The sequence below is a fragment of the Pseudomonas sp. Pseusp16 genome (assembly GCF_047324915.1).
GTDB lineage: Bacteria > Pseudomonadota > Gammaproteobacteria > Pseudomonadales > Pseudomonadaceae > Aquipseudomonas > Aquipseudomonas fluorescens_CD.
This window is the reverse complement of record NZ_CP168522.1, coordinates 5007361-5118907: the sequence shown is the minus strand read 5'-3', so window position 1 is coordinate 5118907 and position 111547 is coordinate 5007361. Positions and strand designations below refer to the sequence as shown.

At 59.3% G+C, this 111547-nt stretch carries 108 protein-coding genes, 2 tRNA genes, 4 rRNA genes and 2 pseudogenes (2 of these 116 running past the window's edge); 63 read left to right on the top strand and 53 right to left on the bottom strand.

Features of this window, described 5'->3' with window-relative positions; all coding sequences use genetic code 11:
• Nucleotides 1-995: the 3' end of a DNA topoisomerase (ATP-hydrolyzing) subunit B gene (gene gyrB / locus ACEN8Q_RS23155; RefSeq protein WP_111283364.1), read on the top strand. Its footprint begins 1423 nt before the window's first position; only the last 995 of its 2418 coding nucleotides appear in the window; its start codon lies beyond the left edge, outside the window; it ends in the stop codon at nt 993-995.
• Nucleotides 996-1057: 62 nt separating this feature from the next.
• Here the strand turns inward: gyrB and ACEN8Q_RS23150 are convergent, their stop codons facing one another.
• Entirely contained in the window at nt 1058-1774 is a 717-nt protein-coding gene (locus tag ACEN8Q_RS23150; protein WP_413422957.1) for a response regulator transcription factor, read from the bottom strand.
• Between the two features lie 169 nt (nt 1775-1943).
• On the opposite strand from ACEN8Q_RS23150, the gene ACEN8Q_RS23145 reads away from it, so the two are divergent.
• Nucleotides 1944-3476: a sensor histidine kinase gene (locus ACEN8Q_RS23145; protein WP_413703790.1), complete on the top strand. Its 1533-nt coding sequence runs from the start codon at nt 1944-1946 to the stop codon at nt 3474-3476.
• A gap of 216 nt (nt 3477-3692) precedes the next feature.
• On the opposite strand, the gene ACEN8Q_RS23140 is transcribed toward ACEN8Q_RS23145, so the two are convergent.
• The 4 genes from ACEN8Q_RS23140 to glyQ all read right to left on the bottom strand — a co-directional run bounded on the left by ACEN8Q_RS23140 (nt 3693) and on the right by glyQ (nt 8118).
• Nucleotides 3693-4472 (bottom strand): lysophospholipid acyltransferase family protein, encoded by a 780-nt coding sequence (locus tag ACEN8Q_RS23140; protein ID WP_413422961.1) that lies wholly within the window; start codon nt 4470-4472, stop codon nt 3693-3695.
• A gap of 91 nt (nt 4473-4563) precedes the next feature.
• Nucleotides 4564-5109, bottom strand: a complete 546-nt coding sequence (gene gmhB / locus ACEN8Q_RS23135) for a D-glycero-beta-D-manno-heptose 1,7-bisphosphate 7-phosphatase (protein ID WP_177323565.1) — start codon at nt 5107-5109, stop codon at nt 4564-4566.
• A 4-nt stretch (nt 5110-5113) separates the two neighbouring features.
• Nucleotides 5114-7168 (bottom strand): glycine--tRNA ligase subunit beta, encoded by a 2055-nt coding sequence (gene glyS, locus ACEN8Q_RS23130; protein ID WP_413422964.1) that lies wholly within the window; start codon nt 7166-7168, stop codon nt 5114-5116.
• Nucleotides 7165-8118, bottom strand: coding sequence for a glycine--tRNA ligase subunit alpha (gene glyQ, locus ACEN8Q_RS23125; protein ID WP_003187265.1), 954 nt, complete (start codon nt 8116-8118; stop codon nt 7165-7167). Before glyQ ends, glyS begins: the two co-directional genes overlap by 4 nt.
• An 81-nt stretch (nt 8119-8199) precedes the next feature.
• On the opposite strand from glyQ, the gene tag reads away from it, so the two are divergent.
• The 3 genes from tag (at nt 8200) to ACEN8Q_RS23110 (ending at nt 10086) form a co-directional block, all read left to right on the top strand.
• Nucleotides 8200-8757 carry a DNA-3-methyladenine glycosylase I gene (gene tag, locus ACEN8Q_RS23120; protein WP_413422966.1) on the top strand — a complete coding sequence of 186 codons (558 nt, stop codon included), beginning with the start codon at nt 8200-8202 and terminating at the stop codon, nt 8755-8757.
• 40 nt (nt 8758-8797) lie between these two features.
• The gene (locus ACEN8Q_RS23115; RefSeq protein ID WP_413422968.1) at nt 8798-9685 is read left to right on the top strand and encodes a lysophospholipid acyltransferase; all 888 of its coding nucleotides are present in this window, start codon (nt 8798-8800) and stop codon (nt 9683-9685) included.
• Nucleotides 9686-9846: 161 nt separating this feature from the next.
• Nucleotides 9847-10086 (top strand): PilZ domain-containing protein, encoded by a 240-nt coding sequence (locus tag ACEN8Q_RS23110; protein WP_111283366.1) that lies wholly within the window; start codon nt 9847-9849, stop codon nt 10084-10086.
• Here the strand turns inward: ACEN8Q_RS23110 and ACEN8Q_RS23105 are convergent, their stop codons facing one another.
• The 5 genes from ACEN8Q_RS23105 to def form a co-directional block, all read right to left on the bottom strand.
• Nucleotides 10087-10401, bottom strand: coding sequence for a tetratricopeptide repeat protein (locus ACEN8Q_RS23105; protein ID WP_413422970.1), 315 nt, complete (start codon nt 10399-10401; stop codon nt 10087-10089). It lies immediately after the preceding gene.
• Between the two features lie 166 nt (nt 10402-10567).
• Nucleotides 10568-11944, bottom strand: coding sequence for a Trk system potassium transporter TrkA (trkA, locus tag ACEN8Q_RS23100; RefSeq protein WP_413422972.1), 1377 nt, complete (start codon nt 11942-11944; stop codon nt 10568-10570).
• Between the two features lie 22 nt (nt 11945-11966).
• Nucleotides 11967-13277, bottom strand: a complete 1311-nt coding sequence (rsmB, locus tag ACEN8Q_RS23095; RefSeq protein WP_413422974.1) for a 16S rRNA (cytosine(967)-C(5))-methyltransferase RsmB — start codon at nt 13275-13277, stop codon at nt 11967-11969.
• Nucleotides 13274-14233 (bottom strand): methionyl-tRNA formyltransferase, encoded by a 960-nt coding sequence (gene fmt / locus ACEN8Q_RS23090; protein WP_413422976.1) that lies wholly within the window; start codon nt 14231-14233, stop codon nt 13274-13276. Before fmt ends, rsmB begins: the two co-directional genes overlap by 4 nt.
• Nucleotides 14234-14290: 57 nt before the next feature.
• Nucleotides 14291-14797, bottom strand: a complete 507-nt coding sequence (gene def, locus ACEN8Q_RS23085) for a peptide deformylase (RefSeq protein WP_111283203.1) — start codon at nt 14795-14797, stop codon at nt 14291-14293.
• 187 nt (nt 14798-14984) lie between these two features.
• Here def and ACEN8Q_RS23080 point away from each other — a divergent pair, with 187 nt between their 5' ends.
• The 3 genes from ACEN8Q_RS23080 (at nt 14985) to ACEN8Q_RS23070 (ending at nt 17609) form a co-directional block, all read left to right on the top strand.
• Complete coding sequence (locus tag ACEN8Q_RS23080; RefSeq protein ID WP_413422978.1) at nt 14985-15809, top strand: peptidoglycan-binding protein; 825 nt, start codon at nt 14985-14987, stop codon at nt 15807-15809.
• 81 nt (nt 15810-15890) lie between these two features.
• On the top strand, nt 15891-16997 hold the full coding sequence (dprA, locus tag ACEN8Q_RS23075; RefSeq protein ID WP_413422980.1) for a DNA-processing protein DprA: 1107 nt from the start codon (nt 15891-15893) through the stop codon (nt 16995-16997).
• A gap of 54 nt (nt 16998-17051) precedes the next feature.
• Nucleotides 17052-17609: an L-threonylcarbamoyladenylate synthase gene (locus tag ACEN8Q_RS23070; RefSeq protein ID WP_413422982.1), complete on the top strand. Its 558-nt coding sequence runs from the start codon at nt 17052-17054 to the stop codon at nt 17607-17609.
• Nucleotides 17610-17696: 87 nt separating this feature from the next.
• On the opposite strand, the gene ACEN8Q_RS23065 is transcribed toward ACEN8Q_RS23070, so the two are convergent.
• Entirely contained in the window at nt 17697-18674 is a 978-nt protein-coding gene (locus ACEN8Q_RS23065; RefSeq protein WP_413422984.1) for an NADPH:quinone reductase, read from the bottom strand.
• Nucleotides 18675-18837: 163 nt separating this feature from the next.
• On the opposite strand from ACEN8Q_RS23065, the gene hemF reads away from it, so the two are divergent.
• Nucleotides 18838-19752 (top strand): oxygen-dependent coproporphyrinogen oxidase, encoded by a 915-nt coding sequence (gene hemF, locus ACEN8Q_RS23060; RefSeq protein WP_413703789.1) that lies wholly within the window; start codon nt 18838-18840, stop codon nt 19750-19752.
• Nucleotides 19753-19765: 13 nt separating this feature from the next.
• Nucleotides 19766-20587, top strand: a complete 822-nt coding sequence (aroE, locus tag ACEN8Q_RS23055; protein WP_413422988.1) for a shikimate dehydrogenase — start codon at nt 19766-19768, stop codon at nt 20585-20587.
• Between the two features lie 117 nt (nt 20588-20704).
• Here the strand turns inward: aroE and ACEN8Q_RS23050 are convergent, their stop codons facing one another.
• The 3 genes from ACEN8Q_RS23050 to betC form a co-directional block, all read right to left on the bottom strand.
• On the bottom strand, nt 20705-22273 hold the full coding sequence (locus ACEN8Q_RS23050) for a SulP family inorganic anion transporter (RefSeq protein WP_413422990.1): 1569 nt from the start codon (nt 22271-22273) through the stop codon (nt 20705-20707).
• 159 nt (nt 22274-22432) lie between these two features.
• On the bottom strand, nt 22433-23353 hold the full coding sequence (gene choX, locus ACEN8Q_RS23045) for a choline ABC transporter substrate-binding protein (RefSeq protein WP_413427883.1): 921 nt from the start codon (nt 23351-23353) through the stop codon (nt 22433-22435).
• A 16-nt stretch (nt 23354-23369) separates the two neighbouring features.
• A complete protein-coding gene (gene betC / locus ACEN8Q_RS23040; protein WP_413427884.1) occupies nt 23370-24884 on the bottom strand; it encodes a choline-sulfatase in 1515 nt (504 codons plus the stop codon).
• Nucleotides 24885-24998: 114 nt separating this feature from the next.
• Here betC and ACEN8Q_RS23035 point away from each other — a divergent pair, with 114 nt between their 5' ends.
• On the top strand, nt 24999-25949 hold the full coding sequence (locus ACEN8Q_RS23035; RefSeq protein WP_413427885.1) for a choline sulfate utilization transcriptional regulator: 951 nt from the start codon (nt 24999-25001) through the stop codon (nt 25947-25949).
• Nucleotides 25950-26010: 61 nt separating this feature from the next.
• Nucleotides 26011-26337: a DOPA 4,5-dioxygenase family protein gene (locus tag ACEN8Q_RS23030; RefSeq protein WP_413427886.1), complete on the top strand. Its 327-nt coding sequence runs from the start codon at nt 26011-26013 to the stop codon at nt 26335-26337.
• On the opposite strand, the gene ACEN8Q_RS23025 is transcribed toward ACEN8Q_RS23030, so the two are convergent.
• The gene (locus ACEN8Q_RS23025; protein WP_413427887.1) at nt 26338-26739 is read right to left on the bottom strand and encodes a GFA family protein; all 402 of its coding nucleotides are present in this window, start codon (nt 26737-26739) and stop codon (nt 26338-26340) included.
• Nucleotides 26740-27157: 418 nt separating this feature from the next.
• Between ACEN8Q_RS23025 and ACEN8Q_RS23020 the strand changes: the two genes are divergently transcribed.
• The 9 genes from ACEN8Q_RS23020 to ACEN8Q_RS22980 all read left to right on the top strand — a co-directional run bounded on the left by ACEN8Q_RS23020 (nt 27158) and on the right by ACEN8Q_RS22980 (nt 37393).
• Entirely contained in the window at nt 27158-28465 is a 1308-nt protein-coding gene (locus ACEN8Q_RS23020; protein WP_057397352.1) for a CitMHS family transporter, read from the top strand.
• Nucleotides 28466-28550: 85 nt separating this feature from the next.
• Nucleotides 28551-29318: a TerC family protein gene (locus ACEN8Q_RS23015; RefSeq protein ID WP_413427888.1), complete on the top strand. Its 768-nt coding sequence runs from the start codon at nt 28551-28553 to the stop codon at nt 29316-29318.
• A 286-nt stretch (nt 29319-29604) separates the two neighbouring features.
• Nucleotides 29605-31263 (top strand): Na/Pi cotransporter family protein, encoded by a 1659-nt coding sequence (locus ACEN8Q_RS23010; protein WP_413427889.1) that lies wholly within the window; start codon nt 29605-29607, stop codon nt 31261-31263.
• A gap of 56 nt (nt 31264-31319) precedes the next feature.
• Nucleotides 31320-32696: a M16 family metallopeptidase gene (locus tag ACEN8Q_RS23005; protein ID WP_413703788.1), complete on the top strand. Its 1377-nt coding sequence runs from the start codon at nt 31320-31322 to the stop codon at nt 32694-32696.
• 105 nt (nt 32697-32801) lie between these two features.
• A complete protein-coding gene (locus ACEN8Q_RS23000) occupies nt 32802-33830 on the top strand; it encodes a DUF5924 family protein (protein WP_413427891.1) in 1029 nt (342 codons plus the stop codon).
• 54 nt (nt 33831-33884) lie between these two features.
• A complete protein-coding gene (locus ACEN8Q_RS22995) occupies nt 33885-35033 on the top strand; it encodes an MlaE family lipid ABC transporter permease subunit (protein WP_413427892.1) in 1149 nt (382 codons plus the stop codon).
• Nucleotides 35030-35833, top strand: coding sequence for an ABC transporter ATP-binding protein (locus ACEN8Q_RS22990; protein ID WP_057397358.1), 804 nt, complete (start codon nt 35030-35032; stop codon nt 35831-35833). The genes ACEN8Q_RS22995 and ACEN8Q_RS22990 overlap by 4 nt, the downstream gene beginning before the upstream one ends.
• Nucleotide 35834: 1 nt before the next feature.
• Complete coding sequence (locus tag ACEN8Q_RS22985) at nt 35835-36773, top strand: MlaD family protein (RefSeq protein WP_413703787.1); 939 nt, start codon at nt 35835-35837, stop codon at nt 36771-36773.
• The gene (locus tag ACEN8Q_RS22980; protein WP_413427894.1) at nt 36770-37393 is read left to right on the top strand and encodes an ABC-type transport auxiliary lipoprotein family protein; all 624 of its coding nucleotides are present in this window, start codon (nt 36770-36772) and stop codon (nt 37391-37393) included. The genes ACEN8Q_RS22985 and ACEN8Q_RS22980 overlap by 4 nt, the downstream gene beginning before the upstream one ends.
• A gap of 141 nt (nt 37394-37534) precedes the next feature.
• Here the strand turns inward: ACEN8Q_RS22980 and ACEN8Q_RS22975 are convergent, their stop codons facing one another.
• Together ACEN8Q_RS22975 and ACEN8Q_RS22970 are read right to left on the bottom strand one after the other, a co-directional pair.
• Nucleotides 37535-38185, bottom strand: coding sequence for an HAD family hydrolase (locus ACEN8Q_RS22975; protein ID WP_413427895.1), 651 nt, complete (start codon nt 38183-38185; stop codon nt 37535-37537).
• Nucleotides 38186-38211: 26 nt separating this feature from the next.
• Nucleotides 38212-38757: a gamma carbonic anhydrase family protein gene (locus tag ACEN8Q_RS22970; protein WP_413427896.1), complete on the bottom strand. Its 546-nt coding sequence runs from the start codon at nt 38755-38757 to the stop codon at nt 38212-38214.
• Between the two features lie 88 nt (nt 38758-38845).
• Between ACEN8Q_RS22970 and prlC the strand changes: the two genes are divergently transcribed.
• Both prlC and ACEN8Q_RS22960 read left to right on the top strand, forming a co-directional pair.
• Nucleotides 38846-40897: an oligopeptidase A gene (gene prlC, locus ACEN8Q_RS22965; protein WP_413427897.1), complete on the top strand. Its 2052-nt coding sequence runs from the start codon at nt 38846-38848 to the stop codon at nt 40895-40897.
• A complete protein-coding gene (locus ACEN8Q_RS22960) occupies nt 40894-41181 on the top strand; it encodes a YheV family putative zinc ribbon protein (RefSeq protein ID WP_008018424.1) in 288 nt (95 codons plus the stop codon). The genes prlC and ACEN8Q_RS22960 overlap by 4 nt, the downstream gene beginning before the upstream one ends.
• 41 nt (nt 41182-41222) lie before the next feature.
• On the opposite strand, the gene ACEN8Q_RS22955 is transcribed toward ACEN8Q_RS22960, so the two are convergent.
• Together ACEN8Q_RS22955 and ACEN8Q_RS22950 are read right to left on the bottom strand one after the other, a co-directional pair.
• Complete coding sequence (locus tag ACEN8Q_RS22955) at nt 41223-41867, bottom strand: dual specificity protein phosphatase family protein (RefSeq protein ID WP_413427899.1); 645 nt, start codon at nt 41865-41867, stop codon at nt 41223-41225.
• Nucleotides 41868-42357: 490 nt separating this feature from the next.
• Nucleotides 42358-42660: a hypothetical protein gene (locus tag ACEN8Q_RS22950; RefSeq protein WP_413427900.1), complete on the bottom strand. Its 303-nt coding sequence runs from the start codon at nt 42658-42660 to the stop codon at nt 42358-42360.
• A 210-nt stretch (nt 42661-42870) separates the two neighbouring features.
• On the opposite strand from ACEN8Q_RS22950, the gene ACEN8Q_RS22945 reads away from it, so the two are divergent.
• The 3 genes from ACEN8Q_RS22945 (at nt 42871) to ACEN8Q_RS22935 (ending at nt 46521) form a co-directional block, all read left to right on the top strand.
• A complete protein-coding gene (locus tag ACEN8Q_RS22945) occupies nt 42871-43929 on the top strand; it encodes a PA0069 family radical SAM protein (protein WP_413427901.1) in 1059 nt (352 codons plus the stop codon).
• 243 nt (nt 43930-44172) lie between these two features.
• A complete protein-coding gene (locus tag ACEN8Q_RS22940) occupies nt 44173-44904 on the top strand; it encodes a carbonic anhydrase (RefSeq protein ID WP_413427902.1) in 732 nt (243 codons plus the stop codon).
• 90 nt (nt 44905-44994) lie between these two features.
• Nucleotides 44995-46521, top strand: coding sequence for a SulP family inorganic anion transporter (locus ACEN8Q_RS22935; protein ID WP_413703786.1), 1527 nt, complete (start codon nt 44995-44997; stop codon nt 46519-46521).
• Nucleotides 46522-46651: 130 nt separating this feature from the next.
• Here the strand turns inward: ACEN8Q_RS22935 and ACEN8Q_RS22930 are convergent, their stop codons facing one another.
• On the bottom strand, nt 46652-47302 hold the full coding sequence (locus ACEN8Q_RS22930; RefSeq protein WP_413426128.1) for a hypothetical protein: 651 nt from the start codon (nt 47300-47302) through the stop codon (nt 46652-46654).
• Nucleotides 47303-47672: 370 nt separating this feature from the next.
• Here ACEN8Q_RS22930 and coxB point away from each other — a divergent pair, with 370 nt between their 5' ends.
• The 4 genes from coxB to ACEN8Q_RS22910 all read left to right on the top strand — a co-directional run bounded on the left by coxB (nt 47673) and on the right by ACEN8Q_RS22910 (nt 52078).
• The gene (gene coxB / locus ACEN8Q_RS22925; protein WP_111283264.1) at nt 47673-48800 is read left to right on the top strand and encodes a cytochrome c oxidase subunit II; all 1128 of its coding nucleotides are present in this window, start codon (nt 47673-47675) and stop codon (nt 48798-48800) included.
• Nucleotides 48801-48882: 82 nt separating this feature from the next.
• Nucleotides 48883-50475, top strand: a complete 1593-nt coding sequence (ctaD, locus tag ACEN8Q_RS22920; RefSeq protein WP_008018432.1) for a cytochrome c oxidase subunit I — start codon at nt 48883-48885, stop codon at nt 50473-50475.
• Between the two features lie 138 nt (nt 50476-50613).
• Nucleotides 50614-51165, top strand: a complete 552-nt coding sequence (locus tag ACEN8Q_RS22915) for a cytochrome c oxidase assembly protein (RefSeq protein WP_057397371.1) — start codon at nt 50614-50616, stop codon at nt 51163-51165.
• A gap of 25 nt (nt 51166-51190) precedes the next feature.
• Nucleotides 51191-52078 carry a cytochrome c oxidase subunit 3 gene (locus ACEN8Q_RS22910; protein WP_413703785.1) on the top strand — a complete coding sequence of 296 codons (888 nt, stop codon included), beginning with the start codon at nt 51191-51193 and terminating at the stop codon, nt 52076-52078.
• 23 nt (nt 52079-52101) lie between these two features.
• Here ACEN8Q_RS22910 and ACEN8Q_RS22905 read toward each other — a convergent pair whose 3' ends face one another.
• Entirely contained in the window at nt 52102-52305 is a 204-nt protein-coding gene (locus ACEN8Q_RS22905) for a twin transmembrane helix small protein (protein WP_413703784.1), read from the bottom strand.
• Nucleotides 52306-52377: 72 nt separating this feature from the next.
• Between ACEN8Q_RS22905 and ACEN8Q_RS22900 the strand changes: the two genes are divergently transcribed.
• The 5 genes from ACEN8Q_RS22900 to ACEN8Q_RS22880 are packed head-to-tail and all read left to right on the top strand — an operon-like array spanning nt 52378 to nt 56280.
• Nucleotides 52378-53118, top strand: coding sequence for an SURF1 family protein (locus ACEN8Q_RS22900; protein WP_413703783.1), 741 nt, complete (start codon nt 52378-52380; stop codon nt 53116-53118).
• Nucleotides 53084-53677 (top strand): hypothetical protein, encoded by a 594-nt coding sequence (locus ACEN8Q_RS22895; RefSeq protein WP_413703782.1) that lies wholly within the window; start codon nt 53084-53086, stop codon nt 53675-53677. The genes ACEN8Q_RS22900 and ACEN8Q_RS22895 overlap by 35 nt, the downstream gene beginning before the upstream one ends.
• Nucleotides 53678-53687: 10 nt before the next feature.
• On the top strand, nt 53688-54761 hold the full coding sequence (locus ACEN8Q_RS22890; protein WP_413703781.1) for a COX15/CtaA family protein: 1074 nt from the start codon (nt 53688-53690) through the stop codon (nt 54759-54761).
• Nucleotides 54749-55648: a heme o synthase gene (cyoE, locus tag ACEN8Q_RS22885; RefSeq protein ID WP_413703780.1), complete on the top strand. Its 900-nt coding sequence runs from the start codon at nt 54749-54751 to the stop codon at nt 55646-55648. The genes ACEN8Q_RS22890 and cyoE overlap by 13 nt, the downstream gene beginning before the upstream one ends.
• The gene (locus ACEN8Q_RS22880; RefSeq protein WP_413426142.1) at nt 55645-56280 is read left to right on the top strand and encodes an SCO family protein; all 636 of its coding nucleotides are present in this window, start codon (nt 55645-55647) and stop codon (nt 56278-56280) included. The genes cyoE and ACEN8Q_RS22880 overlap by 4 nt, the downstream gene beginning before the upstream one ends.
• Nucleotides 56281-56367: 87 nt before the next feature.
• On the opposite strand, the gene ACEN8Q_RS22875 is transcribed toward ACEN8Q_RS22880, so the two are convergent.
• From ACEN8Q_RS22875 to zur, 7 genes are all read right to left on the bottom strand, one after another.
• Nucleotides 56368-57138 (bottom strand): MetQ/NlpA family ABC transporter substrate-binding protein, encoded by a 771-nt coding sequence (locus ACEN8Q_RS22875; protein ID WP_413426144.1) that lies wholly within the window; start codon nt 57136-57138, stop codon nt 56368-56370.
• Between the two features lie 60 nt (nt 57139-57198).
• Complete coding sequence (locus ACEN8Q_RS22870; RefSeq protein WP_008018443.1) at nt 57199-57873, bottom strand: methionine ABC transporter permease; 675 nt, start codon at nt 57871-57873, stop codon at nt 57199-57201.
• Nucleotides 57873-58880: a methionine ABC transporter ATP-binding protein gene (locus ACEN8Q_RS22865; protein WP_413426146.1), complete on the bottom strand. Its 1008-nt coding sequence runs from the start codon at nt 58878-58880 to the stop codon at nt 57873-57875. Before ACEN8Q_RS22865 ends, ACEN8Q_RS22870 begins: the two co-directional genes overlap by 1 nt.
• 257 nt (nt 58881-59137) lie before the next feature.
• On the bottom strand, nt 59138-59854 hold the full coding sequence (locus ACEN8Q_RS22860) for a PA5502 family lipoprotein (RefSeq protein ID WP_413426148.1): 717 nt from the start codon (nt 59852-59854) through the stop codon (nt 59138-59140).
• A 37-nt stretch (nt 59855-59891) separates the two neighbouring features.
• Nucleotides 59892-60680 (bottom strand): zinc ABC transporter permease subunit ZnuB, encoded by a 789-nt coding sequence (gene znuB / locus ACEN8Q_RS22855; protein WP_008018446.1) that lies wholly within the window; start codon nt 60678-60680, stop codon nt 59892-59894.
• Complete coding sequence (gene znuC, locus ACEN8Q_RS22850) at nt 60673-61458, bottom strand: zinc ABC transporter ATP-binding protein ZnuC (RefSeq protein ID WP_008064713.1); 786 nt, start codon at nt 61456-61458, stop codon at nt 60673-60675. Before znuC ends, znuB begins: the two co-directional genes overlap by 8 nt.
• Complete coding sequence (zur, locus tag ACEN8Q_RS22845) at nt 61458-61940, bottom strand: zinc uptake transcriptional repressor Zur (RefSeq protein ID WP_413426151.1); 483 nt, start codon at nt 61938-61940, stop codon at nt 61458-61460. Before zur ends, znuC begins: the two co-directional genes overlap by 1 nt.
• 66 nt (nt 61941-62006) lie before the next feature.
• Here zur and znuA point away from each other — a divergent pair, with 66 nt between their 5' ends.
• Complete coding sequence (gene znuA, locus ACEN8Q_RS22840; RefSeq protein ID WP_413426153.1) at nt 62007-62927, top strand: zinc ABC transporter substrate-binding protein ZnuA; 921 nt, start codon at nt 62007-62009, stop codon at nt 62925-62927.
• A gap of 108 nt (nt 62928-63035) precedes the next feature.
• Here the strand turns inward: znuA and ACEN8Q_RS22835 are convergent, their stop codons facing one another.
• A complete protein-coding gene (locus ACEN8Q_RS22835) occupies nt 63036-63986 on the bottom strand; it encodes a homoserine kinase (RefSeq protein ID WP_413426155.1) in 951 nt (316 codons plus the stop codon).
• Nucleotides 63987-64046: 60 nt separating this feature from the next.
• Complete coding sequence (locus tag ACEN8Q_RS22830; protein ID WP_413426157.1) at nt 64047-64334, bottom strand: DUF2782 domain-containing protein; 288 nt, start codon at nt 64332-64334, stop codon at nt 64047-64049.
• A 74-nt stretch (nt 64335-64408) separates the two neighbouring features.
• On the opposite strand from ACEN8Q_RS22830, the gene polA reads away from it, so the two are divergent.
• Complete coding sequence (gene polA / locus ACEN8Q_RS22825) at nt 64409-67213, top strand: DNA polymerase I (protein WP_413426159.1); 2805 nt, start codon at nt 64409-64411, stop codon at nt 67211-67213.
• 401 nt (nt 67214-67614) lie between these two features.
• Here the strand turns inward: polA and yihA are convergent, their stop codons facing one another.
• Complete coding sequence (gene yihA / locus ACEN8Q_RS22820) at nt 67615-68259, bottom strand: ribosome biogenesis GTP-binding protein YihA/YsxC (RefSeq protein WP_008018454.1); 645 nt, start codon at nt 68257-68259, stop codon at nt 67615-67617.
• Between the two features lie 191 nt (nt 68260-68450).
• On the opposite strand from yihA, the gene ACEN8Q_RS22815 reads away from it, so the two are divergent.
• The 7 genes from ACEN8Q_RS22815 to ACEN8Q_RS22785 all read left to right on the top strand — a co-directional run bounded on the left by ACEN8Q_RS22815 (nt 68451) and on the right by ACEN8Q_RS22785 (nt 75718).
• A complete protein-coding gene (locus ACEN8Q_RS22815; RefSeq protein ID WP_008018455.1) occupies nt 68451-68741 on the top strand; it encodes a c-type cytochrome in 291 nt (96 codons plus the stop codon).
• 45 nt (nt 68742-68786) lie between these two features.
• Entirely contained in the window at nt 68787-69416 is a 630-nt protein-coding gene (locus ACEN8Q_RS22810; RefSeq protein WP_111283296.1) for a c-type cytochrome, read from the top strand.
• A gap of 200 nt (nt 69417-69616) precedes the next feature.
• Nucleotides 69617-70258 (top strand): thiol:disulfide interchange protein DsbA/DsbL, encoded by a 642-nt coding sequence (locus ACEN8Q_RS22805; protein ID WP_413426165.1) that lies wholly within the window; start codon nt 69617-69619, stop codon nt 70256-70258.
• A gap of 14 nt (nt 70259-70272) precedes the next feature.
• Entirely contained in the window at nt 70273-71151 is an 879-nt protein-coding gene (locus ACEN8Q_RS22800; RefSeq protein WP_413426167.1) for an endonuclease/exonuclease/phosphatase family protein, read from the top strand.
• Nucleotides 71148-73145, top strand: coding sequence for a GGDEF domain-containing protein (locus tag ACEN8Q_RS22795; protein ID WP_413703779.1), 1998 nt, complete (start codon nt 71148-71150; stop codon nt 73143-73145). The genes ACEN8Q_RS22800 and ACEN8Q_RS22795 overlap by 4 nt, the downstream gene beginning before the upstream one ends.
• A gap of 103 nt (nt 73146-73248) precedes the next feature.
• Nucleotides 73249-74028 (top strand): N-acetylmuramoyl-L-alanine amidase, encoded by a 780-nt coding sequence (locus ACEN8Q_RS22790; protein WP_413426171.1) that lies wholly within the window; start codon nt 73249-73251, stop codon nt 74026-74028.
• A gap of 76 nt (nt 74029-74104) precedes the next feature.
• The gene (locus tag ACEN8Q_RS22785) at nt 74105-75718 is read left to right on the top strand and encodes an EAL domain-containing protein (RefSeq protein WP_413426173.1); all 1614 of its coding nucleotides are present in this window, start codon (nt 74105-74107) and stop codon (nt 75716-75718) included.
• Nucleotides 75719-75725: 7 nt separating this feature from the next.
• Here ACEN8Q_RS22785 and ACEN8Q_RS22780 read toward each other — a convergent pair whose 3' ends face one another.
• Both ACEN8Q_RS22780 and algB read right to left on the bottom strand, forming a co-directional pair.
• Nucleotides 75726-77516, bottom strand: coding sequence for a KinB sensor domain-containing domain (locus ACEN8Q_RS22780; RefSeq protein ID WP_413426175.1), 1791 nt, complete (start codon nt 77514-77516; stop codon nt 75726-75728).
• A 10-nt stretch (nt 77517-77526) separates the two neighbouring features.
• A complete protein-coding gene (algB, locus tag ACEN8Q_RS22775) occupies nt 77527-78873 on the bottom strand; it encodes a sigma-54-dependent response regulator transcription factor AlgB (RefSeq protein ID WP_413426177.1) in 1347 nt (448 codons plus the stop codon).
• Between the two features lie 439 nt (nt 78874-79312).
• Between algB and ACEN8Q_RS22770 the strand changes: the two genes are divergently transcribed.
• Both ACEN8Q_RS22770 and ACEN8Q_RS22765 read left to right on the top strand, forming a co-directional pair.
• Nucleotides 79313-79600: a hypothetical protein gene (locus ACEN8Q_RS22770; protein WP_413426179.1), complete on the top strand. Its 288-nt coding sequence runs from the start codon at nt 79313-79315 to the stop codon at nt 79598-79600.
• 71 nt (nt 79601-79671) lie between these two features.
• Nucleotides 79672-79836: a DUF1328 domain-containing protein gene (locus ACEN8Q_RS22765; RefSeq protein WP_003170804.1), complete on the top strand. Its 165-nt coding sequence runs from the start codon at nt 79672-79674 to the stop codon at nt 79834-79836.
• Nucleotides 79837-79940: 104 nt separating this feature from the next.
• On the opposite strand, the gene ACEN8Q_RS22760 is transcribed toward ACEN8Q_RS22765, so the two are convergent.
• Nucleotides 79941-80246, bottom strand: coding sequence for a hypothetical protein (locus ACEN8Q_RS22760; RefSeq protein ID WP_413703778.1), 306 nt, complete (start codon nt 80244-80246; stop codon nt 79941-79943).
• 299 nt (nt 80247-80545) lie between these two features.
• Here ACEN8Q_RS22760 and gltP point away from each other — a divergent pair, with 299 nt between their 5' ends.
• Together gltP and ACEN8Q_RS22750 are read left to right on the top strand one after the other, a co-directional pair.
• Complete coding sequence (gene gltP, locus ACEN8Q_RS22755; protein WP_413426184.1) at nt 80546-81877, top strand: glutamate/aspartate:proton symporter GltP; 1332 nt, start codon at nt 80546-80548, stop codon at nt 81875-81877.
• Between the two features lie 117 nt (nt 81878-81994).
• Complete coding sequence (locus tag ACEN8Q_RS22750; RefSeq protein WP_008018473.1) at nt 81995-83224, top strand: nucleoside recognition domain-containing protein; 1230 nt, start codon at nt 81995-81997, stop codon at nt 83222-83224.
• On the opposite strand, the gene ACEN8Q_RS22745 is transcribed toward ACEN8Q_RS22750, so the two are convergent.
• Nucleotides 83206-84303 (bottom strand): aminopeptidase, encoded by a 1098-nt coding sequence (locus ACEN8Q_RS22745; RefSeq protein WP_413426186.1) that lies wholly within the window; start codon nt 84301-84303, stop codon nt 83206-83208. The two genes, ACEN8Q_RS22750 and ACEN8Q_RS22745, sit on opposite strands and share 19 nt — an antisense overlap.
• A 59-nt stretch (nt 84304-84362) precedes the next feature.
• Between ACEN8Q_RS22745 and ACEN8Q_RS22740 the strand changes: the two genes are divergently transcribed.
• Entirely contained in the window at nt 84363-84785 is a 423-nt protein-coding gene (locus ACEN8Q_RS22740) for a hypothetical protein (RefSeq protein WP_413426188.1), read from the top strand.
• Between the two features lie 41 nt (nt 84786-84826).
• Entirely contained in the window at nt 84827-85249 is a 423-nt protein-coding gene (locus tag ACEN8Q_RS22735; protein ID WP_413426190.1) for a hypothetical protein, read from the top strand.
• Between the two features lie 4 nt (nt 85250-85253).
• Here the strand turns inward: ACEN8Q_RS22735 and ACEN8Q_RS22730 are convergent, their stop codons facing one another.
• Both ACEN8Q_RS22730 and ACEN8Q_RS22725 read right to left on the bottom strand, forming a co-directional pair.
• Complete coding sequence (locus tag ACEN8Q_RS22730; RefSeq protein ID WP_008018477.1) at nt 85254-85487, bottom strand: DUF1161 domain-containing protein; 234 nt, start codon at nt 85485-85487, stop codon at nt 85254-85256.
• A gap of 184 nt (nt 85488-85671) precedes the next feature.
• Nucleotides 85672-85785, bottom strand: a pseudogene (locus ACEN8Q_RS22725) (OsmC family peroxiredoxin); the annotation flags it as partial.
• 155 nt (nt 85786-85940) lie between these two features.
• Here ACEN8Q_RS22725 and ACEN8Q_RS22720 point away from each other — a divergent pair.
• Nucleotides 85941-86942 (top strand): LLM class flavin-dependent oxidoreductase, encoded by a 1002-nt coding sequence (locus ACEN8Q_RS22720; RefSeq protein WP_322617780.1) that lies wholly within the window; start codon nt 85941-85943, stop codon nt 86940-86942.
• A gap of 66 nt (nt 86943-87008) precedes the next feature.
• Here the strand turns inward: ACEN8Q_RS22720 and ACEN8Q_RS22715 are convergent, their stop codons facing one another.
• Complete coding sequence (locus ACEN8Q_RS22715) at nt 87009-87230, bottom strand: DUF1161 domain-containing protein (RefSeq protein ID WP_085716026.1); 222 nt, start codon at nt 87228-87230, stop codon at nt 87009-87011.
• Between the two features lie 122 nt (nt 87231-87352).
• Nucleotides 87353-87568 (bottom strand): dodecin, encoded by a 216-nt coding sequence (locus ACEN8Q_RS22710; protein WP_008002152.1) that lies wholly within the window; start codon nt 87566-87568, stop codon nt 87353-87355.
• A 157-nt stretch (nt 87569-87725) separates the two neighbouring features.
• Here ACEN8Q_RS22710 and ACEN8Q_RS22705 point away from each other — a divergent pair, with 157 nt between their 5' ends.
• Nucleotides 87726-88049: a DUF883 family protein gene (locus tag ACEN8Q_RS22705; RefSeq protein WP_008018481.1), complete on the top strand. Its 324-nt coding sequence runs from the start codon at nt 87726-87728 to the stop codon at nt 88047-88049.
• Here the strand turns inward: ACEN8Q_RS22705 and ACEN8Q_RS22700 are convergent.
• On the bottom strand, nt 88046-88939 hold the full coding sequence (locus ACEN8Q_RS22700; RefSeq protein WP_413426193.1) for a LysR family transcriptional regulator: 894 nt from the start codon (nt 88937-88939) through the stop codon (nt 88046-88048). The two genes, ACEN8Q_RS22705 and ACEN8Q_RS22700, sit on opposite strands and share 4 nt — an antisense overlap.
• A gap of 124 nt (nt 88940-89063) precedes the next feature.
• Here ACEN8Q_RS22700 and trpB point away from each other — a divergent pair, with 124 nt between their 5' ends.
• The 3 genes from trpB (at nt 89064) to ACEN8Q_RS22685 (ending at nt 91664) form a co-directional block, all read left to right on the top strand.
• Nucleotides 89064-90299, top strand: a complete 1236-nt coding sequence (trpB, locus tag ACEN8Q_RS22695; RefSeq protein ID WP_008018483.1) for a tryptophan synthase subunit beta — start codon at nt 89064-89066, stop codon at nt 90297-90299.
• A complete protein-coding gene (gene trpA, locus ACEN8Q_RS22690; protein ID WP_413426195.1) occupies nt 90299-91111 on the top strand; it encodes a tryptophan synthase subunit alpha in 813 nt (270 codons plus the stop codon). The genes trpB and trpA overlap by 1 nt, the downstream gene beginning before the upstream one ends.
• Nucleotides 91112-91232: 121 nt before the next feature.
• Nucleotides 91233-91664, top strand: a complete 432-nt coding sequence (locus tag ACEN8Q_RS22685; RefSeq protein ID WP_413703777.1) for an anti-virulence regulator CigR family protein — start codon at nt 91233-91235, stop codon at nt 91662-91664.
• A 133-nt stretch (nt 91665-91797) separates the two neighbouring features.
• Here the strand turns inward: ACEN8Q_RS22685 and ACEN8Q_RS22680 are convergent, their stop codons facing one another.
• The 11 genes and pseudogenes from ACEN8Q_RS22680 to ACEN8Q_RS22630 form a co-directional block, all read right to left on the bottom strand.
• On the bottom strand, nt 91798-93759 hold the full coding sequence (locus tag ACEN8Q_RS22680) for a DUF4105 domain-containing protein (RefSeq protein ID WP_413426199.1): 1962 nt from the start codon (nt 93757-93759) through the stop codon (nt 91798-91800).
• Nucleotides 93756-94076, bottom strand: a complete 321-nt coding sequence (locus ACEN8Q_RS22675; protein ID WP_413703776.1) for a DUF2388 domain-containing protein — start codon at nt 94074-94076, stop codon at nt 93756-93758. The genes ACEN8Q_RS22680 and ACEN8Q_RS22675 overlap by 4 nt, the downstream gene beginning before the upstream one ends.
• Before the next feature lie 27 nt (nt 94077-94103).
• Nucleotides 94104-94421 (bottom strand): DUF2388 domain-containing protein, encoded by a 318-nt coding sequence (locus ACEN8Q_RS22670; RefSeq protein ID WP_413426203.1) that lies wholly within the window; start codon nt 94419-94421, stop codon nt 94104-94106.
• A gap of 107 nt (nt 94422-94528) precedes the next feature.
• Nucleotides 94529-94849, bottom strand: coding sequence for a DUF2388 domain-containing protein (locus ACEN8Q_RS22665; protein ID WP_413426205.1), 321 nt, complete (start codon nt 94847-94849; stop codon nt 94529-94531).
• Between the two features lie 143 nt (nt 94850-94992).
• Nucleotides 94993-95202: pseudogene (locus ACEN8Q_RS22660) on the bottom strand (DUF1127 domain-containing protein).
• 257 nt (nt 95203-95459) lie between these two features.
• Complete coding sequence (locus ACEN8Q_RS22655; protein WP_007969750.1) at nt 95460-95675, bottom strand: DUF1127 domain-containing protein; 216 nt, start codon at nt 95673-95675, stop codon at nt 95460-95462.
• A gap of 320 nt (nt 95676-95995) precedes the next feature.
• The gene (locus tag ACEN8Q_RS22650; protein ID WP_413703775.1) at nt 95996-97489 is read right to left on the bottom strand and encodes an acetyl-CoA hydrolase/transferase family protein; all 1494 of its coding nucleotides are present in this window, start codon (nt 97487-97489) and stop codon (nt 95996-95998) included.
• Nucleotides 97490-97702: 213 nt separating this feature from the next.
• Nucleotides 97703-99136 (bottom strand): NAD(P)(+) transhydrogenase (Re/Si-specific) subunit beta, encoded by a 1434-nt coding sequence (locus ACEN8Q_RS22645; protein ID WP_413428892.1) that lies wholly within the window; start codon nt 99134-99136, stop codon nt 97703-97705.
• On the bottom strand, nt 99133-99489 hold the full coding sequence (locus tag ACEN8Q_RS22640; RefSeq protein ID WP_008064823.1) for an NAD(P) transhydrogenase subunit alpha: 357 nt from the start codon (nt 99487-99489) through the stop codon (nt 99133-99135). The genes ACEN8Q_RS22645 and ACEN8Q_RS22640 overlap by 4 nt, the downstream gene beginning before the upstream one ends.
• An 11-nt stretch (nt 99490-99500) precedes the next feature.
• On the bottom strand, nt 99501-100622 hold the full coding sequence (locus tag ACEN8Q_RS22635; RefSeq protein WP_413428893.1) for a Re/Si-specific NAD(P)(+) transhydrogenase subunit alpha: 1122 nt from the start codon (nt 100620-100622) through the stop codon (nt 99501-99503).
• Between the two features lie 435 nt (nt 100623-101057).
• Entirely contained in the window at nt 101058-101957 is a 900-nt protein-coding gene (locus tag ACEN8Q_RS22630) for a LysR family transcriptional regulator (protein WP_413428867.1), read from the bottom strand.
• A 157-nt stretch (nt 101958-102114) separates the two neighbouring features.
• Between ACEN8Q_RS22630 and ACEN8Q_RS22625 the strand changes: the two genes are divergently transcribed.
• From ACEN8Q_RS22625 to rrf (ACEN8Q_RS22590), 8 genes are all read left to right on the top strand, one after another.
• Nucleotides 102115-103296, top strand: a complete 1182-nt coding sequence (locus ACEN8Q_RS22625; RefSeq protein WP_008018499.1) for an acyl-CoA dehydrogenase — start codon at nt 102115-102117, stop codon at nt 103294-103296.
• 13 nt (nt 103297-103309) lie between these two features.
• Nucleotides 103310-104530, top strand: coding sequence for a CaiB/BaiF CoA transferase family protein (locus ACEN8Q_RS22620; protein WP_413428868.1), 1221 nt, complete (start codon nt 103310-103312; stop codon nt 104528-104530).
• A gap of 582 nt (nt 104531-105112) precedes the next feature.
• Nucleotides 105113-106649, top strand: a 16S ribosomal RNA gene (locus ACEN8Q_RS22615).
• An 81-nt stretch (nt 106650-106730) separates the two neighbouring features.
• Nucleotides 106731-106807: transfer RNA gene (locus ACEN8Q_RS22610), tRNA-Ile, on the top strand.
• 30 nt (nt 106808-106837) lie between these two features.
• A tRNA-Ala gene (locus ACEN8Q_RS22605) sits at nt 106838-106913 on the top strand.
• Nucleotides 106914-107157: 244 nt separating this feature from the next.
• Nucleotides 107158-110049 (top strand): 23S ribosomal RNA (locus tag ACEN8Q_RS22600).
• Between the two features lie 156 nt (nt 110050-110205).
• A 5S ribosomal RNA gene (gene rrf, locus ACEN8Q_RS22595) occupies nt 110206-110321 on the top strand.
• Nucleotides 110322-110431: 110 nt separating this feature from the next.
• Nucleotides 110432-110547: ribosomal RNA gene (gene rrf, locus ACEN8Q_RS22590) — 5S ribosomal RNA — on the top strand.
• Together the 16S, 23S and 5S rRNA genes with 2 tRNA genes alongside form the textbook arrangement of a ribosomal RNA operon.
• Nucleotides 110548-110652: 105 nt before the next feature.
• Here the strand turns inward: rrf (ACEN8Q_RS22590) and ACEN8Q_RS22585 are convergent.
• Both ACEN8Q_RS22585 and ACEN8Q_RS22580 read right to left on the bottom strand, forming a co-directional pair.
• The gene (locus ACEN8Q_RS22585; RefSeq protein WP_413428313.1) at nt 110653-111120 is read right to left on the bottom strand and encodes an SRPBCC family protein; all 468 of its coding nucleotides are present in this window, start codon (nt 111118-111120) and stop codon (nt 110653-110655) included.
• A gap of 23 nt (nt 111121-111143) precedes the next feature.
• Nucleotides 111144-111547, bottom strand: the end of a protein-coding gene (locus ACEN8Q_RS22580; protein ID WP_413703774.1) for a non-ribosomal peptide synthetase. Its footprint extends 3007 nt past the window's final position; 404 of the gene's 3411 nt are visible here — the last part of the coding sequence; its start codon lies beyond the right edge, outside the window — the gene reads right to left on this strand; the stop codon is at nt 111144-111146.

Genomic DNA, 111547 nt, shown 5'->3' with positions numbered 1-111547 from the left:
TGGGTTGCGGCATCGGTCGCGAAGAGTACAACATCGACAAGTTGCGCTATCACAACATCATCATCATGACCGATGCTGACGTCGACGGTTCGCACATCCGCACCCTGCTGCTGACCTTCTTCTTCCGTCAGTTGCCGGAGCTGATCGAGCGTGGCTACATCTACATCGCTCAGCCGCCGCTGTACAAAGTGAAGAAAGGCAAGCAAGAGCAATACATCAAAGACGACGACGCCATGGAAGAGTACATGACGCAGTCGGCCCTGGAAGATGCGAGCCTGCACCTGAACGAGGATGCACCGGGAATCTCCGGCGAAGCCCTTGAGCGTCTGGTGAATGACTTCCGTCTGGTGATGAAGACCCTCAAGCGCCTGTCGCGCCTGTATCCACAGGAACTGACCGAGCACTTCATCTACCTGCCGGCTGTCAGCATGGAGCAACTGTCCGATCACGCAGCGATGCAGGATTGGCTGGCCCAGTACGAAGTGCGTCTGCGCACCGTCGAGAAGTCGGGTCTGGTCTACAAGGCCAGCCTGCGTGAAGACCGTGAGCGTGGCGTGTGGCTGCCAGAGGTCGAACTGATCTCCCACGGCCTGTCCAACTACGTCACCTTCAACCGCGACTTCTTCGGCAGCAACGACTACAAGACGGTTGTTTCCCTGGGCGCTCAACTGAGCACCCTGCTCGACGATGGCGCGTACATCCAGCGTGGCGAACGCCGTAAATCGGTCACCGAGTTCAAGGAAGCCCTGGACTGGCTGATGGCCGAAAGCACCAAGCGTCACACCATCCAGCGATACAAAGGTCTGGGCGAGATGAACCCGGATCAGCTGTGGGAAACCACCATGGACCCAAGCGTGCGCCGCATGCTGAAAGTGACCATCGAAGACGCCATTGGCGCGGACCAGATCTTCAACACCCTGATGGGTGATGCGGTCGAACCTCGTCGCGACTTCATCGAAAGCAACGCCCTGGCGGTGTCCAACCTGGACTTCTGATCCCGGTCGACGCAAACGAAAAGGCCAATGCATCCGCATTGGCCTTTTTTATTGCCCGCGTTTCACTCACTCGCCGGCGTCACACTCTCCAATCTATACCCATACCCATAAATCGTCAGCAACTGCCAACCGCGATCCGCCGTCAGCCCCAGCTTGTTGCGAAGGCGATAGATGTGCGTATCCAGCGGTCGTGACGACGACATTTCTTCATGGGGCCACAATCGTTCGTACAGGTAGTCTCGCGACAGCGGTCGACCGAGGTTGCTGAACAGGCAATGCGCCAAGCGGTACTCGCGTTCGGTCATGACGATCGGTTTGCCGTCGCGAGTGACGGTCAGCCCGGCGTCGTCGAAAACCAGATCATTGAAGCTCAACCCCTCGCTAGCTGCGCGCTGCTGTCCATGTCGGCGCAGGACTGCGCCAACACGGGCCTTCAGTTCATTGGGGCGGAACGGTTTGCTGACGTAGTCATCGGCGCCGGCATTCAGGGCCTGAACGATATCGCTTTCGCTGTCGCGACTGGTGAGCATGATTGTCGCAGGCGGCGTTTCCATGTGTTCGCGGGTCCATAGCAGCAATGAAAAACCTGTGAGGTCGGGCAGTTGCCAGTCGAGGATCAGCAGGTCGAAGGTTTCCCGACGCAGTTGACGCATCAGCTCTTCGGTCCGTTCGAAGCTGTGCAGCGACCACGGCTGCTCTCCGGCTTCGGCCATTTGTTGCAGGGTTTGTTCGACCCGGAGTAATTCGGCGGGCTCATCGTCCAGAATCGCAACGCGCATACACGGTGATTCCTTGTCACTTGGGCTGCTGTTTATCGACGATAGCGGCTCAATCTATACAGTGAAAGCAAGCGGCCCACCGTTGGTCGCGGCGTCCGCTATGATTCTTGAGTCGACACCTTAGACGCAGGAACCATGAATCCATTCACTCAGCCCTGCCCTGTTGGCCATGTTTGACCAACGCCATGAAAGCCGGGAGCCAAGCCAGGTACAGCGATTGTTTCGGCAATTGGTGCGCGAGTGGTTGTGGATAAGTCTTGTGCTGTTGCCGCTGACGACACTGCTGTCCTACCGCGCGCAAGTTAACCTGGACGATGCATTCCCTGGCTTGAGCGCATTGCTTTCCCTTGGTCTGGTGACGTGCGTACTCGGGCTGTTGCTGTGGCGTCCGCGCCTGGCGCTCTGGCTGACGCTTACGGGGATGGCGTGTGCGTTGCTGACCAGTGCCGGCCTCGCGGAGTTCAAGAGATGGTGGTGGTCACCGACGCCTGCACTGTTGGGGATGCTATTTGGTTATCTGATCTGGAACTGGCGGCGCCTCAGTGTGGTGTTGACCTATTTCGGTTGGGAATTGGCGCGGCTGGACAGCGAGCCGAAAGTGTTTCCGGAGCGCCGTCGTGCCCAGTACTCCGGTGGCGACCGTCTGCAGAAACAAATCGTGGCGCTGGAACAAGCCATGAGCCTGACCCGTGATACCCACCGATTCATCGCCGATGGCCTGGAATACTTGCCGGTGGCGACGTTGATCAGCGATCCCCAGGGGCAGATCCTGCTCGGCAACCGCAAGGCCCGTGACCTGTTTGGTGGGGATCTGGTCGGCGATGATGTGCTGGAACGACTCAAACAGCTCGGTTATCCGGATATGAACCGCAGGCCGGGTTCGCCCTTATCGACACTGCCGCTGCTGGAGTTTCGCGACCTCAAGGAACGCAGCCTGCGTCTGGAGCGTGCCGGGCTATTACCGGTAGATGGTGAGATTCCGGTCGGCTGGCTATGGAACCTGACTGATTTGAGTGTTGAACGCGAGGCGGAGGAGCAGCGCGCGGTCCTGTTGCGGTTTCTGTCTCACGACCTGCGGGCGCCTCACTCGGCCATCCTCGCGTTGCTCGATGTCCATCGTCATCAAGTGGGCGGCGATTCGCCGCTCTTTGATCAAATCGAGCTACAGGTACGCCGGGCCCTGGAACTGACTGACGGTTTCGTTCAACTGGCGAGGGCGGAGTCCGAGGCTTATCAGTTTCAGCCGAGCCTGTTTGCGATGCTGGTGCTGGATGTGTTCGATCAGGCGCTGCCCATCGCGCAGTTGAAACAAATCGAACTGGTTCATCAAGTGGAAGAGCAGGCACAGGAAAGTCTGGTACTGGCGGATCAGTCGCTGCTGACCCGGGCATTGTTCAATCTGCTGGAAAATGCCATCAAGTACAGTGTTTCCGGTACTCGTATCCGTTTGCACGTCAGTCAACACGACAACTGGCTGATCTGTGAGCTCATCGATCAGGGCAAAGGCATCGCCGCCGAGGAGTTACCTGAACTGTTCAGCCAATACCGGCGCTTTTCTTCCGCCCAGGGTATCGATGGCGTGGGGTTGGGATTGTCGATGGTCAAAGCCGTTGTGGATCGGCACGGCGGGCGAATCGAGTGCCGGAGCGAGGTGGGTCAGGGCACGACATTCAGGCTGCAATTTCCGTTGTTTATGCAATGAAAGCGAACGATCCAGGTTGCTCGATCATGTCGGCAATCAACAATTGCTCCGGGCATAAAAAAACCGGCTATATCAGCCGGATTCTTTACGTCCAAAAAATACTTATGCACGTTTTTATGGTTTTTATCATCCAAATAAATATGTAAAAAAATCATAAGGTTACGTACAAATAACGACGGTTTTCAATGAAACGGTACACAGGTTATCCACAGAATCTCAGACAGCCACCTGATCGTTTGATACCGGCGCTTGCGGAGCCGGTGGCAGCGAGCCCATTTCCCGTTGCATCTGCTCGTTCCACGCCTGGACCCGGTCGTTCAATTCAGCAATGGCTCGTGGTCCTGTGCCTTCGGCATACATCGGTGCGCCAATGATCACAGTGATGACACCCTGCTTTTTCGCCCAACCGGTTTTCGGCCAGAACTTGCCTGCGTTGTGCGCAATCGGCAGCACGGGCAATTCGGCGTTGACCGCCAGTGCGCTGCCACCGCGCGAGAATTTTCCGATGGTGCCGTAAGGAACGCGCGTGCCTTCGGGGAAGATCAGCACCCAGACATTGTCCTTGAGCAACTCATCACCTTTTTGCGCCACATGCTTGAGCGCGGCTTTCGGGTTGTCGCGATCGATGGCGATCGGTCGCAACATGGCCATGGCCCAACCGAAGAACGGCACATAGAGCAACTCACGCTTGAGCACCTGGCTTAGCGGTGAGAAGTAAGCGGAGAGAAAGAACGTCTCCCACGTGCTTTGGTGGTTCGACTGAATGACGCAAGGCTGTTCAGGTACGTTCTCGGCACCCTTCACTTCGTAGCGGATACCCAGAAACACTTTGCTCAGCCACAAGGCGCAGCGGCACCAATACACGTTGATGAAGCGATAACGTGCCTTGAAAGGCAGAAACGGCGCGATAAAAAAGCTCAGGCTGCACCACAGCAAGGAGCTGGTGCCCAGCAGCAGGTAAAAGAGGAAGGTTCTGATGGCCTGCAATATCGACATGGTGACGTTTACCGTTGCGGGAGTTGCCCGTCCTATATAAAGCGCACTTCCCTTTCATCCATGGTCAGGATCAATCGAAGCGCACACTTACTCAAGGGCATTTGTGGATAAGTTCTGCGGCAATCGCCGCCAGATCGTCAAAAATCAATGTGCCAACCGGAAGGGTCTTGCCCAAAGTCTTTTCGCCTTTCCCGGTCTTTACCAAAACTGGCTGTGAATCGACGGCTTTGGCTGCTTCCAGGTCACCAAGGCTGTCGCCGACGAACCAGAGATCGGTCAGCGACACGTTGTAATGAGCGGCGATGGTTTTCAACATCCCGGGTTTCGGCTTGCGGCAATCGCAGCCTTCGTCCGGCCCGTGGGGGCAGTAGACGATCAGGCCGACTTCACCGCCCTGCTCCGCCACCAGCGCGCGCAAGCGCTCGTGCATGGCATCCAGGGTGGCGAGGTCGTAATAGCCGCGAGCGATGCCCGACTGGTTGGTAGCGACCGCTACCGTCCAGCCGGCCTTGCTCAACTGCGCGATGGCTTCGATCGAGCCGGGAAGTGGGATCCACTCCTCCACCGACTTGATGTAAGCGTCGGAGTCGTAATTGATCACCCCGTCCCGATCGAGAATCAGCAGTTTCAACAGCAACTCCTCAGCCCAGCAGCGAAATGTCGGCGACGCCGAGGAACAACCCACGCAGACGCGCCAGCAATGCATAACGGTTGGCGCGGACTTTTGCGTCCTCCGCGTTGACCATCACGGCTTCGAAGAACGCATCCACCGGCTCGCGCAGTGCAGCCAGGCGTGCCAGGGATTCGCTGTACTGACGCAAGGCGGCCATCGGTTGCACAGCCTGGTCAGCCTGCTGGATCGCCGAGTACAGGGAGAACTCGTTGGCATTGTCGAAGTACTTGGCTTCCACGACGGTAGGCACCGAGCCTTCGACCTTGCTCAGCAGGTTCGACACTCGCTTGTTCACGGCGGCCAGGGCAGCGGCTTCCGGCAGTTTGCGGAAGGCCTCTACCGCTTGCACGCGCTGGTCGAAGTCCAGGGCCGAGCCAGGCTTGAGGGCACGCACCGACAGGTAGGTGGCAACGTCGACGCCTTCGTCCTCGTAACGGGCACGCAGACGGTCGAAGATGAATTCCAGCACCGAGTCATTGAGGCCGGCAGCCTTGACCTTGGTTCCGAACGCATCCACGGCGAAAGCCACGGCGTCGGTCAGGTCCAGGTCCAGTTGTTTCTCGATCAGGATGCGCAGCACGCCCAGTGCGGCACGGCGCAGGGCATACGGATCCTTGCTGCCGGTTGGCAGCATGCCGATGCCGAAGATACCCACGAGGGTATCGAGCTTGTCGGCGATGGCCACGGCCGCACCGGTCAGGGTGCCGGGCAGTTCAGCGCCAGCACCGCGCGGCATGTACTGCTCGTTCAGGGCCAGTGCGACATCTTCCGGCTCGCCGTCGTTGAGGGCGTAGTAGTAACCGGCGACACCTTGCATCTCCGGGAACTCGCCGACCATCTCGGTCGCCAGGTCGCACTTCGACAGCAGGCCCGCACGGGCTGCCCACGCAGCGTTGCCGCCGATGCGCTGAGCGATGAACGCGGCCAGCCTGGATACGCGCTCGGCCTTGTCGTAGACGCTGCCGAGTTTTTCCTGGAACACCACGTTCTGCAGGCGTTGGTTGAAGTCTTCGAGTTTCTGCTTCTTGTCTTGCTTGAAGAAGAACTCGGCGTCGGTCAAGCGTGGGCGAACCACTTTCTCGTTACCGGCGATGATCTGCTGCGGGTCTTTGCTTTCGATGTTGGCCACGGTAATGAAACGTGGCAGCAACTTGCCGTCGGCGTCCAGCAGGCAAAAGTACTTCTGGTTGTCCTGCATGGTGGTGATCAGTGCTTCTTGCGGTACGTCGAGGAAGCGCTCCTCGAACGAGCACACCAGCGGCACCGGCCATTCGACCAACGCGGTCACTTCATCGAGCAGGGCTGGCGGAACGATTGCCGTACCTTCCTGGCGGGTGGCCAGTTCTTCGGTGCGCTTGCTGATGATCTCGCGACGTTCGTTGGCGTCGGCCAGCACGTAGGCGGCACGCAGGTCGGCCAGGTAGCTGGACGGCGAACCGATGCGCACGCTTTCCGGGTGATGGAAGCGGTGACCACGGGAATCACGGCCGGCCTTCTGGGCGAGGATGGTGCAGTCGATGACCTGGTCACCGAGCAGCATCACCAGCCATTGGGTCGGACGCACGAATTCTTCCTTGCGCGCGCCCCAACGCATGCGTTTCGGGATCGGCAGGTCGTTCAGGGAATCTTCGACGATGGTCGGCAGCAGGCTCGCGGTCGGCTTGCCGGCGATGCTCTGGCTGTAGCGCAGTTTCGGGCCGCTCTGGTCGATTTCGCTCAGCTCGACGCCGCACTTCTTGGCAAAACCCAGGGCCGCCTGGGTCGGGTTGCCTTCGGCATCGAAAGCCGCCTGGAGTGGCGGACCGTCGAGGTTGATGCTGCGATCCGGCTGCTGGGTGGCCAGTGCGGTGATCAGCACGGCCAGGCGGCGCGGGGCGGCGTAAACGGTTTTGGTTTCGTAGTTCAGGCCGGCAGCTTGCAGGCCCTTGTCGATACCGGCGAGGAACGCCTCGGCCAGGGTGTTCAGGGCTTTGGGTGGCAGTTCTTCAGTGCCCAGTTCAACCAGAAAATCCAGAGCACTCATTGTGCAGCCTCCAGCTTGGCCAGTACTTCATCACGCAGGTCCGGGGTTGCCATCGGGAAGCCCAGCTTGGCGCGAGCCAGCAGGTAGGCTTGCGCAACGGAACGCGCCAGGGTGCGTACACGCAGGATGTATTGCTGACGCGCAGTCACCGAGATCGCCCGGCGCGCATCCAGCAGGTTGAAGGTATGGGAAGCCTTCAACACCATTTCGTAGCTCGGCAACGGCAGCGGCTGGTCGAGCTCGATCAGGCGCTTGGCTTCGCTTTCGTAGAAATCGAACAGTTCGAACAGCTTGTCGACGTTGGCGTGTTCGAAGTTGTAGGTGGACTGCTCCACTTCGTTCTGGTGGAACACGTCGCCGTAGGTCACTTTGCCGAACGGGCCGTCAGCCCAGACCAGGTCGTAGACCGAGTCCACGCCTTGCAGGTACATGGCCAGACGCTCGAGACCGTAAGTGATCTCGCCGGTCACCGGGTAGCACTCGATGCCGCCCGCTTGCTGGAAATAGGTGAACTGGGTCACTTCCATGCCGTTGAGCCACACTTCCCAGCCCAGACCCCAGGCGCCGAGGGTCGGCGATTCCCAGTTGTCTTCGACGAAGCGGATGTCGTGGACCAGCGGGTCCAGGCCAACGTGCTTGAGGGAGCCCAGGTACAGTTCCTGGAAGTTGTCCGGGTTCGGCTTCAGGACGACCTGGAACTGGTAGTAGTGCTGCAGACGGTTCGGGTTTTCGCCGTAGCGGCCGTCAGTCGGACGGCGGCTTGGCTGCACGTAGGCGGCGTTCCAGGTTTCCGGGCCAATGGCGCGCAGGAATGTTGCAGTGTGGAAAGTGCCGGCGCCTACTTCCATATCGTAGGGCTGAAGTACCACGCAACCTTGCTCGGCCCAGTATTGCTGGAGGGCGAGGATCAAGTCTTGGAAGGTACGCACGGCTGGCGTAGGCTGGCTCACGAAATTCACCTGTTTCTTGGGCTGCGATTTAAAGAGCGGGAGTATACCCGATTCATGGCTGCGCACGCCCCCTGGAGCCTTATGCCACGCTGCTTTTGGTGTTCCGAAGATCCGTTGTACATGGCTTATCACGATCAGGAGTGGGGCACGCCGCTACGCGATGCGCAGGGATTGTTCGAGTTGCTTTTGCTCGAAGGGTTCCAGGCCGGGCTTTCCTGGATCACCGTGCTGCGCAAACGCGAGCATTATCGTCAGGTGATGTTCGGTTTTGATGTGCAGCGCGTGGCGCAGATGAGCGATGCCGAAATCGACGGGTTGATGCTCGATCCGGGCATCATCCGCAACCGCCTCAAGCTCAACGCGGCCCGGCGCAATGCCCAGGCCTGGCTGGCGCTGGAGGACCCGGTGGAATTTCTCTGGTCGTTCGTCGGAGGCAAGCCTGTGATCAATCATTTCAAGGATCGCAGCGAAGTCCCGGCCGTGACGCCGACTGCCGTGGAAATGAGCAAAGGCCTGAAAAAAGCCGGTTTCACGTTCGTCGGGCCGACCATTTGCTACGCGCTGATGCAGGCCTCGGGAATGGTCATGGATCACACCCGCGATTGCGACCGCTACGCGCAGCTGGCGAACGGCGGTTAGAATGGCCGCCTCGCGCACAGCACAAGATCAGGAGTGACCTGTGGATAAGTTTAAAGGCGCCTTGCTGGTAGGCGCTCTGCGGCTGTTTGCCCTGCTTCCGTGGTGGGCCGTGCAGGCCGTGGGCTCGGCGATTGGCTGGGTCATGTGGAAAACCCCGAACCGTTCCCGCGACGTGGTACGGATCAATCTGTCCAAGTGCTTTCCGGACATGGACCCCGCCGAGCGCGAGCGCCTGGTCGGGCAGAGCCTGAAAGACATCGGCAAGTCCCTGACCGAAAGCGCCTGCGCCTGGATCTGGCCGGCCCAGCGCTCCATCGACCTGGTGCGCGAAGTCGAAGGCCTCGACGTACTGAAGGACGCCCTCGCCTCCGGCAAAGGCGTGGTCGGCATCACCAGCCACCTGGGCAACTGGGAAGTGCTCAATCACTTCTACTGCAGCCAGTGCAAACCGATCATTTTTTACCGTCCGCCCAAATTGAAGGCGGTGGATGAATTGCTGCAAAAGCAGCGGGTGCAGTTGGGTAACAAGGTCGCTGCTTCCACCAAGGAAGGCATCCTCAGTGTCATCAAGGAAGTGCGCAAAGGTGGTGCAGTGGGCATTCCTGCTGACCCGGAACCGGCCGAATCCGCCGGGATCTTCGTGCCGTTCTTCGCCACTCAGGCGCTGACCAGCAAGTTCGTGCCGAACATGCTGGCCGGCGGCAAGGCGGTCGGCGTGTTCCTGCACGCCCTGCGCCTGCCGGACGGTTCAGGTTACAAAGTGATCCTCGAAGCCGCGCCAGAGGCCATGTACAGCACCGATACAGCGGTGTCCTGTGCGGCCATGAGTAAAGTGGTCGAGCGTTATGTCGGGGCCTACCCGAGCCAGTACATGTGGAGCATGAAGCGCTTCAAGAAGCGTCCACCAGGTGAAGAGCGTTGGTACTGACTGACTTGGCACACTCTGTGGATAACCTGTAGGAGCGAGCTTGCTCGCGATGGACGTTAACGATGACGTGGGCTGCCAGGTTGAACGCGGCGCCCTGGCATCCATCGCGAGCAAGCTCGCTCCTACACGTATCCACAACCGTTCATCAAAGGGCGCAGAAGATGTCCGAACACCGCAAGTCATTTCGCATCAAGATCAGTCACGAAAGCTTCGGCGATTGCCTGGGCCAGACACGCAACCTGTCGACCACCGGCGTGTACGTCAAGCATCCGAAACTGTCGGCGCTGCCCCGGGGCGCGGTGGTCTACGGACAGGTGCAGGACTTACCCACAGGCGCGCCGCGGGTACGCATGGAAGTGGTGCTGGTCGATGCCGAGGGCATCGGTTTGCGTTATCTCTGATCAGTGCGCCTGGCGTTCGAGCTTCTTCAGGAACACCGTCATTTCCTTCTCGGCCTGCTTGTCGCCATGGCCGCGAGCAGCTTCCAGGCCCTGCTCCCAGGCCTGCCGCGCGGCTGCAAAGTTCGCCTGCGCCAGATGGGCCTTGCCCAGTAATTTCCATGCTGCCGAATACTTTGGATCGAATTCGACGCAGCGTTGAAAATGCTCCGCAGCCTTGGCGTTCTCCCCCAGATCCAGATAACCCTTGCCCAGGCCGAAGCGCAGCAAAGCGTTATCCACACCCTTGGCGAGCATTTTTTCCAGGGATTCGATCATGGTGGATTCCTTGCCTGAGGCATGTCAGGGGTTGATTTGTTGTAGGAGCGAGCTTGCTCGCGATGAACCTGAGAGCGACGCGGGGTGTCTGGTTTCCAGCATTACCGTTGACGACCATCGCGAGCAGGGCTCGCTCCTACAAAGGCAGGCCAGCGCTAAATCCGCATCAGAAGAAGCTAAGCCCTACATGGAACAGCTTCTCCACATCGCGAATATGCTTTTTATCCACAAGGAACAAAATCACATGGTCGCCCGTTTCGATCACGGTGTCATCGTGGGCGATGATCACTTCTTCGTCGCGGATAATCGCACCGATGGTGGTCCCCGGCGGCAGGCCGATGTTCTCGATGGCCTTGCCGATCACCTTGCTCGATTTCGCATCGCCGTGGGCAATCGCCTCGATGGCCTCCGCCGCGCCCCGGCGCAGTGAGTGCACGCTGACGATGTCGCCCCGGCGCACGTGGGCCAGCAAGGTGCCGATGGTCGCCAGTTGCGGGCTGATGGCGATGTCGATGTCGCCACCCTGGATCAGATCGACGTAGGCCGGGTTGTTGATGATGCTCATCACCTTCTTCGCACCCAGGCGCTTGGCCAGCAGCGACGACATGATGTTGGCTTCGTCGTCGTTGGTCAGGGCGAGGAACAGATCCGCGTCGGCGATGTTCTCTTCCAGCAGCAGGTCGCGGTCCGAAGCGCTGCCCTGCAACACCACTGTGCTGTCGAGGTGGTCCGAGAGATGACGGCAGCGTGCCGGATTCATCTCGATGACTTTTACCTGATAACGGCTTTCGATGGCCTCGGCCAAACGCTCGCCGATCTGCCCGCCACCGGCGATGACAATGCGTTTATAGGTTTCGTCGAGACGGCGCATTTCGCTCATGACCGCGCGAATGTTGGCTTTGGCAGCGATGAAAAATACTTCGTCGTCGGCCTCGATCACCGTGTCGCCTTGCGGCAGGATCGGCCGGTCACGACGGAAAATCGCCGCAACGCGGGTCTCCACGTTTGGCATGTGTTCACGCAACTGCCGCAGTTGCTGACCCACCAGTGGCCCGCCGTAGTACGCCCGCACCGCCACCAGTTGCGCCTTGCCTTCGGCGAAGTCGATCACCTGCAGGGCGCCCGGATGCTCGATCAGGCGCTTGATGTAGTTGGTAACCACTTGTTCCGGGCTGATCAGCACGTCCACCGGAATCGCTTCGTTCTGGAACAACTGCTCTTCGCGGGTCAGGTACGCGGCTTCGCGCACCCGGGCGATCTTGGTCGGGGTGTGGAACAGGGTGTGGGCGACCTGGCAGGCGACCATGTTGGTTTCATCGCTGTTGGTCACGGCGACCAGCATGTCGGCGTCATCGGCCCCGGCCTGGCGCAACACCGTCGGGAATGAGCCGCGACCTTGTACGGTGCGAATGTCCAGGCGGTCGCCAAGGTCGCGCAGGCGTTCGCCATCGGTGTCGACCACAGTAATGTCGTTGGCTTCACTGGCCAGGTGTTCCGCCAGCGAACCGCCAACCTGCCCTGCACCCAGGATGATGATTTTCATCCACTCACTCCATTGAATCCATTTAACCGCGCGCAGCGGCGATCTTGATCAGCTTGGCGTAGTAGAACCCGTCGTGGCCGCCTTCCTGGGCCAGCAACTGTCGACCATGTGGCTGCTTGATTCCCGCCGCCGTGGCAAGGTCCAGCTCACGGGCACCTGGTGTGCGGGCAAGGAAGGCTTCGATGACTTCAGTGTTCTCGGTCGGCAGTGTGGAACAGGTGGCGTACAACAGAATGCCGCCGACCTCCAGCGTGCTCCACATGGCGTCGAGCAACTCGCCTTGCAGCAGCGCCAGCGCGGCGATGTCGTCGGGTTGGCGGGTCAGCTTGATGTCCGGGTGACGACGAATCACGCCGGTGGCCGAACAGGGTGCGTCCAGCAGGATGCGCTGGAACGGCTTGCCATCCCACCACGCCTGAGTGTCGCGACCGTCGGCGGCAATCAGCTCGGCGCTCAGTTTCAGGCGTTCGAGGTTTTCCCGCACCCGCACCAGGCGCTTGGCTTCCAGGTCTACCGCCACGACGCCGGCCAGTTCTGGCTCGGCTTCGAGAATATGGCAGGTCTTGCCGCCCGGTGCGCAGCAGGCGTCGAGCACCCGTTGGCCCGGTGCCAGATCCAGCAGATCAGCGGCCAGTTGTGCGGCTTCGTCCTGCACGCTGATCCAGCCATCGGCGAAACCCGGCAGGCCGCGCACGTCGGTGGCCGCTTCGAGCACAATGCCGTCGCGGCTGTAGACGCACGGCGTGGCGGCGATACCGGCATCCGTCAGCAAACCGAGGTAGGCATCCCGGGTGTGATGGCGACGGTTGACCCGCAGGATCATCGGCGGATGCGCGTTGTTCGCCGCGCAAATGGCTTCCCACTGCTCCGGCCAGAACGCCTTCAGGGATTTCTGCAACCAGCGCGGGTGCGCGGTGCGCACCACTGGATCGCGTTCCAGCTCGGCGAAAATCGTTTCGCTCTCGCGCTGGGCGTTGCGCAGCACAGCGTTGAGCAACGCCTTGGCCCAAGGCTTTTTCAGCTTGTCGGCGCACCCGACGGTTTCACCGATGGCGGCATGGGCGGGGACGCGGGTATAGAGCAACTGATAGAGACCGACCAGCAACAGCGCCTCGACATCGGCGTCGGCGGCCTTGAACGGTTTCTGCAGCAGCCTGGCCGCCAGCGCCGACAAGCGTGGCTGCCAGCGTGCGGTGCCGAACGCCAGGTCCTGGGTGAAGCCGCGATCACGGTCCTCGACCTTGTCCATCTGTGTAGGCAGTGAACTGTTGAGCGATGCTTTTCCGTTCAGGACAGCGGCAAGTGCCTTGGCGGCGGCCAGACGCGGATTCATTGAGCGTCCGCCGCTTGGCCGAGGACGGTGCCGATGGCGAATTTCTCACGGCGGCTGTTGAACAAGTCGCTGAAGTTCAGCGCCTTGCCGCCAGGCAATTGCAGGCGGGTCAGGCACAAGGCCTGTTCGCCGCATGCGACGATCAGACCGTCCTTGCTGGCGCCGAGGATTTCACCCGGGGCGCCTTTGCCTTCGGCGAGGTTCGCGGCCAGCACTTTCAGGGCTTCGCCATTCAAGGTGCTGTGGGTGATCGGCCACGGGTTGAAGGCGCGGACCAGGCGCTCCAGCTCAACTGCCGGGCGAGTCCAGTCGATGCGTGCTTCGTCCTTGTTCAATTTGTGCGCGTAGGTGGCCAGGCTGTCGTCCTGGACTTCGCCCTCGAGGGTTCTGGCGGCGAGGCCGGCAATTGCCTGGACCACGGCCGGCGGGCCCATTTCGGCGAGTCGATCGTGCAGGCTGCCACCAGTGTCTTCGGCACTGATCGGGGTGGTGACCTTGAGCAGCATCGGCCCGGTGTCGAGGCCGGCTTCCATGCGCATCACGGTCACGCCGCTTTCGGCGTCGCCCGCTTCCACGGCGCGCTGGATCGGCGCTGCACCACGCCAGCGTGGCAGCAGCGAGGCGTGGCTGTTGATGCAACCCAGGCGCGGAATATCCAGCACCACTTGCGGCAGGATCAGGCCGTAGGCGACCACCACCATCAAGTCCGGTTTCAGCGCAGCCAGTTCCGCCTGGGCGTCTTCGTTGCGCAAGGTGGGCGGCTGCAGCACCGGGATGTTGTTTTCCAGCGCCAGCTGCTTGACCGGGCTCGGCATCAGTTTTTGCCCGCGACCGGCCGGACGATCCGGTTGGGTGTAGACCGCGACGACCTCATAAGGGCTGCTCAGCAGGGCCTTGAGGTGTTCGGCGGCGAATTCCGGGGTGCCGGCAAAGACAATGCGCAGTGGCTCAGTCATGGGTGACGTCTCTTGAAAAGAAAAAGGCTTGCCGCAGCAAGCCTTTGAAGATGGGCATCAGGCGTTCTGGCGATGAAGCTTTTCCAGTTTCTTCTTGATGCGGTCGCGTTTGAGCGTGGACAGGTAATCGACGAACAATTTGCCGTTGAGGTGGTCGCATTCGTGCTGGATGCACACGGCGAGCAAATCTTCAGCGATCAGTTCGTAAGGCTGGCCGTCGCGGTCCAGCGCCTTGACCTTGACCCGTTGCGGGCGATCGACGTTTTCGTAGAAACCCGGCACCGACAGGCAGCCTTCCTGATACTGGCCCATCTCGTCGGTCAGCGTTTCGAGCTCTGGGTTGATGAACACTCGAGGCTCGGTGCGGTCTTCGGAGAGGTCCATCACGACGATACGTTTGTGCACGTTGACCTGGGTCGCGGCGAGGCCGATGCCAGGCGCTTCATACATTGTTTCAAACATGTCGTCGACCAACTGACGCACTTCGTCGTCCACTACGGCCACTGGCTTGGCGATAGTGCGCAGACGCGGATCAGGGAACTCGAGGATGTTTAAAATGGCCATAAGCTTGATTAGTGCACGTGTGAAGTAAGGTCGGGTCGATGGCCTGGCGGGTCCGAAGACATGCAGGCTACCGTTGTAAAACGTAGCTCCCTTCTTTTGACAAGCAAGTTTTGACAGGCAAGCCGGGAGCGAGCCACCGAGGGCTCTGGCGTTTCACGCGAACGCACATAATAAAGGGATTCACCGCATGAGGAAATCACTACTCGCCCTGCTGCTCCTGGCTTCGGCAGGTTGGGCACATGGGCAAGTGCAACTTCGGGAAGATATTCCCACCATAAAGCTGTCGCCTCAGGTGCGCAGCAGCCCCGTGACCGAGGCTATCCCCAGCATTGCGCTGAAATCGATCAACAGTTTTCTGCTGAGTAACCGTATCGTCGACAAGGCCGAGGATTTCGAAGCGGCGCCCTACATTGTCGCCGGTGATGCCGAGCGCGTGCTCAGCGGCGCCGGTGACCGGATCTTTGCCCGTGGCCATTTCGACCCGGCACAGCCGGTGTACGGCATCTTCCGCCAAGGCAAGGTCTACACCGATCCGCAGAGCAAGGAGTTCCTGGGAATCAACGCCGACGACATCGGCGGCGGCGAGGTCGTGGCCACCGAAGGCGACGTCGCCACCCTGGTGTTGCAACGCACGACCCAGGAAGTCCGCCTCGGCGACCGCCTGTTCAGTGGTGAAGAACGCTCGATCAATTCGACGTTCATGCCCAGCGCGCCGGAAACCGAGATCAACGGCTTGATCATCGATGTGCCGCGTGGGGTGACGCAGATCGGCGCACTGGACGTGGTCACGCTGAACAAGGGGCAGCGCGATGGACTGGTCGAAGGCAATGTCCTGGCGGTGATGAAAACCGGCGAAACCGTGCGTGACCGGATCACCGGCCAGCCGTTGAAGATTCCCGATGAGCGCGCGGGTCTGCTGATGGTTTTCCGTACTTACGACAAACTCAGTTATGGGCTGGTGCTCAATGCATCGCGCTCACTGTCGGTGATGGACAAGGTGCGAAATCCGTAAGTTTGCCTCACAAGTTACCAACAGAGTTATCCACAGCTTATTCCCGTTTGTACGGATGCTAATAACGATCAAGGATGATCCATGTCGATGCCTACTGTTACACCGGTTTCCCCCGCGGAACTGGAAGCTCGATTACGTCTGCACCGTTTGCCGGAACTCGGTCCTGCGCGTTTCAAGAAATTGCTCGACGCCTTCGGCTCGGCATCCAAAGCGCTCAGTGCACCAGCCAGTGCCTGGCGCGCGCTGGGTTTGCCACTGGCCTGTTCCGAGGCCAGACGAAGCGCCGAGATTCGTGACGGTGCCAGCCATGCATTGGCCTGGCTGGAGCGTCCGGCCCAGCATTTACTGATGTGGGACCAACCGGACTACCCGGCACTGCTGGCGCAAATCAGCGATGCACCACCGCTGTTATTTGTCGCGGGCAACCCGGGCATTCTGGAAAAACCACAACTGGCGATGGTCGGCAGTCGTCGCGCGTCCCGGCCAGGGATGGACACCGCTGCCGCGTTTTCCCGCAGCCTGGCCGGTGCCGGGTTTGTCATCACCAGCGGCCTGGCCATGGGCATTGACGCCGCCGCGCACCAGGCCGCGCTGGACGTCGGCGGGCAAACGGTCGGTGTGCTCGGTACGGGGCTCGAGAAGTTTTATCCACAGCGAAATCGACGCCTGGCGGACGCCATGATCGCTTCGGGCAGCGCAGTGCTTTCGGAGTTTCCGCTGGATGCGGGCCCAAGCGCCGGCAACTTCCCTCGGCGCAACCGGATCATCAGTGGTTTGTCACTCGGGGTGCTGGTGGTCGAAGCCAGTGTTGCCAGCGGTTCACTGATCACCGCGAGGCTGGCGGCGGAACAGGGGCGCGAGGTGTTTGCGATGCCCGGGTCGATCCATCATCCCGGCGCCCGGGGCTGCCATCAGTTGATCCGTGACGGTGCGGTGCTAGTCGAAACCATCGAACATATCCTCGAAGCCTTGCGCGGCTGGCAACGACTGCCGTTATCCACAGAAACCTGCACCACTGCATCGAATCACCCATTGCTGAAGCTGCTGCATGCCGCGCCTCACACCAGTGAAGCGCTGGCCAATGCAAGCGGCTGGGCCTTGCCGAAAGTGCTGGTGGCGTTGACGGAACTGGAAATGGACGGTCGCGCCGTTTGCGAAAGCGGACGCTGGTTTGCGCGGGTGAGCTAGGTTTTATAAACAAGATCGGTAAACTGCACGGAGCCTTATTCTGGAGTGTTTTTCATGGTCAACAGTTGGCGTGTGCAACAAGCCGCGCAAGCAATTCGCGCCGGGGCGGTGATTGCCTACCCAACCGAAGCAGTCTGGGGTCTGGGTTGCGACCCATGGGACGAGGAAGCGGTGGAGCGTCTACTGCTGATCAAGGGCCGATCTGCGGATAAGGGGCTGATTCTGGTCGCCGACAACATCCGTCAGTTCGATTTCCTCTTCGAAGACTTCCCCGAATTGTGGATGGACCGCATGGCCAGCACCTGGCCGGGGCCGAACACCTGGTTGGTGCCGCACCAGAACCTGCTGCCGGAGTGGATTACCGGCGTGCATGAAACCGTGGCGCTGCGGGTCAGCGATCACCCGCTGGTGCGGGATTTGTGCGCGCTGGTCGGGCCGTTGGTGTCGACGTCGGCCAATCCGCAGGGGCGCCCGGCGGCACGCACGCGGATTCGCGTCGAGCAGTATTTCCGTGGCCAGGTGGATCTGGTGCTGGGCGGAAACCTGGGCGGACGCAAGAACCCGAGCGTGATTCGCGATCTGGCGACCGGCAAGGTTGTGCGTCCGGACTGAGACCGCGACATCGTTTATCGCTGGCAAGCCAGCTCCTACAGGTTCATTGCGAACCTTGCAGGAGCTGGCTTGCCAGCGAAGTCGTCCTTAAGGCAGCAGGACAACCGAACCCGTCGTGCGCCGCGCCGACAACTCGGTCTGCGCCTTCGCCGCGTCGGCCAGTGGATAACGCTGGCTGATGTCCACGGTCAACTTGCCGCTGATGATCATCTCGAACAACTCGTCGGCCATGCGTTGCAGGTTCTCGGCGTTGTTTGCATAAGTGCCGAGGGTTGGCCGGGTCACGTACAGCGAGCCTTTCCCCGCCAGGATCCCCAGGTTCACGCCGTCGACCGCGCCGGACGCATTGCCGAAACTCACCACCAGCCCACGCGGCGCGACGCTGTCGAGTGAGGTCAGCCAGGTGTCCTTGCCAACGCCGTCGTACACCACCGGGACTTTTTTGCCGTCGGTCAATTCCAGCACGCGCTGGGCGACGTTTTCGTGGCTGTAGTCGATGGTCGCCCAGGCGCCGTTTGCTTTGGCCAGTGCGGCTTTCTCCGCCGAGCTGACCGTACCGATCAGCTTCACGCCCAAGGCCCTGGCCCATTGGCAAGCCAGGGAGCCGACGCCGCCCGCCGCGGCGTGGAACAGGATGGTTTCGCCACCCTTGAGTTCATAAGTCTGACGCAGCAAATACTGCACGGTCAGGCCCTTGAGCATCACCCCGGCTGCCTGTTCGAAACTGATGGCGTCCGGCAGTTTCACCAGATTGGCCTCGGGCAAGACGTGAACCTCGCTGTAGGCGCCCAGAGGACCGCTGCCATAGGCCACACGATCGCCTATCCTGAAGCGGGTCACGTCGCTGCCCACTGCCTCGACCACGCCCGCCCCCTCTGAACCGACACCCGATGGCAGGGATGGCGGCGGGTACAGACCGCTGCGGTAATAGGTGTCGATGAAGTTCAGGCCGATGGCCTTGTTGGTTACGCGCACTTCCTTCGGACCGGGCTCGGCGGGTTGGTAATCCACATACTCGAGCACTTCGGGACCGCCATGGGCGCGGAACTGGATACGCTTTGCCATCAGAACTCTCCATAGGTCGTTTTACCAAGCTCCCTATCGGACTCCTAAGCTTGATCTTCGTCAACTGCGGCGGGTCGACTTGCGATGGTATGCTACGGGCCCATTTGCGCAGGCTGAGCTCCCATGGAGCGCCGCGTAGTATTGCCCGATTCAAGGTGATGACATGACGACCCGCACCGAGGCCGTAAAAGCCTACCTGCTTGACCTGCAAAACCGTATTTGCGCCGCCCTGGAAGCCGAAGACGGTGGCACGCAATTCGTCGAAGACGCCTGGACCAGGCCGGCCGGCGGTGGCGGTCGTACCCGCGTGATCGAAAACGGCACGGTGATTGAAAAGGGAGGCGTCAACTTTTCCCACGTCTTCGGCAGTGGTCTGCCACCCTCTGCCAGCGCTCATCGTCCGGAGCTGGCCGGCCGTGGTTTCGAAGCTCTCGGTGTGTCGCTGGTAATTCATCCGCACAACCCGCATGTGCCGACTTCCCACGCCAATGTGCGCTTTTTCATCGCTGAAAAAGAAGGTGAAGAAGCGGTCTGGTGGTTTGGCGGCGGCTTCGACCTGACCCCGTATTACGGCAACGAAGAAGATTGCATCCACTGGCACCGCGTCGCCGAGCAGGCCTGTGCGCCATTCGGCCCGGATGTTTACCCGCGCTACAAGGCCTGGTGCGACAGCTACTTCCACATCAAGCATCGTCACGAGCCGCGAGGCATCGGCGGGCTGTTTTTCGACGACCTGAACGAGTGGGACTTCGACACCAGCTTCGCTTTCATGCGCGCTATCGGTGACGCGTACATCGACGCCTACCTGCCGATCGTGCAGCGCCGCAAGAACGATGCGTTCACCGCCAAACAGCGTGAATTCCAGGAATTCCGCCGTGGTCGCTACGTTGAATTCAACCTGGTCTATGACCGCGGCACGTTGTTCGGCCTGCAGTCAGGTGGTCGCACCGAGTCGATTTTGATGTCCCTGCCGCCGCAAGTGCGCTGGGGCTACGACTGGAAGGCCGAGCCCGACAGCGAAGAAGCGCGCCTGACCGAGTATTTTCTGCAAGACCGCGATTGGTTGGCCGAAGCCTGAACGAGGAAACCTGATGGACCGTTATGTCGTATTCGGTAACCCGATTGGCCACAGCAAGTCACCGCTGATCCATCGCCTGTTCGCCGAGCAGACCGCACAGAAGCTGGACTACAACACGCTGTTGGCACCACTCGACGACTTTTCCACTTGTGCCCGGACTTTTTTCCTCGAAGGGCGCGGCGCCAATGTGACGGTGCCGTTCAAGGAAGAAGCCTTTCGATTGGCGAACAGCCTGACTGCGCGGGCGCAGCGTGCCGGTGCGGTCAATACCTTGAGCAAACTGGCCGATGGCAGTCTGCTGGGCGACAACACCGACGGTGCAGGGTTGGTGCGGGACCTGACGGTCAACGCCGGGTTCAGCCTCAAGGGCAAACGCATCCTGTTGCTCGGTGCTGGTGGTGCGGTGCGTGGTGCGCTGGAGCCGCTGCTGGCCGAGCAACCGGCATCGGTGATCGTCGCCAACCGCACGCTGGACAAGGCCGAACTGCTGGCGGAGCTGTTCGGCGATCTGGGGCCGGTCTCGGCCAGCGGTTACGACTGGTTGCGGGAGTCGGTGGACCTGATCATCAATGCGACCTCCGCGAGTCTGACGGGCGATGTGCCGCCAATCGCGTCCAGCCTGATCGAACCCGGCAAAACGGTGTGCTACGACATGATGTACGGCAAGGAGCCGACCTCGTTCTGCCGCTGGGCCAGCGAACACGGGGCCGCGGTGGCGATGGATGGCTTGGGGATGCTGGCCGAGCAAGCGGCGGAAGCGTTCTTCCTGTGGCGCGGAGTGCGCCCGGATACGGCGCCGGTGTTGGCCGAACTTCGCCGACAACTGGCCCTATAACCTACTGTAGGAGCGAGCTTGCTCGCGAAAAACCCGAGGGCGCTGTTGAGCATCTGGTTTTGCGCGTAATCGTTCACGACCTTCGCGAGCTAGCTCGCTCCTACAGAGAGCGGTGTTTCAGTCTTCAAACCGGATCGGGCATTTCTCCGCCCCTTCCAGCTTCCTCAACTCTTCCACCACCTGCGGCCGGGCCCGGCGCAAGGTCAGGCTGCGGTCCTGGCGCAGCAGGCGCCGCGCTTCCTGATGCAGCATTTCCACTCCTGAATAGTCGATGAAGTTGATCTGCTGCGCCTCGATCACCACGCGCGCGCCGTGCATGCGTTGCAGGCGTACTTGCAGGTAATGGCTGGCACCGAAAAAGATCGAGCCCCCTACCCGCAGAATGTCTTCCTCGCCATCTCGCACGTGCTGCACCCGTGGTTGCGATGTGCGTTTGAGGTAGAAAAAAAGCGAGGCCAGCACACCGGCGTAGATCGCCGTCTGCAACTCCAGCAGCAGCGTGGCGACACAGGTCAGCGCCATGACCACAAATTCGGCACGGCTGACCCGCAACAACGCACGAATGCCGCGATGGTCCACCAGTCCCCAGGCAATCAACAGAATACTGCCCGCCATGGCCGGAATCGGTATGTGTTCGATCAGTCGCGCGCCAAAAATGGCGAACAGCGCCACCCACAGTGCGGAAAAAATCCCCGCCAGCGGCGAACAGGCACCGGCCTCGTAGCTCAGTCCGGAGCGGGTAAAAGAACCGGCAGACAACGAACCGGAAAAAAACGCACCGACGATATTCGATAAGCCCTGGGCGCGAACTTCCTGGTTGGCGTCGAGCAATTGCTGCGAACGTGCGGAGATCGAGCGGGCAATCGACAGGCTGGTCACCAGCCCGAGCATGCCCACTGCCACGGCGCTGGGCAGCAAGCGCAGGATCAGGTCAAGGTCCAGCGGTAACGGACTGAATGGCGGCAGCTTGCCGGTGAAGGCGCTGACCAGTTGCACATGGCCGAACATCGATGGCCAAAGCCAGACCAGCAATGCACCCAGCACCAGAGTGATCATTAGCGTCGGCCAGCGTGGCAACCACAGCTTGAGGATCACGCCCACCACGACCGTCGCCAGCCCCAGCGCCAGCGAAGGTTTGTCCATTTCGCCGAGATGGCGCAACAAGGTGATGAAACTGTCCAGTGCGGTGGCCTGGCTGGGCAAGTCCAGCCCCAGCAGGTTAGGCAGTTGACCGATGGCAATCACCACGGCAGCGCCAAGGGTGAAGCCGAGTACCACCGAGTGAGAGACGAAATTCACCAGCGCGCCAAACCGCAGCAAACCCAGCAGCCACTGAAAGATGCCGGCAAGAAACGTCAGTAACAGGATCAGCATGACGTAGTCCTGCGACACTGGAACGGCCAGAGGACTGACGCTTGCGTACAGGACAATCGAGATGGCCGCCGTAGGACCGCAGATCAAATGCCACGATGAACCCCACAGGCAGGCGATCAGCACCGGGATGATTGCGGCGTACAGGCCGTATTCCGGTGGGAGACCGGCAATCAGGGCGTAGGCAATGGACTGCGGCAACGCGAGAATCGCACCGCTGAGGCCGACGATCAGGTCGCGCCCGACACTGGCGCGGGTTTGCCGGGGCAACCAGGTAAGGAACGGGAAGAGTGAATGGCGGCTTGGCAGGGCCATGGGGCCTCTCGGTCGGGGTTTTGCGAAAGAGTATCAGGACATGACCTGTGGGAGCGGGCTTGCTCGCGAAGGCGGTGGGTCAGACAACATTAATGTCGACTGATCCGCCGCCTTCGCGAGCAAGCCGGATCGCCGCACCGCCGCTCCCACAGGTATTGGTTACAACTTGGCTTTGACCGCCGGCAACGCATCCTTGCCATCCACGGTCTTCACACCATCGAGCCATTTATCCAGCACAGCCGGGTTGGCCTTGATCCACGCCTTGGCCGCGTCGGCATTGCTGACCTTGTTGTTCACCACCTCGGCCATGATGCTGTTCTCCATGTCCTGGGTGAAGCTCAGGTTGGTCAGCAGTTTGCCGACGTTCGGGCAGGCCTGTGCATAACCTTTGCGGGTCAGGGTGTGGACGGTGCCGGTGTCACCGAAGTATTTCTCGCCGCCCTTGAGGTAATGCATTTTCAGCTGCACGTTCATCGGGTGCGGGGTCCAGCCGAGGAAAGTCACGAATTTCTGTTTTTTCACCGCGCGGGACACTTCCGCCAGCATTGCCTGCTCGCTGGACTCGACCAGTTTCCACTGGCCCATGTCGAAATCGTTTTTCTTGATGATCTCTTGCAGCGAGATGTTCGCCGGTGCGCCGGAGCCGATGCCGTAGATCTTGTGGTCGAACTTGTCGGCGTATTTGTTCAGGTCGGCGAAGTCATGCACACCCGCGTCCCATACGTAGTCCGGCACGGCGAGGGTGAATTCGGTGCCGTCGAGGTTCTTCGCCAATTGCGTGACATCACCGCTGGCGACGAATTTGTCATAGAAGCCCTGCTGCGCCGGCATCCAGTTACCCAGGAATACATCGACCTGGCCATCCTTGAGCCCGCCAAAGGTGATCGGCACCGCGAGGGTGTCGACCTTGGCCTTGTAGCCCATGCCGTCCAGCAGAAACCCGGTGATGGCATTGGTCGCGGCGATGTCGCTCCAGCCCGGATCGGCCATCTTCACCGTCTCGCAACTCTGATCGGCAAACGCCGATGCACTGCCCAGTGCCAGGAGCCCGACCGTCAGTACTGTGGATAACTTTTGCATGGACTTCCCCTTAACGTTATTGGTTTTGGCAGGGTTGTGGATAACGTGCTTTACGCTCCAGATCGTCGAGGTCGATGTGGTTGCGCATGTATTGCTGACTGGCGTCCACCAGCGGCTGGTGATCCCAGCTCTTCAGCTTGCCGAGGGTCAGCGCCTCGGCCACGAAACGCCGGCGCCGCTGGCTGGCAAGCACCTGCTGGTGAATCGTCGGGATATTCCACTTGGCTCGCGCTTCGGCGAGAAAATCGTCGAACAACTGACGATGTTGTGGCGAATGGCTGAGTTCTTCCCGTTCGTGAGGGTCATTGTGTACGTCGAAGAGCAGGCAGGGGTCGTCTTCGCTGTAGATGAATTTGTAGGCACCTCGGCGGATCATCATCAGCGGGCTGATGGTGCCTTCGGCCATGTATTCGCCGAATACCTCGTCGTGACCGCCCTGCCCTTGCAGGTGCGGAACCAGCGAACGGCCATCCAGCGGCAAGCCCGGTTCCAGCGAGCCACCGGCCAGTTCGACGAATGTCGGTAGCAGGTCGGCGGTCGAAACGCTGGCGCTGACCCGACCGGCACCGAATTGCCCCGGCGCGCTGATCAACAAGGGAACCCGTGCGGCCATTTCGAACCAGTGCATTTTGTACCAGAGCCCGCGCTCGCCGAGCATGTCGCCGTGGTCGCCGGAGAACACGATGATGGTGTCATCGATCAGCCCGGTATCTTCGAGGGTTTGCAGGAGTTTGCCGACGTTGCTGTCGATATAGCTGCACGCGCCGAAATAGGCGCGGCGGGCGTCGTGTATCTTGTCCACAGGCAGAGGTTTGTCCCACAGGTCATAGACCTTGAGCAAACGTTGCGAGTGCGGATCGAGATCGTACTGCTCCGGCGTTGCAGGCAACGGGATGTCGGCGTCGTCGTACAGATCCCAGAAGGCTTTGGGAATCGTGTACGGGTCGTGCGGGTGAGTCATCGAAACGGTCAGGCAGAACGGCTGGTCGCCATCTTCGCGGATATGGTCGAACAGGTACTGCCGGGCCTTGAACACCACCTCTTCGTCGAAATCCAGCTGATTGGTGCGCACGCACGGGCCGGCTTGCAGCACTGACGACATGTTGTGATACCAGGTCGGACGCACGTCCGGCTCATCCCAGTTCACCGCCCAGCCGTAGTCGGCGGGGTAAATATCACTGGTCAGGCGTTCTTCGTAGCCATGCAACTGGTCCGGCCCACAGAAATGCATCTTGCCCGACAAGGCGGTGCGGTATCCGAGGCGACGCAGGTAGTGGGCGTAGGTCGGTACGTCGGCGGGGAAATCGGCGGCGTTGTCGTAGGCGCCGATCTTGCTCGGCAACTGGCCACTGACCAGGGTGAAACGCGACGGCGCACACAACGGGCTGTTGCAATAAGCGGAGTCGAACACCACGCCCTGTTCGGCGAGGCGGCTGAGATGGGGGAGTTTGACGGGCGACGGGCCGTAGAACGGCAACATTGGCGCGGCCATTTGATCGGCCATGATGAAAAGAATGTTCTTGCGCTTCATGTGATCGCGGCATTCCATAGTGGATGTTTATGCGAGAGTGCTGGCTTCGAGAATGAAACCCTCGCACTTTGCGGTAAAGCCCATGCACGGCAATGACTAGGATAAGCACAGCTTATGTATGACACCCTTGGTGACCTGTCACTGGACCTGCTTCGTGCCTTCGAAGCGGCGGCCCGACAGCACAGCTTCACTGCGGCGGCGGTTGAGCTGGGTACCACGCAACCGGCCATCAGCCAGCAGATCAAGCGCCTGGAGGAACAACTGGCGACTCGCCTGTTCGACCGCATTTATCGCGGCATCGAACTGACCGAGGCCGGGCAGATTCTTTTCGAGCAGGTTCAGCTCGGTTTGCAGAATATAGACGCAGGATTGAGCGCAATCAGTGCACAGCAACAGCATGAAGTGCTGCAGGTTGCCACGGATTTTGCCTTCGCCGCCTATTGGTTGATGCCGCGATTGCACCGCTTTCACGCGGCCAATCCGCAGGTGGATGTCAGCCTGGTCACCAGTGAACGCAGCCATAACATGCTACGTACCGATATCGATGTGGCGGTGCTGTTCGGCGATGGCCGCTTCAAGCAGGGTGAAAGCCATTGGCTGTTCAGCGAGGAAGTGTTTCCGGTGTGCAGCCCGCAGTTGTTGAGCGAGCGGACCTTGCCCTTGCCGGCCCAGGCATTGCTGGAGTTTCCGTTGCTGCACCTGCGTGGGGAACACAGCAGTAACTGGTTCGACTGGAGCGGTGTGTTCCGCGAGTTGGGCATCACCTCGGCTCCGGCGCCCGGGCAACTGCGCTTCGACAATTACACCTTGCTGATTCAGGCGGCGATTGGCGGGCAGGGCGTGGCCATTGGCTGGCGCCACCTTGTGGATAACTTGCTGGCCCAGGGGCTGTTGTGTCGACCGATTGCCGAAACCGCGATGTCCAGGTTGGGCTACTACGTGGTCCTGCCACAACGCAAACGGCGCGGAGCATTGATCCAGCGATTTGTGGACTGGTTGATGGCCGAGCAGGCCAGCAGTGCGGAGTCGTTGTCGGGGTTGTCATTGCCTTCGATTGCGGTGTGAAACGTGAAAAGATCGCAGCCTGTGCCGCGTGATCTGCCCGACCGGATTTAGAGGATTTCCAATGCAGCGCATAACGGGCTACCACGCCCATGTCTATTTCGACGCCAGCACCATCGATCAGGCGCGGGCCTTGTGTGAGCAGGCGGCGCAACTGTTTCCACTGAAAATGGGTCGCGTGCACGAGCGCCCGGTCGGTCCGCACCCGGACTGGAGCTGTCAGTTGGCGTTCGAGCCACAGGTGCTGGGCGAGGTACTGCCGTGGCTGGTGCTCAACCGCAAAGGGCTGGTGGTGTTCCTGCACCCGGACACCGGCGACGATTTGCTTGACCACACTGAGCACGCGATCTGGATGGGCGCAATCCGGCCGCTGGACCTGTCTATTTTTTGATCAGAGTGTTTCTTCAGCCTCACCGGGCAAGTGTTCGTCCAGATGCAGCCACGGCAGGCGGCTGTCAGTCCAGATGTGTCGCTCGGCCGGTGCTTGCTCGGGATGGTCGAGGGTGGCGATGGTCAAGTCGATGCTGTCCGGGCTCAGGTGCGTCACCACTGCCAATTGCGCCCCACAGTGGCCGCAGAAATATCGCGCGCAGGTAGAGGAAGAGTCGTACCGCGACGGCGTCCCGGCCAGCCATTGAAAGGCGGATGCCGGCACGGTGATCCAGGTGGTCACGATGCCGCCGCTCACCCGTCGGCAAATCGAGCAATGGCAGTGGACGATATCCTGCAGTGGCCCGCTGAATTGATAGCGCAGTTGCCCGCAGTGGCAGCCGCCGGTGTGAATTTCGTTCATGGCATTGCTCCTGATGCGTAATTACCGACGCCTTCGCGAGCAAGCCCGCACCCACATTGGCTTTGTGTACGACACAGATCCGGTGTGGGAGCGGGCTTGCTCGCGAAGGCCGTAACCCGGTTCACCTTCATGCCCCAGTCCGACGACCGGTTGTACTTCCGATCAACGCGTTCATCGCCGAAAGCTGGCTGAAAGCTTCCCCGATTAGGATCGCCCCCACTACCGGCAACAGACCGGTTGGCCAATGCCAGCGTTTTATCGCTCGCACAGCCCATTTAACAACAACAATGGTGATTCTGATGTCCTCTTCTACCCGCCGCTTCGCTGCAACTCCGTCCGTACGTCTCGTGCTTCCCGTACTGCGCTGATCCCGCCCGATCCGCCCATTCCCTAGTCGCGCTACGCCTGGAGTATTCCCATGCTGACTTTCCTTGGCTTCGCCATGGTCATCACGTTCATGTTCCTGATCATGACCAAGCGCCTTTCCGCGCTGATCGCCCTGATCATCATTCCGATCATCTTTGCCCTGTTCGGCGGTTTTTCGCCGAAGATAGGCCCGATGATGCTCGAAGGCATCACCAAGCTTGCGCCAACCGGCGTGATGCTGATGTTCGCAATCCTGTACTTCGCCCTGATGATCGACTCCGGCCTGTTCGACCCGGCCGTGCGCAAGATCCTCAAACTGGTCAAGGGCGACCCGCTGAAAGTTTCGGTCGGTACCGCCGTACTGGCGCTGATCGTGTCCATGGACGGTGATGGCGCCACCACTTACATGATCTGCGTGGCCGCCATGCTGCCGCTCTACAGCCGTATCGGCATGAGCCCGCGGATCATGGCCGGCCTGATCATCCTCGCCGGTGGCGTGATGAACATGACCCCGTGGGGCGGCCCGACCGCTCGTGCCGCCAGTGCGTTGCATGTGGACCCGTCCGACATCTTCGTACCGATGATCCCTGCGATGCTGGCCGGTGTAGTGGCGATCCTGGTCATCGCCTACTTCTACGGCAAGCGTGAGCGTGCACGCCTGGGTGAACTGCACCTGGTGGGTGATGAAATCGACCACAGCGAAATCAGCGTTTCGCAGTTCCCGGATGCCCGTCGTCCGAACCTGATCTGGTTCAACGGCGCCCTGACCCTGGCCCTGATGGGCACCCTGATCGCCGGCCTGCTGCCATTGCCGGTGCTGTTCATGGTGGCGTTCAGTATCGCCATGATCGTCAACTATCCTTGCCTGCAACAGCAGAAGGATCGCGTCGCGGCTCACGCCGGTAGCGTATTGGCCGTGGTCGGGCTGATCTTTGCGGCCGGTATCTTCACCGGTATCCTGACCGGCACCGGGATGGTCGATGCGATGTCGAAAAGCCTGCTGGCGGTGATCCCGGATTTCCTCGGCCCGTATCTGGCAGTGATCACGGCGCTGGTGAGCATGCCGTTCACATTCTTCATGTCGAACGATGCATTTTATTACGGCGTGTTACCGGTACTTGCCGAAGCCGCGAGCCATTACGGTATAACCGCGGTGGAAATGGCACGTGCCTCGATCGTCGGTCAGCCCGTCCACCTGTTGAGCCCGCTGGTTCCATCGACTTATCTGTTGGTGGCCCTGGCCGGCATCGATTTCGGTGACCACCAGCGCTTCACCCTCAAGTGGGCAGTGCTGGTTTGTACCTGCATACTGATTGCTGCTTTGCTATTGGGGACTTTCCCGGTGTTCAGCACTCTATAAGCCCAAGACTCACCACTTCGGGTCCAGGCTTCGCTGTTTGAAGCCCGGGCCCTTTGTGGTTTAACACTCGCTCAAAGGAATACACATGGATTGGCTGACCAACCCTGAAATCTGGGTTGCCTTCTTTACCCTGACCGCCCTGGAAATCGTCCTGGGTATCGATAACATCATCATGATTTCGATCCTGGTCAGCCGCATGCCCAAACACATGCAGGCGCGCACCCGGATTTTCGGGCTGGCGCTGGCCATGGTCACGCGAATTCTGCTTCTGCTGTCGATCACCTGGGTCATGCGCCTGACGGCGGACCTGTTCGAACTGTTCGGCCAGGGTATTTCCGGACGCGACCTGATCCTGTTCTTCGGTGGTCTGTTCCTGCTGTGGAAAAGCTCGCAAGAGATGTACCACGCGCTGGAAGGTGAAGATGAGAGCAACGACGAGCCTTCGGGCAAGGGCGGCAACTTCCTCTACACCATCATCCAGATCGCGATCATCGACATCGTGTTCTCCCTGGACTCGGTGATCACCGCAGTCGGCATGGTTTCCCACGTGCCGGTCATGGTCGCGGCAATCATCGTGGCCGTGCTGGTGATGATGTGGGCATCCGGCACCATCAGTGAATTCATCGACAAGCACCCATCGCTGAAGATGCTGGCCCTGTCGTTCCTGTTGATCGTCGGTACGGTGCTGATTGCCGAAGCCTTCGACGTGCACGTGCCAAAAGGCTACGTCTACTTCGCCATGGCGTTCTCGCTGGCAGTGGAAGCTATCAACATCAGGATGCGCACAACCATTGCAAAAAAGAAGGCGCAGCAAGCTCCGGTAAAGCTGCGCAAGGACATTCCGGGCCAGTAACCCGGTAATACGCAACACCCTGTGGGAGCGGGCTTGCTCGCGAAAGCGGTGTGTCAGACAACATTAATGTCGACTGACACGACGCCTTCGCGAGCAAGCCCGCTCCCACTTTGTTTTTGTGGGTTGCTTAAACCGGATTTCATGACAGTTTTGTTTCAATCCCTTCTTTGGCTATGCGATGCTGGCGCGCAGGCCGTTAGCCAACTACAGCTTATGTACAGAACGTAGAACGTCACGCGGCACCGTTAATTTGCTCCTTTGGGGCGCTACACCACAGGGGGCCGGTATGCTCACCCTGCTCAATTTGCTTTCTGCCGTGGCCCTGCTGATCTGGGGCACGCACATCGTCCGAACCGGCATCCTGCGGGTCTACGGCACCAATCTGCGCCATGTCATTGGCCAGAACATGTCCAACCGCTGGCTGGCTTTCGTCTCCGGGATAGTCGTGACAGCGATGGTCCAGAGCAGCAACGCCACCGCCATGCTTGTCACTTCCTTTGTCGGCCAGGGCCTGATGGCGCTTACGCCGGCGCTGGTCACCATGCTCGGTGCCGATGTCGGTACGGCGCTGATGGCACGGGTGCTGACGTTCGACCTGTCGTGGCTGTCGCCGCTGCTGATTTTTGTCGGGGTGATCTTCTTTCTGTCGCGCAAGCAGACCCGACTCGGGCAAATGGGCCGTGTCGCCATTGGCCTGGGCTTGATCATTCTGGCGCTGCAACTGATTGTCGAAGCGGCGCACCCGATTACCCATGCCAAAGGGGTGAAGGTGATTTTCGCCTCGCTCACCGGCGACATCCTGCTCGACGCCCTGGTTGGCGCGCTGTTCGCGATGATGTCCTATTCCAGCCTGGCCGCTGTGCTGCTGACCGCGACCCTGGCGGGTGCCAATGTGATCAGCCTGCCGGTGGCCATCGGGCTGGTGATCGGCGCCAATATCGGCAGCGGCGTGCTCGCCTTCCTCAGCACCAGCATGCAGAACGCCGCCGGGCGCCAAGTGGCGTTGGGCAGCCTGCTGTACAAACTGATTGGTCTGTTATTGATCATTCCCGTACTCGATCCGTTGGTGCACTGGCTCGATGGCTTCGATTTCAGCCCTCAGGAAATGGTTATTGGCTTTCACCTGCTCTACAACACCGCGCGTTGCCTGATCCTGTTGCCCAGTGTCGGGCCGATGGCCAGGTTCTGTGCCTGGGTGCTGCCAGAGCGCCCGCAGGCCAACGGCATGGCCAAGCCCCGGCACCTTGATCCCACGGCGTTGGTCACCCCTGGTTTGGCGCTCGCCAACGCGGCTCGGGAAACCCTGCGCATTGGCGACCTGATCGATAGCATGCTCGAAGCCATGCTCGACGTTTTGCGTGGCAAGCAAACTGCCGTCACCCAGGAAATGCGGCGCCTGACCGACGATGTCGAAGCGCTGTACGGCGCGATCAAATTGTATCTGGCGCAAATGCCCCGGGAAGATCTCAGCGATCAGGACAGCCGACGCTGGGCGGAAATCATCGAACTGGCGATTAACCTGAAACTCGCCAGCGACTTGATCGAACGCATGCTGCGCAAGGTCCAGCAGCAGAAAACCTCGCAGCGCCGGTCGTTTTCCGAAGTCGGGCTGGACGAGTTGACCGGGCTGCAGACTCAGTTGATTTCCAACCTGCGGCTCGGGATGTCGGTGTTTCTCAGCGCCGACCCGGAAAGTGCCCGGCAACTGTTGCGTGAGAAACGTCGTTTCCGTGCACAGGAACGGCGCCTGGCCCATGCTCATGTCAGCCGCTTGCAACGTAAAATCGTGCAAAGTATCGAAACCAGTTCGTTGCACCTGGAGCTGATCGCCGACATGAAACGTCTCAATTCGCTGTTTTGCAGCAGTGCCTACGTGGTGCTGGAAACATCCGAAACCGGCGCACTGGTGGTCGACGATTTGACTGACATTACGCATTCACCCTGAACGTCCACAGTTGCCTGAAGTCTGTTGAACTTACGCTAGCCGTACGGAACCTCGTTATGCGTTGTCTGTTGTTCGCCTGCCTGTTGCTTGGTTCACTCCCGTCATTCGCCCTGGATCGCTTCCAGGTCGAGGGCTACACACTGCGCAACGGTTTGCAGTTGCTGCTCAAACCCGGCACTGACCGTGGGCATGTGGCGATCCGGCTGGTGGTCGGCGTTGGCCTGGACGATTTCAATTGCGAAGAAAAGGAATTGCCGCATCTGCTGGAACACCTGCTGTTCAGCGGCATCGACGCCAGCGGCGAAGGCGGCCTGGAAGAGCGCATGCAGGCCCTTGGAGGTGAGTGGAACGCGTTCACCAGCAATGCCGATACGACTTTCGTCATCGAAGCCCCGGCGAAAAACCAGCGCAAAGTGCTCGACTTGCTGCTGGCGTTGCTGACCCAGACCCACTTCGACGACAACGCTATCAACGCAGCCAAGCAAGTGGTCGAGCGCGAAGACGGTGGCCACTACTCGCACCTGCAGCGCTGGCTCGATCGTCAGGACCTGGGCCACACGGCCAGCAACCAGCTGGCTGTGGAGCTGGGCCTCAAATGCCCGGAGCGTGCGCAAGTCCATGACCTGACCCGTGAGCAACTGGAGCGGGTGCGCAAGGACTGGTATGCGCCGAACAACATGACCCTGATCGTAGTCGGCGACCTCGACAGATTACTGCCGGCCTATCTGGAACGGGCGTATGGTGCGCTGGAAGCGATTACCCCCGGCGAGCATCCACCACTGCCGCAAATCCAGGCCAGCGCCGCCCACGAGCGCACCCTGACCCACGGTTTGGTCGGCAACGGCGTCAAATTGCACTGGCTGGTGCCGGAGCCGGTGCTGGAAGACGGGCACGACGAAACCTTCGATTTGCTCAAGGATTATCTGGATTGGGCGCTTTATCGCCAGCTGCGTCTGGCTCACGGTCTATCCTACGGGCCGTGGGCGGAACGCCAGGTGTTCGGCGGTGTGGGTTTCATGAGCCTCAATGCCGACCTTGAGCGCGACGATCTGCCAGAGGCCGAACAAGTGCTCGATGACTTGAAGGCCACACTGCTCAAGGACGGCCTCAATGTCGACACCTTTGACCGCCTGAAGCAGGCCGCGATTGCCCGTCAGGCCTGGGCCGTACAAGGTAACAGTGCATTGGCCGATTACTACTGGAGCGCCATCGGTGATTACGAGGACGGCCGCTTCGCCGACCCGGCCCGGGAGCTGCAAGGGGTGACGCTGGAAGAGGCGAACAAGGCCGTGCGTGAACTGCTGTTGCAGCCGGGGTATTTGCGGATCGAAAAACCGTTGTTCAGTTATGACCAGTTGATGTGGTTGGTGGTCGCAGTGGCGGGGTTGCTGGTGTTAAGTCTGGTGGCGTGGCGTTTTCATCGCACAAGGTAAACATTCCTTGTGGGAGCGGTGTAGCTGACCGCAAACCCTCGCCACGCGGCGCCCTCGCGGGTACCCTGTCGAGGTTTTTTCCTACGACGACTGTGAACCCGCCAAATGCAAAACCTGACCCTTTTCGTACAGCGCATTCTCGAATTGATGAAGCGCTACCCCGGGGTCATTGCGCTCGGTGGTTTCATCTCCGGGGTGTGCAGTTTCATTCTGGTCGATCGCCAGCAAGGCCTGGCGAGCTGGATTACCACCATCATGCTGATCAGCTGGATCTGGCTGATGCTGGAAAACAGCCTGACCAAGCTGTTCACGCGCATTTTCAAGCGCGAAATCCCGGAACCGTTGCTGCGCTACGCGACGCAGATGATCCATCAGGAAAGCCTGTTTTTCGTCCTGCCGTTTTTCTTCATCACCACGACGTGGAACAGCGGCCAGCTGGTTTTCACCGGGCTGCTGGGCATCGCGGCGCTGATTTCGATTGTCGACCCGCTCTACTACAAGTGGCTGGCGCCACGGCGCTGGGCGTTTCTGGCGCTGCACACCCTGACCCTGTTCGCCGCGCTGCTCACTGCGTTGCCGGTGATCATGCACCTGACCACCGCGCAAAGTTTCAAATGGGCACTGGGCATCTCGGTGCTGCTGTCGTTCCCGAGCCTGGCGTCGATCTTCCCGATTCGTACCCTGCGCAGTGCGCTGGCGATTTTGAGTATCACCCTGGGCATTGGCTTCGTCGGTTGGGAGCTGCGCTCGTGGGTGCCGCCGGCGACGCTGTGGATGACCGACGTGGCCATCAGCACGCAAATGCAGGACCGCACGCCTGGCGCCAGCCTCGACGAAGTCAGCGCCGAGCAGATCCGCAATGGCGGGCTCTACGCGTACACCGCGATCAACGCCCCGCGTGGCCTGGACGAGAGGATTTATCACGTCTGGCAGTTCAACGGTAAAGAGGTCGACCGCATCCCCCTGGATATTCGCGGCGGGCGCAAGGAAGGTTACCGGGCCTGGACCCACAAGCAGAACTTCCCGGGCAATCCGGCCGGCAAATGGCAGGTTCGGGTACTGACCGAAGATGGCCAGGTCATCGGCGTGCTGCGTTTCGAAGTCACGGACAGCACAGCGATCAAAGAAAAGTAGTACGGTTCGTGCTATTACGTAGAGCTGCGAAATCACAGAACAAGCACGGAGCTTATGATCAGCAGCACGATGGCCGGCAACGCCCGATTAGACACGTCGATCACACCTGCGCGGTTGCGGGTGACGGGCGACTGGACGCTTGCCCATTATGCTGACCTCAAGCTGTTGTGCGAAAAGCTCCACGGCCAGTACGACGCCAACACCCCCATCGACCTCAATGGTCTCGGCGCCCTCGACACCGCCGGCGCCTCGCTGCTGGTAGAACTGCTCGGCTCCGAGCGCCTTGGTCGCTCTGCCGAACATCCTGATTGCACGCTTTCCGCCGCCGATCGCGCGTTGCTGCAAACGGTCTACTGTTCGTTGACCGATTTCTGCGTACCGATCAAGGAGCCGGAAGTCAGTGTTTCCATTCAGTTGCTGACCCGCATCGGCCGCGCGGTGGACACCGTCTGGCAGGACACCCTGCAGCTGCTGGGTTTCGTTGGCCTGATCATCGAAACCATTGTCCGAGGCCTGTTCCGTCCCAAGCGCTGGCGTGTCACGCCGATGATCGCCCATATCGAACAGACCGGTCTCGACGCCGCCCCCATCGTTGCATTGCTGACTTTTCTGGTGGGCGCCGTGGTGGCGTTTCTCGGGTCGACGGTGCTGGCCACGTTCGGCGCCACTGTCTTTACCGTGGACCTGGTGGGGTTTGCCTTTCTGCGCGAATTCGGTGTGCTGCTGACCGCGATCCTGATGGCCGGGCGCACCGCCAGTGCGTTCACGGCGCAAATCGGTTCGATGAAGGCCAACGAAGAAATCGACGCCATCCGCACGCTGGGCCTCGATCCCGTGGAGTTGCTGGTGGTGCCGCGGGTCCTGGCGTTGCTGATTGCCCTGCCGATGCTGACTTTTCTGGCGATGCTGTCGGGGATTATCGGCGGTGGCGTGGTCTGCGCGGTGGCGCTGGATATCTCGCCAGCGATGTTCCTATCGCTACTGCAAACGGACATCGGTGTTCAGCACTTTCTGGTGGGGATCGTCAAAGCACCGGTGTTCGCTTTCCTGATTGCTGCCATCGGCTGCCTCGAAGGTTTCAAGGTCAGTGGCAGCGCCGAATCCGTCGGCGCTCACACCACGTCGAGTGTGGTGCAGTCGATTTTCGTGGTGATCGTGTTTGATGCGATAGCCGCGATGTTTTTCATGGAGATGGGCTGGTGAGTCGTATCCCCCGAGCGCCCTCCGAGGCGGTGATAGAAGTGCGTGGGTTGTGCAATCGCTTTGGCCGCCAGAGCGTGCACGAGAACCTCGACCTGGATTTGTACAAGGGCGAAATCCTCGCCGTGGTCGGCGGCTCCGGCAGCGGCAAGTCGGTGCTGCTGCGCAGCATTGTCGGGTTGCGCCAGCCCAGCGAAGGCGTGGTGAAAGTCTTCGGGAAAAACCTGCCAACCTTGTCCGAGGACGAGCGCTCGCGGGTGGAGCGGCGATTCGGCGTGCTGTTCCAGAAAGGCGCGCTGTTCTCTTCGCTGACGGTGACAGAGAACGTCGCCCTGCCGCTGATAGAACACGCCGGCTTGAGCCGCAATGACGCCGAGCACCTGGCGGCGGTGAAGATGGCCCTGGCCGGGCTGCCGCTGTCGGCCGCAGAGAAGTACCCCTCTTCGCTGTCCGGCGGCATGATCAAGCGTGCCGCGCTGGCCCGGGCATTGGCGCTGGACCCGGACATCCTTTTTCTCGACGAGCCCACCGCCGGTCTCGACCCGATTGGCGCCGCCGCGTTCGACCAATTGATCCTGACCCTGCGTGATGCCCTGGGCCTGAGTGTCTTTCTGGTGACCCACGACCTCGACACGCTCTACACCATCACCGACCGGGTGGCGGTGCTGGCGCAGAAAAAGGTGCTGGTGGCGGACGCCATCGACAAGGTGTCGGAAACCAACGATGCGTGGATTCACGAATACTTCCATGGCCCTCGCGGCCGCGCGGCATTGACAGCCGCCCAACAGCTCAACGAGGTCTGACATGGAAACCCGAGCCCATCATGTATTGATCGGCCTGTTCACCGTGATTGTGGTGACAGCCGCGCTGCTGTTCGGTCTGTGGCTGGCCAAGTCCAGTGTCGATACCGAGTTCAAGGACTACGAGGTCGTGTTCAACGAGGCGGTCAGCGGTTTGTCCAAGGGCAGTTCGGTGCAGTACAGCGGGATCAAGGTGGGCGACGTGATTTCGCTGCGCCTGGACCCGAAGGACCCGCGGCGAGTGCTGGCGCGCATTCGCCTGGCCGGTGATACCCCGGTCAAGGAAGACACCAATGCCAAACTGGCCCTGACCGGCGTCACCGGGACCTCGATCATCCAGCTCAGCGGCGGCACGCCACAGAGTCCGACGCTCAAGGGCAAGGATGGCAACCTGCCGACCATCGTCGCATCACCCTCGCCCATCGCCCGCCTGCTCAACGACAGCAACGACCTGATGTCCGGTGTGAACACGCTGATGCAAAACGTCAATCTGATGTTCTCCACGGAAAACATCGAGCGCATCAGCAAAACCCTGGAGCACCTGGAGCAAACCACCGGGACCATTGCCGAGCAGCGCGGCGATATCCGCCAGGCCATGCAGCAACTGGCCTCGGTCGGCAAACAGGCCAACAACATGCTTGAGCAGACCACGACGCTGATGCGCAATGCCAACGGGTTGCTCAATGAGCATGGCAAGGATGTGCTCGACAATGCCGAGCAGGCGATGAAGTCGCTGCAGGAGAGCAGCGCTACCCTCAACACTCTGATCAGCGCCAATCAGGATTCGCTCAACAGCGGCATGCAAGGCCTCAATGGCCTGGGTCCGGCCGTGCGCGAGATGCGCGAAACCCTGTCTTCGTTGCGCGTTATTACCAAACGTCTGGAGGCCAACCCCAGTGGTTACCTGCTGGGCGGTGACAAGACCAAGGAATTCACGCCATGAAGCTGATCCGGTTCGCCCTCCTCGCTGGCTTCACGCTGATCAGTTCGTGCTCGATCCTGCCCAAGCCCGAGCCCTTCGAGGTCTATCGATTGCCTTCGGTCCAGAATGCATCGGCCAGCCATGGCACGCCGCAACGCTGGTCGTTGCGTCTGACCAAACTCCAGTCCAGCGAAGCCTTGAACAGTCCGAACATTGCAGTGATTCCTCAGGGCGATGTGATCAGCCACTACAAGGGCTCGCGCTGGAGCGATCCGGTGCCGGTGCTGGTGCGCAACCGCCTGCTGGAAGGTTTCCAGCATGACGGGCGGGTGCCGTTGTTGAGCACCGATGACAGTATTTTCCAGACCGATCTTGAATTGGGTGGCAGCCTGCAGGCGTTCCAGACTGAATACCAGGGTACGAATGCCGGCGTGGTGGTGCGTCTGGATGCATTGCTGGTGCGCAGTTACGACCAGCGCATCCTCGCCAGCCGCCGCTTTGAAGTGCGCCAGCCGTTGAGCAGCGTGCAAGTCCCGGCGGTGGTAGCGGGGTTTGGTCAGGCGAACGATCAGCTGACCGCACAGGTGGTGAACTGGACAGTCGAGCAAGGGCAGAGACTCGCGCCGCCGCCAAAACCCTGAGCAAGTACACCGTCCCCTGTGGGAGTGGGCTTGCTCGCGAAGAGGGAGTGTCAGTCGACATTAATGTTGCCTGATGCACCGCATTCGCGAGCAAGTCGGATCGCCGCACCGCCGCTCCCACATTGGTTTGGTGTGTTTCAACTAGCGCTGTAAAAACGCCTGATGCAGCGCTTCCAGCGTTTCAAAGTGATACGCCGGTGCTTCAGCGCTCAGTTCTTCGTGGCTGCCGAACCCGTAACCCACCGCCGCCGCGTCCAGGCCGTTGCTTCGCGCGCCGATCAGGTCGTGCTTGCGGTCGCCGATCATCAAGGTGCTGGCCGGGTCCAGGTGTTCTTCGGCCATCAGGTGAGCGATCAGCTCGACCTTGTTGGTCCGGGTGCCATCCAGTTCGCTGCCGTAAATCACCTTGAAGTGCTTGGCAAAATCGAAATGCCGGGCGATTTCCCGGGCGAACACCCACGGTTTCGAAGTCGCGATGTACAGCTGCCGGCCTTGCCCGCTCAGGGTTTCCAGCAGCGGCGTGACGCCGTCGAACACCCGGTTTTCGTAGAGGCCGGTGACCTTGAATCGCTCGCGGTAGAAATTCACCGCTTCCCACGCCTTGGCTTCGTCGAAGTCGTAGAACTGCATGAACGCTTGCAACAGTGGCGGGCCGATGAAATGTTCGAGTTTGGCCAGGTCCGGTTCATCGATACCCAGTTTGCCCAAGGCGAACTGGATCGAACGGGTGATGCCCTCGCGCGGGTCGGTCAGGGTGCCATCGAGGTCGAATAAAACGCTTTGGTAATGCATGTTGAATCCTGAATAAGAGGGCCGGGTCAAAGCTGGTCGTAGCCTTCGGCCAGATGCAGGTCCTTGAGCTTCACGTAGTTCGCCGCGCTGTAGGTGAAAAAGGCGCGCTCCTTGTCAGTCAGCGGGCGGATCTGCTTCACCGGGCTGCCCACATACAGGAAGCCGCTTTGCAGATGCTTGCCCGGCGGCACCAGGCTGCCGGCACCGATGATCACCTCATCGTCGACCACCGCACCGTCCATGACGATGCTGCCCATGCCGATCAACACCCGGCTGCCCACCGAACAGCCATGCAGCATGACCTTGTGGGCGATGGTCACGTCATCGCCGATCAGCAACGGGAAGCCATCGGGGTTGAACGGCCCGGCGTGGGTGATGTGCAGCACGCAGCCATCCTGCACGCTGGTGCGCGCGCCGATGCGGATGCGGTGCATGTCGCCACGGATCACCGTCAGCGGCCAGACCGAGCTGTCTTCGCCGATTTCAACGTCGCCGATCACTACCGCCGAGCTGTCGACAAAAGCGCCTTTGCCGAGCTGCGGCGTGTGGTCCTGATACTTGCGAAGGTTCACGATAGGGTTTCTCTCTGTTGCTGATAGCTGCGGTGAGTGTCGATTGTAATTAAGATGGCTACATGTTTCTCCAGCCAAGGTATCAACCGTGAGCGTGAACAACCCTCTTTTGCAGTCCTACGACCTGCCACCGTTCTCCGCCATCCGCGCCGAACACGTACAACCGGCCATTGAGCAGATCCTGGCTGACAACCGTGCTGCCATCGTCGAGATCCTCAAGACCCAGGCCAAACAGCCAACATGGGCCGGCCTGGTGCTGGCGATGGACGAACTCAACGACCGTCTGGGCGCTGCCTGGAGCCCTGTCAGCCACCTCAATGCCGTGTGCAACAGTGCCGAGCTGCGTGAAGCCTACGAGTCGTGCCTGCCGGCCTTGAGCGCCTACTCCACCGAGCTGGGCCAGAACCGCGAACTGTTCCAGGCCTTCGAAGCCCTGGCCAGCAGCCCGGAGGCCGGCGGTTTCGAGGTGGCGCAGAAAACTATCCTGGAACATTCCCTGCGTGACTTCCGTCTGTCGGGTATCGACCTGCCGGAAGCCGAACAGAAGCGTTACGCCGAAGTGCAGAGCAAACTCTCCGAACTGGGCAGCCGTTTCTCCAACCAGTTGCTCGATGCCACTCAGGCGTGGACCAAGCACATCACCGATGAAGCCGCCCTCGCCGGCCTGACCGATTCGGCCAAGGCACAAATGACTGCTGCGGCCGAGGCCAAGGGCCTGGACGGCTGGCTGATCACCCTGGAATTCCCGAGCTATTACGCGGTGATGACCTACGCCCAGGACCGCGCACTGCGTGAAGAGGTCTACGCGGCTTACTGCACCCGTGCGTCGGACCAGGGGCCGAATGCCGGCCAGAACGACAACGGCCCGGTCATGGAAGAAATCCTCGACCTGCGTCAGGAGCTGGCCAAGCTGTTGGGTTTCAGCAGTTTCTCCGAGCTGAGCCTGGCGACCAAAATGGCTGAATCCAGTGATCAGGTGCTGAGCTTCCTGCGCGACCTGGCCAAGCGCAGCAAACCGTTCGCCGCCCAGGATCTGGAACAGCTCAAGGCCTACGCTGCCGAGCAAGGTTGCCCGGACCTGCAAAGCTGGGACAGCGGTTTCTACGGCGAAAAACTCCGTGAGCAGCGTTACAGCGTGGCCCAGGAAGCCCTGCGCGCCTACTTCCCGATCGACAAGGTGCTCAGCGGCCTGTTCGCCATCGTGCAGCGCTTGTACGGCATCGAGATTGCCGAGCTCAAAGGCTTCGACACCTGGCACCCGGATGTCCGCCTGTTTGAAATCAAGGAAAACGGCCAGCACGTCGGCCGCTTCTTCTTCGATCTCTACGCTCGCGCCAACAAGCGTGGCGGGGCCTGGATGGATGGTGCCCGTGATCGTCGTCGCACGGCTGGCGGGGTTCTGCAAAGCCCGGTGGCGAACCTGGTGTGCAACTTCACTCCGGCCGACAGCGGTAAACCGGCGCTGCTGACCCACGATGAAGTCACTACCTTGTTCCATGAATTCGGTCACGGCCTGCATCATCTGCTGACCCGCGTCGAGCATGCTGGCGTGTCCGGCATTAACGGCGTGGCCTGGGATGCCGTCGAGCTGCCAAGTCAGTTCATGGAAAACTGGTGCTGGGAGCCGGAAGGCCTGGCGCTGATTTCCGGTCATTACGAAACCGGCGAACCGCTGCCTCAGGACCTGCTCGGGAAAATGCTCGCGGCAAAAAACTTCCAGTCCGGCCTGATGATGGTCCGCCAACTGGAGTTCTCGCTGTTCGACTTCGAACTGCACGCCACTCACGGCGATGGTCGCGGCGTGCTGCAAGTACTCGAAGGTGTGCGCGACGAGGTTTCGGTGATGCGTCCGCCGGCCTACAACCGCTTCCCCAACAGCTTTGCACACATCTTCGCCGGCGGTTATGCCGCGGGTTACTACAGCTACAAATGGGCAGAAGTGCTGTCCGCCGATGCCTTCTCGAAATTTGAAGAAGAAGGCGTGCTCAACGCCAACACCGGTCGCGCCTTCCGTGAAGCGATCCTGGCACGCGGTGGTTCCCAGGAGCCGATGGTGCTGTTCGTCGACTTCCGTGGCCGTGAGCCATCGATTGACGCACTCTTGCGCCACAGCGGCCTGAGTGAGGACGCAGCAGCATGAGTGAGGGACCTGTGATTACGAAAAAGCGCTTTATCGCCGGGGCGGTCTGCCCGGCATGCAGCGAGCCGGACAAATTGATGATGTGGAATGAAGACCAGGTCCCGCACCGTGAGTGCGTGGCCTGCGGTTACTCTGACACACTCAATGAGCAAGGGCTGTCGGTACCCAAGGAGTTAGGTACGCGGGTTAACACCAGCGCACTCAAACCAGCCGACACCAAGGTTCAGGCGGTTCAGTTCTTCCCGAATCCGAAGCTGAAGAAAAAGCCCGACGAACAGCACTGAGTGAAAAAAGCCCCCGTTGCGCGATGCAACGGGGGCTTTTTTTATTCGATATGAGCGGACTTGAACCAGCTCTTCATTGAGCACGCGGCGAACGGGCTGGTGCTGCAATCGCCATTGGCCAGTGCCGTGCGAAGTTTGTCGACATCGGCCTGCATCATGTAGCGAATTCCATCCTTGAAATGGGTACTGTCGCCAAAGCCGCCCTGGGTCATTTCGTTCAGGGCCTCCTCCTTGGTCCAGCCTTGGATGACAACCCGGTACATAGCCGCCATCAGGCCAGTACGGTCGGAGCCGTGTTTGCAATGCATCAGCACCGGGCCTTTGGCTTCGGCAGACTTGATGGCGCGCAAGGCCTTGAGCACATCGGCGTCATCTACATGGTTGGTGCGATAAGGTAGCTGTACCTGCGTGATGCCTGGCGTGGACAACCAACTGGAGTCCGCTTCAGGCAGGAAGTTGATCACCGTGCCGACCTTGAGCTTCTCCAGAAGCGGCACCGCACCCTTGTCCGGCAAGGCGCTGCGGTAAAGCGTCGGCGACATCTGGAAGAGGTTGTATTGCTTCTCGACCGATTGAGCCCACTCAGCTGGACGAGTCGACATATTGTCGTCGGCAAGTGCCGGTGTCAGGTTAACGAGTGCAACCAGCGACAGGCATATCGCAGATAAAAATCGTGGTAAAGGCATGCTTGAGTGACCGTTCAGAAAGGGACGGAAAGATAGTGGCAAGGATCAGGCATGCACGGTCAAAGGCCTGTGAGTGGACCGTCAAAGAATCGTGAAGCCGCGGCCTGGATTACATTTCAGTGTGATAAACGCATTGAGCGGCTCGTTCAGTGCAGCGCCATAGTCAAACACTTCAACATCTACTCGAAGCTCGGGTAGTTCAGCGGGAAGACGACAAGGATACTCCATGCCCGGAGGAACAATTATTTGTTGTTGATGAACGGTGGGCGTAAGATCCAGGCTTTAAATTGTTGCCTTGTCCTTTATATGGAATGTCACGGAGAGAGCTCCCGAAAAGATATTGGCGCGTGGATCAATTGTTGTGTTTGGATACTTTCCTGATCTAATTGGCTTGATAGTTATTTGTATATCTTCCAACGAATTACCGAATATATGCACTAGCCCGCATGCATTCGGCAATTACACTATCCAGTAATCAGAAAGTCAGAGCTCATGGATTGACGATACTGGCATAGGCCTTGGCCAGCGCCTGTAGCTTGGCTTTGTCGGCAGCGCCGATGGTCCCGTCTTCGTCGACATCCTTGCCAACGGTCTTGATACTGAACGAGTTACCACCGTCTGTGGAAACAGCAGTGTAAAACTCCGAGTCTACCAGACTTTCAATTTGAGCTTCATTTTCAGCGTCCCAACTGAGTTCCTTTCGAGCCAGTTGCAGTGAAACCAGTGTGTTTGGCTCCGAATGACTCGGTTGCATAAGTTGCAGGAAGATGCCGCGCTGATTAAAAAACGACATTCATAAATCCTTTTGTTTGGGGGACTTGGTGGGTTAAATATACTGGCAGGTATTAAATCCAACCACTGACTATATGTTTCCTTAGTTTTCCTTTCATTTGTTGAACAAGTAAACTCATGAGGCCCTGTCATCAGATGAAGGGCTGAGCGGTACTGGTCGATACGCAGTGAGTCATGTACTGTATGGATATACAGATACAGGAATCCGTCGATGGTTAGCTCTCTGCCCCCACGTGGTCGCGGCACCGCAACCAACCCGCACAACCGCTTTGCCCCCAGCCATTCGGTGGCCGAAGACGACGGCTGGTACCAGGAAGTACCGCTCACCCAAGGCACCGAGGTGCGCATCGAAACGGCGAAAACCATCATCACCCGCAATACCTCGCCGGACTTGCCATTCGATCGTTCGATCAATCCCTATCGCGGCTGCGAGCATGGTTGTATCTACTGCTACGCAAGGCCAAGTCATGCCTATTGGGACATGTCGCCAGGGCTGGATTTCGAAACCAGGCTGATCGCCAAGACCAACGCCGCGCAGATGCTGGAAGAACAACTGTCCCGGCGTGGCTATCAATGTGCGCCGATCAATCTCGGCTCCAACACCGACCCGTATCAGCCGATCGAGCGTGAATACAAGATCACCCGGCAGACCCTCGAGGTACTCCTGCGTTACCGACATCCGGTGACCATCGTCACCAAGGGATCGCTGATTCTTCGCGACCTGGACCTGCTGACCGAGCTTGCCAGCCAAAGACTGGTGGCGGTAATGATCAGCCTGACCACCCTGGACGACGAACTCAAACGCATCCTCGAACCGCGGGCCGCAGCACCCAAGGCCCGGTTGCGGGCGATCAGGGTCATGCGCGATGCAGGCATCCCGGTGGGCGTGCTGTGTTCACCGGTGATTCCGATGATCAACGACAGCGAACTCGAAAGCCTGCTTGCCGAGGCCTACGACGCCGGGGCACAGAGCGCCGCTTACATGATGCTGCGCCTGCCGCTTGAAGTGGCGCCCCTGTTCGAGGAATGGCTGGTGGCCCACTACCCTCAACGGGCGGCGCATGTCCTGAGCCTGATCCGTCAGAGCCGTGGTGGCGAGCTTTATGACAGCCGCTTTGGTGCGAGGATGCGCGGTGAAGGGCCGTTTGCGGACTTGCTGGCGCAGCGCTTTGCCAAAGCGATCAAGCGGCTGGGACTCAATCACCGTGAGGGGTTCAATCTGGATTGCGAAGCCTTTTGTCCGCCGGGTCGCCAAATGTCGTTGATTTGAGGACAATTGGCCTATGGTTGAGTACTGAAGAGCGTGCTCACGGATTACGCTGGTCACGTTTTTTGTGACCTGGAACACACGTTCTAGAGCGGTTCATTCAGTTTGAATTAAGATTTGGCCGCTACCTTGTTCACCGAGTGACTGATGGGTCGAAATGTTCGACCTGGATGTTTTTTAACCAGCCACTGGCTTCACACGGAACAACACGGGATGTCTCCCTGACTCCGCCAATGAGGATGAATCATGAGTGACAAGGATAAACAGCCGTTGGCTGCGTCGGCTTCAGCCCTACCCGAGGCCGAAACCGCCGATGCAGCGTTGCAGCATATCGTTGACGGCTTTTTGCATTTTCATCATGAGATCTTTCCCCAACAGGAAGAACTCTTCAAGAAACTCGCCACGGCCCAGCGGCCACGAGCGATGTTCATTGCCTGCGCCGATTCGCGCATCGTCCCCGAGTTGATCACCCAAAGCTCCCCAGGCGACCTGTTCGTGACCCGCAATGTCGGTAACGTCGTACCGCCTTACGGGCAAATGAACGGTGGCGTTTCCACGGCCATCGAGTACGCCGTACTGGCCCTGGGGGTGCATCACATCATCATTTGCGGGCATTCCGACTGCGGCGCCATGCGCGCGGTGCTCAACCCGGACAGCCTGGAAAAAATGCCCACGGTCAAAGCCTGGCTGCGACATGCCGAAGTGGCCAAAACCATGGTGCAGGAGAACTGCAACTGCTCTAACGAAAGCGAAAGCATGCACGTCCTCACCGAAGAGAATGTGATCGCCCAATTGCAGCATTTGCGCACCCACCCGTCGGTGGCCTCGCGTATGGCCAACGGTCAGCTGTTTATCCACGGCTGGGTCTACAACATCGAAACCAGCGAAATCAAAGCGTACGACGCCGATCAAGGTTGTTTCCTGCCGCTCAATGGCAGCCTGCCAATTCCCGTGGCGACGCCCAAAGCGCGCTTCTAAATCCTCCTAAATCGTTGTGTGGTTCAGCCGAGGCTGCCGTTCAGGCAGCCTGGCTTTGCCATGCCTGAAGAAAACTTCGGGAGACTCACCATGCGTGCTGCTCGACTCAAAGCTGTTCTGCCACGGGAGCTGTTGGCTTCGGTGGTTGTGTTCCTGGTTGCCCTGCCCCTATGCATGGGTATCGCAATTGCCTCGGGGCTGCCGCCGGCCAAGGGGCTGATCACCGGCATCATCGGTGGTCTGGTCGTTGGCTGGCTGGCCGGCTCGCCGCTACAGGTAAGCGGCCCGGCGGCGGGCCTGGCCGTTCTGGTATTTGAACTGGTCCGCCAGCACGGCATCGCCATGCTCGGCCCCATTTTTTTGCTGGCGGGCTTGCTGCAACTGGTGGCCGGTCGCTTGAAACTGGGATGCTGGTTTCGGGTGACGGCGCCTGCGGTGGTGTACGGCATGCTGGCCGGGATTGGCGTGTTGATCGTCCTGTCTCAGGTGCATGTGATGCTGGATGCCGTGCCCAAACCCTCGGGCCTGGATAACCTGGCAGCCTTCCCGGCGGCGCTGGCTCAGGCGTTGCCCACGTTTGGCTGGCAAGCCGGTTTGCTCGGTTTGTCGACGATTGCCGTCATGTGGCTGTGGGAAAAATGCCGTCCGCAATCCCTGCGCTTCATTCCAGGCGCGCTACTCGGTGTCGGTCTGGCCACGCTTGCCAGCCTGGTGTTGGCATTGCCGGTCAAACGGGTTGAGGTGCCGGCCAACCTGGCGGAGGCCATCGACTGGCTGAAGCCGGCGGATCTGCTCAACCTGGCTGATCCGACCTTGCTGATCGCCGCGTTTGCCGTGGCCTTCATCGCCAGCGCCGAAACCTTGCTCTCGGCCGCGGCGGTTGATCGCATGCACAGCGGCCAGCGTTCGGATTTCGACCGGGAATTGTCGGCACAAGGTGTCGGCAACATGTTGTGTGGCCTGCTCGGTGCGTTGCCAATGACCGGCGTTATCGTGCGCAGCTCGGCGAATGTTCAGGCCGGAGCATCCACGCGGTTTTCGACCATTTTCCACGGCCTGTGGCTGCTGGCGTTCGTGTTGTTGTTGTCCAGCGTGCTGCAAAGCATTCCGGTGGCGAGCCTGGCGGGCGTGCTGGTGTACACCGGCTTCAAACTGGTGGATCTCAAGGTTTTTCGTGGTTTGGCCCGGTATGGTCGGGCGCCGATGTTCACTTACGCGGCAACTGCTCTCGCCATCGTTTTCACGGACCTGCTGACTGGTGTGTTGATTGGTTTCGGCCTGACGCTGGTGAAGCTGGCGCTGAAAGCCTCTCGCTTGAAAATCAGCCTGATCGATCTGCCCCGGGAGGGGGAAATGGAATTGCGCCTGGTGGGCGCGGCGACCTTCCTCAAAGTACCGGCGCTGACCCAGGTGCTGGGCAGCATTGCGCCGGGCACTACGGTGCATGTGCCGCTCAACAATTTGAGCTACATCGATCACTCGTGCCTGGAGCTGCTGGAGGATTGGGGTCGGGCGAATGCGGCCAAGGGCTCGAAGCTGTTGATTGAATCGCGGGGATTGAAGCGAAGACTGGAGGGGCGGGTACGGACGAATACCGGCATAGGCGCGGCCGGGTAGATAACAGTGTGGGAGCGGCGGTGCGGCGATCCGACTTGCTCGCGAAGGCGGTGGATCAGCCAATTTATTTGCTGAATGGTTAACCGCCTTCGCGAGCAAGCCCGCTCCCACAGGGGGAGTTACCGATGGATCAAGCCGCCGGCTGATCCAGTTCCAGACCTACGCCCAAACGGCGGGACATGCACGGCCAGCGCTTCCACGCGGCGCCGGTGTCCGGGCTGCTGAGCTTCTCGCGGTAGGCTTCCACCAACTCTAGCGCAAAGCTCTCTTCGGTCAACATTTGTTCGAAAGCGTGATGTACGACTTCGTCCAGTTGGTTGGCAAACTCCTCACCGATCAATTGGTGAGCAATCAGGTTGGCGACAGTCATGTCCAGAGGGATCAGTGGCTGGCCGAAATGCTTGATGTACAGGTCGTTGACCTCTTCGACAAACCGGTGCGCCAGGTAGGCTTCATCCAGCAGGCTGTCGAGCCCGACATGACCGGCCATGATGGCTGGCGGCTGGAGGAAGTACTGCTCGGCGATTGTCAGCACCGGTTTGATCTGTGACTCGATGCCCGCTTCCCTGGCGACTTCATTGGCTGCGTCCAGCAGATCAGGAACTTCATTGATGTAAGCGGCGACAAAACGCGTCAGCACGCCATTGGCGTCCGCTTCCGGTAACTGGATCGCCGGGTGTAGATGAGGCAGTTTGCTTTCCAGCTGACGCGTCAGCAGGCCGGTCTCGGCTTCGTGTTGTTGGGCTTTTTGGATCTGCTCGCGCAATGCGGCGGTGTTCATGAAAACTCCAGGAAACAAGGCAATGAAATAGGGAAGACATAACTTAGCTGGCTTATGAAAAATGCTAAGACGCATTTGTCATAATTATTTCATCCTTCAGACGGCGCCGTTATATCGATTGGCCACCACTCGTCTGCATCCTTCTCCATTCGTGCCCTGCAAAGCAAGTTAATGCTGTTTCAGATGATTTACGCCTTTGCGTTGCGAGGTCAGAGGTGCTGTCTATACTCGGGGTGGAATGGAGTTAGCTGATGACGCCCGACTGCATGTGCAGCAAGGCCCGGCGATTCAAGTTCGTAGTCTGATGCAGCCGCTCCCTTGCCGCAGGTGAAAGCCGGCGGGATAACAAGAACGATAAGGGGAACCCGCAATGATGCGACATCCACATGTCTGGATGGGCCTCCTGTTGTGGTCGATTTTCAGTCAGGCGCAAGCGGCCTGGACTGTGAATATGGCGCCTGGAGCGACTGAAATCAGTCACGCAGTATTCGACCTGCACATGACCATTTTCTGGATCTGTGTGGTGATCGGCATCATCGTTTTTGGTGCCATGTTCTGGTCGATGATTCTCCACCGCCGCTCGACCGGGCAGGTGGCCGCCAAATTTCATGAAAGCACCACTGTTGAAATCCTCTGGACCATTGTGCCCTTCCTGATCCTGGTGGCCATGGCGATTCCCGCTACTGCGACCCTGATCAGGATGTACGACGCCAGCGAGCCGGAAATCGATATCCAGATCACCGGTTACCAGTGGAAGTGGCACTACAAGTACCTGGGCCAGGACGTCGAGTTCTTCAGCAACCTGACCACCCCCCAAGATCAAATCCACAACAAGGAAACCAAGGGCGAGCACTATTTGCTCGAAGTCGACAAGCCATTGGTGCTGCCGGTCGGCACCAAGGTGCGCTTTCTGGTGACATCTGCCGACGTTATCCACTCCTGGTGGGTGCCGGCCTTCGCGGTCAAGCGCGATGCGATTCCGGGGTTCGTCAACGAAGCCTGGACCCGCATTGACAAGCCCGGCATCTACCGTGGCCAGTGCGCCGAGTTGTGCGGCAAGGATCACGGCTTCATGCCGACCGTGGTCGAGGTCAAGGAAAAGGCCGATTACGAAAAATGGCTGGCCGATCGCAAGGTCGAGGTCGCGCAGCTCAAAGAGCTGACCAGCAAGGAATGGACGCTCGACGAACTCAAGGATCGCGGCGACAAGGTCTATCACACCACCTGCGTAGCCTGTCACCAGGCCGAAGGCCAGGGCCTGCCGCCGATGTTCCCGGCACTCAAGGGCTCGAAAATCGCCACCGGGCCGAAAGAGGCTCACCTGAGCCTGGTCTTCCATGGCAAGCCCGGCACCGCGATGGCGGCGTTCGGCAAGCAACTCTCGGAAGTCGATATCGCGGCGGTCGTGACCTATGAACGTAATGCCTGGGGCAACAACAAAGGCGACATGGTCACGCCTAAAGAAGTGCTGGAGCTGAAACAGGCGGAAAGCAAATGACCCGGTCTATTGCGCACGTACGGAACCGGTCGGGGCTACGTACCCCGGCTTGCCCAGCCCATCTGTTTGCAGGAGACAGGACATGACTGCTGTAATCGATGAACATGTTCATACCGCCACCGACCACGCCCACGGCCCCGCCAAAGGCCTGATGCGCTGGGTGCTGACCACCAACCACAAGGACATTGGCACGCTGTACCTGTGGTTTGCGTTCTCCATGTTCTTGCTAGGCGGTTCGTTCGCGATGGTGATTCGCGCCGAACTGTTCCAGCCGGGACTGCAAATCGTCCAGCCGGAATTCTTCAACCAGATGACCACCATGCACGGCCTGGTGATGGTCTTCGGTGCAGTAATGCCGGCTTTCGTCGGCCTAGCCAACTGGATGATCCCGCTGATGATCGGCGCGCCGGACATGGCCCTGCCGCGGATGAACAACTTCAGCTTCTGGCTGTTGCCGGCAGCGTTCCTGCTGCTGGTATCGACCTTGTTCACCGCCGGTGGCGGGCCGAACTTCGGCTGGACCTTCTATGCGCCGCTGTCGACGACCTACGCGCCGGAAAGCGTGACCTTCTTCATCTTCGCCATCCACTTGATGGGGATCAGTTCGATCATGGGGGCGATCAACGTGATCGCGACCATCCTCAACCTGCGCGCCCCCGGCATGACGTTGATGAAAATGCCGCTGTTTGTCTGGACCTGGCTGATCACGGCGTTCCTGTTGATCGCAGTGATGCCGGTACTGGCGGGCTGCGTGACCATGATGCTGATGGACATCCACTTCGGCACCAGCTTCTTCAGTGCCGCCGGTGGCGGGGACCCGGTGTTGTTCCAGCATGTGTTCTGGTTCTTCGGTCACCCCGAGGTGTACATCATGATCCTGCCGGCGTTCGGTGCCGTCAGCTCGATCATTCCGGCCTTTTCGCGCAAGCCGTTGTTCGGCTACACGTCGATGGTCTACGCCACGGCGAGTATCGCGTTCCTGTCGTTCATCGTGTGGGCGCACCACATGTTCGTGGTCGGCATTCCGCTGGTGGGCGAGCTGTTCTTCATGTACGCCACGCTGCTGATTGCGGTGCCAACTGGCGTGAAGGTGTTCAACTGGGCCAGCACCATGTGGCAAGGCTCGCTGACCTTCGAGACGCCGATGCTGTTCGCCGTGGCATTCGTGATCCTGTTCTCCATCGGCGGCTTCTCCGGGTTGATGCTGGCCATCGCCCCGGCGGACTTCCAGTACCAGGACACCTACTTTGTGGTCGCGCACTTCCACTATGTGCTGGTGCCGGGGGCGATCTTCGGGATCTTCGCCTCGGCCTATTACTGGATGCCGAAATGGACCGGCCACATGTATGACGAAACCCTGGGCAAGCTGCATTTCTGGCTGTCTTTCATCGGCATGAACATGGCTTTCTTCCCGATGCATTTCGTGGGGCTGGCGGGCATGCCGAGGCGAATCCCGGACTACAACCTGCAATTCGCCGACTTCAACATGGTGTCGTCGATCGGCGCATTCATGTTCGGCGCCACGCAGATCTTCTTCCTGTTCATCGTGATCAAGACCATTCGCGGCGGCCCCCAGGCACCGGCCAAACCGTGGGATGGGGCTGAAGGCCTGGAGTGGAGCATCCCGTCGCCGGCGCCGTATCACACCTTTACTACGCCGCCGGAAGTGAAATGAACGTACGGCCCCCTGTAGGAGCGAGCTCGCTCGCGATGAGTGTCAACGATAACGCTGGAAGCCTGACACCCCGCGGTGCTCTCAGGTTTTTCGCGAGCGAGCTCGCTCCTACATGGTTTGGCGTAGAGGCTGGTAATCATGGCTGACTCGATTTCGATGAAGAAACTGGTCACCCGGCTATTGCTTGTGGTGGCGGCGATGTTTGTCTTCGGCTTTGCCCTGGTGCCGATATACGACGTGATGTGCAAGGCCTTTGGCATCAACGGCAAGACCGCCGGGCAATACGAGGGTGAGCAAACGGTCGACACCTCGCGGCAGGTGCGTGTGCAGTTTCTGTCGACCAATACAGCCGATATGCCCTGGGACTTCTATCCCAAGGGCGAGGAACTGGTGGCCCATCCGGGGGCGGTGAACGAGATGATCTTCATCGCCCACAACCCCACTGACAAGCCGATGAGTGCCCAGGCCGTGCCGAGCATCGCGCCCAGCACAGCCGCCGCGTATTTCCACAAGACCGAATGTTTCTGCTTTACCCAGCAAGTGCTGCAGCCCGGTCAACGGATCGAGATGCCCGTACGTTTCATCGTTGACCGTGACATGCCCAAGGACGTGAAGCACCTGACGCTGTCTTACACGCTGTTCGATATCACCGCCCGACATCCACCGGTAGCTGTAAATACTGGCGGCTGAGCGTGCCCGATAAGGAGAACAATAAATGGCAACTCATGAACATTATTACGTTCCCGCCCAGAGCAAATGGCCGATCATCGCCACGCTCGGCATGGTCACCACCGTGTACGGCCTGGCCACCTGGTTCAACGACCTGAAAGCGGCGCGCCCGGAATCCCACGGGCCACTGATCTTTTTCGTCGGCGGATTGCTGGTGGCCTACATGCTGTTCGGCTGGTTCGGCACGGTGATCAAGGAAAGTCGCGGCGGCTTGTACAGCCCGCAAATGGATCGCTCGTTCCGCTGGGGCATGAGCTGGTTCATTTTCTCGGAGGTGATGTTCTTCATCGCCTTTTTTGGCGCGCTGTTTTATGTGCGTCATATCTCCGGGCCGGCGCTCGGCGGTGAAGGCGCCAAAGGCATCGCGCACATGCTGTGGCCGAACTTCCAGTTCACCTGGCCGCTGCTGGACAACCCCGACTCGAAACTGTTTCCGCCGCCCAAGGAAGTCATCAGTCCCTGGGGCCTGCCGCTGCTCAACACCGTGTTACTGGTGAGTTCCAGCGTGACCGTGACCATCGCCCACCATGCCTTGAAAAAGGGCCATCGCGGCGCGCTGAAGCTATGGTTGGCGCTCACCGTATTGCTGGGTGGCGCGTTCCTCACCTTCCAGGCCGAAGAGTACATGCACGCCTACCACGAGCTGGGCCTGACCCTGGGCTCGGGCATCTACGGCGCGACCTTCTTCATGCTCACCGGGTTCCACGGCGCCCACGTGACCATCGGCACCATCATCCTGTTCGTGATGCTGATGCGGATCATGCGCGGGCACTTCGACAGCGAGCACCAGTTCGGCTTCGAAGCGGCGAGTTGGTACTGGCACTTCGTGGATGTGGTGTGGATCGGGCTGTTCGTTTTCGTCTATGTACTCTGAAGCTTCAAGCTTTGAGCCTGGAGCTACCACGGGACATGAGACACCAACTGGCCGCTGAAAAAGCCCCAGGTAATCAAGCCAAGGGTAAGGGCGGCCAGGGTCACACGAACACTCAAGGCAATGACGAGGCGGTTTGAGCGGCTGTCGTCCTTGACCAGAAAAAACAGGCCGCTGAACAGGCTGACAATCGTGGCAATCAGCATCAGGACGATGGCTGCTTTGAGCATGGTTAAGACTCCGGGGGGAGAAGCGATGCACTTAAGTATAGCTATCGCGATGACCGACTTTCTGGCGATTCCATGAAGCGCTTTCGGCCGGGTATCGTGCCGACGCTGGTGGTCGCGCTGTTGCTGCCGCTACTGGTGTCCCTGGGGTTCTGGCAATTGAGCCGGGGCGCGGAGAAAAGCGCGCTGCTGCAAACCTACGCCGAGCGCCGGGCCGCCGAACCGATGGCCAGCACCGAACTGCAGCACACCACTGACCCGGCCTTTCGCCGGGTTCGCCTGCACGGCCAGTTCGATGCCGAACACAGCCTGCTGCTGGACAACAGTCAACGCAACAGCAAGGTCGGCGTCGAACTGTTGCAACCGTTTCACGATCAGGCCACCGGGCTTTGGCTGCTGGTCAATCGCGGCTGGTTACCATGGCCGGAGCGCCGCACTCCACCTCAATTCAAGACACCCACCGAAGCGGTAAGCCTCGACGCGTGGGTCTATGTTCCCCCCGGTGCGACGTTCCAATTGCACGCAGACCCCACAACGTTGACATGGCCGAAGCTGATTACGGCCGTTGAGCCAGCCAGGCTCTGGACTGCACTGAACCGCGAAGGTTTTGCCTACGAACTACGCGCCGAAACCGGCCCCGCCACCTATCAGGCCGACTGGCCGGTGGTCGCCACGGGTCCGGAAAAACACATCGCTTATGCCGTGCAGTGGTTCGCCATGGCGATTGCCCTGTTCGGTCTTTATCTCTATCTCGGCTGGCACAACGCAAAGGAGAAACACCATGGGAGCGGCCATGAATCCACCCAGCATGTCTGAGGCGAAACCGTCAGTGAACCGGCGCAAGGGCCGCTTGCAACTGCTGCTGATCCTGCTTGGGGTGATCGGTCCGATGATCCTCGCCACCGGTATGTACAAGCTGAATTTCTGGGTGCCCGAGGGCCGCAGTTATCACGGCGAACTGATCGGCAATGGCCAGACCCGTGCCGATATCGGCGTGCCGGCCCAGGAGGATCGTTGGCAGATGCTGGTGACGGCGCCCAAGGAATGCGCGGTGGACTGCCAGCAACTGGTGTACCTGGCGCGGCAAATCCAGATCGGCCTCGGTCGCGACGCGTCCCGCGCCAGCCATGCATTGGCCGCCGCGCAGACGTTGAACAGCGATTACGAGACTAAACTTCAACGCGAGTACCCGCAGTTGCAACGCTATTCACTGGACTTGCCGACCTACATCAAAGGCGCTCAGAGCAATGACGCGCCGCACCTGTGGATCATCGACCCTCATGGCAATCTGGTGCTGCGCTACGACCCGTCGGTGAAGGGCAAGGACCTGCTCAACGATCTGCGTCACCTGCTGAAACTGTCGAACATCGGATAAGGGCATCGTCATGGCCAAGCCTGGATTTCGCCTCGCGCTGTTTGCCACCTTGCTGGCACTGATAGTGGTGTTGCTCGGCGCCTACACTCGCCTGACCCATGCCGGCCTCGGCTGCCCGGACTGGCCTGGCTGCTACGGCTTCATCAGCGTGCCGAAAAGCGAAGCCCAGCTGGCCCATGCCGAATTGCATTTCCCGGACGCTCCGGTCGAGGCCCACAAGGGCTGGAACGAGATGATCCACCGCTACTTCGCCGGCACATTGGGGATGTTGATCGCGGTGTTGGCCGGTCGCGCATGGGTGCATCGTCGTCATCCCGGGCAACCGGTGAAGTTGCCGTTGTTTCTGTTGGCGGTGGTTGTTGGCCAGGCCGCTTTCGGCATGTGGACGGTAACGCTCAAGCTCTGGCCGCAGGTGGTCACCGGGCATTTGCTTGGCGGCTTTGCGACCTTGAGCTTGCTGTTTCTGCTGACCTTGCGCCTGTCCGGCGTACTGCCGGCGCTGACCGTGCCTCGACGCTTGCAGTACTGGGCGACGGCGGGGCTGTTGCTGGTGATCGGGCAAATCGCTCTCGGCGGTTGGGTCAGTTCCAATTACGCCGCCGTGGCCTGCATCGACTTTCCGACGTGTCACGGCCAATGGTTTCCACCGGCCGACTTCGCCAACGGCTTTCACCTTACTCAACACATCGGTCCGAATTATCTTGGCGGGCAACTGGACAGCGACGCCCGTACGGCCATCCACCTGACCCATCGCATCGGTGCATTGCTGGTCACCCTGGTATTGCTCGGCCTGGCCTGGCAATTGAAGGTGGTCGGCATGACACGCCTGGCAGGCCTGGTGCTGATCGCGCTTGGTGCACAAATCACCCTGGGCATCAGCAACGTGCTGTTCCATCTGCCGCTGCCGGTGGCCGTCGCGCATAACGCGGGCGGCGCGGCGCTGTTGCTGACCATGGTGCTGGTCAATTACCACGCCCGAACCAGTCTGGTTCGGGTCAAGCAACCAGCGCGCTGGCACTTCAGCCCGCGTAAACACTCAGCCGGGCCCATAACAACAAAAGGAGAGACGCCATGGCGATTCTGATCGGCGAACGTCCCAGTCAGGCGATCTGGCGTGACTACCTGGAACTGACCAAACCCAAAGTGGTGGTGCTGATGCTCATCACTTCACTGGTGGGAATGTTCCTCGCGACCCGTGCCGGCGTGCCGTGGACGGTGCTGATTTTCGGCAACCTGGGCATTGCCCTGTGTGCCGGTGGCGCGGCAGCGGTCAATCATGTGGTGGACCGGCGCATCGACGCGATCATGGCGCGCACCCATAAACGGCCGCTGGCCGAAGGCCGGGTTTCGCCGACCGCCGCACTAACGTTCGCGCTGGTATTGGCGGCCCTCGGGCAAGCCATGCTGCTGGCGTTTACCAACCCGCTGACCGCGTGGCTGACCCTGGCTTCGTTGCTCGGCTATGCGGTGATCTACACCGGATTCCTCAAGCGTGCGACCCCGCAGAACATCGTCATCGGTGGCCTGGCGGGCGCTGCGCCACCGTTGCTCGGCTGGACCGCTGCCACCGGTCACGTCAGCGCTGAGCCGCTGCTGCTGGTGCTGATCATCTTCGCCTGGACCCCGCCGCACTTCTGGGCGCTGGCGATCCATCGCAAGGAGGAATACGCCAAGGCCGATATTCCGATGCTGCCGGTCACCCATGGCGAGCACTACACCAAGATTCATATCCTGCTTTATACCTTCGCGCTGCTTGCTGTCAGCCTGATGCCCTACGTGATCCACATGAGCGGCACGCTCTACCTGGTCTGCGCGCTCGGGCTGGGTGCGCGGTTTCTGCAATGGGCCGTGGTGCTGTACCGTGGCACTCGGCCGCACGCGGCGATCAAAACGTTCAAGTACTCTATTTACTACCTGTTCCTGCTGTTTATCGCCCTGCTCGTAGACCACTACTTATTGTTGAACCTATGACTCGAACCCAGAAAACCGTCTTCATTCTCGTCGCCCTGGTCGCACTGATCCTGGGCCTGACCGTCAACAAGGTACTGTCCGGGAAAAACCAGGGCGATCCGACCGCGCTGATCGACGCCGGCATCATTTTGCTGCCGCAGAGCCGTAATCTGCCGGAAGTGACGATGACCAATCAGGACGGCCAGCCGGTCACGATCAATGAATTGAAGGGCAAGTGGAGCCTGCTGTTTTTTGGCTACACCTTCTGCCCGGACATCTGCCCGACCACTCTCGCCCAACTGCGACAGATCAAGAGCGAATTGCCGCCCGAGGCGGTGGATAAACTGCAAGTCGTGCTGGTCAGCGTCGACCCTAATCGCGATACGCCCAAGCAGCTCAAGCAGTACCTGGGTTATTTCGACCCGCAGTTCGTCGGCCTGACCGCGGCGTCGACCGAAGAGCTGCAAAAGGTCGCCAACGCGGTGAGCATTCCGTACATTCCGGCGGACACCAGCAAGCCGAACTACACCGTCGACCACAGTGGCAACCTCGCGGTGATCGGGCCGGACGGCACCCAGCGCGGCTTCATCCGCGCGCCGTTGAACAATGCGAAGCTGGTGGCGCAGTTGCCGGTGATGCTCAAACGCAATTGAGCAAGCCCGCTCCCACAGGGGTCTATATTTCAAAGGCATAAAAAAGGGGACGCACTTGGCGTCCCCTTTTTCGTTGCAGCAGTTCTATCAGAACGCCGGCACTACCGCGCCTTTGTACTTCTCGAGAATGAAGGCCTTCACTTCCGGGCTGTGCAGGGCCGCCACCAGTTTCTTCATCGCTTCGCTGTCCTTGTCGTCCGGACGAGCCACCAGGATATTCACGTACGGCGAGTCGCTGCCTTCGATGACCAGTGCATCCTTGGCCGGATCGAGCTTGGCTTCCAGCGCGTAGTTGGTGTTGATCAGCGCCAGGTCGACCTGAGTCAGCACACGCGGGATGGTCGCGGCTTCCAGTTCGCGGATTTTCAGGTCCTTGGTGTTCTCGGTGATGTCCTTGACGGTCGACAGGATGTTGTTCGAATCCTTCAACTTGATCACGCCGGCCTTGGCCAGCAGCAACAGAGCACGGCCGCCATTGGTGGCGTCGTTCGGGATCACCACGTTGGCGCCGCCAGGTAGTTCAGCGAGGGTTTTGTACTTGCTGGAGTAAGCGCCCAGGGGCTCCAGGTGCACGCCGGCAACCGACACCAGGTTGGTGCCCTTGGCCTTGTTGAACTCATCGAGGTACGGCTGGTGCTGGAAGAAGTTGGCGTCCAGGCGCTTTTCCGCGACCTGCACGTTCGGCTGGATGTAGTCGGTGAAGACCTTGACCTTCAGGTCCACGCCTTCTTTGGCCAGGGCCGGCTTCACGAATTCGAGGATCTCGGCGTGTGGTACCGGGGTGGCCGCGACGGTCAGGGTTTCAGCGTGGGCAGAGAACGCGGCAACGGCCGCGAAGGCCACGATCAGTTTTTTCATTCAGCTAACTCCATGTGGGGCGCCCGCTTGGCGCCTGCCAGCGAATGGCCGGCTCATGTCTTACTTACGGGAAAAGTGGACGACCAATTTGTCGCCAACGGTTTGCAGTACCTGAACCAGTACCAGCAGCAACACCACTGTCACCACCATCACATCGGTCTGAAAACGCTGGTAGCCGAAGCGGATCGCCAGGTCACCCAGACCACCGGCGCCCACCACACCGGCCATCGCCGTGTAGGACACCAGTGTAATGGCAGTCACCGTAATCGCCGCGAAGATGCCCGGGCGAGCTTCCGGTAGCAAGGCATTGGTGATGATCTGCCGCGTGGTCGCGCCCATGGCCTGGGTCGCCTCGATGATGCCGCGATCGACTTCGCGCAGGGCGGTTTCCACCAGGCGGGCAAAGAATGGCGTGGCACCCACCACCAGCGGCGGGATCGCACCGGCAACACCGAGGGACGTGCCGGTGATCAACACGGTGAACGGAATCATCACGATCAGCAGGATGATGAACGGCAGCGAACGCAGAATGTTCACCACCAGCGACAACATCGCATAGACGCCTTTGGCTTCCAGCAACTGGCGCGGACTGCACAGGAACAGCAGCACGCCCAGCGGCAAGCCGAGCAGCACGGTGAACAACAGCGAACCGCCGAGCATCAGCAGGGTGTCGCCAGTGGCCAGCCAGATTTCGAGCCAGTCGATATTGGCGAAGAAACTTGTCAGGGCTTCCATTAGCGCAGCACCTCCATGTGGACGTCGGCTGCGGTGAAGCTGGCGAAGGCCGCTTCCATGTCACCGCCGGTCACGGCCAGGGTCAGTTGCCCGTAAGGGACGTCTTTGATGCGATCGATTCGACCGGCAAGGATGCTGTAGTCCACGCCCGTTTCGCGGGCGACTGTACCCAGCAAAGGTGCGTAGGTCGCTTCGCCCTGGAAGGTCAGACGTACGATGCGGCCCGGGACATGGGCAAAGTCGTCACGCTGTTCGCTTTCGTCGATGTGCTCGTCTTCTTGCACGAAGCGCTTGGTGGTCGGGTGCTTCGGATGCAGGAACACCTCGGCCACCGAACCTTGCTCGACGATCACGCCTGCATCCATTACTCCGACCTGGTCGCAGACCCGGCGGATCACGTCCATTTCATGGGTGATCAGCACGATGGTCAGCTTCAACTCGCGATTGATCTCGGCCAGCAACTGCAGGACCGACGCCGTGGTTTGCGGATCAAGGGCGCTGGTGGCTTCATCGCACAGCAAAATTTTTGGCTTGGTCGCCAGGGCGCGTGCAATGCCGACGCGCTGCTTTTGCCCACCGGATAATTGCGCCGGGTATTTGTTGGCGTGATCGGACAAGCCGACCCGGGCCAGCAATTCGGCGACGCGACGGTCGATGTCGCTGCGGGACAGTTCACCAGCCAGCGTCAGCGGCAGCGCGACGTTGTCGGCAACGGTCTTGGAGGCCAACAGGTTGAAGTGCTGGAAAATCATCCCGACCTGCTGACGGAAGCGGCGCAGGCCGTTGGCGTCCAGGGCCGTGACTTCTTCGCCGTCGACGATGATCTTGCCGCCACTGGCGTTTTCCAGGCGATTGATCAGACGCAGCAGGGTACTTTTTCCTGCGCCGGAATGACCGATCAAGCCGAAAACCTGCCCGTTCTCAATCGTCAGACTGGTCGGATGCAGGGCGGGGATTTCCTTACCGGCGACGCGGTAGGTTTTATGGACGTTTTGAAACTCGATCACGTAGCGAACCTTGTGGGGCGCGTTAGAAAAGGGTCAGCGGTTAGCCGGGCGCGCATTTTAGCCTGTCCGTATAGAGGTTCTTAGCATTTATTTCGCATTTGTCCTGTCATTTGGCAATAACGCGGAGGCGAAGGCCAAAGGAATGCCGGCTTGAAATCCTCTTGCGAGGAAGGGCGTCTTCACAAGCAAACCCTCTCCCACAATGGTTCTGCGTCGGTCACAGATCCAGTGTGGGAGCGAGTCTGCTCGCGATGCTTTCAGGGTTTGCGCGGACTCAGCACTATCTGCGCCGGAACACTGCGCAAAATCTGCCGCTCCAGCTTCAGATCAAACTCAGGATCGAGCTTCTTCACCCGTTTGGTCAGCAAATTAGCCAGCCAAGGGTAATCATTGGTGCGCGGAGCCTGAATGCTCACGTCGCACTGAAAATTCACCACATCGGCGGCGATGGCGTCCAGTTGGCGACGCAATTTGCCCATATCGTTGATATTCAGCGCGACCGTGGTGCTTTCAGCCGTTAGATCGATGACCTTGGCTTTTGGCCTGGCTTCGGCAGCCTTGAGGTCGGCTTCGGCTTTTTCCAGCTCGGCCTTGCGCGCCTGGGCAATCGAGCCGTTGACTCCACCGGTCAGCGCCGGAGCCTTGGGCATCAATGCGCGGGCACGGCTCAGGGCGGTCGCGGCGGCATCCACGTCACCCTTTTGCAACACGATCTGGCTGCGGCGCAGATAGGCTTCGGCCAGTTGCCGCTGGTACTGCTCAAGGGAAGCATCGGTAGGCGATTCGGCCTGCAAGGCTGCCAATTGGTCTTCGGCGGTCGCCAGTTCATCGCTGGCGATGTTTTGTTCCAGCTGTACGATGGCCGTGGCCCGCGCATCCGCGGCCGCGGTGGCCGCCGGTGGCGTGCTTTGGCAGGCGCCCAGCAGCAAAGAAAATGCGACAAGGAGCAGATAACGGGAGGCGAACGACTTCATTCCTGCGACTCTCTATTTGCGCAAAAAACGAGCAAGTCTACACCCCTCGACGGGGCAGAACAAAACTCAGCAGAAACAGCACGGCGGCTGCCACCACAATCGACGGGCCGGCGGGGGTGTCCTTGAACCAGGACAGTGCCAGCCCGCCACACACGGCGAGTATGCCCAGCAGGCTCGCGCCCAGTGCCATCTGCTCCGGTGAGCGGGCATGACGTTGTGCCGCGGCAGCCGGGATGATCAGCAACGAAGTTATCAGCAACACGCCAACGATTTTCATCGCCACGGCAATCACTACGGCGATCAACAGCATCAGGGCCAGGCGCAATCCAGCCACCGGCAAGCCTTCGACCCTGGCCAGTTCTTCATGCACGGTGATCGCCAGTAATGGGCGCCACAACGCAACCAGCAACCCCAGTACCGCAGCGCTCCCGCCGAGAATCCAGGCCAGATCGGTTGGACTGATTGCCAGCAGGTCGCCGAACAGATAGGCCATCAGGTCGATCCGCACTTCGTGCATGAAGCTTAGTACCACCAGGCCCAGAGAGAGCGTGCTGGGTGCGAGAATCCCCAAAAGCGTATCGGATGCCAAAGGCTGGCGTTGTTGCAATGTCACCAGCAACACCGCCAACAGCAAGCAGCCAACGGTGACGGCAACGGTCGGGCTGACATCCAGCAGGAAGCCCAGAGCCACGCCGAGCAATGCCGCGTGGGACAGGGTGTCGCCAAAATAGGCCATGCGCCGCCAGACCACGAAAGACCCCAGCGGGCCTGCAACGACGGCCAGGGCCAGGCCTGCAAGCAGGGCGTAGAGCAGAAAATCAGCCATGCTTGCAGCTATCTCCGTGAACATGGTTATGGCCCGACGCGGGCGCCTTGACCACCGAGCCATGCAAGTCGTGGGCGTGGTCGTGATGGTGGTGATAAATCGCCAGGCTTTGTGCGTTTTTTCCGAACAGCTCGACGAAAGCCGGATCGCCGCTGACCTGCTCGGGATGGCCGGAGCAGCAGACGTGACGATTAAGGCAAACCACCTGATCCGTGGTGCTCATCACCAGATGCAAATCATGGGAGACCATCAGCACGCCGCAACCGTGGCGGTCGCGCAGGCGGGTAATCAGGCTGTACAGCTCCGCCTGGCCGGCCACGTCGACACCCTGTACCGGTTCGTCGAGTACCAGCAGTTCAGGTTCGCGCAACAAGGCCCGGGCCAGCAACACGCGTTGCATTTCGCCACCGGAAACGCTTTGCACCGGGCTGTCGATCACCTGTTCGGCGCCGACTTCCTTGAGTGCCGCCAGGGCCATCGCGCGGTCCACGCCTGGCACCAGGCGCAAGAAGCGCAGGACCGACAGCGGGAGGGTCGGATCGACATGAAGTTTTTGCGGCATGTAACCGACCCGCAGCTTCGGCTTGCGCCAGACACTGCCGCTGTCCGGTTTCAACAGGCCGAGCACGGCACGCACCAGTGTGGTCTTGCCGGCGCCGTTGGGGCCGATCAGGGTAACGATCTGCCCCGGCTCGACGCTCAGCTCAATGTTGTCCAGCACCGGTTGCCCGGCGAACGTTACGGCAACCTGCTCAAGACGGATCAGTGCGTTGCTCATCAAGCCCCCTGGCAGCCCGAGCAGAGACCGACCACTTCGACGGTCTGGCCTTCGACGACAAACCCGACATCCCTGGCGCTGGCGATGATCGCGTCACTGATGGACTTTTGCTCAAGTTCGATCGCAGCGTGGCATTCACGGCAGATCAGGAACTGACCCTGGTGAGCATGTTCCGGGTGATTGCAGCCGATGAAGGCGTTGAGCGAGGAAATGCGATGGACCAGGCCGTTTTCCAGCAGGAAGTCCAGCGCGCGGTACACCGTCGGCGGCGCGGCGCGGCGGCCGTCCTGCTCGCTGAGAACCGCGAGAATGTCGTAGGCACCCAGGGGCTTGTGGCTTTGCCACACCAGTTCCAGCACTCGCCGGCGCAAGGCGGTCAGGCGCAGGCCTTGACGTGCGCACAGGGCATCGGCCTCGGACAAAGCGCTGTGAACGCAATGTGAGTGGTCGTGGGGGCGGCTGGCAATCGGTGTTTTTAGCATGAGCGGCGACGAGTTTTGTGAGAGACGTTATTATGTTACTCGTTCTCGCCTCTTCGAGTAGTCATCGTGTCCCGACTTTTTTCTATCTTTGTCGCATTTGTCGCAAGTTTTCTGTTGATCGGTTCGGCGCAAGCCGAGGTCAAGGTTCTTACCAGCATCAAGCCTCTGCAATTGATCGCCGCGGCCGTGCAGGACGGCGTGGCGATTCCTGAGGTTTTGCTGCCGCCGGGTGCCTCGCCGCATAACTATGCGTTGCGCCCATCCGACGTGCGCAAGGTGCAATCGGTGGACTTGCTGTACTGGATCGGCCCGGACATGGAAGGTTTCCTGCCGCGCGTGCTCAATGGTCGTACATTGCCCAGCGTCGCCGTGCAGGACCTGCCGGGTATGAAACTGCGCCGCTTTGCCGAAGATAGCCACTCCCACGCCGAAGAAGCCGACGAACATGATCACGATCACCGTCCGGGTAGCCTGGATGCGCATTTGTGGCTGTCGCCGGTTAACGCTCGGGTCATTGCCGCGAAAATGGCAGCTGACCTGAGTGCCGCCGATCCTGACAATGCTGCGCGTTATCAGAGCAACCTGAAAGCCTTCGACGAGCGTCTCGATGCACTGGATGCGCGCCTGAAGAAGCGCCTGGCCGATATTCAGGGCAAACCCTACTTCGTGTTCCACGAAGCCTTCGATTACTTCGAGGACGCTTACGGCCTCAAGCACGCGGGTGTGTTCAGTGTCGCGGCCGAAGTGCAACCCGGTGCCCAGCACGTCGCGACAATGCGTGCGCGCTTGCAGGAAGTCGGCAAGACCTGCGTGTTCAGCGAGCCACCGCTGCGTCCGCGTCTGGCGGAAACCCTGGTAGCCGGGTTGCCGGTGAAACTGGCTGAGCTGGATGCGCTGGGCGGGTATACGCCGGCCACCGCTCAAGGGTATGAGCAGGTGCTGGAGAAGCTGGGCAATGATCTGGCGGGGTGCCTGGAGTCACTGTAACTCAACATTTGCGGTGCCCCATTCGTGAGCAAGCCCGCTCCCACATTAGACCGGGTTCTTCCAGATGGAATGCGGTCAAATGTGGGAGCGGGCTTGCTCGCGAAGCTTTTAGAGGGCGAACGGCAAAGGCGTGTTGACTGTCTGCCTCTGTGCCAATCGCAATTGAAATTCCATCGGATCGTGAATCAACACATCCTGCCCGGCAAATGACTCCGCCGCGATCAACCGCGACAACCAGAACCGTACGCAAGCCACCCGCAACATGGTCGGCCACAACTCGGCTTCGGCAGCGGTGAACGGTCGCAAGGCCGCGTAAGCGCCCAGCAAGGCCCGCGCTCGCGGTCCATCGATCACGCCGTCGTCGTCCGAGCACCAGTCGTTCAGGGCAATCGCCACGTCGTAGAGCATCGGCCCGGAGCAGGCGTTGTAGAAATCGATCAGCCCGGTCAGGTGCGTGCCTTCGAACATCGCGTTGTCGCGGAACAGGTCGGCGTGAATGTTCGCCCGCGGCAGAGCCAGGATTTTTTCCTTCTGCCGGGTGATTTCATCCAGCGCCCGTTGCAGCAGGTCTTTCTGTTCGGCACCGAGGTGTGACAGAAACTGCGTGCCCTCTTCCAGCATCCAGTCCAGGCCGCGATCGGTTTTGCGCTTGATCATGTTGCCCTGGGTCGCCAGATGCAGATGGCCGAGCAACTCACCGACCTGCGCGCAATGTTGCGCGTTGGCTTGCTTGATGTGCTTGCCGGCCAGGCGCGGTTGCAGCAAGGCAGGTTTGCCCGCCAGTTCGCGCAGGGCCACGCCGTCGGTGGTGCGCAGGGCGTAAGGCACCGGCAGGTCGGCGCCGTGCAGCACGTCGAGCAGTTCGATAAAGAACGGCATTTCCTGAACCGGACCGCGCTCGACCAGGGTCAGGACGAATTCGCCCTGCTCCAGGCTGATAAAGAAATTGGTATTTTCGCTACCGGCGGCAATCCCCTGGAAATCAAGCAGGCGGCCGAGGCCATAAGGGGCGAGAAAAGCTTCCAGCTCGGGCCGAGCCAGGGGGGTGAACACAGACATGTTTAAACTGCCAGTACGGGCGCCGCTGTTGAGCCAGCGCCGATTAAAGTTAAGGACGACTTACCACTTAAATATTTCCCACGCCGGAATCAGCATATCCGGGTAATCCGAGCGGATGAAGTTACCTTCTGATCCGTCGGCGCGTACCAGGAAATATGGCTTGCCGCCTTTGGGCGTGACTTTGATTGCATACAGGAAGCCGTTTTGGCGGTATTCCTGGATGAGCTTGTCCCCTTCCGTGCGGATCGTGACATCCGGCTCTGGTGTCGGCGCACCGTCCGCCGCCATGACGGCCAATGGGGCGATTGCAAACAAGCCAGCCAGCAACAGGCGATTTGGTGTGCGCATGATAACCTTGTCCCTTTGTCGTCAACGGTCCCGCTATTCTAGCGCCGGACCCGCCGAAAAGGTTGATCCTGCTCATGAGCCAAGCCCCCCTCGTCCTGGTGGACGGTTCTTCTTACCTCTACCGCGCCTTTCACGCGCTGCCGCCGCTGACCACGTCCAAAGGCCTGCCGACCGGCGCGGTCAAGGGCGTGTTGAACATGCTCAAGAGCCTGCGCAAGCAGTATCCGGACAGTCCGTTCGCCGTGGTGTTCGACGCCAAGGGTGGGACTTTTCGCGATGACATGTACGCCGAATACAAGGCCAACCGTCCGAGCATGCCTGACGATATGCGCGTGCAGATCGAGCCGCTGCACCAGAGCGTGATCGCCCTGGGCTTCCCGCTGCTGTGCGTCGAAGGCGTCGAGGCCGATGACGTGATCGGCACCTTGGCCCGCAGCAGCGCGGCGGCGGATCGTCCGGTGATTATCTCCACTGGCGACAAGGACATGGCGCAACTGGTCGACGGCCACATTACCTTGGTCAACACCATGACCGGTAGCAGCATGGACGTGGAGGGCGTGAAGGAGAAATTCGGCGTCGCTCCGGAGCAGATCATCGATTATCTGGCTCTCATGGGCGATTCTTCCGACAACATTCCCGGTGTTCCGGGTATCGGCCCGAAGACGGCTTCAGGCCTGCTGGTCGGTGTGAATGGCGGCCTGACCGAGCTCTATGCACAGCTCGATATCGTGCCGACCCTGCCGATTCGCGGCGCCAAGACTCTGCCGGCCAAGCTCGAAGAGCACAAGGAGATGGCATTCCTCTCCTATCAACTGGCAACGATCAAGGTCGACGTGCCACTGGACATCGGTCTCGATGACTTGCAGATGGGTGCGGAAGATCCGGACAAGCTGTTCGAGCTCTACACCCTGCTGGAGTTCAAGAGCTGGCTGAACGATCTGCAGCGGGACGCCAAGCGTATCGAACTGAGCAGCGCTGCCGAGCCTGAGCCGGCGGTTGATCTGTTTAGCGCTGTCGAGGCCGAAGCACCCGTTGTGGCCGCTGAAGCCCAATATGAAACCATCCTCGATCAGGCGCGATTCGATGCCTGGCTGGAAAAGCTGAACAAGGCCAGGCTGTTTGCCTTCGACACTGAGACCACCGGCATCGATGCGCAGCAGGCAAAACTGGTTGGCCTGTCGTTCGCGGTTCAGGCCAACGAAGCGGCTTACATCCCGTTGACCCATTCTTACATCGGCGTGCCGCAGCAGCTGGATCGCGACACTGTTCTGCGCGCGCTCAAGCCGATTCTGGAAGACCCGAACAAGCTCAAGGTCGGCCAGCACGCCAAGTTCGACATGAACATCCTGGCCAACTGCGCCATCGGCGGCGATCAGGACAACGGCATCACCGTACGCGGCATTGCCTTCGACACCATGCTTGAGTCCTATGTACTCAATTCCACGGCCACGCGCCATGACATGGACAGCCTCGCGCAGAAGTATCTGGACCACACCACGGTAAGTTTCCAGGACATCGCCGGCAAAGGTGTGAAACAGCTGACGTTCGATCAGATCGCCCTGGAGCAGGCCGGACCTTACGCCGCCGAAGATGCGGATATCACCTTGCGTCTGCACCAGACCCTGTTCGAAAAACTCTCGGCCATTCCGAGCCTGGCCAGTGTGCTGACTGACATCGAAATCCCGTTGGTGCCGGTACTGGCGCGTATCGAGCGCCAGGGCGCATTCGTCGACGCCGCCCTGCTGGGTGTGCAAAGCATCGAGCTGGGCGACAAGATGGTGGCGCTGGAGCGCGAAGCCTTCGAGATCGCCGGCGAGGAGTTCAACCTCGGTTCGCCCAAGCAACTTGGCGTGATCCTTTACGAGAAGCTCGGCCTGCCGGTATTGAAGAAAACCGCCAAGGGCCAGCCATCCACCGCCGAAGAAGTGCTGGCCAAACTGGCCGAAGACGACTATCGATTGCCGAAAGTGCTTATGGAATACCGCTCCATGAGCAAGCTCAAAAGCACCTACACCGACCGTCTGCCGGAGCAGATCAACCCGCGTACCGGGCGAATCCATACCTCGTACCACCAGGCGGTGGCGTCCACCGGGCGATTGTCCTCCAGCGATCCGAACCTGCAGAACATCCCGGTGCGCACCGCCGAAGGGCGTCGCATCCGCCAGGCCTTTGTGGCCCCGGCCGGTTACAAGCTGCTGGCGGCGGACTATTCGCAGATCGAACTGCGGATCATGGCGCACCTGTCCCGGGATGAAGGGCTGATGAACGCCTTCCGCCACAACCTGGATGTGCACACCGCGACCGCCGCCGAAGTGTTCAAGGTCGAGTTGGCCGAGGTGACCTCCGACCAGCGCCGCAGTGCCAAGGCGATCAACTTCGGTCTGATCTACGGCATGGGCGCGCAGAAGCTCGGCAAGGACATCGGCGTCGACACCAAGACCGCCAAGGCCTACATCGATACCTACTTCGCCCGCTACCCTGGCGTTCGCCAGTACATGGACCGCACGCGTGCCCAGGCCGCCGAGCAAGGTTATGTCGAGACGTTCTTCGGCCGTCGCCTGTATCTGCCGGACATCAACTCCAACAAGCCGCAAGAGCGCGCCGCCGCCGAACGCACGGCGATCAACGCGCCAATGCAAGGCACCGCTGCGGACATCATCAAGAAAGCCATGGTCGCGGTGGATAACTGGCTGACCGCGTCTGGTCTCGACGCCAAAGTCATTCTGCAGGTGCACGATGAACTGGTGCTTGAGGTGCGTGAAGACCTGGTCGACCAGGTCCGCGATGAAATTCGCGTGCACATGAGCGAGGCCGCGAAACTGGATGTCCCGTTGCTGGTCGAAGTGGGTATTGGAAATAACTGGGATGAGGCTCACTGAGGCTTGTAGGAGCGAGCTTGCTCGCGATGGAGCGTCAGATACATCGATTTCGACTGAAATTCCATCGCAAGCAAGCTCGCTCCTACAGAAAACTGTCGTGTTCTGCTGCGGCATAGAGCCGCGGCAGAAGGCGCAGGTCGTTTAGACCGGAAGATAATCAGAGTTATTCCAAAGCTATTTGAAAAAAATCTGAACTAATCTTGCGAACCACCACTCAGAGATACTGAATGGCTGGTGAAGCCCTTCGATGCTCCTATGTTGTGTTAAGTGTTGGCAGATATCTGGACCCCGCCCTAGCGGTCTAGAGCTTGAACCCCGGAACTTCTCCCTCCCCATATGAAGTCCGGGGTTTTTTTTGCCTGCAGAAAACTGCCTGGGGCGTCCCAGGCAGCCTTCGCGGCTTACTGGGCTTCTACCTCGGCACCCTTGTCCGCCAGTTCCATCCAGCCTGCAAGCACTGTGTAGGCTTCTTCCAGGCCCATGCGCTTGGGGGCCGAGAACAGCTGGATCGTCACGAGATCGCCCCAGCCCTTGCGGATTTCCGCCTGAACCTTGAGCAGCGTGTTCTTGGCCGCGCCATAGGTCAGCTTGTCCGCCTTGGTCAGCAGAATGTGCATCGGCATGCCGGCAGCCACGGCCCAGTCGAGCATCAGCAGGTCGAAATCGGTCATCGGATGGCGGATGTCCATCATCAGGATCAGACCTTTCAAACTCTCGCGCCCACCCAGATAAGCCTCGAGGTGACGCTGCCAGTGTTGCTTGAGCGGGATCGGTACTTTTGCATAACCGTAGCCCGGCAGGTCGACCAGACGGCGTTCATCGTCTAGCTTGAAGAAATTCAACAGTTGCGTGCGCCCCGGGGTTTTCGAGGTGCGCGCCAGGCTGGCGTGGGTCAGGGTGTTCAAGGCACTCGACTTGCCGGCGTTGGAACGCCCGGCGAAGGCGACTTCGAAGCCCTCGTCATCCGGACATTGGTCGACTTTGGCGGCGCTGAGCATGAAGGTGGACTGTTGGCACAGACCGAGGATGGGATTCTTGAGTTGCATGGGATTTCCGATGTGGGCGGCGCCAGGAATGGGCGCGGCAAGCAGTGTCGCTTCCGTTTCAGTGACGCCAGTATATAATGCCGCAGATTTTGTGTGCGCTTTGTCCCAGCGTAGGATGAAGTTCACGAGAGCGACAGACCTTGATTGCGCACTAGAACGCAGCTCGCTCTCAACCCTGAAAAGGTCGTTTTATGACGAAATGGCTGCTAGCTGCCGGTGTCATGATGCCGCTTTACAGCGCTCAGGCTACACAGGATCCGGAAGCTGTGTACAACCGTGTTTGTGGTGCCTGTCATTCCGGCCAACTCCCCATGGCGCCGAAAAAAGGCGATCAGGAAGCTTGGACGCCGAGGTTGGCGAAAGGTATGGAGACGCTGGTGCAACACGTGACCCAGGGTTTCAAGGCGATGCCGCCGCGTGGTTTGTGCATGGACTGCAGTGCCGAGGATTACCAAGCCATCATCCTCTGGATGAGCGAGTAAACCCGGTCCATAACTCTTAACCCTTAGCCGTAGTTGGATTAGCTGATGAAGAAATTGATCGTGAGTCTGCTGTTGACCGTGGGCATCTCCGGCATGGCCCATGCTGCAGGAGAGGCAGTACAACCGGGTGATGCAAAAGCCGGACAGGCCAAAGCCGCCGTATGTGGCGCCTGCCACGGCCCGGATGGCAACAGCATGGCGCCAAACTTTCCAAAACTGGCGGGTCAGGGTGAACGCTACCTGACCAAGCAATTGCACGACATCAAGTCGGGCAAGCGCACCGTTCTGGAAATGACCGGCCTGCTGACCAATCTGAGCGATCAGGACCTGGCGGACATCGCCGCCTACTTCGCCAGCCAGAAAGGCAGCGTCGGTGCCGCCGATCCGAAAGTCGTGGCTCGCGGTGAAGCACTGTTCCGTGGCGGCGACCTGGCCAAGGGTTTGCCATCGTGCACCGGTTGCCACTCGCCAAATGGCGCGGGCAATGCACCCGCCGGTTTCCCGCACCTGGGCGGCCAGCACGCTCAGTATATCGCCAAGCAACTGACCGATTTCCGCAAGGAAGAAGGCGGCCGCAACAACGACGGCGACACCAAACCGATGCAGACCATTGCCAAGAAGCTGAGCGACGAAGACATCGCCGCGGTGTCCAGCTACATTCAAGGCCTGCACTAAGGCCGGCGGATCGGGCGTTGAACGGGGTGCTTATTACCTGCAACGTTAACGCTCGATTAATCCGTCCCGGCAAGTATAAAAAGGGTGGCTTTGGCCGCCCTTTTTTGTGGCCGCTGCCGTTACACTACAGAACTCAAGCCCGCCAGGATCTGTCTGATGACAAGTCGCGCGAGGCGAAAAAATTTGTCCAGGAGTGAAGCATGCGTAATCTGATCATCAGCGCCGTTTTTGCCGCTGCCAGCCTGTTCGGCATGACTGCCCAGGCCGCTGAAGCCCCCGCCGCACCTTATGTCGAGCTGAGCAATCCGGTTCCGGTCGCCGTGCCTGGCAAGATCGAAGTGGTCGAGCTGTTCTGGTACGGCTGCCCGCATTGCTACGCCTTCGAGCCCGTGATCAATCCATGGGTCGAGAAACTGCCGACGGACGTGAATTTCGTACGCATTCCAGCCATGTTCGGTGGCGCGTGGGATGCTCACGGTCAGATGTTCCTGACCCTTGAAGCCATGGGTGTCGAGCACAACGTTCACGCCGCGGTGTTCAACGCAATCCAGAAAGAACACAAGAAACTGACCGACAAGGATGACATGGCCGACTTCCTCGCTACCCAAGGCGTGGACAAGGAAAAGTTCCTCGCGACGTTCGACTCTTTCGCCATCAAGGGGCAGATCGTCAAGGCGCGTGAACTGGCCAAGAAGTATGAAATCTCCGGTGTTCCAACCATGATCGTCAACGGCAAGTACCGCTTTGACGTAGGCTCTGCCGGCGGTGCGGAACAGGCCCTGCAACTGGCCGACAAACTGATCGACAAAGAGCGAGCGGCTAACAAGGCTGCCGCCAACTAAGGGCAGTCACTGCCATGCGCCGATGGGGTACTGAACGCATCGTTGGCCTGCATGATCCACGGGTCAACGAGCATCATCTGGAGTCCGCGGGCTTGCCCGCAGACAGTCGTCTGCGCTTGCTCAGTTTCAATATCCAGGTCGGTATCAGTACCGAGCGCTATCGGCATTACCTGACCCGGGGCTGGCAGCATTTGCTGCCACACACCGGGCGTGCCGACAATCTGCAGAAAATCGGCAATCTGCTGGGCGACTTCGATCTGGTCGCCTTGCAGGAGGCCGATGGCGGCAGCCTGCGATCAGGCTACGTCAATCAGGTTGAACACCTGGCCCAACTCGGCGCCTTTCCCTACTGGTATCAACAACTCAATCGCAATCTCGGTCGCCTGGCCCAGCACAGCAATGGCGTGCTCAGCCGATTGCGCCCGTGGGCCATTGAAGATCATCCGTTGCCGGGGCCAAAGGGTCGCGGAGCCATTCTGGTACGGTTCGGCGAAGGCCCGGAAGCGCTGGTGGTGGTCATGATGCACCTGGCATTGGGCGCCCGGGCGCGCAGCCTGCAACTGGCCTACATCCGCGACCTGATTGGCGACTACAAGCACCAGGTACTGATGGGCGACATGAACACCCATGCCAGTGACCTGCTGCACAACTCCGCGTTGCGCGATCTCGGTCTGCTCGCGCCGCAACTGGAAGCGACGTTCCCCAGCTGGCGCCCACAGCGCTGCCTGGACCATATCCTGCTGAGCCCGAGCCTGACCCTGGAAAAGGTCGAGGTGCTGGCACAGCCCATTTCCGATCACCTGCCGGTCGCGGTAGAGATTCGTCTGCCGGGTTCGCTCACGGCCGATGCATTGCCCGCGTTGAGTCCTGCCCCTCGCGGATCCCATGAATGAGCGACGAAGCACAGCGCTGGAAAGAAAAATACCTCCAAAGCATCGAACAGCAGGAAAAGCTCGAACGTCGCTGGGATGCGCGGCTCGACTTGCTGCGTCGTGGACTGGTGCGCAGCACCCTGGCGGCCGAAGGTACTGACCGCGCCGTTGACCTATGCATGAAGGAAATGCGCGAGGTCGTGCGTACCGACGACATGGACGCCGGCCTGGCCGCACTGATTCCACGCCTGGAAAAGGCTGTGCTCGACTCGGAGCAGCGTCGGGAAACCCGGGTCAACCAGACCAGTGCCGCCCTGACCGCGCTGGTCACTCAGCTGCAAACATTGCCGCTGCCGCGGGATGTGAGCCGACCACTCAAGAGTTTCGCCAAGCAACTGGATGCGCGGGTCAGTCAGGCACGTGAGATACCTTTGTTGCTCAGCGAGCTGAGTGGCTTGCAAGGCAAGGCCCTGAGCCAGCTGGAGGCCCCGACGGAACCCGGTCGGCCGGGCTTGCTGCAGCGGTTGTTCGGCGGTCGTGAAGCGGAGGAGACGGTGGCCTCGACGGCTACTTCTCCTGCGCCGGCTGCCCTTGCAGCCGAGAGTCCTGCGGCGATTATCGAGTCGGCCCCGGTCGTGATCGAGCCGGTAATCTTCGAGGTACCCGCTGCCGAGCGAGTTGAAGACGAGCCGGTGCCGACCGGGCCGGCAGCCGTGGTTGTTGCACCTCCGGCTGCGGAGCCTCAACCAGCCAGTGCAGTCGTAGCAGAAGTCGAATCGGCCGAGAAACCGACTCCGGAAACCATCACGACACCGCCTGAGCCGGAAGCCAACCCTGATGAACTGACTGCGCAAGCATCGCCGGATAGCGTGCCCTTGCCTGCGATTCCAACGGAGGACGTGGTCGCCGCTGATCAGGCGCAATCCGGGCACGACATTCTCTACGCACTCCCGGATTCCCCCGAGCCCTCCTACAGCTCGGTGGCCAGCCACATCGAAGACACGCTGCTGGGTCTGCTTGAAGACCTGACATTGCCCGAACGTCATCGCCCGCAAGCCGAATCCATGCGCGATCGTCTGAAAAACGGTCTGAACTGGTACGAATTGCTGCCTATTCTCGACGACTTCGCCACGTTGATGCTGGCCATTACCGACAGCGGCCAGCACGAATTCGAAGCCTATCTGCAACGACTTAACGAGCGCCTCGAATCGTTCCAGAGCAACTTGCAGGCCGCCACCGCAGGACACGCCGACAACCGTTCGGCGGCGCGGCAGATGGACACGCAGATCCGCGAGCAGGTCGATGGCCTGCAAAGCAGCATGCAGGAAGCCGCGGACCTGGAAGATCTCAAGCACGTCCTGGAAAACCATCTCGAAGGCTTGTTGGGCACCATGGATCAGCACCAGAAGCAGCGCGATGAACGCGAGCAAGAGGTCGCTGCACGCCTGCACAGCCTGGCCGAGCGGGTCGCCCATATGGAGCAGGAGGCTCAGGGTTATCGCGAGCACCTTGAAGAGCAACGTCAGAAGGCATTGGTCGACCCGTTGACCGGTCTGCCCAACCGCGCGGCCTGGAGCGAGCGCCTGGATCATGAAGTCAAACAATGGCAGCAACATGGCAACACGCTGATGCTGGCCATGCTCGACCTCGATCATTTCAAGCGCATCAACGATAACTACGGGCACCTGGCCGGTGACAAAGTGCTGAAAATCATTGCCAGCGTGTTGCGCAAACGTCTGCGCGGAACGGATTTCATTGCCCGGTTTGGCGGTGAAGAGTTTGTGCTGTTAATGCCATCCACTGTGCCAACGACGGGACTGACGCTGCTGGAAAGCTTGCGTGCCTCCATTGAGGCCTGTCCGTTCCACTTCAAGGGAGAGCCGGTGACCATCACCGTGTCTATCGGAATGACGGCGTTCAGGCCGGGTGAGCACAGCGATCAAGTGCTTAAAAGAGCCGATCAGGCGCTGTATCGCGCAAAAAATGCCGGCCGTAACCGGGTGGAACCGGGCTGACGATCATTTGTTCCATTTTGTTTAATTCGATGCGATTGCCGTCAGCTCGCAAGGCATTACGTTACACTGTTGCATTATTGTCTTGTGTGTACTGCCTTTCGCCATGAAATATTTTGCTCTGATCGTGTCACTGGTTCTGCTGGCCGGCTGTGCCAGCGGCCCCCGTTACGACACCAGCCACCCTTCGGCCAATCACGACAGCCGCGTGCAATTTGTGGTGGTGCATTACACCAATGCCTCCCTGGAGCGGTCGTTGCAACTGCTGACCCATGGTGAAGTCAGTAGCCATTACCTGATCGGTGACGACAAGGGCGCCACCATCTACAAGCTGATGGATGAAAACCTGCGGGCCTGGCACGCCGGGGAGAGCGAGTGGAATGGCCGGACCTGGCTGAATTCCAGTTCCATCGGTATCGAAATCGTCAACCCGGGCTTCAAGGACACCCCGACCGGGCGCGTGTGGTATCCCTTCACCGAAGATCAGGTCCAGTCGTTGATCGTGTTGCTCAAGGACATCAGCAAACGCCACGGCATAAGGCCTCGCGACATTATCGGCCATAGCGATATTGCGCCATTGCGCAAGCTGGACCCGGGGCCGCTGTTCCCCTGGAAGCGTCTGGCCGCCGAAGGCCTGGGTATCTGGCCGAACGAACAATTGGTGGCGCGCCAGCAAATGCAGTTCGCCGAACAGTTGCCGAGCATCAGCTGGTTTCAGGCGCAATTGACCCGCCTGGGTTATGCCTCGCCACAAACTGGCGAGCTCGATGTCGCAACGCGGCATGTGATAGCGGCATTCCAGATGCATTTCCGCCCGGCGCGCTTCGATGGCACTCCGGATGCGCAAACTGCAGCGCTTCTCTTGGTGTTGAATCAGACAAAATAATGACGCCCGCCCGACGGTCAGGGCTTTTTCCCAATCAGCAGCTATAACTCATTGGTAATACTTCGGATATTGCACAATGCCTGCTGCTCGAGAGACCTTCCCTGGTTGGTTCCGTCACCCCTGGTTCCTGGGGCTGATGTCTGCTGTCTTGAGCGCAACGTTATTGATGGCTGGCAGCCTGTTCGTCGCCATACACCAGGTCGAGCAAAACGAAAGCGAAGAAATGAATGCTCAGGGTGAGCGCTTCCTCGCCCGCCTGGAACAGCTCTTCGGGCAACTGCGTGAAAGCCTTGACGACCTTGAAGCACAACCGTTGCGCGGCTGCGATGCTGAAATGATCGCAACCTTGCAACAGGTTACGTTCAATTATCGTTTCGTCTACGAAGCTGCCTACATGGATTCCTCGCGAATCTGCTCCAATCGACCTCGCCAGGAAGGGTTGTCGCTGATTCGATCGCCAGATATCAAGGGTCCGACCTACAGCTATTGGCTCAACACCACCACCGAACCCGATGAAAACCGCGCCGCGCTGATGCTCGGGCGCGGGAATTTCCGCGTCGCGACCTCTCGCGGGCATTTGACCGATATGGTCGACCTCTCTCCGGGCAGCAGCCTGCTGGTTGTCCTGGACCATGGTGCGCGCGCGATTCCGGTGTTGGGCGCTACTCAGACCTGGCCGCCGGTCGAGTCCTGGCCACCAAAAAACCGTGATGCGTTGCAGATCACCCAGACACGCCTGATATACCGCATGCCCACCGACAACCCGGAGTATCAATTGGTGTTGATCAGCCCGCGTAGCGGTATGCACATCCCGGCGGTCTGGTGGTGGCTGCTGCCGGCCAGCCTGGCGCTGGGCATATGCGTTGGGTTCCTGGTGTTTCTGCTGGTGCGCCAGCGGCAGTCGCTGGACGCCGAACTCACCGGCGCGATTCGCCGTGGCGAGTTGCAGGTGCTGTATCAACCGATCTTCGACCTCGATAGCCGCAACTGTGTCGGGGCTGAAGCGCTGCTGCGCTGGCGCAGGCCGGACGGTACCCTGACCAGCCCCGACCTGTTCATTCCGATGGCGGAGAATACCGGGCAGATTCGCCAGATGACGGACTTCGTCCTGCAACGCCTGCTCGAGCAACTCGGCCAGTTGCTGCGTGCCAACCCGCATCTGTACATCTCGGTCAATCTCGCGGCGTGTGATGTGATGGTGCCGCGGATCGGCCAGGTGATGGCGAGGCTGCTGACCCTGCATCGCGTCGCTGCGCGGCAAATTGCCTTTGAGGTTACCGAGCGCGGGCTGGTCGATGTGGTGGTGGCCCGGGAAAACCTGCAGTCCTTGCGGGATGTCGGGCACCAGGTGTTGATCGATGACTTTGGCACCGGCTATTGCAGCCTCGCCTATTTGCAAACCTTGCCGGTCGATTGCCTGAAAATCGACAAAGCATTCATTGATGCGTTGGGCCATGACGCCGCCAGCAGCGGTGTGGCCCCGCACATCATTCATATGGCCCAGTCGCTGCACCTGAAGGTGATTGCCGAGGGCATCGAACATGAGGCCCAGGCCGAGTTCCTGAGCAGTGAGGGCGTGAAGTTCGGCCAGGGCTGGCTGTTCGCCCACGCGTTGAGCGCGGTTCAGTTCATTGAATTGATAACCCGGGGGCGACGCCTGGCTGGCCGGCGCCTGGATGACGAAGCGTGACCGCGACCTAAACGGTCAGCGCCATGTAGAACTGGGTACCCTGCCCCGGCCTTGAATAGACGCCCATCCGCCCGCCATGCAATTGCACGATTTCCTTGCACAAGGCCAGGCCGAGCCCGGCCCCGCCCTTCTTGCGCCCGACCTGCACGAATGGCTCGAAGATCCGCCCCTGCTGACCGTAGGCAATGCCTTCGCCGTTGTCCTCGACACTGATGATGACCCGGTCGCCGTGGCGCCGGGCCTGCAGGCGTATCCGCCCGCCGGAAGCGGTATGGCGCAAGGCGTTGTCGAGCAAGTTGTCGAGTACCCGGTCCAGCTGTGGCTGGTCGGCCTGCAACCGCGGCAAAGGCCCCTGCACTTCCACCAGCAGACTGATTTCCTTCTCTTCTGCCGATGTGGCAAAGCGTGACTGAGCCTGTTCCAGCAACGCTTCGATGGAACACGGTGCCAGGGTGAGTTTCTGCAAGCCGTTCTGGTAACGGGAGAAATTGAGCAGGTCATTGATCAGCTGCATCAGCCGCTGCATTTCTTCATTCACGGTATCGAGCAGGTCGGCTTCCCGGGAGTCCGCAGCAAAGTGTGCGCGCTCACGGAACAATCCGAAGGCCATGTGCATGCCGGTGACCGGTGTGCGCAATTCATGGGAGGCACGCAATACAAATTCGCTGCGAACCCGTTCGAAGGCACGCTGTTCCGTGACGTCATGCAGCACCATCACGGCACCGAGAATATGGCCCTGGGTATGGCTGACCGGGGTCAGGCTATAGGTCAGCAGTCGCGACTCGCCGTCGACTTCGACACTCAAGTCTTCCGGCGCCCGCTCCAGCGTGCCGCCACGCAGCACCAGTTGCAGCTGATCATCGAGTTCGGGGCGCTCCAGCGCCGTGCCCAACCCCTGACCCAGGCGATCTGACTCCCAGCCCAACTGACGCTGGGCTACAGGGTTAAGGTGTTCCAGGTGGCCCTGACGGTCGATCATCAGCAGTCCGTCGTCGATGCTGTCGAGCACGGCCTGCAAACGCTGCTGACCGGCCAGCAACTCATCGACATTGGTGGCCTGATGTTCACGCAGCGCCTGGGCCATGATCCCGAAACGCCGGGTCAGCTGGTTCAGTTCCATCGCCGAAGAGATCGGCAGGGTGACATCGAAATTACCCTGGCCGATATTGTCCGCCGCCTTGGCCAAGGCCTCGATGGGCTCGCCGAAACGCCGGGCCATGGCCTGCGCGGTCACGAAGCCGATGATCAGCACCGCCAGCCCCACCAGGCCAAGTAACCCGGCAATCAGCAGTGCCTGCTCCCGGGCCTGGCGCTCGGTATCGTTGATGTTATCCAGCGCGCGCTTGTGCTCGGCGATCAGGCCATTGCGCAGTGCGTTGAATTTATCTGTGAGGTCGTCCTGGCTGCTGAGCACATTCGAGGTGTCCGGGGACGCTTCATAAGCCCGGATAAAGCGCTCGTAATCGGCCTTGGCTTTTCTGAAACCGTATTCGCTTCCTGTTTCTGCCGGTTCCTGGGCAATGCCTTGTTCGAGCAGTTCGAAGTAATGCTGCTTCGAGGCCGCGAAGGCCGCAGAGTCGGGTTTCTCGCTCAGCATGATGATTAACTGGTCGCCCAGGGTCTGACGCAGCTTGAGCCCCAGGTCCAGGGTGATGAAATTGCTGCGTATCAGCGCTTCCTGGCTGCCGGCCATCTGCATCACGCTGACCAGCCCGAGCGAGAGCCCGAGCAAGGCGACGGTGATCAGGGCGGAGATGCTCAGGAAAAGCCGGGTCCGCAATTTCATCGCCAGTTTCATCGGCTATTGCTCACAAGTTGTACTGCTTGCGTTTGCGGTACAGCGTCGAGGCGTCGATGCCCAGGATTTTGGCGGCCTGGTCCAGCGTGTCGGCGGTGGCGAGGACCGCGCCGATGTGGGCCTTTTCCAGCTCGTCCAGGCTCAATGCCGCGCCGATGCGAGGTGTATTGTTGGCTGGGGTTTCGGCCATGCCCAGATGACTGATCTCGACCCGTTCCTGCGGACAGATGATGCTCGCCCGCTCGATCACGTTGCGCAGCTCACGGATGTTGCCCGGCCAGCGATAGCTCAGCAGCGCTTCCCGGGCCTCGTCGCTGAAGGCGCGTGCGGGACGGGCGTACTCCTTGACGAAACGCGCCAGGAAACGATCGGCCAGGTTGAGAATATCTTCGCGGCGTTCGCGTAGCGGTGGCAGGTGCAAGGTAATGACATTCAGGCGATAGAGCAGGTCTTCACGGAAGCGACCGTCGCGGACCATGTCCTCAAGGTTGAGGTTGGTGGCCGCAAGGATGCGCACATCGGCACGTCGGGTCACCGGATCACCAACGCGCTCATATTCTTTGTCCTGAATAAAACGCAGCAACTTGGGCTGCAATGTCAGGGGAAAGTCACCGATCTCGTCGAGAAACAGCGTCCCGCCGTCAGCCTGGTTGACTCGGCCCAGGGTGCTTTCGCTGGCGCCGGTGAAGGCGCCGCGACTGTGGCCGAAGAGTTCGCTTTCCATGAGTTCGGCGGTCAGCGACGGGCAGTTAATCGTGACGCAGGATTTCTTCGCGCGTTTACTCCAGCCATGAATGGCTTGGGACAGTTCGCCCTTGCCGGTACCGGATTCACCAAGAATCAGGATATTGGCATCGGTCGTGGCAACCTGGCGGGCGGTTTCGAGTACCACTTTCATGGCCGGGCTGTGGGAGTCCAGGCCATCCATGGGCTTGCGTACTTCACCTTCCAGGGCTTCCAGTCGCGCCGACAGTTGCCGCACTTCCAGTTGCTTGGCGGTTGCCAGGCGCAATTGATCGGGGCTGCACGGTTTGACCAGATAGTCGGCGGCACCGGCCTGAATCGCATCCACCGCCGTGTCGACAGCCGAGTGCGCAGTGACGATCACTACCCGCATCCAGGGCGCCTGGATACGCATCTGGGCCAGCACATCGAGGCCGTTGTCTTCACCCAGGCGCAAATCGAGAAAGCACAGGTCGAAGACCTGTCGCTGCAACAGGGTATCTGCCTGCGCGGCGCTGGTGGCGGTGGCCACGCTGTAGCCTTCGTCTTCAAGGCAATAACGGAAGGTACGCAGGATAGCGGACTCATCATCCACCAGCAGAATGCGGCCTTGATGCTCAGTGGCTGATTCCATTTTCCTGCGCTCCTTAATGAATGATCTTTATTTAGGCCCGGAAAAATCGGGCAAGTTGCATGATTGATTCTGAGCCAATGCTGTCATGGCAGAGTAGCTTTCATCCGATGTATCGGTTAGCCACCCGGTTATGCGGGTCTTTTAGTAGATGCCCGGGTCCTGACAGTGGACAGCCTGTATTTCTGACATCCGCGCCCTTCTCTCAATTCAAAAAATTTACACCTTCCCTTCAAGTGAATCGTGCAATACGCACGACTGCACCCGTGGCATCGTGCAGGATGCGTGCGAAGTGATTTCCTTGGTGTGCATAAGATATTGAAATAAAAGGAGAATATTTCGAGGAAAAGGTGGCATGCGGGCTGCAATTGTCTGGTTAACCAGGGCATTCAAAGACAAACGCCCGCTATCGAATACCGACCCGAGTGGTAGGAGCTCCAGGATGAACCGTCAACGTGCCGCCCGCCTGCACCTGTCGCCTGTGCATATCCAGCAAGGGCTGTTTGCTGTTCTGGCGCTGTTGATCACCCTGATCGGCGGCCAGCAGTTTCTGCGCTGGGAGCAGAGTCGGCAGCTGGAAGCGCCATTCCTGTCGACTCCGCATCCGACCCAAACCCATTTCAGTGCTGTCGGCAGCGGTCAGGCCGATAGCCCCCCGATGCGCATGATGGATGTCGACCAGGCCGGGCCTGTGGGTGAGATGCGTCATCAAGAGCGTTGGGTGTTCTAGGCAAAACCTCCGCCGCACCCGATGCGCCGGGAAACGCAGCACCTCTAAACAGAAGCGTAAGGAGAATCACCATGTTGAGCTGGGCAATCACATTCCTGATCATCGCCATCGTCGCCGCCGTACTGGGCTTCGGTGGTATCGCGGGCACCGCCACGGGTATCGCCAAGATTCTGTTTGTCGTGTTCCTGGTGATGTTCATTGCCTCTTTCTTCTTTGGTCGTCGCGGTCGAGGCTGATATGAGAGGAGGCCACAGCGCCTCCTTCCACCTGCGTCACCTGAGGAAGGCTGGCGCATGACCAAGGGGTCGGGATGTTCTGCCTGTTTCAGGGGCGGAGTGACCTACGGGTACAGGGAGTGCCTGCGCAAGGGCCGGGTCAGGAAAAGCTGCTGCGCAAGTTCGCCGGACCGCCATGGCTCGACGGACTTGCGAAGGGCTTGAATACGCAACACATTGAAATAGAGCGCTCGTCTCGGTTTCACCAGTGTTATCGCTTCCTTGTCCTTGTTACGTCGCAAAATACTTTTCCAGGTGTTTCGCCAGCGACCGTATATCGAGAAAAAAGCATTTTCTTTGGCAATGATTTTTCGCTTCGTCCAGCGGGATTCTGCTGAAAAATCAACGTTCAGCCACTGCTCAAAAAACATTCAATCTGCTCTGTGATGACCGGTTCACGGCACTTATGCCTGCTGAAATGTCGCATTCGAACCGATTGCGACGTCGCTTTCGGTAAAAAAACTCCATGCCGATTTGGCATGGGGTAGGCGTTTACGGCATTAGACGGCGCTCCCTTGCATCGGAATAGTTGCGCCTTTTTCGCCTGCCGGAGAGCCGTCAATACGCGTTCCGGGGCACCTTATACGGGGGTAGATGCACCAGACTTTTTCGCCATAAGCGTTCCAGTTCGCGCATCTCCCTGAGTCAAACAACAAGTAAGGGTAAAGATATGAAGAAGGCAAAGCTTAGCCTCGCCTGGCAGATCCTCATCGGTCTGGTATTGGGGATTGCAATCGGTGCGCTGCTCAACCATTTCAGTGCCGAAAAAGCCTGGTGGATCAGCAACGTCCTGCAACCGGCAGGCGATATCTTTATCCGTCTGATCAAGATGATCGTGATTCCGATCGTCATCTCCTCCCTGATCGTCGGCATCGCAGGCGTCGGTGACGCCAAGAAGCTGGGGCGTATCGGCTTCAAGACCATCATCTACTTCGAGATCGTCACCACCATCGCCATCGTGGTCGGTCTGCTGCTGGCAAACCTGTTCCATCCGGGTGCCGGCATCGACATGAGCACCCTGGGCACTGTGGACATTTCCAAGTACCAGGCCACGGCGGCCGAGGTTCAGCATGAACACGCGTTCATCGAAACCATCCTCAACCTGATCCCGTCGAACATCTTTGCGGCCATGGTTCGCGGTGAAATGCTGCCAATCATCTTCTTCTCTGTATTGTTCGGTCTCGGTTTGTCGAGCCTGCAGGCGGACCTGCGCGAGCCGCTGGTGAAGATGTTCCAGGGCGTATCGGAAAGCATGTTCAAGGTCACTCACATGATCATGAACTACGCCCCGATCGGCGTGTTCGCACTGATCGCAGTGACTGTGGCCAATTTCGGCTTCGCGTCGCTGATACCGCTGGCCAAACTGGTGATCCTGGTTTACGTCGCCATCGCCTTCTTCGCTTTCGTGATCCTGGGCCTGATCGCTCGCCTGTTCGGTTTCTCGGTGATCAAGCTGATGCGCATCTTCAAGGATGAGCTGGTACTGGCCTATTCCACCGCCAGCTCCGAAACCGTATTGCCGCGCGTGATCGAGAAGATGGAAGCCTACGGCGCGCCGAAAGCCATTTGCAGCTTCGTGGTGCCGACCGGTTACTCGTTCAACCTCGACGGTTCGACCCTGTACCAAAGCATTGCGGCGATCTTCATTGCCCAGCTGTACGGCATCGACCTGTCGATCAGCCAGCAATTGCTGCTGGTACTGACATTGATGGTCACCTCCAAAGGCATCGCCGGCGTACCGGGCGTGTCCTTCGTGGTACTGCTGGCCACCCTGGGCAGCGTCGGTATTCCACTGGAAGGCCTGGCGTTCATCGCCGGTGTCGACCGCGTCATGGACATGGCCCGTACCGCACTGAACGTGATCGGCAACGCCCTGGCCGTTCTGGTTATCGCTCGTTGGGAAGGCATGTACGACGACGCCAAGGGTCAGCGCTACTGGAACTCCCTGCCGCACTGGCGCAGCAAGGAACAACTGCCGATGGGTGAAGTTTCCAAGAACTGATGCAACACCCCTTGTGGGAGCGGTACAGGCAATAACAGACAAACCCCGGAGAAATTCGGGGTTTGTCGTTTCTGGCCACCCCGCTATCATTCGCGGATCTTTTGGGGGATTTGACTGATGCTCAATGGCCTGTGGCTTGGCTTCTTCATCGTGGCCGCCGTATCGGCGCTGGCCCAGTGGCTGATTGGCGGTAACGCCGGGATATTCGCGGCGATGGTGGAAAGCATTTTTGCCATGGCCAAGCTTTCGGTCGAAGTCATGGTGCTGCTGTTCGGCACCCTCACCCTCTGGCTCGGTTTTCTGCGCATTGCCGAGAAAGCCGGGATCGTCGAATGGTTGGCCAAGGCCTTGGGGCCGCTGTTTTTGCGCCTGATGCCCGAAGTTCCGCCTGGTCATCCGGCCATCGGCCTGATCACCCTCAACTTCGCCGCCAATGGCTTGGGTCTGGACAACGCCGCTACGCCGATCGGCCTCAAGGCCATGAAGGCGCTGCAAGAGCTCAATCCCAGCGCAACCGTTGCCAGCAACGCACAGATTCTGTTCCTGGTGCTCAACGCTTCCTCGCTGACCCTGCTGCCGGTGACCATCTTCATGTATCGCGCCCAGCAAGGCGCGCCCGACCCGACGCTGGTGTTCCTGCCGATCCTGCTGGCGACCAGTTGCTCGACCATTGTCGGCTTCCTGGCGGTGGCGTTCATGCAGCGTTTGCGCATCTGGGACCCCGTGGTGCTGGCCTACCTGATCCCCGGTGCCCTCGCCCTTGGCGCTTTCATGGCATTGCTGGCGACCCTTTCGGCGACCGCGCTGGCCGGCTTGTCGTCAATCCTCGGCAACCTGACGCTGTTTGGCCTGATCATGCTGTTTCTGCTGATCGGTGCGCTGCGCAAAGTGAAGGTCTACGAGGCCTTCGTTGAAGGTGCCAAAGAGGGTTTCGACGTCGCCAAGAACTTGCTGCCCTACCTGGTGGCGATGCTCTGCGCCGTAGGTGTTCTGCGGGCCTCCGGGGCGCTGGACTTCGGTCTGGACGGGATTCGTCATCTGGTGGCGTGGGCCGGTTGGGACACGCGCTTCGTCGATGCGCTGCCGACGGCGATGGTCAAACCCTTCTCCGGTAGCGCCGCCCGGGCGATGTTGATTGAAACCATGAAGACCTCGGGCGTAGACAGCTTCCCGGCGCTGGTGGCGGCAACGGTCCAGGGCAGTACCGAAACGACGTTCTATGTCCTGGCGGTGTACTTCGGCGCCGTGGGCATCCAGCGCGCACGCCATGCGGTTGGCTGCGCATTGCTGGCGGAGCTTGCCGGGGTGCTGGGTTCAATCGGGGTTTGCTACTGGTTCTTTGGTTGACGGGTGCCGTCAGCCAAAGTTTTCAACGCTGCTTTGCGCTGGTCCGTGGGCAAGGCACCGAGCTTCTCCACGGCCGCATAAAACTGCAGCCAGTTGCCATCCACCTGATGGAACAGCGCGGTAAAGGCTGGTACCCATTGATCGTACAAGCCAAACGGCAATAGCCGGGCATTGTTCATGGGCGCATAGATCCAGGCGTCATAGCGTTTGTCTCCAGCCCACTGACGGTCGCGCATTTGCCGGTACTCGCTACGCAAGCGCTCGAACTCGGCTGCCTTGTGCTGGCGCATTTGTTCGGTTGGCAACGGCGCGGTGTAGAGCTGTTCCAGTCGGGTGCGGGTATTGAGCACCAACTCGGTGAACTGGTCGCGCTGGCGCGCCTGCGCATTGTCAGCCGGTGGCAGGTGGCGGTAGGCGCGCCATTGGCGAGTACCTTCCTGCTCGACGAAAGTGGCAAAGGATTCGTTGAACTCCGTGTCGTCCTTCACATAGAAGCGCTGATGGGCCAGCTCGTGAAAAATCAGCGTGGCCAGTCGCTCATCGCCCCAGCCCATCATCGAACTGATGATCGGGTCATTGAACCAGCCAAGCGTCGAATACGCTTCGACGCCACCGATCGATACGTCCATGCCCTGTAAGCGTTGCACAGCCGCTTCGCCGCGGGCGGCGCTCTGGCTGTAGTAACCGCGGTAGGCCACGCAACCGGCAACGGGAAAACAGTGGTCTACGGGCTTGAGGGAAAATTCCGGCGTGGCGAAGACATTCCAGACGACGAAAGGACGCCCAATGTCGGCGTACAAGCGGTAACTCTGGTTATCCGGCAGGTGCAATTGCCGGCTGGCGAACGTTCGGGCTTTCTGCGATTGCTCCAGGTGCGTACGCAGTTTTTCATCGCTCGCCGGGTCGGCGATCACACTGGAAACAGGCTCCCTGGCCCGCAGCAACTGCAGTTGGCCGCTGGCCAATTGGCTGTAGTAGCTGACGCTGGCGCAACCGTTGAGCAACAAAAACAACACGCACGGAAACAAAACGCGAAAAACGCGATCAAGTAAACCAAGGCTAGGAAGCGGCCTGAACACAATAATTCTTCCTTGGAGAGTCTTTGCACAAGACTATCCCGCTTGAATGGAGCTCCGCTATGCGCATGTTGGTACTGACGGGTGGCCTGCTGTTTCTGGCCGGCTGTGCTGGTTTCGGAATACCCCGCCCTGATCCTGCGCAAGCCTGGATCGACCTGGACTCAAAGCAGGAAGATACGGCGCTGCAGGCGCTGGAGGTCGATAACAAGGCCACTGACGATAAACGCTATTTCGAGGTCCAGCCCGGTAGTCATGAGTTGACGGTCCGCTATCAGTTTTCGGTCCAGCCCACCAACATCGGTCCCGACGCCGAGCCGTTGTGGCGCGATTGTCAGTTGAACGTGAAATTCAACGACTTCAACGCCGGTGAGCGTTATGAGCTACAGGCGGGGAACATTGGTTTTCGGCCTTGGGCGAAACTTTACGATCAACAGCGAAAAGTGATTGGTCAAGGCAAGCCAGCGGGCTGCCAAGGCACCTGATCGGCGTTATGCTGAATGCATAATCCCTTGGGACATTCATCATGCGCAGGTTGATGCTGTTACTCGCCGCCAGTGTTGTTGCCGGTTGTCAGAGCCCGATGCCGGCGGCTAATCCGAAGATGGCCTGGGTGGAATTCTCTACGCCCTTCCCTAACGACAAGTTGCTGATGGCCGAACGACTGGATAAGCAGCGCCTGCGCGACGGGCGCTTCTTTGAGGTCACACCGGGCAGCCACGAACTGATCGTCCGTTTCGACTTTGAAGTACCCGGTGGTGGCGGATTGAGCATGATGAACGGCCCCTCTGAACGGATCTGCTACCTGACCATCAATTACGATCATTTCGAAGCCGGTCAGCGTTATGTGCTCCAAGGCCGCTCAATCGCCTTCATACCCGAGGCCCGGCTGTACAACGCCAAGCGCGAGATCGTCGCTGAAGATCGGGAGTCCTACTGCCTGATGTGAGCTGTCAGCGGTCGTTCTTCTGGTAGATGATTTTTTTGGTGCCGTTTTCGCACGAGCCCACGACCATGTTCTGGTCGTGTACTTCGTCGTTGGTGACGATTTCAAGCGTGTAGGCAGTGACGCCACTGGCCTGAATCTTGGCTTCGATCTCGGCCTTGAGTTCTTCGCAGGGCTTCGGTGCTGCGAGGGCCGAAGTGGCCAGTGCGCAACAGATAACCGCCAGGGCAAAACGTTTCATGGTTGAAGCTCCTTTGAGGCAGCACGCATATTCATGGGGTTTCGCTGCTGTCATTTATTCGACCATAGTTTTAGCGGGCAAATCTGTCACGACGCAAAAAAGATCGTAGCCTTGAGCAGCTTTTGCCGAATGATCCCGGCAGGTTGCGCAAGGCTGCGATCTTTTTCGTTTCAATGAAAATCCCGCCAACCAATGTTGCCTCCAGGCTGATCTTCGCATTCAGCAGCCTGGACACCGGGCAGCCCTATTTGGCCTTGTTGCCGGGTTCTTCGAACTGCACCTGAGTCACCCTGGGAATATTCATTTCGTCCGGTCAATCTGCTTTTTTTGCGGGATTTGTTACCTGGCTATTGAAACTCGGGTATATGCCCACATTGCATGAACACGCTTTTGGATTCGGCAGGTTTGCGTTCGCAAGAACAAACCTGCGCCCTCAATTGGAGAAGCAGGTTCATGAAACGACTGTCCGATATCAAGTTCTCGACTCTCGATCTGGTGCCGGTGCGCGAGAACGGCAGCGCGGCCCAGTCGCTGCGCAATTCGCTGGACCTGGCGCAGCACGTCGAGAAGTTTGGCTACAACCGCTTCTGGGTGGCTGAGCATCACAACATGGACGGCATCGCCAGTTCCGCGACATCGGTGCTGCTCGGTTATCTGGCCGGTGGTACGTCGACCATTCGTGTTGGTTCGGGCGGAGTGATGTTGCCCAACCATGCACCGCTGGTGATTGCCGAGCAGTTCGGCACCCTGGAAAGCCTTTATCCGGGCCGGATTGACCTGGGCCTGGGGCGTGCCCCCGGTTCCGACCAGATGACCGCACGCGCTTTACGCCGCGAACGCTCCGGCAGCGCCGACGATTTCCCGGAAGATGTGGCGGAACTGGTGCGCTACCTTGGGCCACGTACCCCGGATCAACGCATCATCGCCATGCCGGGAACCGGGACCAATGTACCGGTCTGGTTGTTGGGGTCGAGCCTGTTCAGCGCACAACTGGCGGGTGAGCGCGGATTGCCCTACGCCTTCGCTTCGCATTTCGCACCGCGCTACATGCATGAAGCGATTCGGGTCTACCGCAATCACTTCAAGCCGTCAGCCGTTCTGGATAAACCCTACGTGATGCTCGGTGTGCCATTGGTGGCGGCCGATACCGATGAGCAGGCCGATTACCTGGCGACTTCGGTGTTCCAGCGGATTCTTGCCCTGATGCGTGGCCAAAGTCTGGTACAGCGCCCGCCGGTGAAGACCATGGACGGCCTGTGGCTGCCCCATGAGAGAGAGGCCGTGCACGATTTCCTTGGCCTGGCCATGATCGGCAGCCCGCAGAAAATACGCGCCAAACTCGAGGTCCTGATTGAACAGACCCAGGCTGACGAGCTGATTTTTACCTGTGACCTGTACGAACATTCGGATCGCGTGCATTCCTACGAGCTGCTGGCGCAGGTCATGCGAGGCTGATACTCAAACGCCAGGCGTAAAAAAGCCGACACCGTGGTGTCGGCTTTTTTTCAGGCGCAATTCTGCCTACTTTTTATAGACGATCACTTTGGCGCCCGCTTCGCATTTGCCAACAACTTTTCCGCCGGCAGCGGCACCTTTATCGACAATCTCCAGCGAATAACCGGAAACGCCCTTGGCATCAAGTTTCGCTGCGATTTCGGCTTTCAGCTCTTCGCATGGCTTGCCGCCCGCCAATGCGGTCCCCGCAAGGCTCAACAAACCTACCGCCAACATAAACTTCTTCATCGGTTGCATTCCCTGGTCGGATCATAGGGGGTAACCAGCCGTCAGCCGGACGCACTCATGTCGCGCATTGCCATTCCCTGTGGCATTCGGCCGGCGTGCAAGTTCAGAAGACTAGCCCAAAGTCAGCTGCTGGCAATCCGAAACCCGACTTTCAAGGTCACCTGAAAGTGCGCAGCCTTGCCGTCTCTGATGTGCCCACGGGTCTCGGTCACTTCAAACCATTCCATGTACTTGATGCTTTTGCTGGCCTCGGCCAGCGCGTTGTTGATCGCATCTTCGATACTGCTGGTGGACGAGCCGACCAGCTCGACTTTCTTGTAGGTGTGATGGTCAGACATGGCGTTCTCCTCGGCGTGTGAATTACAGCCTAGCAGTGATTTTTCCTATTTCTTGTGTTGGTCGTTCTCTGGATCAAGTTCAGATTTTCTGCACTTTCTTGTACCCCTGAAGTCCCAACCAACACACGCCACTCATCACCAATGCAGGAGAGCCACCATGGCCAACACCTCGTTACGCAAAGCCTCATTGCAGAGCATGGAAGCCGAGATCGAGAGTCTGCTCAAGTCTTTGGAAAGCCTGAAGGATGACGCCTCGGACGAGTCGCGTAAAACCCTCAAGACCCTGAAAAGCAACGCCGAGAATGCCTTGAGGCACTCGCGCCATCTGCTTGCCGATGCCTATGAAGAGGTCAAGGTCAAAACCCGCGAAACCGGGATTGCCACCCGCGACTATGCCCAGGAACACCCCTGGACAACAGCCGGCGTCGCCGTGGGCGCATTGGGCCTGCTGGCCGCTTATCTGTTGTGCAAACGTGATTAATCCGCTCGATGCAGCTCGTTCCTGAGCCACTGAGCCAGTTGCCGGGCGCGCCCGTCCGCGGCGCGCTTGGGTAGCCACAACGCCAGTTGTGCCGGGGTTTCACTGAAACCCCATGGTGCAACCAGGCGGCCGGCCTTCAAGTCCTCGGCCACCAGGGGTTCGGGGGCAATCGCCACACCCAGGCCCGCGACGGCGGCTTCGAGCAAATAATACAAATGTTCAAATCCCTGACCGTACTTCAACGCCCTGGCGTCGAGGCCGCGTGGTTGCGCCCAGCTCGGCCAGGCTTGCGGGCGTGAGGTGGTGTGCAACAAGGGTTCGCTCACCAGTGCAGTTTCCGGCGCGTGCCTGAGCCGTTCATAGCCGCTGAATCGAGGGCTCATGACCGGACCGATGCGTTCGCCGGCCAGCTCAAAAACCTGCATGTCCGCCGGCCAGGGTGGCTCGGCAAAGACCAGCAAGGCATCCAGCCCCGGTTTTCGCGGATCGAGATCGCCTTCTCCGGCCGACAGGTGCAGGCGCAAGTCCGGCAGGTCGGCATTGAGTCTGCCCAGTCGCGGGATAAACCAGCGCGCCAGCAGGCTTCCCGAGCAGCCAAGCACGAACGGGGCATCGGCTGTGCTTTGTGTGAGTTCGGCGCAAACACTGCGCAGGCGCTCGAAGGCTTCGCTGCTGGCGTCACGCAGGCGTAACCCGGCATCTGTGAGTTTCAGGCCGCGCCCGTCCTTGATGAACAGGCTCACACCCAAGTGTTCTTCCAGTACTTTCAATTGCCGGCTGACGGCCCCATGGGTGACGTGCAACTGCTCCGCCGCCTGACTGACGCTGTTCAAGCGGGCGGTGGCTTCGAAGGCGCGAAGCGCGTTCAGCGGAGGAAGGTCATGGCTCATGGGATCTGTGAGTTTTCCTGACAGGTTGTGGCGATCTTATCGGTTTTCAGTCCGGGGCGTCAGGGGTAGAGTTAAGCCCACTATCTCTTTATGCATCACTTCACGCATTCAACTGGAGCGCCAAATGACCCAGACTAATCTGCGCAACGGCCCTGATGCCAACGGCCTGTTTGGCGCGTTCGGTGGCCGCTACGTTGCCGAAACCCTGATGCCGTTGATCCTCGACCTGGCCCGTGAATATGAGTTGGCCAAGGAAGATCCTGCATTCAAGGAAGAACTGGCCTACTTCCAGCGCGACTACGTCGGCCGTCCGAGTCCACTGTACTTCGCCGAGCGTCTGACCGAGTTCTGTGGCGGCGCGAAGATCTACCTCAAGCGTGAAGAGCTGAACCACACCGGCGCGCACAAGATCAACAACTGCATCGGCCAGATCCTGCTGGCGCGGCGTATGGGCAAGAAGCGCATCATTGCCGAGACCGGCGCCGGCATGCACGGTGTGGCCACGGCCACCGTCGCTGCGCGTTTCGGTCTGGATTGCGTGATCTACATGGGCACCACTGATATCGAGCGTCAGCAGGCCAACGTGTTTCGCATGAAACTGCTGGGCGCCGAGGTTATCCCGGTGGTGGCCGGCACCGGCACCCTGAAGGATGCGATGAACGAAGCCCTGCGTGACTGGGTGACGAACGTCGACAGCACCTTCTACCTGATCGGCACCGTGGCCGGTCCGCACCCTTACCCGGCAATGGTTCGCGACTTCCAGGCCGTGATCGGCAAGGAAACCCGTGAGCAGCTGCAAGCCCAGGAAGGCCGCCTGCCGGACAGCCTGGTGGCGTGCATCGGTGGCGGCTCCAACGCCATGGGGCTGTTCCACCCGTTCCTCGACGACAAGAGCGTCGAGATCATCGGCGTTGAAGCCGCCGGTTACGGCATCGAGACCGGCAAGCATGCGGCCAGCCTGAACGGCGGCGTACCGGGTGTGTTGCACGGCAACCGCACCTTCCTGCTGCAGGATGACGATGGCCAGATCATTGATGCTCATTCGATCTCCGCGGGTCTGGATTATCCAGGCATCGGCCCTGAACACGCCTGGTTGCACGACATCGGTCGCGTCCAGTACACCTCGGTCACCGACGACGAGGCTCTCGCCGCGTTCCACCAATGCTGCCGCCTGGAAGGGATCATCCCTGCCCTGGAAAGCGCCCATGCCTTGGCTGAAGTGTTCAAGCGCGCACCGAAGCTGCCAAAGGATCACCTGATGGTGGTCAACCTGTCCGGCCGTGGCGACAAAGACATGCAGACCGTGATGCACCACATGGAACACTCTCAACAAGAGCAATCCAAGCAGGAGAAACACTGATGAGCCGCCTGCAAACGCGTTTTGCCGAACTCAAGGAACAGAACCGCGCCGCCCTGGTGACCTTCGTGACCGCTGGCGACCCGGGTTATGACACGTCCCTGGCGATCCTCAAAGGCTTGCCGGCGGCTGGCGCTGATGTGATCGAACTGGGCATGCCCTTTACCGATCCGATGGCCGACGGTCCGGCGATCCAGCTCGCCAACATCCGTGCTCTGGCTGCCAAGCAGAACCTGGCGAAAACCCTGGAAATGGTTCGCGAGTTCCGCAAGGACAACAATGAAACGCCACTGGTGCTGATGGGGTACTTCAACCCGATCCACAAATATGGCGTGCCGCGCTTTATCGCCGAAGCGAAAGAGGCCGGTGTCGATGGTCTGATCGTGGTCGACATGCCTCCCGAGCATAACGGCGAGTTGTGCGATCCGGCACAGGCTGCCGGCCTGGACTTCATCCGTCTGACCACCCCGACCACCGACGATGTGCGTCTGCCGACCGTGCTTAACGGCAGCTCCGGGTTTGTTTACTACGTGTCCGTTGCCGGTGTGACCGGTGCTGGCGCGGCGACGCTGGAGCACGTTGAAGAGGCGGTCGCTCGTTTGCGTCGCCATACCGATCTGCCGATCAGCATCGGTTTCGGCATTCGCACGCCGGAGCAAGCCGCGTCTATCGCGCGTCTGGCGGACGGTGTGGTCGTGGGTTCGGCACTGATCGATCACATCGCCAATGCCTCGACGCCGGATCAGGCGATCGATGGCGTGCTGAGCCTGTGCTCGGCGTTGGCCGACGGCGTGCGTAAAGCCCGCGTCAACTGAGGGTAAAGTTCCTGATACAGAGGAATTAGAGCCTCGCGACACAGACTAAACAGCAAGACCGAGGGCTTCAGGACTGCGTTCTGAAGCCCTTTTTGCTGTGTGTGATGTGAGGAAAGACCTGATGAAAATGTCGAAACGCCTGATGGCCGGCCTCGGTGTGCTGCTGCTCGGCACGACCCTGCATGCCAACGCTGATCAGCACGACGATCACGGCCGTTACGATAACCATGGTGATTATCATGGTGACGAGCGCCGAGTCCCGCAGGACTACCATCGCGGTGGGCCTCCACCCCGGGATTTCGCTCCTGTTCGCCAGGCGATCCACGACAATCATGTGTATTTCGTCCGCGGTGCTCCGCCACCACCGGGTGTCATCGTGGTGCGTGGCAGGCCGCTGCCTCGGGGCTATTACGGCGAACGCCTGGATAACCGCGCGTTGAGCCGGTTGCCGTATTACCCGGGCTACGAATGGCGTCGCGCAGGCGCGGACGTTGTACTGATCGCGGCGGGTACCGGGATTGTTTATGAGGTTCTGCAGGGGGTTCTGTACTGACGGATCGGTCATCGGGCTGAACCCTGACCCCCTGTAGGAGCGAGCTTGCTCGCGAAAAGACCATCAGTTTCAACATCCTTGTTGACTGATATACCTTCGCGAGCAAGCTCGCTCCTACAAACAGGTTGCGGGGTCAGGGCAACTCTATCCCGCCCGACGCCTTGTGCAGTTTGCGCAGGTGCTCGCCAATCTGCTTCACGTTGGCCTCGTTGGCGGCCATTTCGGCGGCACGGCTCGGTTCAAGCAACGCTCTCACTTCCCTGTCCAGATCCCCGGACAGCGCCAGGAGCTGCTTCTGGCGCTGGCTGGTTTCCGCTTCCAGATGCTGCCACTCGCTCTGCTGCGGCAAGCCATAACCGTTGGTGCCCAGCAGCTCCGCCGGCCGGCTGAGGAAGCCACTGTTGGCGAGAATGTCCTTGAGCGTCTCGTTGGCCTTGTCCATGCCGCCATTCTTCAGCTCTCGGGCACCGAGATAACGCTGCTTCACTTCATCCTGGGCCAATAGCAACTGTCGACGGAAACTCGCTTGCTCCAGCAGAAGCAACGCCGCACTGGTGCGCAAATCGGCTTGCTCGAACCATTGCCGACGCTCCTGGGCTTTCAAGTCCAGCCAGTCTTCGACGGTTTCCTGTTTGATCGGCAATTGCTTTTTCAGTATCTCGAACATGGCCTGATAGCGATCGCGGAAGGAGTCGAAACGATAACCGAGGCGCAAGGCCTCTCGCGGATCGTCCAGCACGCTGGTGTCCGCCAGTCCACGGCCCTTCAGTACCTCCAGCAAGCCGTTGGGCATGATGTTGTCGAGTCCCACCAGTTGCGGGTTGTTGGTACCGCCGCGCAGTAATTTCAGTTCCTCCACCGCGCAGTTGTTTGACAGGAAGAAGTAGTTGCCGTCGTAGCTCCAGTGCATCTCGGCGGCACGTTCCACCACGTCTTCAATCTCTCTGCGCGACAGGTTCAGGGGCACGGAGGCCAGGCTGCGCAGTTCGGTCTTGGTGTATTCGTCGATGACCTGGGACAGCGGCAGGATAAACAGCCGTGACGGGTATTTGCCGACCAGGCCATCCCAGCTCGACAGCTGTACGTCGCCGACGAAGGCGCGGTACGACAGCACCAGATGCTGGTCCAGGTCCAATCGACAATCCGGTCCGCGTGGTCGCCCCGGCGCACAGATCACCAGGCGCAACATGCTGTGGCCCCAGCGGCTGAACAGGTTCTGGTTGGCCTCGGCCAGCAGATAGTCAACGGCATAGACCCGCTCCGGATCGACCTGGCCCAAAGGTGTCTTGGCGAAGTCGTTGCCGGCATTGAGGAAAGCGAGGGTTTTGCTGCAGGTGTCTTTGGCGGCGGGCGCCCAGCCGAAATGATCCTTGTAGTAGCGGTACAGCGCCGGGCGGCGGCAGGCGTAGCTCGGGTCGAGGAGGAAATACTCCATGTTGACCGCGACGAACTCCTTTGGACTGCTGGTCTCGTAGATATCCGGACTGCGGGCAATCTGGCGATTGTGCTGTTCGCGTTCTCCGCGACGGCCTACGTATTGCTGCCAGCCAGCGAGGTCGAGCAGGCGCGGATCGTCACTGAGGGTAAAGCGCCGATCGGACTGGCCTCGACATTGGTCGGGAATGCCAACCAGCCCTGAGCTGTTGTTGTGCCGGGTGCAGCGCTGAATCAGTTTGCGTTCGGTATCCGGCCACAGACGCGAGCGATCGTAGATGTGCGTCAGTTCGTGCAACACCGTGGCCAGCAGTTCCTTGCGCACGGTGCCATGAGGACGATGGGTTTTCCTGGTCGCGGCGCTGCCATCGGTGAGGCCGGCCAGCAGGTTGCGATTCAGATCGAGCTCGGACACCAGTGATGCCTGACCGTAGGCGTTGCGCGGCATGTCATCGGTCCAATCGACGTCGATGCGTCGATCGAGTTGCTCGATAAAGCGTGGCGGCAGTGCCTGCATGGCTTCATCAAGCAACGCCTGGCTGGCTTGCTGTTGCGCGGGAGTCAGACCTTCAGTCTTTAGATGTAACTGAAGGCCTGCGTGGGCCGTGTTGCCAAGCAGCAACAGGACCCCGGCCAGCAGCCAGGTGCCTGGACGTCTCACAGTGCGAGGATGGCTTCGGCGAGATCCCGGTCACTGGCGTCACGGGCTTCCGGCACGCGGGTGCGCAGCAGGTCGAAAGCGGATTCCAGGTGAGAGCCACGAATGTCGCCATTGCTGGCAACGAAACTGGCGGCGTCGTCCTGGGCGTCGCGCACGATTTTCGAATCGCGAATGGACGTGGTGGTGTCGGAGGTGAAATCGAGGGTGCGCTGGGTAGCGCGGATCAGCATGTTACTGGTGGCAACCAGAGTATGTGCCTGGGTTACATCGGCCAACAGCAGCAGGCCTAAGGTGGCAGCAATCAGCGGGTTACGCATGGAACGACTCCAGAAAAACAGGGATAACTATTGGACGAGAATTGCTTGTGCCAGTTCAAGGTCGCTGGCATGAAGTTTTGCCTGGGTTCGGTGCAGATACCGCAGGGCCGACTCCAGTCGTGCACCTCTGAGTTGGCCGTCACTGGCAATGAATGCCGCAGCGTCATCCTGGGCGGCGAGCAGCAGTTTATGGTCGAAGGGGGCGCTGGTCACCAAACTTGTGGCGTAACCGCTGGCGACGATGCCTTGGGTGGACAGGTTGAAGGCGTCATAGGCGTGGGCTGATCCACAGTAACCAAGGGCAAGAAAGACTGGAACGATCAAGAAATTCGAAGGAAGACGCATGAGACTCGACAGTTGAAAGTGAGTCCAAAGGCTAGCGCAAGGCCCGTTCTGGAGCCAGCGCCGAAACATTGGGGCAAGCCGGGCGTGCCCCATGCCTGTGCAGTCGTTTAGATTGTCAGGATCGCTTGCGCCAGTTGTGCGTCGCTTGCGCTCAGCTGTGGCGCCTGATGGCGAATGTGGTCGAGGGCGCTTTCGAGTTTCACGCCGCGGATGGAACCTTCGCTGGCGACGAAGCTGGCAGCGTCGTCACGGGCCGCGAGCACGATCTTGTCATCCTTGAACGACGACGAGACGACGTCGGTGGTCGCATCGGACGTGGCTTTGAGTGCGTTGACAACAGCGTCGGTGGTCACGATGAAGCTGGTTGCGCTGGCGTTGGCAGCCACGGCAAACAGGGCCGCAGCACTGAGCAGGCGAAGACGGGACATGGGGTAACTCCTTTGGGTAAACCAATTGAAAAGTGGCGCAGTGTCTGCAAAGTCAGACGCCAGGCGCTTGGCGCTCGCCACGTTCTGGTCTGATATTAGGCCTGAGTGTGTCGGTTCGAACAGCCCGGCATGCAAGCGGGAAGTCAGCGCCAGAACGGTTTATCCAGTTCATTGATGCGCTCGGCGTGGCTGATGCCAAGATCTGCTAGCTGACGATCATCGAGTTGAGCCAGTAAACGTCGTGTTCTCGCTCTTTCGAGACTGGCTTAGAGTGCTGTTAACAGATCTCTAACCCGGTTCAGGCAAGGTCTCGATCGAACTGAGGTGCTGGAAACATCCTGTAAAGAATTCATGATGCGGTCCCTGTCCTGATCAGTAGAGGTTCCATGCTGACACCGGCCGAACATCCACTACAGACACGCAGCGACGATATTGTACTCATTCAGTTGTTGGTTCTTGCAAACTGTACTGGTTTTCAGGTTTCCCTACTGTAAGACCGGATTTGACAGGCCAAAACGACAAAACCCGTCGTGGTTTCCCACGACGGGTTTTGTTTTTTCAATTCGGGTTGCTGGCGGTGGACCTTAAGGTCAGAGCCAGCGACGCTAACTTAGCGCCAGAACGGCTTGCTCAGCTCTTCGTAGCGTTGTGCTTCGCTAATCCCGGCGTCAGCCAGCAAACGCGAATCCAGGCGAGCCAGTTGATGGCGGCTGGTGATGCGGCGCTGCCACAACATCAGGTTGGCGATAACGCGCAGAGGCAGGGAAGCCTGGGTTTTTGCAGCGGTGTCTTCGAAGAACAGATCGGAACTGAGTGTACGTTCCATGGTGGTCATCCTTCCGCTTGTGGCGGGATTAGGTAGTGGTTTAACTGGTGCCCATGATCCTCTTGTTTGCCTAGTCTCTGTAGATACAGTTCATCTGTATTGTGAGAGCTCAGTTAACTGTTTATAGGGGGTGTACTGGTCGAAATTGAGGCAACTGTACCTGTCTGCACTGTTTAAGTGCAAAATTGCAGTTTTTGCTTCGTGGTGTGGGGATTTACTGTAGGAAATGACCAGTACAGCAGTACAGTTTTTTTCATGTTGCGAGGAGAGCAAGAGCAAGCTGACGAAACTGTGTTTGCGTCAGCTGCTTTCTGTACCAATTACTTCTTCAGCATTTGCCCGGATTCTTCCAGGTTTATGTGCCAGCTCAGGGCGTCACGCAGGATATGCGGGGTGTGCCCGCCGATGGCGCACGCGGCGGTAAAGTAATCATTCAGCGCCTGGCGGTAATCCGGGTGCACGCATTTGTCGATGATCACCCGGGCACGCTCCCGAGGCGCGAGGCCTCGCAAGTCTGCCAGGCCTACTTCGGTCACGAGGATGTCGACGTCATGTTCGGTGTGGTCAACGTGGCTGACCATCGGTACCACGCTGGAAATCGCACCGCCCTTGGCGATCGACTTGGTCACGAACACGGACAGGTGCGCGTTGCGCGCGAAGTCACCCGAGCCGCCGATACCGTTCATCATCCGGGTGCCGCAGACGTGAGTGGAGTTGACGTTGCCATAGATGTCGAACTCCAGTGCCGTGTTGATGCCGATGATGCCGAGGCGGCGCACGACTTCAGGGTGATTGGAGATCTCCTGCGGGCGCAGAACCAGTTTGTCCTTGTAGCGCTCCAGATTGCCGAACACGTCGGCGTTGCGCCGGCTCGACAGGGTGATCGAGCTGCCCGAAGCAAAGCTCAGCTTCCCTGCGTCGATCAGGTCGAAGGTCGAGTCCTGCAGTACCTCGGAATACATCGTCAGGTCTTCGAACGGCGAATCGATCAGGCCACACATCACCGAGTTGGCGATGGTACCGATGCCGGCTTGCAATGGGCCGAGCTTGTTGGTCATGCGTCCGGCTGCCACTTCCTGTTTGAAGAAGTCGATCAGGTGGTCGGCAATGGCCTGGGTCTCGGCGTCCGGTGCCAGCACAGTGGAGGGTGAATCAGCCTGGTTGGTGACCACGATGGCGACGATTTTTTCTGCCGGGATCGGGATGGCGGTGCTGCCGATGCGGTCGTCGACTTTGACCAATGGAATCGGGGTGCGGGTCGGGCGATAGGTTGGAATATAGATGTCGTGCAGACCTTCGAGGTTCGGGTTGTGCGCCATGTTGATCTCGACAATCACATGCTTGGCGAAGATCGCGAAGCTGGCCGAGTTGCCCACCGAGGTGGTTGGCACGATATGTCCTTGCTCGGTGATCGCTACGGCTTCAATCACGGCAATGTCCGGCAGTTTCAATTGCTGGTTGCGCAATTGCTCCACGGTTTCCGACAAGTGCTGGTCGATGAACATGACTTCACCGGCATTGATCGCCTTGCGCAGCGTGCTGTCGACCTGGAACGGCATGCGTCGCGACAGCACGCCGGCTTCCGTCAACTGCTTGTCGAGGTCGTTGCCCAGGCTTGCGCCAGTCATCAGGCTGATCTTCAGCGGCGTGACCTTGGCGCGCTCGGCCAGCGCCTGGGGGACGGCCTTGGCTTCGCCGGCGCGAGTAAAGCCACTCATGCCGACGGTCATGCCGTCCTCAATCAGAGCGGCAGCGTCGGCAGCGCTCATCACTTTGTCCAACAACGAAGACAGGCGAATACGGTCACGGTACATGGATTGTTATCTCGGGCAACAGGTAGCAGGACGTGCAGTCTAGTGAATTGCGCCGACTTCTGTCCCGCTACCAAGGTCGCAATCGAGGCGTCTATTCCGGGCCTTTGAAGCAAAACACCGTTACCGGATCGGTAACAAAAGCATAGTTTGTCCGACGATTTGCGCAAACAAAAACGCCCCGACAAGTCGGGGCGTTCCGGGTGCCGCGCGGGGTTAGTCGACGGCTTTGACCATGTCTTCGATGACCTTTTTAGCGTCGCCGAACACCATCATGGTTTTGTCCAGGTAGAACAGTTCGTTGTCCAGGCCGGCATAGCCGCTGGCCATCGAGCGCTTGTTGACGATGATGGTCTTGGCCTTGAAGGCTTCGAGGATCGGCATGCCGGCAATCGGCGATTTCGGATCGTTCTTCGCCGCCGGGTTGACCACGTCGTTGGCGCCCAACACCAGCACCACGTCGGCCTGACCGAACTCGGAGTTGATGTCTTCCATCTCGAACACCTGGTCGTAAGGCACTTCCGCCTCGGCCAGCAACACGTTCATGTGCCCTGGCATACGCCCGGCCACCGGGTGGATCGCATACTTCACGGTCACGCCGCGATGGGTCAGCTTCTCGGTCAGTTCCTTCAGTGCATGCTGGGCCCGGGCTACCGCCAGGCCGTAGCCTGGAACGATGATCACGGTATCGGCGTTGGTCAGCAGGAAGGTGGCGTCGTCGGCCGAACCGGATTTTACCGGGCGGGCCTCCTTGGCGCCTGCCGGACCTGCGTCCGCCGTATTGCCGAAACCGCCGAGCAGTACGTTAAAGAAGGAGCGGTTCATCGCCTTGCACATGATGTACGAGAGGATCGCACCGGACGAACCGACCAGCGAGCCGGCGATGATCAGCATCGAGTTGTTCAGCGAGAAGCCGATGCCCGCCGCTGCCCAGCCGGAGTAGCTGTTGAGCATCGACACCACCACCGGCATGTCGGCACCGCCGATCGGGATGATGATCAGCACGCCGAGCACGAAGGCCAGCGCCAGCATCACGCCGAAAGCGGTGAGGTCGCCGGTGAGCATGAACGTCACGCCCAGGCCCAGTGTGGCGAGGCCCATCAGCAGGTTCAGCTTGTGCTGTCCGCCGAACTGTACCGGTGCGCCCTGGAACAGGCGGAACTTGTACTTGCCGGAAAGCTTTCCGAACGCGATCACCGAACCGGAGAAGGTAATTGCACCGATGGCGGCACCGAGGAACAGCTCCAGGCGGTTACCGGCCGGGATCGCGTCACCGAGTTGCTGGACGATGCCCAGCGACTGTGGCTCGACCACGGCAGCCACGGCGATGAACACCGCGGCCAGGCCGATCATGCTGTGCATGAAGGCGACCAGCTCGGGCATCTTGGTCATTTCGACGCGTTTGGCCATGATCGAGCCGACAGTGCCGCCGATCAGCAGGCCGACGATCACGTAGACGATGCCGTCGTGAGCCAGTTCGGCACCTAATTTATAGATCAGGCCGACCGTGGTGAGGATCGCCAGGCCCATGCCGAGCATGCCGAACAGGTTGCCGCGCCGCGACGTGGTCGGGTGCGACAGGCCCTTGAGCGCCTGGATGAAGCAGACCGAGGCGATCAAATACAGGGAAGTTACCAGGTTCATGCTCATGCTTGCTGCACCTCAGCCTTGATTGCTTCGGCCTTGGCTGCCGGAGCTTTTGCTGGAGCCGCTTTTTTCTTGAACATTTCCAGCATGCGGCGGGTCACCAGGAAGCCACCAAACACGTTGACCGCGGCCAGGGCCACAGCCAGGGTGCCCATGGTCTTGCCCAACGGCGTCACGGTGAGAGCGGCGGCGAGCATCGCGCCGACGATCACGATGGCGGAGATGGCGTTGGTGACCGCCATCAGTGGCGTGTGCAGTGCAGGTGTAACGTTCCAGACCACGTGGTAGCCGACGTAGATGGCCAGCACGAAGATGATCAGGTTGTAGATACCGTGAGAGATCAGCATGTCTTCCATTGTTTTTATCCTCAGCCGTTCTTGCGCACGATCTGGCCGTCGCGGCACATCAGGCACGCGGCGACGATATCGTCTTCAAGGTTGATCACCAGTTGTCCTTCTTTATCGAACAACAGTTTCATGAAGTCCAGCAGGTTGCGGGCATACAGCGCCGAAGCATCGGCCGCCACGGCGCCAGCCAGGTTGGTCGGGCCAACGATGGTCACGCCATTTTCGATGACCACCTGATCGGCCACGGTCAGCGGGCAGTTACCGCCCTGGGCTGCCGCGAGGTCGATGACCACCGAACCCGGTTTCATCTGGGCCACGGTTTCCGCGCTAAGTAGCGTCGGTGCCTTGCGGCCCGGAATCAGTGCGGTGGTGATGACGATGTCAGCCTGCTTGGCGCGTTCGTGCACGGCCGCGGCCTGGCGCTGCATCCAGCTGGCCGGCATTGGGCGGGCGTAACCGCCGACACCCACGGCGCATTCACGCTCTTCGTCGGTCTCGTAAGGCACGTCGACGAACTTGGCGCCGAGGGATTCGATCTGCTCTTTTACCGCCGGACGCACGTCAGACGCTTCGATCACCGCACCCAGGCGCTTCGCGGTAGCGATAGCCTGCAAACCGGCCACACCGGCACCGAGAATCAGCACGCGCGCCGCTTTCACGGTGCCCGCAGCGGTCATCAGCATGGGCATGAAGCGCGGATAGTAGTGCGCGGCCAGCAACACGGCTTTATAGCCGGCGATGTTGGCTTGCGAGGACAGCACATCCAGGCTTTGGGCGCGGGAGGTGCGAGGCGCCGCCTCCAGGGCAAAGGCGGTAATCCCGCACTCGGCCAGCTTGGCGATGGTTTCGTTGCTGAACGGGTTGAGCATCCCCACCACAACGGTGCCGCTTTTAATCAGCGCCAGCTCGCTGTCGCTGGGCGCGACCACCTTCAAGATCAGCTCTGCGCCAAACGCGTCATTGGCGCTGCCAATGGTTGCGCCTGCCGCTGCATAGGCACTGTCGACAACGCTGGCGTTTACGCCGGCGCCGCTTTGTACAGTGACCTTATGACCCTGGCTGATCAGCTTCTTGATGGTTTCCGGGGTTGCAGCAACCCGTGTTTCACCGGTCTGGGTTTCGAGAGGAACACCAATGTGCACGTCAAATCTCCTGCGTGATCTTATTGAGTAAACCCATGCACTACGGATGGTGCGGCTGGGGCGGCCGATCAGCACGATCCCGCCAAATCAGGGCGGGGCGCGGCATTTTGCAGGCGAACTTTGTGCCCTTCAAGGGATTATGACGGGTGACGGAAAATTAACTACAAGTCACCCCGTGACCGAATGTCGCAACCAACTGGCTCAATCCCTTGCAGGTCGTGCTTTTCAAGGATTCTGGCCGAAATTTAAGAATTTACACATCGGCCGTATGAATGATGCGGCATCGCTTCGAAATAGTGGCGCAAAGCCGCGTCCTCAGGCGCTTGTGGGACGTTTGTACGACTTCTCGATACAGTTTGCTGGTATGCGACAAATACGTATATCTGTAGGGCTTATTTTTATTTGACTACGAGGTCAAGTATCGATTGAAGGCCTTTATCCCTCTAGGCTGTAGCTGTGCGCCTGATTTACCAGCCAGTCCCGAAATGCCTTCAAAGACGCGGATTCGACCTTTCGCTCGGGAATCATCAGGTAATAAGCCTTGATGCTGGACAGTGCTTGCGGGTTGGCGATCACCAGGCGTTTTTCTTTCAACTCCCGTTGAATCAGGAACGGCGGAATCAGGGCAATGCCCATGTCGTGCATGGCCGCTTGGGCGAGCATGGAGAATAGCTCGTAGCGAGGGCCTGTCATGTCTCGCGGGACATTCAGGTGTTGGGAATCGAACCATTGGCGCCAGGCATAGGGGCGCGTGGTTTGTTGCAGAAGAGGCAAATCGGCGATTTCGCCGGGTGTCAGACTGGTCTTGCTTCCGAGTAGGTCGGGGCTGCAAACGGGCATCGGATTTTCACCCATCAGCCTGTGAGACTCTGTACCTGACCAATCCGCATCACCGAAGTAGATTGCGGCATCAAAATCAGTATCGGCGAACAGGAACGGCCGCGTGCGGTTGGTCAGGTTGACCGTCACTTCCGGGTGTTTTTGCTGAAAGTCCTTGAGTCGCGGCAGCAGCCATTGGGTGCCGAAGGTCGGAACTACGGCCAACTCGATCACGTTGGTGCCCTGCTGGCCCATCACCGACAAGGTGTCGCGCTCAACCGCATCGAGTTGAGTGGCCACTCGACGGCTGTAGGAGAGACCGGCTTCCGTCAGCTTGACCCCGCGCCGCGAGCGTCGGAACAGTTCCACATTGAGGAACTCTTCAAGGCTGGCGATCTGTCGGCAAATCGCTCCTTGGGTCAGTGAAAGCTCCTGGGCGGCCTTGGTGAAGCTCTCGTGGCGCGCTGCGGCCTCGAAGCTGATCAGGGCGGTGGTGCTGGGTATCTTCCTGCGCATGTACGTCAACCTCACTAATACATCGCATAAAGGCTATTTTGCGACGTTTCGGAGTGAGAAATTAGCACAACAGTATGCGAAATCCTCGTTTGCCGTAGCGCCGATCCGGGCCTAGGATCAGTCCACGTTATTTGACCCGATTCGAGAGGACACACTCATGGGCGGTAAAGCTAGCTTCAACTGGATCGATCCCCTGCTGCTGGATCAACAGCTCACTGAAGAAGAACGCATGATTCGCGACACGGCTGCGCAGTTCGCTCAGCAGAGCCTTGCGCCGCGCATTCTTGAAGCTTTCCGCCATGAGAAGACCGATCCGGCGATCTTCCGCGAAATGGGCGAGGTTGGTCTGTTGGGCGCAACCATCCCCGAGCAGTACGGCGGCAGTGGCCTGAACTACGTCAGCTACGGGCTGATTGCCCGTGAAGTCGAGCGTATCGACTCCGGCTATCGCTCGATGATGAGCGTGCAGTCCTCGCTGGTGATGGTGCCAATCAATGAGTTCGGTACCGAAGCCCAGAAGCAGAAGTACCTGCCAAAACTGGCCTCCGGCGAGTGGATCGGCTGCTTCGGTCTGACCGAGCCTAACCACGGTTCCGACCCGGGCGCGATGATCAGTCGTGCGCGCAAAGTGGAAGGTGGCTACAGCCTCACTGGCAGCAAGATGTGGATCACCAACAGCCCGATTGCCGATGTGTTCGTGGTCTGGGCCAAGGACGATGCCGGCGATATCCGCGGCTTCGTTCTCGAGAAAGGCTGGAAAGGCCTGAGCGCTCCGGCGATTCACGGCAAGGTTGGCCTGCGGGCATCGATCACAGGTGAAATCGTCATGGACAACGTATTCGTTCCGGAAGAGAACATCTTCCCGGATGTCCGTGGCCTGAAAGGTCCTTTCACCTGCCTCAACTCGGCGCGTTACGGCATCTCCTGGGGTGCGCTGGGTGCGGCCGAGTTCTGTTGGCACACCGCTCGCCAGTACACCCTGGATCGTCAACAGTTCGGTCGTCCATTGGCCGCCACTCAGTTGATCCAGAAGAAACTGGCCGACATGCAGACTGAAATCACCATGGCGCTGCAAGGCTGTCTGCGTCTGGGTCGTATGAAGGATGAAGGCACTGCTGCGGTCGAAATCACTTCGATGATGAAGCGCAACTCTTGCGGCAAGTCCCTGGACATCGCGCGCATGGCTCGCGACATGTTGGGCGGCAACGGCATCTCCGATGAGTTCGGTGTAGCGCGTCACTTGGTCAACCTGGAAGTTGTGAACACCTATGAAGGTACGCACGACGTCCATGCACTGATCCTTGGTCGTGCGCAAACCGGCATCCAGGCGTTCTATTAACAGGAGGACGTCCATGGGCGCGCTATCGCATCTACGGGTACTGGATTTATCGCGGGTGCTGGCCGGGCCTTGGTCCGGGCAGATCCTGGCCGACCTTGGTGCCGAAGTGATCAAGGTCGAGCGCCCGGGTAACGGCGATGACACGCGCGCCTGGGGGCCACCGTTCCTGAAAGACGCTTATGGCGAGAACACCAGCGAGGCCGCCTATTACCTGTCGGCCAATCGCAACAAGCAATCGGTCACCATCGACTTCACACGCCCTGAAGGGCAGAAGCTGGTGCGTGAGCTGGCGGCCAAGTCGGACATCCTGATCGAGAACTTCAAGGTCGGCGGCCTGGCGGCTTATGGCTTGGACTATGAGTCGTTGAAGGCGATCAACCCGGATCTGATCTATTGCTCGATCACTGGGTTCGGCCAGACCGGTCCTTACGCCAAGCGTGCGGGTTATGACTTCATGATCCAGGGGCTGGGCGGCCTCATGAGCCTGACGGGTCGACCTGAAGGCGAAGAAGGTGCGGGGCCGGTGAAGGTCGGCGTAGCGCTGACGGACATCCTGACCGGGCTGTATTCGACTGTCGCGATCCTGGCTGCGCTTGCGCATCGGGATCACGACGGCGGTGGTCAGCATATCGATATGGCACTGCTGGACGTGCAGGTGGCTTGTCTGGCTAACCAGGCAATGAACTACCTGACAACAGGCAATGCGCCTAAACGCTTGGGTAATGCTCATCCGAACATCGTGCCCTATCAGGATTTTCCTACGGCGGATGGTGACTTCATTCTTACCGTTGGTAACGATGGACAGTTCCGCAAGTTCGCGGAAGTGGCCGGGCAACCACAGTGGGCGGACGATCCGCGTTTTGCGACCAACAAGCTGCGGGTAGCGAACAGGGCTGTACTGATTCCGCTGATCCGCCAGGCAACGGTGTTCAAGACTACCGCTGAATGGGTGGTGCAGCTGGAACAGGCTGGCGTGCCATGCGGGCCTATCAATGACCTGGCGCAGATGTTTGCCGATCCTCAGGTCAAGGCGCGCGGGTTGGCCATCGAGTTGCCGCATGCGCTGGCTGGCATGGTGCCGCAAGTGGCCAGTCCTATTCGGTTGTCCGAGACTCCGGTGGAGTATCGGTATGCGCCTCCTTTGCTGGGTGAGCATACGCTGGAGGTTCTCCAGCGGGTGCTGGGTCTGGATGCGGGGACGGTGTCAGCGTTCAAGGCGTCTGGTGTGCTTTGACCTCTCTTCTATATAGAGGGGCGCTTTCGCTCCTCTATATAGGACTCCATCGGGGCGTTTTGCGCCTTTCTGCAAGTTATTGATAGAAAAGCGGAATCAGTGCTTGACGGCAGATTTCAGATCTCTATAATTCGCCCCACTTCCGGCGCAGTCGAAACGGAAAACTCCTTGTAAAACAAAGAGTTATGTAGGTTTCGGCAGCAGGTTGCTTCAGGTCATCGAAGCCGAAAGGAAGTTGAAAAAGAGGTGTTGACAGCAGCGTGTAACGCTGTAGAATTCGCCTCCCGCTGACGAGAGATCTGAAGCGCAAGTGGTTGAAGTTGTTAAGGATTCCTTGAAAACTTCTGAAAAAAATCACTTGACAGCAAATGAGGCTGCTGTAGAATGCGCGCCTCGGTTGAGACGAAAGATCTTAACCAACCGCTCTTTAACAACTGAATCAAGCAATTCGTGTGGGTGCTTGTGGAGTCAGACTGCTAGTCAACAGATTATCAGCATCACAAGTTACTCCGCGAGAAATCAAAGATGTAACCAACGATTGCTGAGCCAAGTTTAGGGTTTTCTCAAAACCCAAAGATGTTTGAACTGAAGAGTTTGATCATGGCTCAGATTGAACGCTGGCGGCAGGCCTAACACATGCAAGTCGAGCGGATGACGGGAGCTTGCTCCCGAATTCAGCGGCGGACGGGTGAGTAATGCCTAGGAATCTGCCTGGTAGTGGGGGACAACGTCTCGAAAGGGACGCTAATACCGCATACGTCCTACGGGAGAAAGCAGGGGACCTTCGGGCCTTGCGCTATCAGATGAGCCTAGGTCGGATTAGCTAGTTGGTGAGGTAATGGCTCACCAAGGCGACGATCCGTAACTGGTCTGAGAGGATGATCAGTCACACTGGAACTGAGACACGGTCCAGACTCCTACGGGAGGCAGCAGTGGGGAATATTGGACAATGGGCGAAAGCCTGATCCAGCCATGCCGCGTGTGTGAAGAAGGTCTTCGGATTGTAAAGCACTTTAAGTTGGGAGGAAGGGCATTAACCTAATACGTTAGTGTTTTGACGTTACCGACAGAATAAGCACCGGCTAACTCTGTGCCAGCAGCCGCGGTAATACAGAGGGTGCAAGCGTTAATCGGAATTACTGGGCGTAAAGCGCGCGTAGGTGGTTTGTTAAGTTGGATGTGAAAGCCCCGGGCTCAACCTGGGAACTGCATTCAAAACTGACAAGCTAGAGTATGGTAGAGGGTGGTGGAATTTCCTGTGTAGCGGTGAAATGCGTAGATATAGGAAGGAACACCAGTGGCGAAGGCGACCACCTGGACTGATACTGACACTGAGGTGCGAAAGCGTGGGGAGCAAACAGGATTAGATACCCTGGTAGTCCACGCCGTAAACGATGTCAACTAGCCGTTGGGAGCCTTGAGCTCTTAGTGGCGCAGCTAACGCATTAAGTTGACCGCCTGGGGAGTACGGCCGCAAGGTTAAAACTCAAATGAATTGACGGGGGCCCGCACAAGCGGTGGAGCATGTGGTTTAATTCGAAGCAACGCGAAGAACCTTACCAGGCCTTGACATCCAATGAACTTTCCAGAGATGGATTGGTGCCTTCGGGAACATTGAGACAGGTGCTGCATGGCTGTCGTCAGCTCGTGTCGTGAGATGTTGGGTTAAGTCCCGTAACGAGCGCAACCCTTGTCCTTAGTTACCAGCACGTCATGGTGGGCACTCTAAGGAGACTGCCGGTGACAAACCGGAGGAAGGTGGGGATGACGTCAAGTCATCATGGCCCTTACGGCCTGGGCTACACACGTGCTACAATGGTCGGTACAGAGGGTTGCCAAGCCGCGAGGTGGAGCTAATCCCACAAAACCGATCGTAGTCCGGATCGCAGTCTGCAACTCGACTGCGTGAAGTCGGAATCGCTAGTAATCGCGAATCAGAATGTCGCGGTGAATACGTTCCCGGGCCTTGTACACACCGCCCGTCACACCATGGGAGTGGGTTGCACCAGAAGTAGCTAGTCTAACCTTCGGGGGGACGGTTACCACGGTGTGATTCATGACTGGGGTGAAGTCGTAACAAGGTAGCCGTAGGGGAACCTGCGGCTGGATCACCTCCTTAATCGACGACTCAGCTGCTCCATAAGTTCCCACACGAATTGCTTGATTCATTGAAGAAGACGATAAGAAGCAGCCCGAAATTGGGTCTGTAGCTCAGTTGGTTAGAGCGCACCCCTGATAAGGGTGAGGTCGGCAGTTCGAATCTGCCCAGACCCACCAATTTTGTGTGGGAAACGCCTGTAGAAATACGGGGCCATAGCTCAGCTGGGAGAGCGCCTGCCTTGCACGCAGGAGGTCAACGGTTCGATCCCGTTTGGCTCCACCACTACTGCTTCTGATTGTGTAAAGCTTAGAAATGAGCATTCCATCGATGATGGTGAATGTTGATTTCTAGTCTTTGACTAGTTCGTTCTTTAAAAATTTGGGTATGTGATAGAAAGATAGACTGAACGTTACTTTCACTGGTAACGGATCAGGCTAAGGTAAAATTTGTGAGTTGCTCTTAGAGCAAGTGCGAATTTTCGGCGAATGTCGTCTTCATAGTATAACCAGATTGCTTGGGGTTATATGGTCAAGTGAAGAAGCGCATACGGTGGATGCCTTGGCAGTCAGAGGCGATGAAAGACGTGGTAGCCTGCGAAAAGCTTCGGGGAGTCGGCAAACAGACTTTGATCCGGAGATGTCTGAATGGGGGAACCCAGCCATCATAAGATGGTTATCTTGTACTGAATACATAGGTGCAAGAGGCGAACCAGGGGAACTGAAACATCTAAGTACCCTGAGGAAAAGAAATCAACCGAGATTCCCTTAGTAGTGGCGAGCGAACGGGGACTAGCCCTTAAGTGGCTTTGAGATTAGCGGAACGCTCTGGAAAGTGCGGCCATAGTGGGTGATAGCCCTGTACGCGAAAATCTCTTGGTCATGAAATCGAGTAGGACGGAGCACGAGAAACTTTGTCTGAATATGGGGGGACCATCCTCCAAGGCTAAATACTACTGACTGACCGATAGTGAACTAGTACCGTGAGGGAAAGGCGAAAAGAACCCCGGAGAGGGGAGTGAAATAGATCCTGAAACCGTATGCGTACAAGCAGTGGGAGCCCACTTTGTTGGGTGACTGCGTACCTTTTGTATAATGGGTCAGCGACTTATTTTCAGTGGCGAGCTTAACCGAATAGGGGAGGCGTAGCGAAAGCGAGTCTTAATAGGGCGTCTAGTCGCTGGGAATAGACCCGAAACCGGGCGATCTATCCATGGGCAGGTTGAAGGTTAGGTAACACTGACTGGAGGACCGAACCGACTACCGTTGAAAAGTTAGCGGATGACCTGTGGATCGGAGTGAAAGGCTAATCAAGCTCGGAGATAGCTGGTTCTCCTCGAAAGCTATTTAGGTAGCGCCTCATGTATCACTGTAGGGGGTAGAGCACTGTTTCGGCTAGGGGGTCATCCCGACTTACCAAACCGATGCAAACTCCGAATACCTACAAGTGCCGAGCATGGGAGACACACGGCGGGTGCTAACGTCCGTCGTGAAAAGGGAAACAACCCAGACCGTCAGCTAAGGTCCCAAAGTTATGGTTAAGTGGGAAACGATGTGGGAAGGCTTAGACAGCTAGGAGGTTGGCTTAGAAGCAGCCACCCTTTAAAGAAAGCGTAATAGCTCACTAGTCGAGTCGGCCTGCGCGGAAGATGTAACGGGGCTCAAACCATACACCGAAGCTACGGGTATCACGTAAGTGATGCGGTAGAGGAGCGTTCTGTAAGCCTGTGAAGGTGAGTTGAGAAGCTTGCTGGAGGTATCAGAAGTGCGAATGCTGACATGAGTAACGACAATGGGTGTGAAAAACACCCACGCCGAAAGACCAAGGTTTCCTGCGCAACGTTAATCGACGCAGGGTTAGTCGGTCCCTAAGGCGAGGCTGAAAAGCGTAGTCGATGGAAAACAGGTTAATATTCCTGTACTTCTGGTTATTGCGATGGAGGGACGGAGAAGGCTAGGCCAGCTTGGCGTTGGTTGTCCAAGTTTAAGGTGGTAGGCTGAGATCTTAGGTAAATCCGGGATCTTAAGGCCGAGAGCTGATGACGAGTTACCCTTTGGGTGACGAAGTGGTTGATGCCATGCTTCCAAGAAAAGCTTCTAAGCTTCAGGTAACCAGGAACCGTACCCCAAACCGACACAGGTGGTTGGGTAGAGAATACCAAGGCGCTTGAGAGAACTCGGGTGAAGGAACTAGGCAAAATGGCACCGTAACTTCGGGAGAAGGTGCGCCGGTGAGGGTGAAGTATTTACTGCGTAAGCCCACGCCGGTCGAAGATACCAGGCCGCTGCGACTGTTTATTAAAAACACAGCACTCTGCAAACACGAAAGTGGACGTATAGGGTGTGACGCCTGCCCGGTGCCGGAAGGTTAATTGATGGGGTTAGCTAACGCGAAGCTCTTGATCGAAGCCCCGGTAAACGGCGGCCGTAACTATAACGGTCCTAAGGTAGCGAAATTCCTTGTCGGGTAAGTTCCGACCTGCACGAATGGCGTAACGATGGCGGCGCTGTCTCCACCCGAGACTCAGTGAAATTGAAATCGCTGTGAAGATGCAGTGTATCCGCGGCTAGACGGAAAGACCCCGTGAACCTTTACTATAGCTTTGCACTGGACTTTGAATTTGCTTGTGTAGGATAGGTGGGAGGCTTTGAAGCGTGGACGCCAGTTCGCGTGGAGCCATCCTTGAAATACCACCCTGGCAACTTTGAGGTTCTAACTCAGGTCCGTTATCCGGATCGAGGACAGTGTATGGTGGGTAGTTTGACTGGGGCGGTCTCCTCCTAAAGAGTAACGGAGGAGTACGAAGGTGCGCTCAGACCGGTCGGAAATCGGTCGTAGAGTATAAAGGCAAAAGCGCGCTTGACTGCGAGACAGACACGTCGAGCAGGTACGAAAGTAGGTCTTAGTGATCCGGTGGTTCTGTATGGAAGGGCCATCGCTCAACGGATAAAAGGTACTCCGGGGATAACAGGCTGATACCGCCCAAGAGTTCATATCGACGGCGGTGTTTGGCACCTCGATGTCGGCTCATCACATCCTGGGGCTGAAGCCGGTCCCAAGGGTATGGCTGTTCGCCATTTAAAGTGGTACGCGAGCTGGGTTTAGAACGTCGTGAGACAGTTCGGTCCCTATCTGCCGTGGACGTTTGAGATTTGAGAGGGGCTGCTCCTAGTACGAGAGGACCGGAGTGGACGAACCTCTGGTGTTCCGGTTGTCACGCCAGTGGCATTGCCGGGTAGCTATGTTCGGAAAAGATAACCGCTGAAAGCATCTAAGCGGGAAACTTGCCTCAAGATGAGATCTCACTGGAGCCTTGAGCTCCCTGAAGGGCCGTCGAAGACTACGACGTTGATAGGTTGGGTGTGTAAGCGCTGTGAGGCGTTGAGCTAACCAATACTAATTGCCCGTGAGGCTTGACCATATAACACCCAAGCAATTTGACTACTCGAAAGAGCATCAGATTGCGGTGTGTGAAGACGAAAGAACCGAAAGTTCGACGCTCACAAAACACCGATTTCCATCACATACCCAATCTGCTGAAGCGAGGCCAGCCGGCCACGACTCAGTACCCGAATTTCTTGACGACCATAGAGCGTTGGAACCACCTGATCCCATCCCGAACTCAGCAGTGAAACGATGCATCGCCGATGGTAGTGTGGGGTTTCCCCATGTGAGAGTAGGTCATCGTCAAGATTAAATTCCGAAACCCCTATCTGCGTATGCAGGTAGGGGTTTTGTCTTTATAGTAGAAGCATCAAGAATTCGTTGGTACGTCACTACAGACGGACTGACAAACAGAATTTCTTGACGACCATAGAGCGTTGGAACCACCTGATCCCATCCCGAACTCAGAAGTGAAACGATGCATCGCCGATGGTAGTGTGGGGTTTCCCCATGTGAGAGTAGGTCATCGTCAAGATTGAATTCCAAAACCCCTGTCTGCTGACGCAGACAGGGGTTTTGTCGTTTCAGGGGTATTGAAAAGCCCGTTGCGGAGCCTCTCCACAACGGGCTTTTTCACGCTCTACGCAAACAGTTTCAGCACATTGTTCATCGCATCATCGGCAAAGCCCTGCACGAAATCCTTGAAGCCTGGCAGCGCCTCGGCGCCACCCTGTGCCGGTTCGGCAATGATGGTCCAGGTGGCTCGGGACTTGTCCGCATCCAGTGATTCAACGCTCATCGCGGCCCACAGATTGGCCACACCCAGAGTGTTGTAGATAGTGGTCCAGGTCATGTGCCGCGCCTGGTCGTCCCGGGAGTTAAGCTGTTCGACCACCTGGTTGCCGTCCTTGAAAAACTTTTTGCGTAACGATGACACGCCTTCACCGGTCATTTCGATGTGCGACAGTGCCGGGATGAAGCGATCAAAGCCGGAAAAGTTACCGACCACGGCCCATACCTGCGCAGCAGCGGCGGGCACGTCCACCGAGGACACCACGTGGCAGCCTTGAGGGTTTTTGATCAGGGTATCGGGTTGCAGAGTACTCATGGTCTTGCTCCGTTGGGGTTGAGTCAGATGAAGTTGATTTCTTTGAGGTAGTCGCAGCCGCGACGCAGCAGCGCCGGGGATTTTTGCGGGTAGTGCGCACCCATAAGCCGTACGCCGGCCTGGGCGTTGTCGTGACCGATCATCGAGATGTCGCCGATGTCCTCCTCGAAGCCGTTGAGGTAGAACCCCAGCACGCCGAACAACGCGTTGTCGCTGTCGACCCGATTCAGCTGCTGCTGCCAGTCGGCGACGCTGACCATCGCGAATTCGCGCCCAGTCTCGCGGAAGGACGCCACGTAGTCGTCCCAGCTCAGGGGCTCGGGGTTGTGCAGGTTGAACACCGCCTGTTCCGGCTGATAACGACTGGCGTGGAAGGCGATGAATCGGGCGAGAAAGTCCACCGGCATCAAGTCGAAGTTCAAGGCGA

What these genes read in the sequence shown, in the direction of transcription:
- ACEN8Q_RS22810 (WP_111283296.1), top strand. Translation starts at nt 68,787, where the DNA reads ATGAAGAAATTGATCGTGAGTCTGCTGTTGACCGTGGGCATCTCCGGC.
- glyS (WP_413422964.1), bottom strand. Translation starts at nt 7,168, where the DNA reads ATGAGTGCTCTGGATTTTCTGGTTGAACTGGGCACTGAAGAACTGCCA.
- ACEN8Q_RS23000 (WP_413427891.1), top strand. Translation starts at nt 32,802, where the DNA reads ATGCAAAACCTGACCCTTTTCGTACAGCGCATTCTCGAATTGATGAAG.
- ACEN8Q_RS22710 (WP_008002152.1), bottom strand. Translation starts at nt 87,568, where the DNA reads ATGTCTGACCATCACACCTACAAGAAAGTCGAGCTGGTCGGCTCGTCC.
- ACEN8Q_RS23105 (WP_413422970.1), bottom strand. Translation starts at nt 10,401, where the DNA reads ATGATCGAATCCCTGGAAAAAATGCTCGCCAAGGGTGTGGATAACGCT.
- ACEN8Q_RS22720 (WP_322617780.1), top strand. Translation starts at nt 85,941, where the DNA reads ATGAAACGACTGTCCGATATCAAGTTCTCGACTCTCGATCTGGTGCCG.
- ACEN8Q_RS23110 (WP_111283366.1), top strand. Translation starts at nt 9,847, where the DNA reads ATGTCCGAACACCGCAAGTCATTTCGCATCAAGATCAGTCACGAAAGC.
- ACEN8Q_RS22905 (WP_413703784.1), bottom strand. Translation starts at nt 52,305, where the DNA reads ATGCTCAAAGCAGCCATCGTCCTGATGCTGATTGCCACGATTGTCAGC.
- znuB (WP_008018446.1), bottom strand. Translation starts at nt 60,680, where the DNA reads ATGGCTGATTTTCTGCTCTACGCCCTGCTTGCAGGCCTGGCCCTGGCC.
- ACEN8Q_RS23070 (WP_413422982.1), top strand. Translation starts at nt 17,052, where the DNA reads ATGGTCAACAGTTGGCGTGTGCAACAAGCCGCGCAAGCAATTCGCGCC.
- ACEN8Q_RS22790 (WP_413426171.1), top strand. Translation starts at nt 73,249, where the DNA reads ATGAAATATTTTGCTCTGATCGTGTCACTGGTTCTGCTGGCCGGCTGT.
- trkA (WP_413422972.1), bottom strand. Translation starts at nt 11,944, where the DNA reads ATGAAAATCATCATCCTGGGTGCAGGGCAGGTTGGCGGTTCGCTGGCG.
- cyoE (WP_413703780.1), top strand. Translation starts at nt 54,749, where the DNA reads ATGGCGATTCTGATCGGCGAACGTCCCAGTCAGGCGATCTGGCGTGAC.
- ACEN8Q_RS22830 (WP_413426157.1), bottom strand. Translation starts at nt 64,334, where the DNA reads ATGCGCACACCAAATCGCCTGTTGCTGGCTGGCTTGTTTGCAATCGCC.
- ACEN8Q_RS22770 (WP_413426179.1), top strand. Translation starts at nt 79,313, where the DNA reads ATGAACCGTCAACGTGCCGCCCGCCTGCACCTGTCGCCTGTGCATATC.
- ACEN8Q_RS22765 (WP_003170804.1), top strand. Translation starts at nt 79,672, where the DNA reads ATGTTGAGCTGGGCAATCACATTCCTGATCATCGCCATCGTCGCCGCC.
- ACEN8Q_RS22625 (WP_008018499.1), top strand. Translation starts at nt 102,115, where the DNA reads ATGGGCGGTAAAGCTAGCTTCAACTGGATCGATCCCCTGCTGCTGGAT.
- ACEN8Q_RS22860 (WP_413426148.1), bottom strand. Translation starts at nt 59,854, where the DNA reads ATGAAGTCGTTCGCCTCCCGTTATCTGCTCCTTGTCGCATTTTCTTTG.
- ACEN8Q_RS22705 (WP_008018481.1), top strand. Translation starts at nt 87,726, where the DNA reads ATGGCCAACACCTCGTTACGCAAAGCCTCATTGCAGAGCATGGAAGCC.
- ACEN8Q_RS23140 (WP_413422961.1), bottom strand. Translation starts at nt 4,472, where the DNA reads ATGTCGATATTGCAGGCCATCAGAACCTTCCTCTTTTACCTGCTGCTG.
- ACEN8Q_RS22980 (WP_413427894.1), top strand. Translation starts at nt 36,770, where the DNA reads ATGAAGCTGATCCGGTTCGCCCTCCTCGCTGGCTTCACGCTGATCAGT.
- zur (WP_413426151.1), bottom strand. Translation starts at nt 61,940, where the DNA reads ATGCTAAAAACACCGATTGCCAGCCGCCCCCACGACCACTCACATTGC.
- algB (WP_413426177.1), bottom strand. Translation starts at nt 78,873, where the DNA reads ATGGAATCAGCCACTGAGCATCAAGGCCGCATTCTGCTGGTGGATGAT.
- znuC (WP_008064713.1), bottom strand. Translation starts at nt 61,458, where the DNA reads ATGAGCAACGCACTGATCCGTCTTGAGCAGGTTGCCGTAACGTTCGCC.
- ACEN8Q_RS23065 (WP_413422984.1), bottom strand. Translation starts at nt 18,674, where the DNA reads ATGGCAAAGCGTATCCAGTTCCGCGCCCATGGCGGTCCCGAAGTGCTC.
- ACEN8Q_RS22940 (WP_413427902.1), top strand. Translation starts at nt 44,173, where the DNA reads ATGAGTGACAAGGATAAACAGCCGTTGGCTGCGTCGGCTTCAGCCCTA.
- ACEN8Q_RS22655 (WP_007969750.1), bottom strand. Translation starts at nt 95,675, where the DNA reads ATGGAACGTACACTCAGTTCCGATCTGTTCTTCGAAGACACCGCTGCA.
- ACEN8Q_RS22735 (WP_413426190.1), top strand. Translation starts at nt 84,827, where the DNA reads ATGCGCAGGTTGATGCTGTTACTCGCCGCCAGTGTTGTTGCCGGTTGT.
- ACEN8Q_RS23145 (WP_413703790.1), top strand. Translation starts at nt 1,944, where the DNA reads ATGTTTGACCAACGCCATGAAAGCCGGGAGCCAAGCCAGGTACAGCGA.
- ACEN8Q_RS22805 (WP_413426165.1), top strand. Translation starts at nt 69,617, where the DNA reads ATGCGTAATCTGATCATCAGCGCCGTTTTTGCCGCTGCCAGCCTGTTC.
- betC (WP_413427884.1), bottom strand. Translation starts at nt 24,884, where the DNA reads ATGAAGCGCAAGAACATTCTTTTCATCATGGCCGATCAAATGGCCGCG.
- ACEN8Q_RS23035 (WP_413427885.1), top strand. Translation starts at nt 24,999, where the DNA reads ATGTATGACACCCTTGGTGACCTGTCACTGGACCTGCTTCGTGCCTTC.
- coxB (WP_111283264.1), top strand. Translation starts at nt 47,673, where the DNA reads ATGATGCGACATCCACATGTCTGGATGGGCCTCCTGTTGTGGTCGATT.
- rsmB (WP_413422974.1), bottom strand. Translation starts at nt 13,277, where the DNA reads ATGAATCCGCGTCTGGCCGCCGCCAAGGCACTTGCCGCTGTCCTGAAC.
- polA (WP_413426159.1), top strand. Translation starts at nt 64,409, where the DNA reads ATGAGCCAAGCCCCCCTCGTCCTGGTGGACGGTTCTTCTTACCTCTAC.
- ACEN8Q_RS22870 (WP_008018443.1), bottom strand. Translation starts at nt 57,873, where the DNA reads ATGGAAGCCCTGACAAGTTTCTTCGCCAATATCGACTGGCTCGAAATC.
- ACEN8Q_RS22800 (WP_413426167.1), top strand. Translation starts at nt 70,273, where the DNA reads ATGCGCCGATGGGGTACTGAACGCATCGTTGGCCTGCATGATCCACGG.
- ACEN8Q_RS22880 (WP_413426142.1), top strand. Translation starts at nt 55,645, where the DNA reads ATGACTCGAACCCAGAAAACCGTCTTCATTCTCGTCGCCCTGGTCGCA.
- ACEN8Q_RS22995 (WP_413427892.1), top strand. Translation starts at nt 33,885, where the DNA reads ATGATCAGCAGCACGATGGCCGGCAACGCCCGATTAGACACGTCGATC.
- trpA (WP_413426195.1), top strand. Translation starts at nt 90,299, where the DNA reads ATGAGCCGCCTGCAAACGCGTTTTGCCGAACTCAAGGAACAGAACCGC.
- ACEN8Q_RS22915 (WP_057397371.1), top strand. Translation starts at nt 50,614, where the DNA reads ATGGCTGACTCGATTTCGATGAAGAAACTGGTCACCCGGCTATTGCTT.
- ACEN8Q_RS22785 (WP_413426173.1), top strand. Translation starts at nt 74,105, where the DNA reads ATGCCTGCTGCTCGAGAGACCTTCCCTGGTTGGTTCCGTCACCCCTGG.
- ACEN8Q_RS22930 (WP_413426128.1), bottom strand. Translation starts at nt 47,302, where the DNA reads ATGAACACCGCCGCATTGCGCGAGCAGATCCAAAAAGCCCAACAACAC.
- ACEN8Q_RS22620 (WP_413428868.1), top strand. Translation starts at nt 103,310, where the DNA reads ATGGGCGCGCTATCGCATCTACGGGTACTGGATTTATCGCGGGTGCTG.
- ACEN8Q_RS22975 (WP_413427895.1), bottom strand. Translation starts at nt 38,185, where the DNA reads ATGCATTACCAAAGCGTTTTATTCGACCTCGATGGCACCCTGACCGAC.
- ACEN8Q_RS22895 (WP_413703782.1), top strand. Translation starts at nt 53,084, where the DNA reads ATGGGAGCGGCCATGAATCCACCCAGCATGTCTGAGGCGAAACCGTCA.
- ACEN8Q_RS22665 (WP_413426205.1), bottom strand. Translation starts at nt 94,849, where the DNA reads ATGTCCCGTCTTCGCCTGCTCAGTGCTGCGGCCCTGTTTGCCGTGGCT.
- trpB (WP_008018483.1), top strand. Translation starts at nt 89,064, where the DNA reads ATGACCCAGACTAATCTGCGCAACGGCCCTGATGCCAACGGCCTGTTT.
- ACEN8Q_RS22955 (WP_413427899.1), bottom strand. Translation starts at nt 41,867, where the DNA reads ATGCCTTTACCACGATTTTTATCTGCGATATGCCTGTCGCTGGTTGCA.
- ACEN8Q_RS22835 (WP_413426155.1), bottom strand. Translation starts at nt 63,986, where the DNA reads ATGTCTGTGTTCACCCCCCTGGCTCGGCCCGAGCTGGAAGCTTTTCTC.
- ACEN8Q_RS22945 (WP_413427901.1), top strand. Translation starts at nt 42,871, where the DNA reads ATGGTTAGCTCTCTGCCCCCACGTGGTCGCGGCACCGCAACCAACCCG.
- ACEN8Q_RS22910 (WP_413703785.1), top strand. Translation starts at nt 51,191, where the DNA reads ATGGCAACTCATGAACATTATTACGTTCCCGCCCAGAGCAAATGGCCG.
- ACEN8Q_RS23020 (WP_057397352.1), top strand. Translation starts at nt 27,158, where the DNA reads ATGCTGACTTTCCTTGGCTTCGCCATGGTCATCACGTTCATGTTCCTG.
- ACEN8Q_RS22670 (WP_413426203.1), bottom strand. Translation starts at nt 94,421, where the DNA reads ATGCGTCTTCCTTCGAATTTCTTGATCGTTCCAGTCTTTCTTGCCCTT.
- ACEN8Q_RS22675 (WP_413703776.1), bottom strand. Translation starts at nt 94,076, where the DNA reads ATGCGTAACCCGCTGATTGCTGCCACCTTAGGCCTGCTGCTGTTGGCC.
- ACEN8Q_RS23150 (WP_413422957.1), bottom strand. Translation starts at nt 1,774, where the DNA reads ATGCGCGTTGCGATTCTGGACGATGAGCCCGCCGAATTACTCCGGGTC.
- ACEN8Q_RS23010 (WP_413427889.1), top strand. Translation starts at nt 29,605, where the DNA reads ATGCTCACCCTGCTCAATTTGCTTTCTGCCGTGGCCCTGCTGATCTGG.
- aroE (WP_413422988.1), top strand. Translation starts at nt 19,766, where the DNA reads ATGGACCGTTATGTCGTATTCGGTAACCCGATTGGCCACAGCAAGTCA.
- ACEN8Q_RS22795 (WP_413703779.1), top strand. Translation starts at nt 71,148, where the DNA reads ATGAGCGACGAAGCACAGCGCTGGAAAGAAAAATACCTCCAAAGCATC.
- ACEN8Q_RS23050 (WP_413422990.1), bottom strand. Translation starts at nt 22,273, where the DNA reads ATGGCCCTGCCAAGCCGCCATTCACTCTTCCCGTTCCTTACCTGGTTG.
- ACEN8Q_RS22935 (WP_413703786.1), top strand. Translation starts at nt 44,995, where the DNA reads ATGCGTGCTGCTCGACTCAAAGCTGTTCTGCCACGGGAGCTGTTGGCT.
- ACEN8Q_RS22740 (WP_413426188.1), top strand. Translation starts at nt 84,363, where the DNA reads ATGCGCATGTTGGTACTGACGGGTGGCCTGCTGTTTCTGGCCGGCTGT.
- ACEN8Q_RS22900 (WP_413703783.1), top strand. Translation starts at nt 52,378, where the DNA reads ATGAAGCGCTTTCGGCCGGGTATCGTGCCGACGCTGGTGGTCGCGCTG.
- ACEN8Q_RS23080 (WP_413422978.1), top strand. Translation starts at nt 14,985, where the DNA reads ATGAGGAAATCACTACTCGCCCTGCTGCTCCTGGCTTCGGCAGGTTGG.
- ctaD (WP_008018432.1), top strand. Translation starts at nt 48,883, where the DNA reads ATGACTGCTGTAATCGATGAACATGTTCATACCGCCACCGACCACGCC.
- ACEN8Q_RS22645 (WP_413428892.1), bottom strand. Translation starts at nt 99,136, where the DNA reads ATGAGCATGAACCTGGTAACTTCCCTGTATTTGATCGCCTCGGTCTGC.
- fmt (WP_413422976.1), bottom strand. Translation starts at nt 14,233, where the DNA reads ATGACTGAGCCACTGCGCATTGTCTTTGCCGGCACCCCGGAATTCGCC.
- ACEN8Q_RS22630 (WP_413428867.1), bottom strand. Translation starts at nt 101,957, where the DNA reads ATGCGCAGGAAGATACCCAGCACCACCGCCCTGATCAGCTTCGAGGCC.
- dprA (WP_413422980.1), top strand. Translation starts at nt 15,891, where the DNA reads ATGTCGATGCCTACTGTTACACCGGTTTCCCCCGCGGAACTGGAAGCT.
- ACEN8Q_RS22950 (WP_413427900.1), bottom strand. Translation starts at nt 42,660, where the DNA reads ATGTCGTTTTTTAATCAGCGCGGCATCTTCCTGCAACTTATGCAACCG.
- ACEN8Q_RS23005 (WP_413703788.1), top strand. Translation starts at nt 31,320, where the DNA reads ATGCGTTGTCTGTTGTTCGCCTGCCTGTTGCTTGGTTCACTCCCGTCA.
- ACEN8Q_RS22815 (WP_008018455.1), top strand. Translation starts at nt 68,451, where the DNA reads ATGACGAAATGGCTGCTAGCTGCCGGTGTCATGATGCCGCTTTACAGC.
- hemF (WP_413703789.1), top strand. Translation starts at nt 18,838, where the DNA reads ATGACGACCCGCACCGAGGCCGTAAAAGCCTACCTGCTTGACCTGCAA.
- ACEN8Q_RS22700 (WP_413426193.1), bottom strand. Translation starts at nt 88,939, where the DNA reads ATGAGCCATGACCTTCCTCCGCTGAACGCGCTTCGCGCCTTCGAAGCC.
- tag (WP_413422966.1), top strand. Translation starts at nt 8,200, where the DNA reads ATGCCACGCTGCTTTTGGTGTTCCGAAGATCCGTTGTACATGGCTTAT.
- ACEN8Q_RS22585 (WP_413428313.1), bottom strand. Translation starts at nt 111,120, where the DNA reads ATGAGTACTCTGCAACCCGATACCCTGATCAAAAACCCTCAAGGCTGC.
- ACEN8Q_RS22760 (WP_413703778.1), bottom strand. Translation starts at nt 80,246, where the DNA reads ATGTTTTTTGAGCAGTGGCTGAACGTTGATTTTTCAGCAGAATCCCGC.
- ACEN8Q_RS23015 (WP_413427888.1), top strand. Translation starts at nt 28,551, where the DNA reads ATGGATTGGCTGACCAACCCTGAAATCTGGGTTGCCTTCTTTACCCTG.
- ACEN8Q_RS22650 (WP_413703775.1), bottom strand. Translation starts at nt 97,489, where the DNA reads ATGTACCGTGACCGTATTCGCCTGTCTTCGTTGTTGGACAAAGTGATG.
- ACEN8Q_RS23025 (WP_413427887.1), bottom strand. Translation starts at nt 26,739, where the DNA reads ATGAACGAAATTCACACCGGCGGCTGCCACTGCGGGCAACTGCGCTAT.
- ACEN8Q_RS22685 (WP_413703777.1), top strand. Translation starts at nt 91,233, where the DNA reads ATGAAAATGTCGAAACGCCTGATGGCCGGCCTCGGTGTGCTGCTGCTC.
- ACEN8Q_RS22640 (WP_008064823.1), bottom strand. Translation starts at nt 99,489, where the DNA reads ATGGAAGACATGCTGATCTCTCACGGTATCTACAACCTGATCATCTTC.
- ACEN8Q_RS22780 (WP_413426175.1), bottom strand. Translation starts at nt 77,516, where the DNA reads ATGAAACTGGCGATGAAATTGCGGACCCGGCTTTTCCTGAGCATCTCC.
- ACEN8Q_RS22750 (WP_008018473.1), top strand. Translation starts at nt 81,995, where the DNA reads ATGCTCAATGGCCTGTGGCTTGGCTTCTTCATCGTGGCCGCCGTATCG.
- gltP (WP_413426184.1), top strand. Translation starts at nt 80,546, where the DNA reads ATGAAGAAGGCAAAGCTTAGCCTCGCCTGGCAGATCCTCATCGGTCTG.
- ACEN8Q_RS22985 (WP_413703787.1), top strand. Translation starts at nt 35,835, where the DNA reads ATGGAAACCCGAGCCCATCATGTATTGATCGGCCTGTTCACCGTGATT.
- ACEN8Q_RS22730 (WP_008018477.1), bottom strand. Translation starts at nt 85,487, where the DNA reads ATGAAACGTTTTGCCCTGGCGGTTATCTGTTGCGCACTGGCCACTTCG.
- def (WP_111283203.1), bottom strand. Translation starts at nt 14,797, where the DNA reads ATGGCCATTTTAAACATCCTCGAGTTCCCTGATCCGCGTCTGCGCACT.
- choX (WP_413427883.1), bottom strand. Translation starts at nt 23,353, where the DNA reads ATGCAAAAGTTATCCACAGTACTGACGGTCGGGCTCCTGGCACTGGGC.
- ACEN8Q_RS22875 (WP_413426144.1), bottom strand. Translation starts at nt 57,138, where the DNA reads ATGAAAAAACTGATCGTGGCCTTCGCGGCCGTTGCCGCGTTCTCTGCC.
- ACEN8Q_RS22715 (WP_085716026.1), bottom strand. Translation starts at nt 87,230, where the DNA reads ATGAAGAAGTTTATGTTGGCGGTAGGTTTGTTGAGCCTTGCGGGGACC.
- yihA (WP_008018454.1), bottom strand. Translation starts at nt 68,259, where the DNA reads ATGCAACTCAAGAATCCCATCCTCGGTCTGTGCCAACAGTCCACCTTC.
- ACEN8Q_RS22960 (WP_008018424.1), top strand. Translation starts at nt 40,894, where the DNA reads ATGAGTGAGGGACCTGTGATTACGAAAAAGCGCTTTATCGCCGGGGCG.
- ACEN8Q_RS23030 (WP_413427886.1), top strand. Translation starts at nt 26,011, where the DNA reads ATGCAGCGCATAACGGGCTACCACGCCCATGTCTATTTCGACGCCAGC.
- ACEN8Q_RS22890 (WP_413703781.1), top strand. Translation starts at nt 53,688, where the DNA reads ATGGCCAAGCCTGGATTTCGCCTCGCGCTGTTTGCCACCTTGCTGGCA.